We start from the raw sequence: 112,805 nt of genomic DNA on the forward strand, positions 1-112,805 counted from the left end.
TGGATCCTCGGTTTCGCCCATAACAACGGCCTGTTACTCAAAATGCCCCGACGAGTGGTCTTCCCGGCGGGCCTGGTCCTCATGGTGCTTGGTCTATTCTGGGCGGCCGACCATCTAGATGACAACGGATGGGACCTCAACAACATCCCCCTTGCCCAGGCCCTGTGGTCCCTGGGCTTCTGTGCGATGCTGCTCCGGATCTCGCCGTCATGGCAGGCACTGCCTCGACGGATTCGGTTTCTGGACAAGCCAATCGCCCTCGTCAACAACAGGGCCATCACGATCTATCTATGGCACAACCTGCTGCTGGTGATCACGGTGGTCGTTATCAACCGGCTTTACGAAGTCGACGCGCTCGCCACAGCCATACCGTGGATTCTCGACAGCGAATGGACTCAGTTCATCGCGGTCTGGCTACTCCTGGCCATTGTGTTCCTAACCATAGGGTGGGTCGAAGACGTCGCCGCCCGGCGCTCTCCACAATTATGGCCAGCCGGCTCCCTTCACAGGCCGCCGGCCCATACCCGGAGCGTCGACAGTAGCCGGGGTGCCGAGGGAATCAGGACATGAGAGGTGGAACCGGGTTGAAGCAGCACGCAACCCTCCTGGCCATCACGGCCCTACTCTTGTCCGGCTGCACATCCCCGTCTCCGCAAGCAAAACCGACTCACCAACCCGTGGACCAACAGACGGTGAAACCAACCCCTCCGCACTCCCCGCGTTTGGCAGCCTCGGCCGATCAGTTGGCGGGCATCATTAGTGAAAACGAAAAAGCCTGGCGCGGCTACGAAGCGAACATCGGCTCATGCAACAAAGCCGCAGAAGGTCTCACACCTGACGACTACATCCAGGCCATGGGGTGCATCAAGAACGCGCAGGATGCTGCCAATCGGGCTAGGAGTGCCACCAGCGCGATCGTTGCGCTTGGGCCCCCGCCGCCAGAGCTCACGGTGCTGGTCACCGACACACTCAATGCCCTCGCACCACTAAGCAAGTCCAACGCGGCAGCCTCCTGTCAGGACGCGACTAGCGACCCCTGCGCCAAAGCCGTGGATCAAATTGACGAGGCAGCGTCCACACTCGTTGAAGTGCTGGACGGGTGGGCGCCCTATATACGGACCAAATAATGCAGCAGCCGTGAAGCCCAATGAAACATTGCACAAACTGGCAGTAGTTCCGTCTGTCATGCCGCGCTCGGAGATCGCTCCTGGCCTGACAACGACAAGGGGGAAACAGCGGCGGGCATTCCGCCTGGCTCGGTGGCTACGGACAGCAGGACACTGTCGGTGCGTTCTGGCCTGTACCAGCCGACGACTCGCCCTCGCAGGGCCTGAAGCGTCGCTCCAAAAATCACGTACGCACGGAGCGGTTCGTAGATCAGCCGGTAGATGGGGACGATGAGCAGGTGGCTGGGGTCTTCCCGGACCATAATTACAGCCACGGTCGAGATGATCATGTGGGTCCCCGCGACGATGACCGCAAAGATGGCGATAGCTTGCCATTCACCGTGGGCAAGATTGATGGCTGCGACAATGATCGTCATGGGCATGAACACCAGAGGAATGATTACTGAGAGAACGGCGTAGGGCAGGGTGAGGAGTCCCAGCGCCCCGTAGCGGGGATTGAATATCATTCCGCGGTGTTTGTAGATCGTCTGGATGTTGCCGTAGGTCCATCGAAGCCGCTGCTTGGCCAGTCCCGTCAGGGTCATCGGGGCTTCCGTCCAGGCGACCGCCTTGTTCTCCTGGACAATTCTGTAACCGAGCTGTTGCAGGGACAGCGTCAAGTCGGCGTCTTCGGCGAGCGTGTCGGTAGAATAGCCGCCTGCCTGGATGAGTGCTTCCCTTCTCCAGGCGGCACAAGCGCCTGGAACGATTGCGATCGCTCCCATGAGCCCCTCGGCCATGCGGGTGACGCAGATGCCGGAAAGGTATTCCAGGCTTTGCCAGGCAGTGATCAGGCTGCGCCTGTTGCCGACCTTGACGTGGCCGGCGACGGCGCCCAGCATTTTGTCGCCATTGCCAACACAGAAATGGCGTGCGAACATCCGGATGGTCTGCCGTTCGAAAAGGGTGTCGCCGTCCAACGTGACAACGACCTCGCCTCGGGAGTGAAAAATGCCGTTGTTGCTGGCCTCTGATTTGCCCCGGTTGGGCTGGTCCAGGACGCGCAGCTGTGGCCAGGTCCTGGCGTAGTCGTTGAGCACGGCGAGAGTGTTGTCGGTGGATCCGTCGTTGACAGCAACAACCTCGAAGCGGGGGTAGTCGCTGAACTGGAGGGCGGCGAGGGTCTTTTCTACTAAACGTTCCTCGTTGTACACGGGCAGCACCACGCTGACGAACGGCCAGTCCTGCTCGGGGATAGCGTCCCAGTGGCGACGTTTTTGACTGCGGTTGCTGATCAGTGCCAACACGACGTAAAGGAACGTCAGGACGGTCAGGGACCCGATACCGAACCAGAACAACCATGTGATCACTAGATTGGGAGCCACGAGGAAGCCCGCATAGAAGGTCAGGGTCACGTGATCGTCCACGCCGGGCGTGATCCGCTGCGGCACGTATTCACTCGGCAGTAGTGGCTGGAGGGTGGTAAAGGTGTAGCCCTGCGCCTTCGCCTGATATATCAGCGTCTTGACCATGTTGATCGTCGCGGTGCGGTCACCGCCCCCGTCGTGCAGGAGGACGACGTGTCCTTTGCCGTCGAGTTGAGGCGCAGGCACTGGTTCTCCCGGTGGGTGGTCCCAGTCCCGCGTGTCCAGGTCCATGTTGATGTGGAGGAAGCCCAGTTGCTGGGCCTGGAGGAGGGCCAGCGTGTTGTTTTCGGGGTCCCCTGTAGGGATGCGGAAGAGCCTGGTGGCGTAGTTATCAGTCGCGCGCAGGACTCGGTCGTTTCCAATTATTGCTTCCCGGTTATACGTGTCGTCGTGCGCCCAGAAATCGGAGTGGAACATGGTGTGGTTGCCAACCATATGGCCCTCCCGGATTATCCGTCTGAGGACGTCCGGATTCTTAACGATGTTGCTCCCGATCGTGAAGAACGTTGCCGGCACGCCTTCCTTCGAGAGCAGGTCCAGGAGTTCCGGGGTGAAACGTGCGTCGGGCCCGTCGTCGAAGGTCAGCATCAGCTGGCGGTCTGCAGGATGGCCGTAGCTGTCGATGACGTAAGGGTAATTCCCGATCAGCTCCTTTTCTTCAGCGTTTGCTTCCCGGTACACAGTGCCGCTAAAAGGATCTTTGAGCAGAACCTTGGCACCGCTGCGCTGGACGAGCGCTATCCGGTCGAAGACGAAATCCGCGTCGTCGCCCAGAGTCGGAATCTTATTCAGGTCCCCAGTGGCCAGGAGCTGACGCGGGTACTCGGGGGCCTGGTTCAGTTGCCCTCTCCACACCGGAGCCGTGGCACCTGGCAGGATCCAGACGACGGACAAAACGATAATTAAAAGCGCTCCCGCCACACTGCGGAGGATTCGTTGCCACCGTTTGCCGCTGGGATCGAAGAAAACTGGCGCGGAGGTATGAGGGGGTTTTGAACTCGGCTGTGACATGCGCGTACTCAACCCAACTAAGGAGTTCCGGTATGAGACTTCCGGTTTTTAAGTTCCAGTTGGGCCGCCCAGCCTCGGCCTAGGTACCGACTTCTATCGGCTTCTGCGTGATTCGAGCCTATGAATGCGGGGGCTGGGAGCGCACGAGTGGTGACTACTCGAATCCTGTACGTGCCTGGTACTTGCCTACGCAGCTTCCCTAAGTTCCCCGGACCGAGGACTGAGCCATTCGCCGTCGGACCGCCGTCGAATCTTAGCCTGCGAGTTTCCTGTCAGTTGTGGCGCCTTTCTTGGTGGGGTCCACGCTGAGGCGTATCTTTCGAAATAGAGACCATCCTCGTGCTTGACCCGGCGCGAAGCGGACGGCCTCGTTAGTCGGAAGAGGCAGAAGATGTCCCCTTGGCGTGGCGCGGCAGCGGCGGCGATTGTCGTCCTTCTCGGGTCGTCCGGATGCCAGGTGCCGCGACCTGTGCAGGGTGACCGGCAGGACCAGGATGAGGCGACAGTCCTGACCGTGGCGACGGCGGCAGGACCGGAAAGCCGCGCCGCCAGCCAAATTCAGGAGTTCGCTCGACACGTCACCACGCTGTCCTCCGCTGCCATCCGCATCGAGCCCGTATTGAAGGCTGCCGCTGACGAGGCAGACGCCTGGGATCAGGCGGTTGCGCAGTCGACCGAGGGCGGCGACTTCGACATGGCCCTTATTCCCACCCGGACTTGGGCGTCCGAAGGCATAACGTCCTTCGATGTGCTGTCCGCTCCGTTCCTGATCGCATCAGACGAACTCGTCAGCCGAGTGGTCGCACCGGATACCGCCGGTGGTATGTTGGACGACCTCAAGCAAATCGGAGTCACCGGGCTCGCGCTCTTTCCTGACGCGCAGCGGAGGCTGTTTTCCTTCGCCGGACCGGTTTTCACGCCGTCCGACCTGGCAGGGAAGGTGGTGCGCGCCCCCCGGTCCGCAACCACGTACGCAACGCTGACTTCATTGGGAGCCAGTCCCCGGGCTCTGACAGGAGACCTGTTCGTCGAAGCGTTGGCAAGTGGCACGGTGCAGGCGGCGGAATCCTCCTTCAGCCGGGCAAGATCCTATCCCAAAGGGTCAGTAACCACCGGCAACCTGCCGCTGTACCCAAAAATCAACACGCTCGTCATCAATACAGCAACTTACGGCCGCCTCACCGCTAATGAGCGACGAATCGTGCAGGAAGCAGCCTCGCAGACCCGGGAGACCGCAAAAGGAGCCATGCACACCGCAGACGAAGCCTCGGCCTACTGCCAGAACGGCGGAACGATCGTGAACGCCACGGAACAGCAGGTGGCGGCCTTCAGGGCTGCTGTGGGCCCCGTGTACGCCCAACTGGCAAGGGACCCCCAAGCGAAGGCGTTTATCGAAAGAGTCCGTACATTCACCGGAGCCTCCGAGCCGGACCCGATCCCCGAGTGCGGCCCAGGGAACGGTGCCCAGCCACTAAGATAGCCCCAACGTCCATGGACGGAGGCATATTGCGTCTAGCGACCGGATTGAAACTTCTCGCTGTGGGGGCAACCGCGGCTACCATGATTGTCCTTGCGCTCATACTGTCCGGCATCAGGGGTAGGGAACAGGATGTGAACCAGCCGAGTCCCAGCACCGAAGCGACCCCCGAGGAGAACACCGCTCCACGGTGGTTCGGAGCCTACTTCGATCTCACCCTCGATCCCGCCCGGCGGCTCGCCAATTGGCCCCAGCATGGCCAAGTCACCACCGTCCTTTCCTTTATCGTCGCCGATCCCGCCCACCCCTGCGAACCCTCCTGGGGCGGCCTCTACAGCCAGGAGCAAGCGAGCGAGAAGCTGGACCTGGACGGCCAGGTAGAGCGTCACCGCAAGGACGGCAACGACGTCGCCGTCTCCTTTGGAGGGCAACTCGGGGAGGAATTGTCCGGAGCATGTACCGACGCCCAAGCCCTGAGTAAGGCCTACGCCGCCGTCATCAACCGCTACGGGCTGGACGTCGTCGACCTTGACGTTGAAGGCGAGGCGCTGAACAATGCCGAGGCCGCGAAAAGGCGCGCCACCGCTTTTGCCCGGCTGCAGGACGGCCGGCAGCCCGGCAAACCCCTGAACGTCTGGCTCACGCTCCCGGTTTCCGCTGACGGCCTAACCTCCGAGGCAGAGTCAACGGTTGCAACCATGCTCGGCGCCGGAGTGGAGCTTGCCGGCGTCAATATCATGACGATGAACTTCGAGCCGCTCAACAGCGGACAAAGCATGCTGGACGTGTCCATCAGCGCTGCCGAGGCAACCCACCGCCAAATGACTGCCCTCTACGCGCGGGCAGGCCGGCACCTTGAACCCGCCCTGCTTTGGAAAAAGATCGGAATCACCCCCATGTTGGGCGACAACGATGTCAGCGGACAGGTACTCAGTCTGCAGGACGCTGAAGGATTAAACAGCTTTGCCTTGGAGCACGGCGTCGGGCGAATGTCCATGTGGTCCCTCAACCGCGACAGGGCCTGCACTCCTTCCGACAGGAAGGAATTGCCCTCCGCTGCCTCAGCAACGTGCAGCGGAGTCCAGCAGAAAAAAGGGATGTTCGCACAACTCCTGGGAAACGGATATGCCACGTAGCCAGGCCTACGTTTGGGTGCATTGGTCAGTCAAGCGGCAGCTGGACAGTAACACAGGTTCCCGTTTCCCTGCTTGATTCCACGTCCAGGTAGCCTCCTGCCCGGCCGATGACGCGGTGCAGTTTCCGAAGTCCGCCCTCCGCAGCTTCTTCGGAGAGCAGTCGCTTGCAGTGAAAGCCTATGCCGTCATCCTGGATGCGGAGCTGAATGGCGCCGGGTGCAACCTGCAGGAGGATTTTCACCTCTTGCGCCCGGGCATGAGCCATGATGTTGCGGAACAACTCATCCGTGGCCCTGTAAAGCAGGATGGCACTCCGTCTGTCGATCTCGGCCTCGGCATGCCCCACCTCGAGCGCAACCCTGAGTCCAGCCGACCGCATCCGGACTGCGAGTCGATCGATAACTCCTGCAAGGCCGAGGGCGTGGAAGTCGAACGGATGTGCGTCCACCAACCCGTCGGAGGCCACGAGCACTTTCACCGGATGGGAATCAATCATGGTGCTCACCGGTGGCCCGATGTTCAGAACTCACTGCTCCATCGTGACCGGTTTTCCTTGGAATTTCCTTGGGATGGCAGGCGTCATCCCACCCAACTTGGGGGATGGAACCGGAGAGCCACGCCGTCCCGCCCGTCCTGCCGGCTACTTCCTAAGGAGCGAGTTTCCGTATCCGGCGTCGCACCTGCCGTCGTGGATTACCCCTGCACCGGGTGCCACCACATAGTTGCTCGCCGGGTTGAAGACCGCCGTGTGGATGTCGGTCACGCGGCTGGCGCAGTTGTCTGCACCGTCGGCATCCACGCTCTGGCCACCGATCCACATGTCAATCCAGAGGGTGGAGTTCGTACCCTGAGCGTTCGTCCCCTGATGGCAGGGGCCATTCTCGGGATCGTTGCCGTCACCGCATGTGTCCTCGACGATGAAATAACGGCGAACATCCGGCAGGTAGATCCGCGTGCCGGCGGGGAAGTCGAGAACGTCCTTGCCGGTTGCCAGGGAGTGCCCTACCGCAATGGTGATCGGGTCAGCGTATGTGCCTGTTCCACCGGCGGTCCTGCGCAGCACCGGATGGCTGATTGACGCCGACCCTACCGGAGTGTTGTCGTGCCACGTGTAGGCCGTGGTGTAGGCCGTGTTGACAATCTTTTCGGAGGATGCCGGCTGGATGGGTGCAGGCGCCGGTTTGGGAACAACCGGCGCGACACGCTTCGGGGCGGCTGCCGGTGCCGTTACGGGCGTCTTTGCCGCGGCGCGCGCCGCTGTCTTCTTGGCTGCGGCAGCCGTAGCTGCGGCTACCTTCTCCGCGGCTACCTTTTCCGCCGCTGCATTCTGGGCTGCCGCCCCCTTGGCTACAGCCGTCCTAGCTGCAGCGTCGGACTTGGCCTTGGCGGCCGCCGTGGCCATGACCTTATTTGCCTTGGCCTTCTCGGCGGCGACCCTCTGCGATGTACCGACTTCGGGCCCGCTGCCGGAGCTAACCTCGACGCCGGTCTGCGCCAGGTCTGCAGGTTGTGGTGATGAGTTTGGGGCAATGGTCGCAGCCCCACACGCCGACGTGGCGAGCAGAACCGAGAGCATGGCAGCGGACAGCAGATATTTCCTGCGCATGGGAGCTAAATCCTCTTCGGGGGTGCGAAACGGGCAGTCCGACGAGAAACAAGTCCTGCCCGAAGTGGGTCACGGTCTGAAGCAAAGCGAGGCAATGCCACCTCGGGACTTACCACACGGAACGCAATTCAGAATGCTCCAAACGGCGTGTGCGCCAACCGGTGACCCAAACGTTACATTGTCAGGCAAGAAGAGGCCAATCCTCGGCGCGTCGCTCCCCGGGTTCGGCCCAATCCAGCGCCAACTTATGGCTGTCCTCACACGGATCGGTCTTCGGGCAGGTGCTACCCGGTCACCAGTTCGTCACCATAGCCCGTGTCGCACTTGCCGCCGTGGATCACTCCCCCTCCCGAGACCACCGCATAGTCGGAACGCGGGTTGAAAACAGCAGTCCGCACCCCTGTTACTTTCCTAGCGCAGCGCCGGGCAGACGCCTTGCTTCCGCCCTCGCCACCGATCCACAAATCGATCCAGATTGAGGCCCCGCTGTGGTCCTCCGCCCCGGAGTGGCAGGGCCCATCCTCCGGTGTGGGTCCGTCACCGCATGTGTCTTCGACTATGAAATATCGCCGAACGTTCGGAACATATATCCGCGTTCCGGCTGGAACGTCGAGGACATCTTTCCCCGTCTCCAAAGAGTGCCCGACGGCGATGGTGACGGGATCCGAGTATGTTCCGGTTCCACCGGCTGCGCGATGCAATACGGGGTGACTGATGTCCGGGGAACCCGCGGGCGTGTTGTCGAACCAGGTGTACGCCGTCATGTACACGTCAGGAACAACTTTCTCGTCCGGCGGCTGCGGCGGCGGCGTACCGACGCAAGCGGAGGCCAGCAAGACCAGCGAAAATAACCCCGGAGCCAGCACGAATATTTTCCGCATTCGGCATCTGCCTCTTCCACCAGTCCTGTGGGCCCAACGTGAACGTTACAGTTGCCGCCCAGACCGCGCTACACACGGCCGAGGTTTAACTGGCTGTTCAGACGAACCGGCCGAACTCCTCCAGTTTCGGTCATCACGACGGCGGCGGCGGTCACCCCGGCGGAGCTGAAGTCGTATTCCTACAGCGCGTGATGGGAGTCCGGCCGCTGTCGAAAGACCGAAGCGGTCTCCGCAGGCGCGCGGAGACCGCTTCCTTTATTGATTCCGCGGGAACGGTGGTGAGATCGGCACCGCGAAACCAAACCTTCCATGCCACGCGCCCAGTCCTCGTTTTGAAGAGCAATGGCCGCGAGCGAGGACAATAGCGTGCACGGCGGGCTAACTGAAACTTGGAGTGCCCGTGGTTCCGACATCTAGCGCGGATAATCTGGAGACGGGGTGGCCCGACATAATACAACGAAGCAACGTATCCGCACGCCGTAGGTTTGGATTATTCATGCTTTTGATCTGAGTCTGGCCGCACTACCGCGTGCAGCATGGCGTGTAAAGAAGAGTGGGCGCGGATTGTATTGCTTGTTCGTCCGCGCAGAGGCTCCAATCTGGCCTTACCGCGATTGTGCCCCTGTGACTAGTGGACTACGGGATCTACCTACCCTAAGGCAACAATCAACTAGGAGGCGCCCTCTATGAGTACTCGTTTTTTAGCCTCTCCCGCTACTTGATCGCTCAGGTGCCCGCTGACCAGCCGATATGCCCGTCACTAGGTAGAACAAGGCGGCAAATGCGTTGAGCCATGAACGGAACCGGAGGTAATACACCTCGCCCCAGGATCCCGGGCCACAGCTGTACGTTCGCGCTGCCCGGTGGGGCAACAACTATACGTACGCGCAAGACTTGATAGAGCGTTCGTCAAGATGCGGCAGGTGCTGGTAGAATGTCCGGTCCGAGGGTTAGTTCCAGCCGGCCCCCACGACGGTCCGGCCCAGGAACCCGCCGGTCCCGCTGCCCCGGTAAAGCCAGAGGGTCCCGTTGGTGTCCACGGCCAGGATGTCGGTCTTGGCGTCGCCGCTGTAGTCGCCCCGGCCGGCGATGGCGGTCATGGCGTTCCAGCCTGCGCCCGGCTTCGTCCGGGGGAACCAGCCGCCGCGGCCGTTGCCGGGATAGAGCCAGAGGGTGCCTGACGCGTCGCGGGCCAAGACGTCTGCTTTCCGGTCACCGTTGAAGTCGCCGGGGCCGACGACGGCGGTCATGACGTTCCAGCCGGAGCCTGCCTTCGTCTTGGCGAGCCAGCCGCCGCGGCCGTTGCCCGGGTACAGCCACAGTTCACCGGCCTTGTCGCGGGCCAGGACATCGGCTTTCCCGTCCCCATTGAGGTCCCCCGGACCGACGATCGCGGTGAAGGACTGCCAGCCGGAACCCACCTTGGCCCGGGGCAGCCAGCCGCCGCGGCCGTTGCCCGGGTACAGCCACAGTTCGCCGGCCCCGTCCCGGGCCAGAATGTCAGTCCGCCGGTCGCCATTGAAATCGCCAGGGGCAATGATCGAGGTGAAGACATTCCAGCCGGAGCCCACCTGCTGGCGCGCCAGCCAGCCGCCGCGGCCGTTGCCGGGGTAGAGCCACAGGAACCCGGAATTCTCGCGGGCCAGGACGTCGGCCCTGCCGTCGCCGGTGAAGTCCCCGGCGGCAATCACCGTACTGAAGTGAAGCACGGCGGCGGCGGCGTCCAGGAGCCCGGCACCGCAACCCTGCGGGCAGCCGCCGGTGATGGGCCGTGCGGTCCGCTGGAGGCGGGTGACGACGGCGGCCGGTGTCGCCGTCGGCCCCATCTGGGCCATGAGAAGTGCTGCCGCAGCCGACACGTGCGGTGCAGCGAAAGAGGTTCCTTCGGCCCAGTAATAGTTTGTGCCTGGCGTGTCCGTTGCCGTTGTCTCGCCGTCGTTTTCCGTGGACAGAATGCCATTGGGATCACCGCTACTTGGATCAGTAGCGGAAGTCGGCCTCATGTCACCGCCGGGGGCGGTGATGTCGACGCCTGGCCCGAAGTTTGAGTAGGGCGCCAGAGCTCCCGTTCGGCCGCTGGCAGCGACGCTGACGACGTTCCGGCAGTTTGCAGGGTTGGCGTCGGAGGCCTGGGTCATCTCGTTGCCGGCCGCCGCCACAACCACCGATCCCCTGGCCGTGGCGGTGTCGATGGCCTCTTGGAAAGTTTGCGGGCACACTCCGGGGCCGCCCAGGCTCAGATTGATCACCCGGGCAGGATTGAGGTTCAACGGCGCGTCGCCGACAGGGGCTCCGGACGCCCAAAGAATGGCGTCGGCAATGTCTGACACCGGACCACCGCACGGCCCGAGCACACGCACCGGGAGGATTTTGGCTCCGGGTGCTGCACCTGCCATGCCCACTCCGTTTCGGGTGGCGGCAGCGATAATGCCGGCCACGTGGGTGCCATGCCACGAGGAGAAGGGCACGCCCGGAACTCCAACGCTGCACTGGTTATCGGCTGACCAGTCACCCGGGTCGGCGGCGTCGGCGTCGCGGCCATCGTTGTCGCCGGATCTAGCTGGATCAGTGAGCATGTCGTAGCCGTCCAGCACGTTCGCGTCCAGGTCAACGTGGCTGGTTATGCCGGTGTCGACGACGGCCACCACCTGCCCGGCGCCCTGGGTGACGTCCCAGGCCCGGGTGGCCCTGATGCCGCCGGTATTCAAGGAGAGGTTCCACTGGTCGTTGTACGCCGGATCATTTGGATTAGCGGCTTTCGCCTGCAGCTTCACGTCCGGCTCAGCGTAGGCGACTGCGGGGTCCGCCCGCAGTGAGGCGAGCAACTTGTCGGCATCGCCGTCGCCAAATTCCTTGCTGGTGCGCACCACACGGGCTCCGCTGGCCGTGGCGCGGACCTCCTTGGCGGTGGCCCCAAGCTTGGCGGCGGCCCGGCTGACGGACTGTGCACGTAGTGCAGAACCGGACCGGGCAGGGTCCTTGAATTTCACGATGAACTGGTCCGTGGGCGGCGTGGCCACCGAGGGCCGGCGCGGCACGGACGCAAACGAGTGGGCCGGCGTCGGGGTTACTGGGTCATCGGCGGCCAATGCGGGGGGCGCGATGACGGCAGTGGCCACAAGGGCGGCGATGCCGGCAGACGTCATGAGGGCAGAGAAGCGTGTTCGGCGCATGACAAACATCGAGACCATCCTGTCCGGCGTCCTTCAGGCGCTGCCGCCGGGACGCAATCATGGGACGCGGCCCCCGCCGCGTTCAGGACGAGTCTAGCCCTTGTGCCCTTGTGTTACTTGGCCGCCAGGACCTTCTCGGGCTCCGATGTATCGGCGACGGGGCCGCCGCCAGAGCCCCTGTTCCTGAGCCTGGCCTCTACGGGACGCTCAAAGAAGGTGTAGGCGGCGCCGGCAAGCGGGATGGACACAGCAATTCCGACGACGGCGAACATGACGCGCTCGGCAAGGCTCGCCGGGCCGAGTTCCAGGGCTGTCCGCAGTACGAGCTCGTGGACCAGGTAGAGGGCGAACGACCATTCGCCCAGTTTCACCATCGCAGGGGCGCTGGCGAACGTGGGGCGCCCCCCGCAGCGGTCACGGTCCGCAAAGGCCGCAATCAGGAGGGCGAAGCCGGGAATGCAGAGCGCGCCCGCCAGCGGCCCGGCAGTATGCCATGGCGCGATGCCGTCGACGACTTCGAGAATCAGGACGGAACTGATGGCGGCGGCAGCACCGACGGCCACGCCGAACCTGGGCTTCCAGCCTTTCCTCATGGCGATGGCCAGGCACACACCTACAACGAACTCCGCGACCCTGAACGCCGGGAACGTGTAGAACAGGGCTCCCCAGTCGAAGCCGGGGACGAACGCGAGCAGGACGGACACGAGAGCAACCGCGGCAACGAAAACCGTGGCGCTGATGCGAAAGAGCTTCCCCGGTTCAAGGCGTGAAAGCCGTACGGCGAGGAACGGGAACACCGCATAGAAGAATGCTTCGCAGGACAGCGACCAGGACACCCCGTTGTAGGCGTAGACCCACTGCTGGTCCCCGAGCCAGCCCTGCACAAGGAGAAGCGAGGCCAAAAGCTGGGGAACGGACTGGTCCCCTTGGGTGACGAAAACCAGGACGACGGCGGCCAGCGCCGTAAGCGCGTGCAGGGGCCAGATCCGGGCGAACCGGCGCCAGTAGAACTGCCGCTTGGACGTGCCCGGCTTCATGGACCAGGCGAGCACGAACCCGGACAGCAGGAAGAAGAACGTCACACCGGTCTGCCCCATGGACACCAGCGGGTATATCTCGGGCACCAGCGTAACTGACGCGTGATAGAGGACCACCAGCATGGCGGCTATGAACCGCAGTCCTGTCAGTGAATCCAGCCGGGTGCGCGAAAAATTCATCCTTTACTCCATGTACGACGGCAATGAACGGACCAGTCTACCGGCGGAAAGATAGCACCGCATTTCACCAGAGCCGGAGGAACTGCGTCAATCCTTCGGCAACATTGAGCCCTCGCAGGGGTCTTCGACCCGCTTCCTTGGGGGAAGTAGTTTCTTGATGAAACCTTGAGCGCCTCTTGGTTGCCACTTGATTTTCAAGCGAAATGCTCTACCTATCAAAGACCGGACAGGCGCCGCGGAAGCGGGCGACAGAGCCGCAACAAACTTAGGGGAGACCATGGCAAAGATCGCAGGACGCAAGAAGCGCATCATCGTTACCACCGCAGTACTGGCGGCCATCAGTGGCGGCGCCGCCTTCGCATACTGGAGCGCAACGGGTACCGGCGTCGGCGAGGCAAAAACTGCCGCCGACAGTGTTCCGTTTACCTTTGTGAGTCAGGCAGCCACGGGCGGACCCCTTTCTCCGGGAGGCACTCAGCAGACCGTAGCTTTCGCGGTGACCAACCCGGGCACAGGCGTACAGTACCTGGCCGATGTCGAAGTGACGGTCGACGAAGATTGGTCCGTGGGTACAACCCTCCCGTGCACGGCCGCTGATTTCACAGTCGGCCCGGTCGTTGTCACCAAGGGGTCCATCAATGCGGGCGCGAGTGTTAACGGCACCGTGAAGGTCACTATGAACAACTCTGCCACCAACCAGGACAACTGCAAGGGAGTGACGGTACCGCTGGTATTTTCCGCGAGCTGAAGGCGAAACGGGCTGACGTACCTGGTCAGTAGCTCAGCTCTGACACTCCCCTGGTAGACCAACTTTCCGCCCACTTCGTGTTCAGAAGGTAGACATGCCAGCCACCAGCACCAGCTCCGCCAAGGCCCCTCGGGCGCCTCAGGCGGGGCTGGTGCTGCTTAAGCGTTCGGCAATTCGTTTCGCAGCTGTCGTCGCTTCGCTTCTGATGGCGGCGTTGGTGGGCGCTCCTGGCGCATCTGCCTTCTGGAGGTCCGTCGGGCTGGGAGCCGGAAGCGCCATAACCGCGTCCTTGGCTGCACCCACCGGCGTAACAGTTCCCTCCACAAGCCTGGGTGCCGTGCCGGTGGGCTGGACGGCGTCCGCCGGATCGATAACGCCAACGGGCTACTACGTCACCCGAGTCACGGGCAGCACCACGGCGTCGGCGTGCGGCAGCAGCCCGGCAGCCCTGCTGGCAGCTACGTCGTGCACGGACAACGCGGTACCCATCGGCACTCATACCTATGTAGTCACGGCTGTTTACCGGTCCTGGACGGCCGTCAGCGCGGCCAGCGGCAACGTCACAGTGGTGGTGCCGGCAAGCAACCAGCTCGCGTTCGGCCAGGGACCGAGCAATGCAACCGCCGGAGCGGCCATAAGCCCAGCGGTAACCGTGAGGGTGCAGTCCCTGGGGCTCGTTCCGGTTGCGAACGTTCCAGTGACGCTTTCCCTCGGGAACAATCCGGGGTTGGGTACGCTCTCCGGAACGGCGACGGCTTCCACCAATCTGCTCGGAGTGGCCACGTTTTCGAACCTGTCCATCGAAAAAGCCGGAATGGGGTACACGCTCACGGCGTCCTCACCCGGCCTGACGTCCGTTGGCAGCGGGTCCTTCAACATCACGCCAGCGGCAGCGAAGACTCTTCAAATCACCACGGCACCTACCTCGGGGGTAGCCTCGGCGTCGACGAATCTCGGCCCAATCTCGGTGCAGCGGCTGGACGCCTATGGCAACCTGGCTACGGCCGGTGATCTCGCCGTCGGGCTCTCATCCAGCGCAGCCGGAACCGGTGCGTTTTCCGCAACGGCCGGCGGACCGGCAGTCACCACGGTGACCATCCCAAGCGGGTCATCAGCTGTTTCCTTCCGCTATGGGGACACCAAAGCCGGGACACCCACCCTCACTGCCAGCAGCACGGGGCTGACCTCCGCCTCCCAGGCGGCAACCATCACCGCCGGCGCAGCCACGAAGCTCGCTGTGATCAGCGCGCCGGTGACGGGAGCAGCGTCCGCGTCCGCCACCCTCGGACCCATCACGGTTCAGCGGCAGGACGCCTTTGGGAACCAGACGACGTCGGGTTCCACCACGCTGCTTCTGTCTTCCAGCTCCGGGACGTCAATCTTCGCCATCACCTCCGCAGGTGCCAACGTGACCCAGGCGACCATAGCTGCGGGCTCCTCGGTGACATCCTTCTACTACGGTGACACCAAGGCAGGATCCCCCACGTTGACCTTCAGCGCCACCGGTCTCACCTCCGTGACGCAAACGTCAAACGTGACTGAATCGCCGTCGTTCCGACTCAAGTTTGTTGGCCAGCCAGCCACGTCAGTCGACAAGAATTTCCCGTTCAGTCCCTCAGTTTCAGTCGAGGTCGTTGACCAGTTCGACAACCGCGTCGACAGCACGGCATCCATAACAATCGCGACAGTCGCTCCTTGCCAGATCAAGGGGACAGCAGTCCAGACGGCCGTCGCCGGCCTGGCGACCTTTGCGGACCTGCAGCCTCAGGGTGCCGGCTCAAACTGTGCACTTAACGCAACCAGCGGAACGCTTACGGCAGCCAACAGCTCTGTGTATTCGGCCAAGTAGGACGTGGCCCTGGGCAGGCGCTCTGCGCTTTAGATCGGGCGCGGCTGCCGCTCGTGGATGAACGACGACGGCGGCCACCATAGTCAGTTGGCGCGGCAGCGATGCCCACTCCGAACCTAGGCCGCCAGCCGTTCCGCATGGCGATGGCCAGGCACGGCACGCACTCCACAACGAACTCCGCGATCCTAAACGCGGGGGAACGTGTAGACCCAGTGTGGGTCGGCGAACCTGCCCTGGACGAGGAGAAGCGAGGCAAGGAGCCGGGGAACGGACTGGTCCCCCTGGGCAGAGAGGGACAGGACGACGGCGGCCAGTGCCGTGAGCGCGTGCAGCGGCCAGATCCGGGCGAAGCGGCGCCAGTAGAACTGCCGTTTTGAGGTGCTGGGATTCATGGACCAGGCGAGCACGAACCCTGACAGCAGGAAGAAGAATGTCACGCCGGCCTGTCCCATGGACACGAGCGGGTACGTCTCGGGCACCAGCTTCTACCCGCGGGACAAGCGAGGCTGCCCAACTGTTCCTACGCTAATCGTGCCCAATTCGTGCTTCCTCGCTGCGGGTAGCCGCCGCAGACCTTGATCCGGTCATCGCACCATTGGCTGCAGACAGCCAACCAGCAACGATAGCGAAGGATCCGAAAGTGGCAACGAAAGCAGAGAAAAAGGACTACCGCTACTGCGATTTCTACTGCTTCATGTCGCTGGCGGACTTCAGCGCCTACGTGGCCAGTGACGACGACGGTGAACATGGCTTTTCAATCAGCGGCCGCAACGAGGATGCTCTCTTGTTGATTTTTCCGGGAGCAAGAACCCTAGCTGGGCAGGATGCCCGACCGGCTTAGCAACGCCCTGGTCTTCGGATGCTGCGGTACGGTGAAGATCCGGCTGGGCGGCCCCTCCTCCACAATCACCCCCTGGTCCATCACAACGATCTTGTCGGCGATGTCCCGGGCGAACTGCATCTCGTGGGTCACGATGACCATGGTGGTCCCCTGCTGGGCGATTTTCTTGATCACCGCCAGAACCTCGCCAACCAGTTCCGGGTCCAACGCGGACGTGGGCTCGTCGAAGAGCATGACGCTCGGTTCCATAGCGAAGGCCCGGGCGATGGCAACCCGCTGTTTCTGCCCGCCGGAGAGCTTGCTGGGATAGTTCTCCATCTTGTCGCCCAGCCCCACCATCTCCAGGTTAGGCACGGCAATGTCGCGGGCCTCGGTGGCAGAAAGTTTCTTCACGTCCCGCAGCGGCGCCATTACATTGCCCAGGGCTGTTTTATTGAGGAACAAATTGAAGTGCTGGAACACGAACCCGATGTCGGTGCGCTTCTGCGCGGTAATGGAGGCCTTCTCGGCTATGAGTTCGCCGCCGCGCTCCTCATAGCCGATCAGGTGTCCGTTGACGTAGATACGCCCGGCGTCGATGGTCTCAAGTTTGTTGATGCAGCGCAGTAGGGTGCTTTTGCCGGATCCGCTGGAGCCTAGGATGGCTATGGTTTCGCCGCGGTGGACTTCCAGGTCCACGCCCTTGAGAACTTCCACCCTCTTTTCCACGTGGGGACGGCCTGCCAGCCTGCTCCACAGAGACCTCTTCGTTTCGGAGATGAAGGTTTTATGGACATCGCGGACCTCGATGATGGTCTCAGCCACTGGACCGTGCCTTTCGTTCAAGCACTACCACGACGCGCGAGAGTGGGAGGCTGATAATCAGATATAGAACCGCCGCGGCGGTATAGATGGCCGTAGTCTGGAAAGTCTGGCTGTTCAGGATGTTGGCGGTCTTCAGGATCTCGGTCACGGCGATCACCGATGTCAGGGCGGTGTCCTTGATCATGGCAATGAAGTAGTTGCCGATCGGTCCCATGGAGACCACAAAAGACTGCGGGATCACCACTTTCCACAGAGTCTTCGAGGGGGTGTAGCCAAGGGACAGTGCGGCTTCGGTCTGGCCGTGTTCCACCGACAGGATGGCGGAGCGGAAGACTTCTGAGAGATAAGCGGCGTAGTTCAGCCCCAGCCCCAGGATGCCGGCCGGTACCGGTTCGATTTCGACGCCGATGCTGGGCAGCACGAAGAAGATGTAAACCAGCTGCACCAGCAGCGGCGTTCCCCGGATCACCTCAAGGTAGAACGTGGCGATGCCGCGGAGGATTTTGATCGAGGAAATACGTGCCAAGGCGATCAGCAGGCCAAGGACCAGTGCCAGCGCCATGGCCCCGAGGGCAAGTTGAACGACGACGGGCACGGCCACCAGAAGCGCCGGAAACACGGCGAACGTGTTGTTGATGAAGTCCATTAAGGAATTCCTAAGTCAGAGTCGGGCAGGGCCGGAGCCGCCGCGGCAGTAAAGCACATGACTGCCGGCCCTGCGGAGATCTGGATCTACTTGACCATGTTGGCTTCACCAAGGCCGTATTTCTTGAGGATCTCAAGGTATTTGGGCGATTTCTTAAGGTCAGCCAGGCCGGAATTCAGGTCGTCAAGCAGTTGCTTGTCGTCTTTCCGCACACCCGCTCCAATGATGCCCGGGTAGAAGGGCTTGTAGGGTTGGACCAGCTTCAGCTTGGGGTTGGGCTTCTGCACGAGGCTGTAACCGATTACTGCGCTGTCCGTGAAGACGGCGTCAACCTGCTTGTTTTCCACCGCTGCGAGCAGGGCTGCCTGCGAGTCGAAGAGTTTCACCTGGCTCCCGCCAAGGCTGTCCACCAGCTCTTTGAACACGGTGCCGGTCTGGGCACCGAGCACCTTGCCTTTGACATCGTCACGGGAGGCTAGGGTCGAACCGGCCGGAACCACCATAGCCTCGCCCTCGGTGTACCAGGGATCCGTGAAGTTGATCTGCTTCTTCCGGTCGTCGGTGATGTACATGGCGTCCACGATGGCGTCGGCCTTCTTGGCGTTGAGCGCCGCGATCAGCGTGGCGAATTCAGAGGTGAAGACCTTGATCTTCCAGCCCTTCGCGTCCGCGATGGCCTTGATCATGTCGCCGTCGATGCCCTTAAGTTCGCCGGACGCCTGGTCTGTGAAAGAGAAGGGCGCGTCGTTGGACGTTGCGATGGTGATCGTCTTCTGTTGGGCCCCGCCGGCGTTGCCGCCCCCGCCTCCGCCTGAGCCGCACCCCGTCATGGCCAGGGCCACAACCAGGCCCATCGGCACCAGGGCGGCGAACCGCGTGCGCAGCATTTTTCTGTTCATCATGAGTGCCTTCTGTAGTGATGGGTGCTATCGGTTGAAGCGGTCGAGCCGCAGCGTGGCGGTGGCCTTGTGGGCTTCCATGCCTTCAAATGCGGAAATCGTGGCCACATAGTTGGCCAGGCGCGGGGTTGCGTCCTTTTCGATCCGCTGGAAGGTCAGGGGTTTGAGGAACCGGGACACCGAGAGGCCCGCTGCGGACTTGGCCACGCCTCCTGTGGGGAGGACATGGTTGGTGCCTGACGTGCCCTTGTCAGAGTAGGCAACGGTGGACCAGGGACCCAGGAATATGGAGCCGTAGTTCTGGAGGTTCGCGTGGTAGTAGGAATCATCCGAGGTCTGGATCTCCAGGTGCTCCGGGGCCAGCAGGTCCATGATCTGCACCGCCGTCTCCCGGTCTTCCGCCACATAGACGGTGCCGTAGTCCCGCCAGGCCGCACCGGCGATGTCGCGCGTGTCCAGTGTCCGCAGCTGTTTGTTGATGTGCCGGATGACCTCCTCGCCCAATTCGTGTGAGGTTGTCACGAGGGACGCCGGCGACTGCGGGCCGTGTTCAGCCTGGCCGAGGAGGTCCGCTGCCACGATTTCCGGATCGGCCGTTTCATCGGCGATCACGGCCACTTCGGACGGACCGGCGAGGAGGTCGATCCCGACGCGCCCGAACAGCTGCCGCTTGGCCTCGGTCACGTAAGCGTTACCTGCGCCAACCAGAATGTCCGCAGGCTGTTCGCCGAGGAGGCCGAAGGCCATGGCGGCCATCGCCTGGACCCCGCCGAGGGCGAACGCCCGGTCAACCCCGGCCAGGTATGCGGCGTACAGCACGGCAGCGTGGCCGCCGTCGGGCCCAGTGGGCGGAGTGCAGGCCACCACGTTCTGGACACCGGCGGCCTTGGCAACGCCAACGGTCATGAAGGCGCTGGCCAGAATGGGGAACCGGCCCGCCGGCAGGTAGGCCCCGACGCGGGCAACGGGAACGTACTTCTGCCCGGTGAACACCCCCGGCAGGAGTTCGACTTCGAAGTCTGTGAGATGTTCGCGCTGCTCAACGGCAAACAGCCTGGTCCGCTCGGCACTGGCCATGAGTGCCTCGCGCAGCCCTGGGGAGAGCGAATCACCCGTCCTGGCCAGTTCATCGCCGCTGATCTCCAGGTTCTTGCCCTGCCAGCCGTCGAGCTGCCGTGAGTATTTGACGACGGCGTCCATCCCGTTTTTCTCGATGTCGCCGAGCATTGTCGATACCGTCTCAATAACCTCGGGGAGCCGCTGGGCGGGAGCGCCCCCGACGGCGGCGCTTTTCAGGGTGACGAAGTTTCCAGTGATGTGAGCCCTGTCACGCTCTACTAGCTGCATGGCCTAAAACGTACGGTCTTGCGGGCCATCGCACAACCGGACCTCAACATGTGCGTGCCATAGGGTTTCCCTATGGGACGGTAGGCTGGTGACATGACCCTCACGCAACTCAGGGCTTTTCTCGCCGCCTACGAACTCGGCTCCTTTACTGCCGCTGCACGAAAGTTGGAAACAAGCCAGGCGTCCGTCTCGGAACTCATCAGCAGACTGGAACAGGAGCTCAACCACAGTCTCTTCACGCGCGGCGGGCGGCGGCTCATTCCCACCACGATCGCCGTTGAGCTCCAGGTCCATGCGCTGCAGTCCGTGACGTCTTTTGACAACGGAGTGGAGGCGCTGAAGTCCATGTCATCACTGGAAGGGGGCGTCTGCACCTTCGGCGTCCTGCGGTACGGAGCCCACTACGGCCTTGCCGACCTCGTGCAGCGGTTTCACCGGCGCTATCCCAAGGTGAAAGTCCGCCTGGTGGGGCTGAACTCCGTTGCTGTGGCCGAATCTGTAGCATCGGGCGAAGTTGAGGCTGGACTCATCGTGCTCCCGGTTGTGGAAACGGGCCTGCAGGTCAGACCGCTGTTCCGGGACGAGGTTTATTACATCTCAGCCACGCGGGACCCTTCACGCGGCCCCATGACCATGGAGGAACTGGCGGAGTCAAAGCTGGTGCTCTACGACGCCTTCGCGGGCTGGCGCGACCCCACCCGCCGGCAAATCCTGGAGCGCGCCCGGCTCAAAGGGCTGAAGATTGACCCTGCGATCGAAGTTGAGCACGTGGACACCGCGCTGGAGCTGGTGGCCACCGGGGCAGCTGATACCTTTGCTCCGCAGGCGATCGTCAACGGTCCGGGATTCCCCAAAACCATCAAAGCGGTCCCTTTTGCTGAACCCTTGTACGACACGGTTGCCCTGATCCAGCGGGAGGCCGCATATATTTCCCCGTCAACACGCAAAATGGCGCAGATGGCCGAGCGGACGCTGCTGGCCAAGGTGGCGCCCGAGCAGAATGTCCGGCGGCAGATCCGAAGCTGAACCGGCCAATCGGCAACAGCCGCAGGATCCCCTCATCACGCTGTGGGTCACGCCAGGAGCAGCAGGGAGCCCAACGGCCCCCCATAACTGCCGTTGGAATCCCTGCTGCTTCTGAAGGCTAGCCGGTCCGCTTCAATGCGGTCATCCCGGTGTCGGCTTAACAGCGGAATATGTCACCGGAAGTGGGACACCGCGGAGCTTTATGACGCGTGGCCGGATTCTGCACGAACCTGATGACGACCACGAGGCGGTGCGGATCGGATTCGCCGCCTCGGCCGCCCGCGACGCCCAAAGCAGCCCGGCCCCAGTCGCCGTCGTGGGCATGGCGCCCACCGTCGAAGCCTTCCTGGAAGCCGGACGGGGCATTTGCGACGTCGTTGCCCTGGATATGTCGCTCGCGGACGGCACGCGCCCCGTGGACAACGCGGCGCAACTGACGGCGGCCGGCTACAAAGTCCTCGTCTTCACCATGGGCGACAACGTGGCAAGCCTGCAGGAAGCCCTCGCCAACGGAGCTGTGGGCGTCTCGCTCAAGTCGGAGCCCATCGCGGAAACGTTCGCCAAGCTGCGCCGCATCGCCGCCGGAGAAACCATCGACAGCCAGGAGCTCGCCGCCGCCATCGAAGTGGACAGCGAATTCGTCGCAGCAAACCTGTCCGACCGCGAGCGCGAATGCCTGGCCCTCTACGCCGACGGCCTGGGCAGTACTAGGTGGCCCGCCGCATGGGGGTGGCGGAAAGCACCGTCAAGAAGAACATCGACCGGGTCCGGGAGAAGTACGAGGCAGCGGGACGTCCCGCTGGCACGAAAATCGATCTGTACCGCAGGGCAGTGGAGGACGGCATCCTGCCTCCGCTTCTTCCGCTGCGGAAGCGCTGACCGTGCCAGCCCAGAACCGAGCCGGAGTCTCCGCCAGGCGCACGCACCGGCTGATGGCCCGGGGCATCGCCGCCTTCGCGCTCCTGCTGCTGCTCCAGGCCAGCGGCGCAGTGATCGCACAGTCGGCCCACGCCGCCGGCTGGTGGAAGGTGCTTTTCCTCTGGGGCTTCCTGGCGCTGCTGGCTGCGTTCACCGCGGCGTCCGTCAGGGGGAAGGGCTTGGTGTGGATGGCCAAAGCCCTGGCCTTCCTGATCCTTTCGGGGATGGCGCTCTGGCCAGTGGCGGTTCCGGCTGCCGTTCCGGAGGGCTTCGGCACGCCGTGGCTGTGGGCCATGATCAACGTCGGCGCCGCGATGTGCGCGTACGGGGCCGGTGCCCGCGCAGGGTGCGCCTACGCCGTCGTCATCGGTGCAGTGTTTGTCATCGTGCGGACCGCGCCGCAGGGCGGCTCCGCTCCCCTGCTGGTGGCGCTGGAAGACGCCCTGTTCGCCACGGTGCTTGGCCTCATCATCAGCGTAAGCATCAGCATTCTCCGCCATGCGGCGGAAAGAGCTGACGCCGCGGCCGAGGACGCCATCACCCGCTACCGGGAGGCGGCCGCGGCAACGGCGCTCAGCAATTGAGAGGCTGCGGCTGGACGGACTGCCGCACGACTGCGTGATGACCGCCCTGCTCACCGCCGCCCGTGCCGGGTCGCCGGAGGAACGGACGGCAAGCGCCGGCCTCGCCCGCAGCACGCTGGAGCGGCTGGACGAGCAGGGAACCGGACAGTCTGAAGCCGAGCCTGCCACAGTCACCGAGGGGCCAGGCGCGGATCCGTTCGCGGCCGACGGCGGCCCTCACGTTCCGGAGGTGACAGTCACCTGTGATTCGGCGGAGCACCTTCTTCTGCCGGCCGACGCTGTCCGTGCAGTTGTCGAGGCCGCCTCCGCGGCGGTCAACAACTCCCGCCGGCACTCCGGGGCGGGCCGCTGCGGCGTCCACCTTGCCGGGCGCCGCAGCGGGCGGACCGCGCGCGTCACCGTCACCGTCCGTGACACCGGGCGTGGGTTTGATCCCGGGTTGGTCCCCGACCGGCGGCTGGGGATCCGGGTGTCCAACGCCTGGCGGATGGAGACTGTGGGCGGATCCGCCGCCATCACGTCCGCCCCGGGTGCCGGCACGGAAGTGCGGCTGGAGTAGGAAGGGGGCGCGGCACGATCCGGCAAATCTCCACCGGGACAATGATCATCCTGTGCTCGGTGTTCGTGGCCGTCCAGATCTGCCTCGGGCTGCTGAGCCTGGACCTGGTGACCGCCGCGTGGCCGGTGCTGCTGGCCATGCCCATCTATGTCGCGGCCGTCGCGGTGGTCCTGTTCCCCCGCCCGGGACGGCTTCCGCGGGGCCCGGCCATCGCGGCGTTGGCCGCGGCGGCCGCCATAACTGTTCTCGTAAGCAGCGTGCTTCCCTGGGACATCTGCCCGGGATATGCGGCCTGGCACCTGTCGGCGAGCTACACGCTGCTGGTGGTGGTCAACATCCGCGGCCGGGTTCTGCTCTCGTGGATCGGCGTGGTGCTGTCCGCACTGCTCGTCACTGTGTGGACCTCGGGGACCACTATGGGGCTGGTGGGCGGGCTGATGCTGAACATCGCCACCGTCGGCTGGGTTCTCGTGAGCACCGGAATCGGGCACCTGCTGCGCATGAACGACCGCAAGGTGGCCCAGTACAGCAGCGACGCCCGTGCCGCGGCCGACTGGCACGCCGCCGAACAGGCCCTGAACGTTGCCCGGACCCAGTGGCTGGAGCACGTGCGGATGGTTGCTGGGCCGGCGCTGGCACCGATTTCTGACCCTGCCCACACGGTCACCGAGGAAGAACGCCGGGAGTTGCAGCTCATCGAAGCACGGTTCCGTGACGAGATCCGCGGGCGGGTCCTCGCCACCGAGGAGGTCCTCGAGGCGGCCCGCAGGGCGCGGGAACGCGGCGTGACCGTGCAGATTCTGGATGACAGCCCGCGAGACTTCGAACCGCGGACGCTTGCGGCCGTCTCCCAGAAGGTGGCAAGCGTGCTCGACGAGGCGCGGACCGGCACGGTCACGGCGAGGGCCAGGCCGCAGGGCGGTCGGTTGGCTGTGACGATAGTCGCGTCCAGCGCGGAAGCGCCAGACGGGCCCATGCTCGTTGAGTTCCCGGAGCGGTAACCAACCGCCGGGTCGCATCGCATTCCAGCGGATGCCGGACACTGTCAGCGCGTGAGTGCCAGCCAGACGACGGCCGCCGTCACCGCGGCCAGACTTCCCAGTCCTGCGTAGGAAAGGGCCTGCAGCTGGCGCTTCCGCGCCTGACGCTGCTGAAAACGGTCAAGATTCGAGTTCCCCATGGGCCCGACGCTAAGTGGGACTCCTTGGATTTAGCTTGGGGCGGACGGTCCCGGCGCGCTACTTGCAAGGCTGAGTCAGAAACCTGCCTTGGTGTTTGGACCTGGACCGGATAATCACAGCAGAGACGCCACTCGCTGCCGCCAAAGATCCAAGCATTACGGCTAGTGCTGATGCGTATTCAAAGATAGTCATCGCGGCCACACCCTCCGGTTGTGATGCTGCGACACTACCCGCTCGAACCGGGCACCTCCGAGAACGAATCCAGCGTGTCAGGTCAAGATTTGGAAACGCGGTCCGCCCCTGGGTAATGGGCCATAAGCAATAGTCATACCCACGCCGGAAGAAACCTATCGGTACCCGTCCACAATTGCCGCGGCGATCTCCTTATAAGCCCGCCGCGTTTCCGGCTTTAGGTGGTCGAGGGTCACTAGGTCACCGTCGGCCACTCCCCTGTCGTGAGGCACGGCGATGAGCTCGCGGCACATCCCCGCAAGGTGCTCCTCGATGGCGTCCTTGTCCACGCGGTTGGACACCTCGTCCTTGTCCGTGATCACCACGATGGCATTGCGGGCCAGGTCCTCGTAGCCATGGCCGGCCAACCACTGGAGGGTGCTGCGGGCGCGCTTGGCTCCGCTCACCGCGTAGCCGGCGGCGATGATCAGGTTGTCCGCCGACTGCAGGATCCCCGACATGGCGTTGTGTGTCACGCCGGTGCCGCAGTCGGTCAGTGCCACGGAGTAGTAGCTCGAGATGAGCTTGCGGATCCGCAGGTACTCCTCGGCGGTGAGCGAGTCGGACACCTCGGGGTCCTGCTCGCCGGCAATGAGGTGCAGCCGGCCGGAGTGGTGCATGTAGCGGGACAGCTCGGTCAGCGAATTGACGGAGTCAATGTTCTTGAGCAGGTCCGTGATGGTCCGCGGGGTGGCCTTCTGGTAGATGCCCTCGCCGAGTGCGCGCTCCACGAGGTCGCCGGAATCAGGGTTGGCGTCGATGGCGCAGGGCGGGTCGCCGCGGAATTCGGCCAGGGTGAGGCCGACGCCCACGGTGGTGGACGTCTTGCCGATCCCGCCCTTGAGGCTGAGCACGGCAGTGTTGAAGCTGCCCTGCAGCTGGCGCGAGATCCGGCGGGCCACCTCGTCCTCCTCGCGTTCCAGAGCGCTCGGCCCAAGGTTCCAGGCGCCACCGGTGGCCCGGTACAGGAAGCCGCGGAAACCCTTCTTCGGCCGCGGCTTCTGCTGCCGGACGAACGACGTCGGCAGTGCGGTGGCGTCCGCTACCGGCGCCTCAGCTTCTGGGAGGCTTTCCGGAACTCGCGACGGCGGGGCTCCCGCCGGCTGGCGGACCGGCGTTGGCGGCGTGGCCGCAGCGGGCGGCGCATCGGAGAGCCCGTCGGCAGCCGCGGCCGCTTCCGCCCAGGAGGAGCTGCGGATGGGACGGGGCGGTGCGGTGGGCTCAGGTGTCACGGCGGGGAATGTTCCTGTCCAGGCGTCAGAGCCGTCGTCATTGCGGCGGCGGAAGCGGCGGCGGAGCTCGGGCTGCTCTTCATCGATGGCGGCCTCGGCTAATCGGTTATCCGCTGGCTTGGGCATGGTCGTTCCCCCCGGGCTCACAGCGGCGTCCCGCTGCGGTGGTCGATTGGTCTCGTTCTGACAGCCATTCTAGGCGCTGGCCGAGTGCCTATTTGTCAGGCGCCTTGGTAGCGCGTCCCCAAAGGCAGCAAATGCGGCGCGTCAGGCGGCGTTTGTGAGAGCTGCCACTACAACAGCGGCAGTGATCACCAGCAGGATGCCCAACACCACGTAGCCCCACCATTTGGGCCGGCTACGGTGCGGGTTGATGTCGACATACGGCACCTCTAATTCACCTGCCCAGGAACCGGCGCGGGGCGGCAGTCACAACAGCGCGGCGTTTGAGCCGGAGCAACCAATAGAGACCTGCGAACGGAACGAGCAAGGTCCCCAGAAGTGCGGACAGCGCTAAGACAAAATCGGTGAAAGCCACAGGTGAGACCTCCGGAAGTGGCAGCACCTTCGACGCATTCCGAGCGGCAGTACCCGGGCGCGGCTAAGGGGCTGGAAGCGGGATCCCTCAAATTCCGGATCGCTCGTCAGCATACTTAGCAGTCAAGGGCGCTGTCCAATCGGACACGCCCACTTACAACTTCAGTCAAGATATTCATTTGAAACGCTGAGTGCGCGAGTTACCCTCTGAGGGCCATCACCACCACCACTGCAGTCGCCGCTCCCAAGGCAGCTAGCCCAATGTAGGAGAGCAGGCGAAGCAGGTGGCTGCGTCTTTCTCGCCGACCTGAGCGGCCGCGCCGAGTTGACCCATAAGTCCCCACGCCGGAGATGCTATGCAGTCCACCTCAAGGGAAGCTCAGTGTTTCCTCAAGATTTGCTCAAGATGACTGCAGCAATTAGCGCGGTCAACTCTAGATGCCCTCTCCATGGTGCGTGGTGGAGTTGTGGCTGCGCAACCGTCGCCGCAGGCGCTGGGAATGGTCGCTATGCGCGGTGTGACGCCGAGGAAGGGGCCGCAGCGGCTCGACAGGCAAGCCAGCCATCACTGAGCTGGAACGTTCGTCCAACCGCCGTCTGTCCTGCTGGTCAAGCCAGGAGCGTTCTGGGAACGGGTCATCGGCGACGATGTTTTGCTCGATGAAACGGCGGATAGCTGCGCTGATTCCGGTCTTCATGTCCCAAACTTAGGGCTGCCTGCCGTGCGTCCCCAGCGTAGTCACTACCTGTCTTTGCGGCCGCCGGCTACCCAACTCCAGGGCAGTACTCGGGTTAGTGCTGCGGACGCGTCTCCTGAAGCCGTTTGATGAACCAGCGCGACTGCTCCGGCCCGTACGGCAGGACGGGGATTGCCTTCGTGGCGTCGGCAGGGGTGTCCCGGATGGACTGCCGGGCCTGCCGGACGGCTGTGGTCATGGTGTCCGCCATGGTCTTGACGAAGCGGTCACTGCAGGGTTCACCGTGCCCCGGGACCAGGAACTCGTAGCGGTGCCGGAGAGCGGATAGGTGACGCAGAGCGTCGGCCCACTCTTCCGGATAGGAGTCTTCGAACGATGGGTGCGAGCCCTGTTCTACGAGGTCGCCGGCGAACAGGGTGGTTGTGGTTCCCACGAGAAGATCGCCGTCAGTGTGTCCGCGGCCCAGATAGAACAGGGTCACGGTCTGCCCGCCGAGGTCCACAAGCACCGGCTGGTCGCGGACGATGGCGTTCGGGACGACAAGATCCACGTTCTCACCCTCGCCGGCGGCCATGTCGGGTTCTGCCTCGGTGACCTCGCTGCGCTGGGCGTCGCCGTCTTCCCTGATCTCCTCGGCGCAGTTCTCATGCGCCCAGAACTCTTCGACCCCGGCCTCGGCGAAGACCGCGTTGCCGAAGAAGTGGTCATAGTGTGCGTGGGTGTTCACCACCACGAGGGGCAGCAGTGTCTTCTCCCGGACGGCATCAAGGATCTCGTTGCCTTGCCTTGGTCCACATCCGGTGTCGATCACCATGGCCCGCTCGCTCCCCAGGATCAGACCGGTGTTGAGCTTTGAACCTTCGGTCACCAGCACATGGTTGTCTGCGCCGACGTCGAGCCATCGTGACATTTCTTCTCCGTAAATCTGGGGAGCATCTGCGATCTTCTGGCCTCGATTCTATCCATCTAGCTTTGGATTATCAGGTAAGCGCTATTGCATCAGAGCAGTGCAAATCCAGCGCGTAGCCGGAAATTAACGCAATAGCATTGCCTGGCTAGGTATGATCTGGCCATGGGGACTAAACAACAGAGGCACTTCTGCGAGACCTGCAAGACGATGACCAACCACGTGACGTCGTACAGCGACGACAGCGGCGGACTGCTCGCCTCCGTCCGGTGCGCCGATCATTCAGACACCACGAGCTAAGCCTGCTTGCCCTTCGCCTCCGCAATTGTCGGCAGCGAAGGCACCACTGTCTGCAAGCGCACTACCATTCGGCCCACAACGGACCCGGAAATTCAAGCGCGCATGGGACGGGACTGCGGAATTCTCCATCAGTTCCACCACCACAAGCCCGGCCTAACAAGGCTAGGTCAGTTCCGGACCCTCACGGACTGCGGAGTGCCTCTTCACGACGTGCACTCGCAGATCCGCCCAGTCCAAGAGTGGCCTTGTCCCGTAGCGAGTGATGGGGCCGACCAGCGGAGCCGAAGCCGATCTAGTTATTCATCGTGAAGGGGACCTGAAGGTCCCGTTTCATGACTTCGTCCCGACCGGCATGGTCAAGACGTGCAGAAGCGGTTGAGTCCGCGCCCGCTAAGTATCGCTTTCTGCCATTTATGTCCCGAAGACTCCCGGCCCTCGGAACTCCTCAACGGGCTGGGTGCACGTGGCCGATTTCAGCGCTGTCGGTGATGGCGTCACGGATGATACGGCGGCGATTCAGGTTGCCATCGATTATGTTGCTTCCACCCGCAACCGTGGCACTCTCCTCTTGCCCCCTGGTGACTTCCGGGTCACCCGTCTGGTCTGGAAAAGGGTGTATTCGGGAATGGTGCAGGAATCGCCGGGTTCGGCACGCCAAACACCCAGCAGGGGACGCGCATCCGGCAGCTCGACAGCCAGAACAAGGATGTCATCTGCTACGACGAGTCCGTGTCCACTAATGGCCGGACGTACGGTGGCCCCGCCGGGCTCGTGGACCTGGAAATCGTCGGGAGCGCAACGTCCACTGATGGCTACTGCCTGAACTTCACCACCCCGGACGGGCGTCCTTGCAGCGTCCAGGACACGCGGACACTGCATAACGTGCTGTTCCGTGGCGGCGCAGAGGGCGGCGTACTGTTCACTGCCCGCGGTTTCCCGCAGCACGTCACGCATGTCCACTGCCTCTGGAACCGCGGGCAGGGCATCAGCAACGCCACGCCGGGTGAGTTCCTGACTACCAAACCTGAAATCGGAGATACGGACTAACGTCGCACACGGGAACCAGGCGGGCCAGATCAATGCCATTGTATTGAATAGGTGCCCGGCACCGGTTACGATCATCAACGCCAACCAATACTCATCCGTGGACGTAGGCCCGTACGCGGACGTGGTCCCAGGTGTGCTCGTGCTGGCAACCAACACGATCCCCAACGTCCAGTGGACCGGCCTGATCGTCGCCACCAACAGCAGGACAGGCACCGCTTACCTGCTGGAGGACCAGTCACAATCCCAGTTCGTTTCCTTGCACGGCGGCACGTGGCCGGCGGGAAGCTGCGGGCTGAACCCATCCGAGTACCACGCAGCCGCCACCAACGAAACAGGGTTCTGGACCTACGGGCAGCTTGGCGCGATCAAGCCTGATGTCATCTCACACGGCATGGAAGTCGCCGGCATCACGCCCGGTTATGCGTTATTCGAGACAGACGCGGCGGACGTCAAGGAGAAGATCTGGCCGATGGTCGCCAGCGGTGGCAACCTGTCGTTCCGTACAAATGCGCACACGGGTGCTGCTGAAAGTACCAGCACCGGTTGCGCCGTCAACGACCGCGCTGCGGCGCACCGTCTCCCAGGCTGGGCTCGGTGCGATGGCCTACGACATCACGCTCGGGAAGCCGATATGGAGCGACGGGACGAGCTGGAAGGACTCTGCCGGGACGGTTGTCTAGGGCGCCGCCCTCTTGGCTTTCGCTGGGCTCTCCGGCGCACGCCGCAACCAGTAGCCCCACGAACACTAAAAGTGTCTCTTGTCCCATGCCAGGGGCGAGAGACACTTCGGTGACTGAGGAAATCACGAGGGACACGGACGCGGCGAGAGCCGCAGCGGTGTACGGCTCATTGATGCGGCTCCGCATAACCCACAACCGCAGGCAAGCAATAACTGCAGCGACCAGGCAAACAGCCCCGATAACCCCACCGTCAAAGAGCTGCTGCAACACGGAGTTGTGCGTACTGGTCATATACGGGTTCCTGATGGACTCCCCGAAAATGTGGGCGTAGGTGCGTGAAGCCCCGGACTCATACTGACCCTGCGAGCCGAAGCCGAATATTTGGCCCCAGTCCGAGGCCTTCTCAACCCAGAATCGGGACGACCGGGACCATATCACTTCCCGCCCATTAAGAGACGCATCCGAACTACCGGAGGCCCGGCTTAGGAATGGGATGGCGTTCGTGGCGGCAGCTATGAGCGGCGCGACGAGCGTCTTCGAAATTGCGGGGTATACGAATACGAACAAGACAGACCCAAGAGCGATGGGCACAGCTAGGCCGCGCAAGATACGCGGCACTGTCAGCGACGCCAGAGCGATCAAGAACGCCACCACTAGCGCAGTCCGAGATTCGGCTGACACCAGAACAGTGACGGCAGCAGCGACAGCCAACAGCCGGAATGCCTTCTTGCCCCCGCGCTCCATGAGCAAGAGCGATGCCGCCAGGAAGGCCGCAGCCATAATCGGCGGAAGATTCAGGGACGTTGATAGCGGGTATAGGACGCGAACACCACCGTCCGCCGATTCCAAACCTCCAGTGCGCAGTGCAGCAGCGGAGGACCGCATCCCAAGGACGTAATACGCGGCGACGTTCGCAATCAGGTAAAGCCCCACGCCGTCGATGAGTGAAGTTACTGCCGAATGCCTAGTCGTGCGATTGATGGCCCGGACGAGGACAATGAACGCGAACGCGATAAAGAGCCCCGACTGCAAGGAAGTCGGGCGCACTACAACCGCGACCATCGCAACGCCCATGAGAACAAGCGGCAGCTTATTCGCAGGACCATTCCCAGCGGGAGGCTTGCTGAGCAGCGTAACTCCCAGTAGGCCAACCATGCCGACCAGCGCCACCGTCGAATTGACTGCCCGAAATGAGCATACGAGCGGGAAAGCCAGCAGCACGAGCGACCACGGGGCCGCATTCACCGTCCTGCCGCGAATAAATTTCTTGTAGGTACGGTTCAGCAGTGCCAGGAAGACGACTGCCGCGAGTCCAACTGTCGCCCAGAGGGGTTCAAGTCCCGCGAAAACCCCAGCCGCCAGGGCCGCGACCGAAACACCAAGAAACCAACCTACGTCACGCACAGATCCCCCACAATCAACACTGGTCCCCCCGATTCTACCCGGTACATAAATCCGGTTGTGCGCCCTAGCGACGGCACAGCGCGCTTCGTCCGAGCTTTGTGTCTGCGGGACGGACATCGGGTTGAATCATAGATCCGCGAGAACAACTCCCGGATTCTCTATTGCATCAGCAACATAACGAAGGAAGCCGCCAGCCGTCCCCCCATCGCAGACACGGTGGTCAAAGGTCAGCGTCAGCTCAGTGACTTTGCGGACTGCAAGTTCGCCTTCGACCACCCACGGCTTGTCGACAATCCTGCCAATGCCGAGGATAGCCACCTCCGGGTAATTGATGATCGCCGCGGAACCATCCACGCCAAGCACGCCATAGTTATTGAGCGTGAAGGTTCCACTGCCCAGTTCGGTTGGGGTTGCCTTGCCATCGCGCGCGACGGCGGTCAGCCGCTTAAATTCTTCGTCGAGGTTCCTGGCACTCAGTTTCTCCGCGTTGCGGATAGAGGGAACCACCAACCCCCGGTCCGTTTGAGCGGCGAACCCGAGGTTAACTCCGTCGAAAGACACAATCTCCTGACATTCTCCGCCCGCGGTGTCCTCCGTGCTGTTGAAGCGGGTGTTAAGCTCCGGATACTTCTTCAACCCTGCCGTGACAAAGCGGGCAATGAAGGCGAGTAGGCCCGGAGTATGGTGCGGGTCCACCTTCTTGAGTGCGGCACGAAGCTCCACCAGTGCCGTGGCGTCGACGTCGACCCATACAGTGGCTTCCGGGATCTCAGTCCGGCTGCGGGCCATGTTCCCTGCCACCGCCTTACGGACGCCTCGGACGGGGATGCGGCTGCTGATCCCGAGCCCGGTGCGTGGGTCGACGTTCACGCCGGTCGAGCTTGTTTCGACAGGCTCAACCAGCGGAGATAGCTCGGTTTCGGCCGACGACCTGGTAATGGCTGCTTCAACGTCCCGGCGCATTATCAGGCCGCTCTCGCCCGAGCCCTGCATCTGTCCAAGGTCTACGCCGTGCTCCTTGGCCATTCGGCGGACGAGCGGAGAAATAACAGCACCGAGCTTGCCGGGGACGCGGGTGCCGAGAAGGATTGCATCGTCAGCTGCGGTCGTCAGCTTAGCGTCCTGGCCCTTGGTTTCGACAGGCTCAACCAACGGATTTGTGCGGCGGGAGCGGGCACGACGGACGGTTGCGGTTGCACTAGGCGTTCCATAGCCGATGAGGACGTTGCCCGAACCTGCCCTTTCTTCGGTGCGGTAGGTTTCGGCTGCTGTCTCTTTGGTTTCGACAGGCTCAATCAGCGCGGTATCGGTTTCGGCGGCATTGATTACGACAGGCTCGACCAGTGAGGCCAGCGGGGTCACTGAGATGAGCGGCTTGCCGACGTCCAGGGTCTGACCGGGCGCACCATGCAGTTCCGCGACCGTGCCGGCGTAGGGCGACGGGACCTCTACAACTGATTTGGCCGTCTCCACCTCGGCAATGGGCTGGTCCACCCGGATCTTGTCGCCCACGGCCACCAGCCAGTTCACGAGTTCGGCTTCAGTCAGCCCTTCGCCGAGGTCGGGCAGGAGGAATACTTTGGTTTCGGTCATCTGATTAGCCTTCCCACTGGAGATCGTCAACGGCGTCGAGGATGCGGTCAACGCCGGGCAGGTAGTAGTGCTCGAGTTTCGGTGCGGGATAGGGAACATCGAAGCCGGTGACGCGGCGGATCGGGGCGGCCAGGTGGTGGAAGCAGCGTTCCTGGACACGGGCCACGATTTCGGACGACACCGATGCAAAGCCGTGGGCCTCGGCTATAACAACAGCCCGCCCGGTCTTCCGGACGGAAGCGGCCACCGTCTCGTCGTCGAACGGCACGATGGTGCGGATATCGATGACTTCGAGCGACCGCCCTTCTTCGGCGGCTGCGGCGGCCGCGGCGAGCGCCGTCGGGACGGACGGCCCATATGCGATGAGCGTCGCGTCGGTGCCCGAGCGGGCTACAGCGGCACGGCCCTCGGTGGCAGCGCCCGTTTTTCCTTCGTATTCGTCGCGTAGCGCCTGAAGATCCACTAGGTCCCTGGACCAGTACAGCTTCTTGGGCTCCATGAACATGACGGGGTCATCCGAGTCGATGGCTTCCCGGAGCATGCGGTACGCGTCGGCCACCGTCGCAGGCGTATAGACCTTCAGACCGGCGGTGTGCGCGTAGTAGGACTCGGAGGAGTCGCAGTGGTGCTCTACTCCCCCGATGCCTCCGGCGTAGGGAACCCGGATGACCATCGGCAGCCTCACTCGGCCCTTGGTGCGGTTGTGCATCTTCGCCACGTGGCTGACGATCTGCTCGAAGGCAGGGTAGGCGAAGGCGTCGAACTGCATCTCGAGGACCGGCCGCATGCCGTTGATAGCCATCCCCACTGCCATGCCGACGATGCCCGACTCTGCCAGCGGTGTATCGAAGCAGCGCTGCTCACCAAAGGTTTTCATAAGTCCATCGGTGATGCGGAAGACACCCCCCAGCATGCCGACATCCTCTCCGAAGACCAGAACGGAGTCCTCTGCGCGCATGGCGTCCAACATGGCGGTGTTCAGCGCCTTGGCCATGGTGACAGGCTGTGGTCCGGCCGTTTCAGCGCTGGCTGCGGCGGAGGCAGCAGCACGGGCAGTGGCCGAACTGACGTTGCCGTTGGCCTCGGATGAAGTGGTGAGAGTGGGACTCATTGGGTGGCCTCCGTATCGGACGCAGCGTCGCGGGCGAGCTCGTCGGCAAGCAACGCCGACTGCTCCCTTAGCTGCGGCGTCGGTTTCGAGAAGACGTATTTGAAAAGATCCTGGGGATCGACCGGTACGTCCTCGCCGAGTCCGCTGCGGAGCTGGGTGGCCACCGCTTCCGCCTTTTCCGTGATCCGGGCCTCGCCACCGTCGTCCAGCAACCCTCTGTCGGTGAGGTACGCCCTCATCCGACTGAGCGGATCCCTCGCTACCCACTGGGCCACTTCGCTGTCCTGCCGGTAGCGGGTGGCGTCGTCCGCGTTGGTGTGGGCCTGCATGCGGTAGGTGTGCGCCTCGACCAGCAGCGGGCCGGACCCTTCGCGGGCGAGCTTGACGGCACGGTCCAGCACGGCGAGAAGGGCGACGACGTCGTTGCCGTCCACGCGTTCGCCGGCCATGCCGTAGCCCACGGCCTTGTGCGCTAGCGATGGCGCGACGGACTGGTGGGCCAGCGGCACGGAGATGGCGTACTGGTTGTTCTGGACGAAGAAGATGACCGGCAGGTGGAAGACGGCGGCGAAGTTCAGGGCTTCGTGGAAGTCGCCCTCGCTGGTGGCGCCGTCACCGCACATGGCCAGCACCACTGTGTCCTCGCCGCGCAGTTTGGCGGCATGCGCAACGCCGACGGCGTGGAGCAGCTGCGTGGTGAGCGGCGTGCACTGGATCCCGACTTTGTGCCGGAGGGGGTCATAGCCGCTGTGCCAGTCGCCGCGGAAGATGGTCATGGCCTGGATGGGGTCGACACCGCGTGCCATCACGGCGACGGCATCCCGGTAGGTGGGGAACATCCAGTCGCCGTCGGCGAGGCAGAGGGCGGCTGCTACCTGGCAGGCCTCCTGACCATGGCTGGAGGGGTAGACGGCCATGCGGCCCTGTCGGACCAGAGCGGAGTTCTGGTCATTGACCCGCCGGCCGATCACGAGCTGTTCATAGGCGGCAAGCAGTTCCTCATCGTCGGGTAAAGGATACTCGTGGCCGGGTTCGGCGCCCTGATCGGAGTATTGCTTCACGTTGCCGTCCTGGTCCACCATCTGGATCTGGTGGCGGGCGGGCAGCATATAGTCTTCGGCGGTGATGCCGAACTTGCGGACCGCCTCCGCGGCGGCGCCGGGCAGGTAAGTGTCCTCGGCCTGTTCGGGCGCGGGTTGGCCCTGGCCGGTCTTGCCGCGCACAGCGTCGTTTGCGGAGATCGTCATTGGTCCGTCCTTCTGTAGCCACTATTCGCTTTCAGTATGGTCCCGGAGGATGTTTCGTATCCAGTGCCATCGCGAATCGTGGAGAAGTACGTTCCAGTCTCCTATTCTGAAAGACATACCGTAAATGGAGCTGCGTAAGTGGTGGGAGTTGTGGACGAATGGTGGGAGCAGACGAGGAGCAGGCGGCGGTGCCGCTTGACGCTGTGGACCGGAATATCATTGCCGAGCTAACGCGGGACGGCCGGATGTCGGTGACGCAAGTGGCCGAGAACGTCCACATTTCCCGGGCTCACGCCTACACCCGCATTGCGCGGTTGACTGGCCAAGGTGTGCTGACGAAGTTCACGGCGCTGGTGGACCCCATCAAAGCAGACCTCAAGTCATCGGCCTACGTCACGCTCAAGGTGCAGCAGCACTCATGGCGTGAATTGCGGGAGCAGCTGCGGTCGATTCCCGAGGTGCACCACATCGCCTTGGTGGGCGGGGACTTTGACGTCATCCTGCTGGTGCGTGCCGTCGACAATGTGCACCTGCGTCGTGTGATTTTCGACCAATTGCAATCGATGCCTGGCGTGCTGGATACGCAAACGTTTCTGGTGTTTGAGGATCTGGACACGCGCTAGGGCGGTGCGTCAGGACCTCAAGATGCCCATCCCACCACACGCACCACTCCCGCCGCGTGATGCTTCGCAGTCAGAACTGCTCCAATCAGGCCGTCACCAAGTTGCTTATCTCTCCGCCCGCACAAGAATCAACTGGTCGCCTTCAGGTATTTTTGCCATAAGCGCTTCCCAACCGGCGGAGTTGGGTTCAGCTTCTACCTCAATGCGATTTGTGACCTCACCCCGAGTAAACGCAACAAGCTTCATGGCAACACCTTGCTGTAAGGGTAGCGCGCCTTTTGATGGCGCACTACCGACCCCGAATCTGCTTAAGCAGCTCTGAAGTTCAGAGCAATAGCAGAATTAAGTAACGCCTACCCACGCAAAATGCCAGCTACATTCATTTCCCATAAGTCATTCTGGACTCGCTAACGACCTGCATCCTTGGGAAGGCTACGCGCGCGTCTGGCCGGTGAAAACTCTCCTTGATGCATCTCCTGATTCATAGATGCGCTGTCGATGGACGTCGCCCCGACAAAAGCGTGCTGCTTTTTAGCAGAATCGTGTGAAGATGCAGTCCGGTCACTCGAATAATAGCCATAGGCATAGGAGTCTGGACCCTTCCCGGGCAGCAGATTCAAGACAACGCCCAGCAGATTGGCTCCCACTAACTGCAAAGCGGCCAAAGATTTCTGCAGTTCCTGGTGCCTGATCCGTCTCGAACCCACCACCAAGACCACGCCACCCACATGCTGAGACAAGACAGCAGCATCCGTAACAGGGAGCAGCGGTGGAGCATCCACTATCACAGCGTCAAAAGCCTGCTCTAGCCGCGCGAGTAGCTCCTTCATTCCTGCTGAGCCCAAGAGCTCACTGGGATTTGGCGGAATCTGCCCAGATGTTAAAACGTATAGGTTGTCGTCTCCCCAGGGCTGAAGAAGGTCGTTAACATCAGCTGAGCCTACTAGCGCCGTGGTCAAGCCCGCGTGCTTGTCGAGTCCGAGATATTCGTGGACCATAGGTCGCCGAAGGTCGGCGTCCACAAGGCAAACGGACTGTCCGGATTGCGCCACGGCAATAGCCATGTTGGCTGCGGTCGTACTCTTACCCTCTCCTGGGAGGGACGACGTGACGAGAACACTCTTGGCATGGCTGGACACGTTTGCAAACTGCATGTTGGTTCGCAGTTGTCGAAACGATTCTGCTCTCGGACTTTGCGAACCAGCTTGGGTTAGCAGCGGCTTTCGAACGGCATCTTGATCGAAGGAGATACCGCCCAAAATTGCAGCGTCCGTAGTCCCCCGAAGATCGGCTTCCCCGCGGATCCGAAAGTCGAACGTACTCTTTAAGAACGCCCCGCAGACTCCAGCGACAAGGCCGCAGGCCAGGCCGAGCAGAAGGCTCAGCCGGGTATTGGGAGCCGAGGGCTCCAAAGGTGCCTCGGCCGGGGTGATTACCGACAAGCTAACCGGGGAGGCACCGCCAGTTTTCGGCTTCTCCAGCGAGTCAATCGCGCGAATGAGGTTGTCTGCCACTCCTTGTGCCGTTGCCGCAGCCTGGACGGGCGAGGCGTCCACTACGGAGATTGTGATCAGTACCGTGTCAGGATCCGTGCTGGCAGTGACACGTTTCGCCAATTCTTCAGCAGACTCCTGAAGCCCCAACGAATCAATAACGGGCTGAAGAACGACAGGCGTCGACACTGTCTTCGCATACGACTGAACTCGGGCTTGAGTGAAGGTATTGCCCTGTTGAAGTTCGGACACACTTCCCGAGTTCTGGATGGCGACGAACAGCTGGGTGTTGGCTGTATACGTGGGCTGGACGAGAACTGCCACTGCACCACCCCCAAGAAGACCTATTAGGGCCGCAGCAGCAACCAATACCCAGTGCCGTCGCAGTACGCGTAGATACTCTCTTAGGTCCAAGTGGAATTCCCCCCGTGTCGTGTCACTGAAAGCAGATATGTCGTTAGCTTCTAATCACCAGCGCCAACGCACGCCCCCTAAGTCTAGCGGGTCGCACTTCACGCGACGGCCGATGCAAAGCCTTGCCGCAATAGCGGAATCGGGCGTCCAACGCTTGGCCCATGTGCCGGAGCGTCTATGTTCAGCAGCTCGCTGTCAAATCAACTGGCCCGTGGCTGATCAACATGCCGCTATGAACTACGAAATACCGACCGACCCGCTACGAAAGCCAAGGCTGCGGCCAGCAAGCCGCACGATCCGATGAAAACCCTCGTCGACTGAGACTCCCCCGTCAAAGCGAAGAAGGAGATAAAGGTCGCTAGTACGGCAAGCACCGCAGAAGAGACTGGCAACGACAGCGCCGACCACCGAATATCCAGGGCCTGAACGCGGGCGATGGCGAATGCAGAGACAGCCATGACCAAGTAACCGAGCATCGTAATCAATGCGACGCCGAACACTCCTGCAGTATCGCCAAACATGATGGTGCAGAACAGGATCAATGTCGCACCGAGCGTGGACGATATCCAGCTCCAACCAGACCGCCCTGCGCTCTGAACCATATAATTCACAGGTATAAGATAGATACCATAGGCTATTTGCGCAGCGAGCAGCAGGGCAATCAGCGGCAGAGACGTTAGGAACTCCTCGCCCATCAAAATGGGCGCCGCTATTGCCACTCCCGCACCCACAGAAGCAGGAGCGAGAAATGCAAGAAGAATCTGTATTCGGGCAACTCGCCGGCTAACTTCACTCGGCGCAGGAAACGACTCTCTTGAATACTCAGCAAGAAAGGCTCTATTAAGTTCAACCAGAACCATGGCTGCAATACTTGCAAAATTGAATGCCAAAGAATAAATGCCGATCAGTGACAGTGGCAGCACGACCGTCATTGCAGGGCGACTCAACGAAGAAAGAGCCCAGAAGGCCACTCGATGCGGGACGAGAGGAAGCGCAAAAACAACTAGACGCCTGAGCTTTTTTCGTGAAACGCTAGCCGGCGCAGGACGCACGAGGAAGAAGGCAACCAGATAACTAAAAACCGCGGCCAACAGATCCGAGACGACCCAACCAAGAAGCCCCTGACCCAGGGATATGACGAATACAACCTTGCCAATAAACAGTGCGCCTATTGACACCGATGAGACACCAATAAACCGACGAAGATCATTTGACGCTCGCAAAGTTGGCAAAACGTAGAACGATACTGCCGGCATCAGACCACAAGCTAAAATCTCGATCGCCCAGATCCTAGTGTCAACGGAGAGCAACGAGGCATCCAACAAATAAAGGACCAGGGCTATAACCCCAGCGGCGATAGGAAGAATCGCATACAAGTAGAGAGCAGTCATTTTAAGAATAGCCGCACTCGAGCGGCTAACACGAGCAACTGATCGAAATACGGCAGACTCCAGCGAGGATCCCAGGACTATTCCAAAAAGGGCGCCTCCAGCCACCACGACAGACACGGCCCCATATTCATCTGGACTCAGGACTCGCGTGACAAAAGGCAGCAGGAGAAAGCTCAATCCACGTTGTAAAAAACCGAAAAGTAAGTAAACAAAGGTCCGGCGTCCCAAGTTTTTGCCATGTTCACGAGTCACGACGGTCACTTAATTTGAAACTCGTCGTTTTAGTCGTGAAGTGATGCCTTCGATTGATTGTCGGGAAACGGCAACCAGAAATACTGTGTTCCCAATAAGGTAGCGCCGCCATAATCTGCGAGGTTCCTGAATGAGTCTATAGAACCACTCAAGACCGGCCCCCTGAATCCATCTCGGCGCGTGGCGCAAGTTACCTGCAGAAAAATCGAACGCTGCACCGACACAGATGAATGTAAGGGACGACATCCCACTAAGCCGACGCGCCACCAGGTCCTGTTTTGGCGTACCTAAACCAACCCAAACTATATCCGCATTTTGTGACTCAATTTTTTGGAGTTCTTTTGCCCACTCTCCGTCAGTAAGCTCTCTGAACGGTGGCGACGAAACACCTGCGATACTCACACCTGGAATCCGCTGCTTCAATTGCGCCTGCAACTTCGACAATGTCTCGTCCGTCGAACCAAGAAAATAGTGACGAAGGCCTAGGTTCACTCCTCTATTCATCAGGCCCTCAAAGAAAGAAGGGCCCCTTACCTGTTGAATGTCATCGGCTTTTTCGGGATTAAATGCCCTGAGAGCCCAAACAACGGGGCGGCCGTCGGGAAAGATTGTTCCCTCAGAGAACGCGGATTCGAGTTCGGCACTGCGTTCAGCCAGCGACACAGAATACGCGTTTGCGAAGTGGATATGACTACCTTCGGCGCCTTTCCGAAGAACGGATTCAATTACGTGATCAATCGCTGATTCCAAGCCCGCTGCACGAAATCGAAGCTTTCCGCAGCGCATGGCCGATTCGATAATAGTCATATCCGCTAGCTCACAATTCTTCCGAAGAAACGCCTTACGCCGAGCTTGGACAAGGTTCGCTTGGCAAGCTTCTTCATCCGGATATACCCAACTTGACCGCGCGTCCAAGACTCGTCCAACCAGGCAGATAGTCCTACCAAGTTGTACGCACTCACGCGGGCTTCATGCCTTCTCTGGAGTTGCCTGAAAACGTCTGTGTCTGACACCCCGCCCACGCCATAGAGCACGCAAATATCATCCCTTGTATGAGGGGGACTAACCACAGCAGCCCTAAGCAAGAGATGGTAATCCGCAGCGTATCCGTACGTAGTATCAAAGCCTCCAAGCTCGCGGATGAACTTGGTTTTCATGAATACAGTCTGGTGGCAGATTGTGCCCAAGCCAAGAGCATGCTTTACGCGGGAATACGGGATGCTTCCAACGGGATTACGCACTTCGGCGCCGATTGAGTTGACGATTCGAGCACGCCCATATGACCACTGTGGGGATGCGTCGCGAAGGACAGCAGAAACCCGTTGAAGCACACCCCCATCGCTAAAAGTGTCGCCCGCATTTATAAAAACGATATATTCGCCTCGGGCATGCCTGATCGCCTTGTTCATGGCGTCGAATATGCCGTCGTCCGGCTCAGACATAATTCTACTCGCGGGCAAAGGGTGATTGGACTTATACCATTCTTGCGTGCCATCAGTCGACGCCCCGTCGACCAAAAGATGTTCATATCCTGCAAGTAGTTCACCGTGCTGGGAGGCAATCGACTGACAAGTACGCTTTACATTCTCCATATCCTCGTAGCAGACGGTGACGAGGGTTACCTGAGGTGCTTGAAGAGTCAACGCAGTACGTCTTCGAGTCTGACCTTGGGAAAGACGGTGAGTTTTCCGTCCACGGTGGCGTCCACGATTGAACGTCCAACCGCATTGTACGTTTCTCGGGCTAGTTCGTATGCAATCTCAGAAGTATCCAGGTCGGGCAACTGCCATTTGAACCCTTTGCCAAAGTAGTTGGGATCAAAGTGATTCGGATCGGCACCCGCCGATTCAACCTGCTTATGCGCCGGCCCTTTTGACACAAAGCTGTGATCTACACCAACCAGCACAACTTCCGTAAACCCCATGTAGTAGGCGACTTGCATTGCGGCGAAAGTGACCGTCGCCCCTTCCCAGATACCGTGCGAGATGTCCTTGGAAAATCGAGGACCCACCAACTTATTCAAGAAGGAGGTGTTGGGCCTTTCGCCTATATGAGCGCGGCTCGGCAATGTTGTGAAGAGAGGGCCTTGCAGGTTGCTGAAATCTTCGGCGCACTGTTCGACAACAAGCTGATTTATGACCGTGTGATAGCTCGTGGTGAAGCCCAACTTTTCAAACATCAGATAAATGCGATTGAGTCCGAAGGTAGTTTCGCCACGCAGCAAGTCCAAATTGGTGTTGTTCAAGCTGGGCCCGTTGCCTATGATTACGCACCGCTCGCCCAGATGCTTGTTTCTGAAACTTTCGATCTGCTGAACGTTCAAGCGGCCCTCACGGCTTAGCTTGTTGGTCCGCAAAGCGTCCAGATCAGTCTTGTATCCAGCCAAGCGTCTTGCCTTGGTTTCCCCCAATACAGCTGTAGCTGCACGCCTACTAAAGGAGAGCCCTTCCCTCTGATCACTAGTCGATGCCATCGCCGATTCCACCCCATTTTCTTACGCGAACTTGAACACTTTGCCTGACTACTACACACATGGAAGCCGCTGAGACAAGTCGAAGCCAAAGCGATGACCCAGAACGACGTACGGGAGCCATAGTACCGGCAGCACTCACGCAGCGACGATGTGCGTCTTGCAGATGCAGCTGCGATTCCTCCAACTCGACCTACTCCGCGACGATTAGCTGCACCCCTTCCGGGTAACAAACTCTGCACCACCCGTGGTGCGATTCGGTAACGAATAGTCGCCCTTGTTATGCTTCGTTCTGGGGGGACGATACGCAGACACCGATTGGACTGAGCCTCCAACCCCGACAGCAGAATTAGTGCGTCGCTCGTGTCTGTACCGCCAGTGAGACGCACAAGACCGCAACGCTTCTAGTAGTCCTGGCGATCAAGAAGGAACCAAATGCCATCCGTTTCAGTCGTAATCCGGGCATTCAACGAGGGCCAGCACCTTGGCAGGCTAATTTCAGGCTTGAACCAGCAGACTGTACGCCCAGATGAGATCATAGTCGTCGATTCTGGCTCAACCGACGACACCGTAAAAATCGCTCTAGATTCCGGCTGCCGCATCGTAAACATTCCCAAAGAGGAATTCTCTTTTGGCCGTTCACTAAACTATGGATGTGAAGCTGCCACCGGCGACGTACTTCTAATTGTCTCTGCCCACGTCTATCCGATTCACGACTCATATCTCGAGCACATGATCCGACCATTCGAAGATGGGGTCACCGATATTGCCTACGGCCGTCAGGTCGGTGACCATCGCACGAAGTTTTCCGAGTCGCGAATAATGCTGCAGTGGTTCCCCGAGGAAAGTATCTGGGATCAAGGACACCCATTCAGCAATAACGCGAATGCGGCCGTTCGTCGGAGCACGTGGGCAGCTCATCGCTACAACGAGGAGCTCACCGGGCTGGAGGACCTCGAATTTGCCAACCGGGTGATTGCCAAGGGCGCACGAGTCGCATATGTAGCCGAAGCATCGGTCGTCCACGTGCACGAGGAGACCTGGTCTATCATCCAAAACCGGTATCGTCGAGAGGCGATCGCGTACAAGCGCATTATGGACAAAGCCTCTATGTCGGCTGCCAAAGCTGCTGGACTTGCACTGCTGAACATCTTCGGCGACTACGTGCACGCAGCGCGCGTCGGTAGCCTGGCCTCGAACGTATTCAGCATCCCTCGATTCCGCGCCGCTCAGTTCTATGGTGCATGGGAGGGCTTTCGAAACAACGCCAATGTCAGCGAGGAACTACTGCGGCGCTTCTATTATCCAGCCGACAGCGCACAACCCGGATCTCGTGCGTCTATAGGTAACGTCATCGACTATGGTGAAATCCGCTAGAGCTTGTTTTTCGATAAAGAAGGCGTAAGTATGTCCAGAGTTGTAGCTATAGTCCCAATGCGCCATAACAGTGAGCGCGTACCGGGAAAGAATTATCGTATCCTCGGCAGCAAGCCTCTTTACCACCACATTATCGAGACGCTTTTGTCTGTCGATGAAATTGATGATGTGGTCATTGATACAGACAGTGACACAATTTTGGAGGACGCTGCAGCTTGCTTCCCACAAGTAAAGCTACTTCGCCGGCCAGAGCACCTTAGGGATGGCGAAATCCCTATGAATAAGGTTCTCTTGCATTCGCTGTCCCAGGTTGAGGCCGATGTGGTCCTGCAGACCCACTCTACGAATCCCTTCCTTTCGGGTGAAGTCCTCAGCTCTGCCTTGCGTACCTTCACGTCCGAGGCCACGGATTCGGATTCAGTCTTTGCTGTTACTCGAATCAATGCAAGATTGTGGGACAACGATGTTCGCCCGCTGAACCACGATCCCGCAGTCCTGTTGAGGACTCAGGACCTTCCTCCGGTCTTTCTGGAGAACTCCTGCTTTTACATATTTTCTCCTGATGTCCTGAGGGCTACTGGCAATCGAATCGGCACTTCGCCAATGATGATTGAGGTACCCCCCGCTGAGGCCATCGACATCGATGAAGAATCTGACTTCAGGCTGGCTGAAGCACTTGAAAGGGTGAACAAGAACTGATGGTTACCGAGCCAAAGATCCTCGTTACGTGCAAGCAAATGCAAGTCGAGTTGCCTCGTCACCAAGAACGAATCGAATCACTGGGCTACGAGTTGCTGGTGCCAGAGCTCAAAGGACAGCAGTTCAGCTCAGAAGAACTTAGTGACTTGATCCCAGGTGTTGTTGGCTTTATTGCGGGTGATGATGAGCTCGACGAAGCCTTCTTCAAGACCGCTGGTGACCTCAAGATACTGGTCCGCTGGGGCATCGGTATGGACTCTGTGGATCACCGGGCTGCAGCCGCAGCAGAAGTTGTAGTGCGCAACACCCCCGGGGTTTTCGGTGCTGAGGTAGCCGATATGGCCTTCGCCTATATCCTCAACCTTGCCCGGGGCATCAACGTCATTGACGAGTCGATTAGGTCTGGGGACTGGCCGAAGTTCGAGGGTTTCACACTGGCAGGTCAGACCATTGGCATCGTCGGGTTCGGAGCGATTGGCCGCGAGGTTGCTGCCCGTGCAGCAGGGTTCGGTATGAACGTCCTTGCATTCGACCCGTTCGTTAGCCAGGATCGAGTGCCGACCAACGTGCAGCTCTCGACCCTAGAAGCGCTTCTCTCGTCGAGCCGATTTACGGTGCTCACATGCCCGTTGACCCCGGAGACAAACCACCTAATGGACCAGAAGGCATTTGCACGTATGCCGAGTGACTCTTACCTCGTTAATGTCTCCCGCGGACCGGTTGTCGATGAAGAAGCCCTCATCCAGGTTCTGGAAACTGGTGGGATTGCTGGCGCTGGCTTGGATGTATTTGAAGTGGAGCCACTCCCGCAGAATAGCGCGCTAAGAAACTTCCCTAACGTTGTCCTGGGCTCGCACAATGGGTCCAACACCCGAGAGGGTGTCGCAAGGGCCAGCTCCAAGGCCGTGGATTTCCTACTGTCTGAACTGGGGCACTAATGTCCAACCGACAAGCGGTGATTGTTACGGGCGCCGCCGGGGGAATTGGTGCTGCGCTTACCCAGAGGATGGAAGCCGACGGGTACACCACAATTGGGATCGACCGCGTCAAGGCTTTGGACGTCCATGAATTCGTTGAAGTTGACATGTCGGATACCGCCGCTCTCCGGGAGGTGGCGCTAGACTTGGGCGCCCGGTACGAGTTGAAGGCCATAGTCCATAACGCCGCTGTGCAGCCGCTCGCAGGCGCCGGAGACACGTCGGACGGTGACTGGGCGGATGCCCTGAGGGTCAACGTTGTGGCGGTTGATGCCCTGCTTGCAGGAACACGATCATCCCTTGCGGCCAACCAGGGCTCGGTGGTTGTAATCAGCAGCGTGCATGGGCGGGCGACGACGGGCGGTATCACGGCATACGCTACGACGAAGGCCGCACTCGAAGGATGGGTTAGGTCGGCTTCGTTGGATCTCGGACCGCATATCAGGGTGAACGCGATCGCCCCTGGGGCGATTGACACGCCTAAGCTTCGCGAGGGATTTGCCCGGTGGACTGGCGCCGAAGTGGAATCTCGAAAAGAAATTCTCCGGGAGCGCACTGCACTTGCCCGTATAGGACAACCCGAGGAGGTAGCGTCAGCTGCTTCGTTCTTGATCGGCGATGATGCTGCATTTATAACCGGAATCTCGCTGCTGGTTGACGGCGGTGCCAGCGCTCGGCTTGGATCCGAGTAACAGCCAACTTCACTCGCAGCACTAGCGCGCTGCAAGTTTGCAAAGTGAATGCCATGCCTGTTAGATACAGACGTTCTTTTTTCTAATTACACAGACACACTATGGGGGTTTCAGTGCCAAAGCGCGCTCTAATTACGGGGATCACCGGCCAAGATGGCTCTTACCTGGCTGAATTGCTGCTAAGCAAGGGATACGAGGTACATGGCCTGATTCGTCGTGCCTCGACCTTCAACACCGCCAGAGTAGATCACCTGTACGTTGATCCTCACGATCCTAAAGCCCAACTCTTTCTCCATTACGGCGATCTAAGCGATGGGGCTCGTCTCGTAACGCTCCTTGCGGAGATCAAGCCGGACGAGGTCTACAATCTGGCGGCTCAGTCGCACGTTCGCGTTTCCTTCGATGAGCCTGAACACACTGGTGACACCACCGGCGTGGGCACAATCAGACTGCTCGAAGCGGTCAGGATGTCAGGCATCGAAACGAAGTTTTACCAGGCATCCTCGTCTGAAATGTTCGGCGCAACTCCACCTCCGCAGAACGAAGATACGCCGTTTTATCCTCGCTCCCCCTACGGAGCCGCGAAGGTGTACAGCTATTGGATAACAAAAAACTACCGTGAAGCCTATGGCATGTTCGCCGTCAACGGCATCCTGTTTAACCACGAATCGCCCCGTCGCGGCGAGACATTTGTGACCCGCAAAATTACCAGGGCGGTAGCAGCCATCAAGGCTGGCAAACAAGACCTCCTTTACATGGGCAATCTCGACGCGGTCCGAGACTGGGGATACGCCGCAGAATACGTCGAAGGTATGTGGCGGATGCTCCAGGTGGAAGAACCTGAGGATTTTGTCTTGGCGACTGGCGGTAATTACACCGTTCGGGATTTCTTGGAGATCGCCTTCGAGCACGCAGGCCTCAACTGGGAAGACCACGTTCGCTTCGACGAGCGCTACCTACGACCCACCGAAGTCGACGCACTGGTTGGAGATGCCTCCAAGGCTCACCAGAAACTGGGTTGGAAAGCTACTGTTCACACCCCAGAACTGGCTCGAATTATGGTGGACGCCGACATCGAAGCCCAAAAGTGTGCAGGTAGCCACTGGATCGACAAGGTAGACCTCGACAGCTGGAAGAGCCGATGACGACGAGCACGAACTTCAAGCCCGGGCGGCTTGATCGTGACTCGGCGCTCTACGTTGCTGGGCACCGAGGACTCGTAGGTTCGGCCATCTGGCGCAATCTCGAAGCTCAAGGATTCACCGGTCTTATCGGCAAGACCTCAGCAGAGCTCGATCTGAAGGACCGCGCTGCTGTCTACGAATTCTTTGCCACGTCAAAACCCCGCTATGTGGTGCTTGCCGCTGCCAAGGTGGGCGGCATATTGGCAAACAACACTTACCCAGTGGACTTCCTCAGCGAGAACCTGCAGATTCAGGTCAATGTTCTTGATGCGGCACGCGAGCACGGAGTGGAGCGACTTCTCTTTCTTGGCTCGTCGTGCATCTATCCCAAATTTGCAGCCCAGCCAATAACTGAAGATTCACTTCTTACCGGGCACTTAGAGCAGACGAACGACGCCTACGCGATCGCCAAGATCGCAGGAATCATGCAGGTCCAAGCCGTACGGCGTCAGTACGGCCTAGCATGGATTTCCGCGATGCCCACGAATCTTTATGGTCCTGGAGATAACTTTTCCAAAGATGGATCTCATGTGCTGCCTGCCCTGATTCGACGGTACGACGAAGCCGCCAAGTCCGGCGCCCCCAGCGTTACCAATTGGGGAACGGGATCACCCCGCCGAGAATTCCTTCACGTTGACGACATGGCAGCAGCCTGTCTTCATCTCTTGGAACACTTTGACGGTGACGATCAGGTGAACGTTGGGACGGGCGTTGACGTGACCATTCGAGAGCTTGCGTCCGTTGTGGCGGGGGCCGTTGGCTTCGAGGGTGACATCCAATGGGATGAATCTAAGCCTGACGGCACTCCGCGAAAACTTCTGGATGTGTCCAAGCTCGCCCGAGCTGGTTGGTCTGCTTCAATAGGGCTCGAAGAGGGCGTGCGGGAGACCGTGGACTGGTATAGGAATAACGTCGACTCGATCCGGGGTTAGTTGAATTTGTCGGGTGGGCTGCCACTATCGTGAGTGATAACGGGGGACAAGTGGGTCGGGACTCTGATTGGCGACATCGATCGTCTCGCCTCTTGCGGCTAGTGGATGCGTTTGTCGTGACTTGGGCGGTTCTCGGGGCCTACGTCATCAGATTTGGCTTTGAGCCAGGCGATGTAGGCCCCAGTCTGGATGAGGTCTATGGTTGGGTGTCGGTTGCACTTGCTATCGTCTGGTGGTTGATGCTTGGCGCTTGGAATAGCAGACAGAGTCGGATTTTGGGTGCCGGTGCCGACGAATATAAAAGGGTCGCTGCCGCTTCTCTCTGGCTTTTCGGTCTGGTTGCCATTTTTTCTTATGTACTGCGCTTTGACACCGCCCGGGGCTACGTGGGCATAGCGTTGCCCGCGGGCCTGATCGGCTTGCTCTTGGCTCGTTGGCTTGTGAGGCAGCACCTGAATGTCAGCCGACAAAATGGGCACAGCATGTCACGCCTGTTACTGCTCGGCGGGCCCAGCGCTGTCGCACACTTAGCTTCTTCCCTGGAACGCGCCAAGCATGCTGGCTATCTTCCTGTAGCGGCTTATACGCCGGGTACATTTGAGGCGACAGTCGGCTACGAACATGGACTTCCGGTACTAGGTAATAGCTCCGAAACTAGCTCCATTGTCGAAGCCATTAAACGCTGTAACGCCGACGCAGTCGCTGTTTCTGCCGGTGTCCAGCTTCATCCGCAGACTTTGCGACACCTGGGTTGGGAGCTGGCCGCACTTAACGTGGGATTGATCATGGCTCCAGCATTGACGGATATTGCGGGGCCTCGAATCCATACCCAGCCTGTGGCCGGTCTTCCTTTAATTCATGTCACCACTCCGACATTGGAGGGTGGTCAGCGAGTCGCAAAACGCCTTCTTGACATCTTGGCATCAGGCATCTTGCTCGTCCTAGCGGCTCCGACAATGCTATTGATTGCTGCCGTCATCAAGTTAGATAGCCCCGGCCCCGTCCTCTTCAAGCAGATGCGAGTTGGAATGGGTGGGCAACAGTTCGGAATGCTGAAATTTCGTTCTATGGTGGTCGACGCCGAAAGCCTACTGACTGGCCTAACTCACAAGAACGAAGGCCATGGGCTCTTGTTCAAGATGAAGCAAGATCCTCGCGTTACTAGAGCAGGCGGATTCTTGAGACGGTACAGTCTCGATGAGCTGCCACAGCTGTTCAACATATTCTCCGGTTCGATGAGTCTTGTTGGACCACGCCCTCCTCTGCCGCGCGAGGTTGAAGCGTACGAACACGACGTGCGCAGAAGACTATTGGTGAAGCCCGGCCTCACCGGCCTTTGGCAAGTCAGCGGCAGGTCGAATCTGTCCTGGCAAGATTCCGTGCGTCTTGATCTTTACTATGTGGAGAACTGGTCGCTGGCCGGCGACCTAATGATCCTGCTAAAGACAGTTCGTGCGGTCTTTTCAAGTTCGGGCGCCTACTAAGACAGCCGACGTCAACCACGCTCCGAGCGGAAGGAATTAGCCATGCGTGAGCCAGTCCCGAGCCGACCCAGCAACAATGTCCGACTCCAAAGAGTTATGTATCTCATCAACTCGACTGGAACGAAGCAGCGCACGGGGACCCTGATGCCTCATGTCTCGAAGTCATCTCTGGCAGTTTCACCCACTTCCGGAGGCTCTAAGCCCAGAGAAAAAGGAACAGGGCGACCCGCCCAGCCCCACGAAAACAATCCTGGACGAGTGGCCTACTGCCTATTGCCGACTTGTCTCGGCGGCAGGAACGGACACGATTAAAATGATCGACCCATCGAAGAAACACCTTAGAGAGCCTGCCGCAGACAATGTGAGCCCGCCTGGCAAGCCAAAACTCGTACTAGTTGTGTCGGTCATCGCATTGGCCGTGCTAATCGTCTCATGCGTCGGCTGGTTAGGTGTGCGAGCCACAATGGTGAAAGCGGAACTAGAAGGAGCTTCCCAACTGCTCCCTAAGCTAAAGGACCAACTACTCAAAGACGATACGGCTGCGGCCGCCGGGACGGTCAGTGAACTAAGAACCCACACGACCAGTGCCCGGGACATGACACGAGAGCCCCTGTGGACTCTTGCCGCTGCCCTTCCTGGACTCGGCCAGAATTTTCACGCGGCCCAAGAAGTTGCAACCTCGGCTGACGACGTCATCAGGCTCGCGGCGGGACCGCTTGTTGAAGTCTTTTCGTCAGTTGATTGGAAATCTTTGGCGCCTAGGAACTCCGGGATAGATCTCGACCCTCTCAAGAGGGCTGAGCCGAAGATCTCATCTGCTGCACACGCAATTAGACAGTCGTCGGATCGACTAAACGGAATCGACACAGAAAATCTCTTGCCGCAAGTCTCGGCGCCGCTGGTTTCAGCACGCGAGCAGTTAGCGGAGCTCCGAACAGGTCTAGACACCGCGGCCAGCGCAGCGAGCATCGTTCCAGAACTGATGGGTGCGGACGATGAGCGCCGCTACTTGCTTCTCATCCAGAACAACGCGGAAGTACGCTCGACCGGAGGAATTCCTGGAGCTCTCGCTGTTCTCCATGTCGATAGCGGAAAGCTTCGTCTCGAATCGCAGACCAGCGCTACGGCGTTGGGCCCATTCGACCCGATAATCGAAGTTGACCCGGACCAGGAGCTTATTTACACACGCCGCCTCGGTAAGTTCATGCAGGATGCCAATCTGACCCCAGATTTCCCGACTGCCGCGACGACTGCAAAGGCCATGTGGGCGGTAAGAACGGGCACTAACTTGGACGGCGTTGTTTCCATAGATCCAGTCGCTTTGAGTTACATTCTCGATGCAACAGGGCCAGTTCAGCTTAAGGACCCGCAGGTGCTGGAACTCGCCCGAAATATTCTGCCCACCAAGCTAACTGGTGACAACGTCGTTCGCACTCTACTGTCAGATGTTTACTCCAAAATTTCGGATCCGCCCTTACAGGATGCGTATTTCGCGGGTGTTGCCCACGAGATTTTTGGCGCCCTTTCTAGCGGTAAAACTGACGCAAAGGGCCTGTTAGACGGGCTGAGGCAAGCCGCGGATGAACGACGAGTTCTTGTGTGGTCGGCCCACCCTTCGGAGCAGGCAGTAATTGCTAAATATGTCCTCGGTGGTGCGATTTCGGGGGAGTCGGTCAATCCGGCCCAATTTGGCGTCTACTTCAACGACGGCACTGGCGCAAAAATGGATTACTACGTAAGAAGGACGGTCCAACTCGTCTCTGCCTGCAGTGCTAATGGATACTCCGAGATAAAAGTACGCGTGACCAGCACGAACACCGCGCCCACTGATGCAGCAACTTCGCTGCCAGAGTACGTCACCGGGGGAGGTGCATTCGGCGTTCCCGCGGGCAGCGTCCAAACAAATATCACGGCCTATGGTCCCGTCCAGTCAAACGTGGAAACAGCCGTGGTAGACGGGAAGAAAACCCCGTTTGGGTCTCAGCGCCAGAGCGGCCGACCTGTCGGTGTTCTTACCACTCGGCTTGCACCAGGCCAAACTAGCACTATCGAGTTCACATTCGGCAAGATAGTCCAGCACACGGCGCCCCAGCTTGCGGTGACTCCCACGGTCCAGGCTCTCAAAGACGTGATTTTGAAAGCACAGGCCGACGCGTGCGTTCCCGCGGCGTAGCCACGTGATTAACAGTATGTAAAGTGTTTTGATTCACTTTGGAGAGATCGCCTTTTGGGTGCTAATCTCTCTTTGGGTAACACCACGAGATTCGCCCCACGGTCACATGGGGATGGGGAATCTCCACAATCAATGTGACATCCGTGTGTTAAAAGGTCTCAGGGGGGACAAATTGAAGAAGTCTATTGCTGCGCTTGCGCTCGCAGGAACCATCGCGCTCACAGGCGCCGTTCCGGCCATGGCCACCACAAACAACTACCCGGCAACGCCCGCTAACGCAGCCGTCTCAGACGGCGTGGTTGGCCCGGGCGAATCCTTCACTTTCTCCGGCCGGGGCTTCCTGGCGGGCGAACGGCTCATCATCCGCGTAACGCCCGGCGCCCGCCCGGCATCCACCGGAGCAAGCATTGCCGGCGGAGCCAGCCGCTCAGTACCCAGCAAGATCGATGTCCTGTTGGCCGCCCAGGAGTTCAGCACGACGGCTGACGCCAACGGCGCATTCGGTTTTCCGCTTACCATCAGCGAACCTGGCGTCTACACCCTGACTGCAACCGGCGTTACTTCCGGCAAGGTGGCAACCCAGACCGTTACCGTCGAAGGTGCCGCAACGGGCGCCGGAACCGTCGCAGGTGGTACGGGCACCGATCTCTCCAACACCGGCGGCGCAGGCCTGGCCAACACCGGTGCTGACTCCAGCCTGGTTCTGTGGTCGCTGGTTGGTGGCGGTGCACTCGTCGCCGGCGCCGCTTCTGTGGTCGTTGTTCGCCGCCGCGCCAACGCTGAGGCAGCAGCAGTCTAAGCAGCAAGCTCCACGCTTCGACGAAGCGGGCCATTTCCGGAAACCTGGAAATGGCCCGCTTCTTTGTTTGAGCAAACGCGCGATGAAGATATAAGAAGCCCCGACCACCGTCGGGGCTTCTTATATCTTGGCTTTTTTCGGAACTATCCGTTAAATTCCTTCAGCCATGTCCTGAGGTCTTCGCCGAATTCGGCGCGTTCGGAGGCCAGCGTTATGACGGCCTTCAGGTAGCTCAGCTTGTCCCCTGTGTCGTAACGGCGGCCGCGGAAGACAACACCGTAAACCCCTGAGCCTTCCCCTTCCCCCGCAGCGAGTGTCTGGAGTGCATCCGTCAGCTGGATCTCGCCGCCGCGGCCGGGCTCAGTCTTTTCAAGGACATCGAACACGGCCGGGTGCAGCACGTACCGGCCGATCACTGCCAGGTTAGACGGCGCGTCGTCCACCGACGGTTTCTCCACCAAGGTGTTCACCCGAACGTAGCCCTCACCATCAACTGCGGAGATATCCGCACAGCCGTAGGCACTAATCTGGGACGGCTCCACCTCGATGAGAGCAATCACGGAACCTCCAGTCTTAGCCTGGACCTGAATCATCATGGTCAGGAGCTCGTCCCGCTCATCGATCAAGTCATCGCCGAGCAGCACCGCGAACGGCTCGTCTCCAACGTGCTGACGGCCGCAGAGGACTGCGTGCCCGAGGCCTTTGGCCTCGCCCTGCCGAACGTAGTGGATGGGTCCCAGGCCCGAAGCATGCTGGACGGCGTCGAGGCGGGCCTGGTCGCCCTTCAGCTCCAGCGTGCGCTCCAGAGCGGGCGCGCGGTCGAAGTGGTCCTCCAATGCCCGCTTGCTACGCCCGGTGATCATAAGAACGTCGTCCAGGCCGGCTTTGACAGCCTCCTCAACCACGTACTGAATGGCCGGCGCATCAACCACCGGCAGCATCTCCTTCGGCATCGCCTTGGTGGCAGGCAGGAAGCGCGTGCCCAAACCCGCGGCCGGAATAACTGCTTTACGAACTGAATTCCCCAATGTCATGATCGAACCTTACAAATTGACTTGCAGAAAGCGAAATTCCTAGCCACAGATTTCGGCACGGAACACGGGTCCCGTAGCTTATCCTCATGGGGAAATGGAGCAGAGCCGATGCCGCAGGTTCGGCGCGGGCGCTGCTGTCCCTGTACGTGGCGGCCTTGGCGTTCGTGGCGTTCTGGCCAACCCCCGTTGACCGGCCTGTTGCTGGACGCCTGCAGACCGTGCTGTTTGCCCTCCACCGCTCGGGGCTTCCCGAGCTGATCAACTACAACTTCGTAGAGTTCTCATCCAACATCCTGCTGTTTGCACCCATCGGGATCCTGGCAGCCCTCGCGTTCCCGGCTCTCCACCGGGGACGGATCGTGTTGGCTGCCTTCCTTGCTTCATGTTCCATGGAACTGGGACAGAAGCTATTCCTGCACGACCGGTTCCCCAGCGCCATGGACATTCTGGCTAATACGGCTGGGGCAATGCTGGGGGTCTGGGTGCTTGGTGTTGTTGAGGATTGGGTGCGGCGGGGCGGGTTCGACAGGGTCAGACGGCGGTGATTTCGACAAGCTCAATCAGCGGATCTCGACAAGCTGGTTTCGACAGGCTCAACCGGCGAATCTTGGCTCGCGCCTTTCTTGGAACGCCTTGAAGCCTTCTGCGTAATCTTCGCTCTTGCACAGCCTGGCCTGCTCCGCGTTTTCCTCCTGCATGGATGCCCACAGTCCCAGACGCTGGTCGCGGATGTGCGCCACCAGCTCCTTGCTGGCCTTGAACGCACCCGTCGCGCCGGTGGCCACCTTCGCCACGATGGCGCGCGTGGACTCCAACAGCTCGTCCGCCGGCAGCGCCCGGCTGAACATCCCCTGGGCAACGGCTTCGGTACCGGAGATCAGCTCCGCCGTGTAGATCAGGTCCAGCGTGCGGTGCATGCCCAGCCGCTCGGTGAAGTACCAGTGCCCGCCTGAATCGAGCGTGGCGCCCAACTTGGCGAACGGCGATCCGAACTTCGCGTTCTCCGCCACGTACACCACGTCGGTGGCCAGCAGCAGCCCGAGCCCGACGCCCAGGCACGCTCCCTGCGCCGCAGCGAAGGTCGGGGCTGGGAATGCGCTCATATTCTGCAGCAGCGGCTGCACCAGCCCGCCCAGGTACGCCTCGGCGTCGTCGCTCTCCGGCGTGACTCCAGCGATGTCCCGGCCCGCACAAAAGGCGCGGCCCTCTCCCCTCAGCAGCAGCGCCCGCACCTCACCGCGCGAGGCGGCCGCAGCGGCATCGTCGTACGCCTGCGACAGATCCGCCAGCGCCTGCTCTTCCAGCGAGTTCAGCTTCTGCGGCGCGTTGAGGACGACTTCGGCGACGCCGTCGGCGATGGAGAGGGAGATCATTGGTTCCTTCTTTCCGGGGCAACAGGCTCAACCAGCGGGTCCTAGACGTCGAAGTCGACTGTTACTTCTTTGCTCGTGGGGTGAGACTGGCAGGTTAGGACGTAGCCCTTGTCCAGCTCATCCTGCTCCAGCGCGTAGTTTTCGTCCATGGTCACGGTGCCGGTGACCACCTTGGCGCGGCAGGTGCCGCACACTCCCCCGGCGCACGCGAACGGCACGTCCGGGCGGACCCGCAGCGCGGCGTTGAGGATGGACTCGCGGGCGTGCGTGGGGCTGGCCACGTCGCCCTGCAGGCCGTCCAGCTTGAAGGTGATCTTGTACGTTTCTTTGGACTCGTCCTCCACGACGGGACGGCCGGCGTTGCCTTCGGGCCGGTCCGGCTTGCCGGAGGTGAACAGCTCGAACCGGACGTGCTCCGGCTTCACGCCGCGCTCGGCCAGGGTGTCCCGGCACAGCTGCACCAGCTCGAACGGCCCGCACAGGAACCACTCGTCCACGTCGTCCGCGTGGATGGCGGTGCCCAGCAGCGCCTGCAGCTTCTCGGCGTCGATCCGTCCGCTCAGCAGCGGCGCGATCCGCTGCTCGCGGGACAGCACGTGGTGCAGCGCAAGGCGCTGCGGATACTTGTCCTTCAGGTCCGCGAGCTCCTCCAGGAACATCACGTCCATGGCGGCCTTGTTGGCGTAGATCAGGTCGAACCGGGTGTCCGGGTTGGCGGCCAGCAGCGTGCGGGCGATCGCGATCACCGGCGTGATGCCCGAGCCCGCGGCGATGGCCACGAAGCTCCCCGGCTCCCCCGCCAGGTCCTCCGGGTGGTTCATCGAGTTCATGACGTTCTGGTCCACGGCCTGCCCGTCCCGGCCGTGCTTGGAGACGAACGCGCCCATGGGACTCATCACCTCCAGGGTGTCCCCCGCCTTCAGCTCGGCGTTGGCCCACGTGGAGAACAGCCCGCCCAGGTCCTTCTTGATGGCCACCCGGATCTCGCTGCTGCCGTCCGCGAAGCTGCGCGGCTCGGCACAGATCGAGTAGCTGCGGCGGATCTCCTTCGGCTCGCCGGCCTCGTCCGGGAGCGTGGTGCGCAGGGCCACGTACTGGCCCGGCAGGTAGTCGAACTGCCCGGCCAGCCCGGCCGGAACCGCGAAGGTCACCTCGATGGCGTCCTCCGTCAGCCGGCGGACCTCCGCGACGGTGAGGGAATGGAAGGACGGACGACGGCGGCCGGTGGCCTGCGCCGATTCGGCTGCGCTCTGGCGGACAACGGGCATGGGCTTTTTCCTTACAGGACTTTGAAGTAGTCGAACGGTTCCTTGCAGTCCTGGCACACGTACAGGGCCTTGCAGGAGGTGGAACCGAAGCGGGTGAGTTCCTTGGTGTTCAGCGACGAGCACTGCGGGCATTTCACGGCCAGGCTCAGCCGGATGGGGCCGGAGTGTCCGCCGGCAGCGGCCCGGCCGCTGGGAGGGGCGATGCCGTATTCCTGCAGCTTGGCCTTGCCGGACTCGGTCATCCAGTCCGTGGTCCAGGCCGGGGCGAGCACCAGCTCCACGTGCACGCTGGGGTAGTCCTCCTTGTGGAAGGCGGCCTTGAGGTCGTCCCGGATGGCGTCCATTGCCGGGCAGCCCGAGTACGTGGGTGTGATGGTGACCTGGACGGCGGGCACCGTCCCGCCGTCGTCGAACAGCCGCACCGCGCGGAGGATGCCCAGGTCCTCGATGGTGAGGACCGGGATCTCCGGGTCGCACACCGTGGCGGCGACGGCCCAGGCCTTCTGGTCAGCAGTGACTCCGGTCTTGGTCTCGGAGTCCGAGATGTACACGGCAGTCACCAGCTGGCCCCGGGATGCTCGCGGGCCAGCACCTGCATCTCGGCGAGGACGTAGCCCAGGTGTTCCGAGTGCTGGCCGCGGCGGCCGCCGCCCGGGGCGAACGGCACCTCCGGCACCTCCAGCTCCGCTTCTTGAAATACTTCGCCGGTGAGGCGGTCAAAGTCCGCCTTCAGGCTGGAAGGCTCGACGGCGGCACCGGCCTCCGCGAGGCGGGTGGTCAGCTCGTCATCCACGAACAGCTCCCCCACGTACGGCCAGATGATCTTGAAGCCGTCGATCATGCGGCGGCGGGACTCGTCCGTCCCGCCCACCAGGCGGAGCACCCACTGGGCGCTGTGGTCGCGGTGGTAGTCCACTTCCTTCACGGCCTTGGCGGCGATCGCGGCGAGCGTGGCGTCCGTGGACTCGGTGAGCCGGCGGTACAGCTCGAACTGGTAGTAGCTCACCACGAACTGCCGGGCGATGGTGACGGCGAAGTCCCCGTTGGGCTGCTCGAACAGGTGGGCGGAGCGGAACTCGTGCTCGCGGCGGAAGTAGGCGAGGTCATCCTCGGTTTTGTCGTTGAGGCCGGCGGCGTAGCTGAGGAAGGACCGGGCGTGGCCCAGCTGGTCCAGGGCGATGTTGCCCAGGGCCACGTCCTCTTCAAGTTCTGGGGCACGGGAGATCCAGTGGCCCAGGCGCTGCGCCAGGATCAGGGCGTCGTCGCCCAGGCGCAGCGCGTACTCGGCCACGTCCTCGGTGGGTTTGGCCAGGCCGGTGCGGACCTCGAGCGCGATGTCCTCCGGGCGGAGCGCGTTGCCGGGGGTGATGCGGGTGGCGCTGGCCGACGAGTCACCGCTGCCTGCTACTCCAACGGAGATGTCGCCGTGGCCGGTGGTTTCTGTCTGTTCTGTCTGCTCGGGAGTCACAGGTGCTTCACTCCTTCGCTCTTGGTGTAGTACGTGGCGTGCCGGTAGTCCTTGCCCTGCGGCGACTCGAAGAAGGCGCCCTTGGCGTCCGGGTCGCTGGAGGCGATGGCGTCCGCCGGGACCACCCAGATTGACACGCCCTCGTTGCGGCGGGTGTAGAGGTCGCGGGCGTTGCGCAGGGCCATGGCGGCGTCCGGCGCGTGCAGGGAGCCGGCATGCACGTGGGACAGGCCGCGGCTGGACCTGACGAAGACCTCCCACAGGCCCCACGCGTTGCGGCCGGCGGCTCCGCCTTCAGTGTGTGACTCGACAGGGACCTTGGCAGCAGAGCTTTCCACTGCTCCGGCGGAGCTGGCCGGTACTTCCGGGTTGCCGTGAGGGCTCATGCTGCGTATTCCTTCTGTGCGTTCTTGCGTGCCTGTTTTGCCGCATAACTGGCGGCTGCCTCGCGGACCCAGGCGCCGTCGTCGTGCGCTTCCCGGCGGCGCTCAAGCCGCTGCGAGTTGCAGGGGCCGCGTCCGGCCAGGACTTCCTTGAATTCGTTCCAGTCCAGCGGGCCGTGTTCCCACTTCTTGGTGTCCTCGTTGAAGCGGACTTCGCTGTCCGGGAGGGTGAGGCCCAGGACCCTGACCTGCTCCACCATCATTCCGACGAAGCGGCTGCGCAGCTCGTCGTTGCTGAAGCGCTTGATGTTCCAGGCCATGGACTGCTTGGAGTTGGGGGAATCGTCGTCCGGCGGGCCGAACATCATCAGGGCCGGAGCGTACCAGCGGTTCACGGCGTCCTGTGCCATCTGCTTCTGCGCGGGCGTTCCGTTGGAGAGTTCCAGCAGGATCTCGAAGCCCTGGCGCTGGTGGAAAGACTCCTCCTTGCAGATGCGCACCATGGCCCGGCCGTAGGGGCCGTAAGAGGCGCGGCACAGCGGCACCTGGTTGCAGATGGCGGCGCCGTCCACCAGCCAGCCGATGGCACCCATGTCCGCCCAGGTCAGTGCCGGGTAGTTGAAGATCGAGGAGTAGCGGGCCTTGCCGGCGATGAGATCGTCCATCATCTGGTCGCGGGACTGGCCCAGCGTCTCCGCGGCCGAGTAGAGGTACAGCCCGTGGCCGGCCTCATCCTGGACCTTGGCCATGAGGATGGCCTTGCGCTTCAGGCTGGGGGCCCGGCTGATCCAGTTGGCCTCCGGCTGCATGCCGATGATCTCCGAGTGCGCGTGCTGCGAGATCTGGCGCAGGAGGGTCTTGCGGTAGGCGGCCGGCATCCAGTCCTTGGGCTCAATCCGTGAGTCGTCGGCCATGACGCGGTCAAAATACGCCTGGCCGTCGGCCTCCCGCTGGTCCTGGCCTTTTGTTGCGTTGGCTTCCTGGGGGGCTGCCGGCTGGTCAGGCACTGACTGCAGATTCTGCGCTGCCATGGTTGCTCCTATGCATTCACGTCCGTACTCGGATTATTTACCGACCGTTCGTTCAGGATATGCGGAAGCGGCGAAGGGCGTCAAGCAAACTGCCAAGTGCAAGGGGCCCCCAGCTGTGGCGCGGGATTGCTTGCAGCAGCTCTGTTCGTAGTCAGCAGGTCCCGACTCTTCGGGGCTCTTGCATTTTCAGGGGGCGCGGCCAGCGACGGTAACATAGGGTGCGCCCGAGGCAGGGCGCCAGCCCCGAAAGGTACACGTGACGACCGTCGAATCCCCCGTACCAACCAGGCGTCTCCGCCGAAGGGCTGAGGCCTCGAAGTTGGAGAAGTCGTTCCGGCCGGAAATTCAGGGACTTCGCTCGTTGGCCGTGCTGATGGTGGTCGCTTACCACGTGTGGTTTGGCAGGGTTTCCGGTGGCGTGGACGTGTTCCTGATGATCTCGGCGTTCTTGATGACGCTGCAGTTCACAAACAAATTCGACCGAAAAACGCCCGTAGATCTCCTCCGCCACTGGCTTCACCTGTTCAGGCGTCTTCTTCCTCCGTCAGCCGTCGTTATCGCCGCAACCTTGCTGGCAACGTTCCTTTTCGTCCCGAAGACCCGCTGGACGGCCATCATCGAGCAGGGCTGGGCTTCCCTTCTGTACTACCAAAACTTTCTGCTGAAGGCTCAGGCCGTGGACTATTACGCCGGGGACCACAGCCAGGCCAGCCCGTTTCAGCACTTCTGGTCGCTTTCCATCCAGGGCCAGATCTTTATCTTGTGGCCGCTCATTTTCGTCGCCGCAGCCCTCCTCGCCAGGGGCTTCAGACTCCGGTACCGCGGACTGCTGCTGTACATTTTCGGCGCCGTGTTCGCGGTGTCCCTGACCTTTTCGGTCTACCACACGGCTACCAACCAAACGCAGGCCTATTTCGACACGGGGACGCGGCTGTGGGAGTTCGCGCTGGGCTCCCTCGTGGCGCTGGTGCTGCCCGCGCTGAACGTGTCACGGCAAAGCCGGGTTTGGCTGGGCTGGACGGGTGTGGCCGCAATGCTCGCCTGTGGCCTCGTGCTCAACGTTGAAACGGCGTTCCCGGGCTTCATTGCTCTGTGGCCCATCCTGGCGGCCTCTGCTGTCATCGTCGCGGGGCAGACCGGCAGCCGTTACGGAGTTGACCGGCTCTTGAGCTTCGGCCCCTTGGTGAAGTTGGGCGACAATTCATTTGCGCTGTACCTGTGGCACTGGCCGGTCCTGGTGATCTATTTGATTTGGTCGGGCAAGGACCACGCGGGCTGGTTGTCAGGCACAGCGGTGGTGGCAGCATCCTTGTTGCTCGCCGTGCTTACTACGCGGTTCATCGAGAAGCCTTGGCGTCAATGGGCATGGCCAGACGCTAGGCGGCGCCGTGCCATCGTCGCCGTGCTGGCTGCCGGGACCATCGCCGTTGTGCCCCTGAGCGGCTGGAAGTACGTGCTTGACCAGGAGAACCGCACCCTTGTACTCAAGGCCGAACAGAATAACCCTGGCTCCAAGGCGCTGGCGCCCGGTTTCATTGATAAAGCTGATGCAGACGCAGGGGTACTGCCCACGGCCGACCGGCTCAGCAAGGACTTCGCTTCACTTGATGGACCGTGCGAGGGTCCTCTGGCCCCCGGCCCCGGGCTTCTTGAGAAGGCCTGCGGGCAAACGAAGGGACCGGAGAAGCCGGCCAAGAAAATCCTGGTGCTCGGCAATTCCCACGCCGAGCAATGGATGGCGGCGCTGGCACCCGTAGCGAAGAAGAACAACTGGCTGCTTTACTACGTTCTAAAGGGCGGCTGCGTGTACGCCCCGCCTGCCTCTGGGCTGGCAGTTGAGTGTGAACCATTCAATCGTGAGGTGGACAAGTACGTCGCTCAAACTAAGCCCGATGCCATCGTAACGGTAGCGACGGCGGCGAGCCCTTCTTCTCCTGCCGAGCGCCTCGCGCCAGGCTTTGAGCAACTGGCCCGACAGTTCACAGCCGACGGTATCGACGTGGTGGGCATCCGTGACAACCCGCGCTTCAAACAGAACATGGCCGAATGTGTCATGTCGAAGGGCGCCAGCGACCCGGCATGCAATCCGGCAAGGGAATCAGTCCTCCCCGAAACCCCAGCTTTCAGCCCGCTGATAGGAAAAATTGCCGGCCTCTCCCTGCTCGACATGACGGACAGGCTGTGCACGGAGACTTCCTGCCCGGCCCAGGTGGGCAACATGTTCGTCTACCTGGACGATAACCACCTCAGTGCAACATACGCGAAGACCATGGCGGATGTTCTTGAAAGCCGCCTCCTCGCCGCGACCGGTTGGCACGGACGGTAGCGCCCTGCTGACCACCCGCCGGGGAGCGCCCAACAGCGCTACTTCGCGGGGCGGGTAACCGTCTTCTCTTTGCTTCGCACCGAGCCGGCCGTCCCGGAGAGCGACGAAGTATTCGGCGAAAGGACTTCTTGAGTCCCAAGGGTCACCGTGCCGGCGGCAGAGACGGGCCGGCTCTTGGTACCTTCCGACGATTCAAAGCGGATGCCCTCGGAACGGGATTTGGACTCTTCAAATGTCTTCGTCGCATGAGCGGTAGCCCGGAAGGACACGTCGGCCGTGATCGCCGAAACTACCGGGTTCTCGGCGTCGGCATAGTTCGTGAATTCCATGGACATCGTCAGGCGCCCTTTAGACAGCCCGTTCGGAACGGACAGGTTCAGGGTAGTCGTATCCCCGGACCCGTCTATCAGTGTCACGAGTGTGCAGGTGTTAACCTGCGTGACAGACACAAAGCCCAGCTTCTCGGGCGGAGTCGCTCCGCGGGCGGTGAAGACGCTGCCGAACACGCTGACGTTCGTCTGTATGCACCCGTCCGTGCGGACGAATTCCGCGGTCACTCCCGCTCCTCTCATCTCGGTTTTGGTACTGACGCGCTCCGCTGCCGTGCTCGGTCCGGCGCCAGCGAGTTGAACGAAGAGTGTTCCGGCCAGTGCCAGTACTCCGAGTGCTGTCTTTTTCATGGCGCCTCTCTCTTTCGTAGGGCCGCGAGTCCGCAGGGTCACCGGATCGTATGAGCTTGAGGTTGGAAAAACAGTGGAACGGTCCGGACTCGAGCGCCCGGTGGCGCCTTTGATTCCCAAGGTGCTCCACGCTGATTCCAAGGACGCGGACTGACAATTCCGATTGGGACGGCGGTGGCCGTTGGTTCACCCTCCGGAACTGGTTACCTAACCCAGTCCGCCGCCGGTCCCGCCAAGCGCGAATAGGAGGTATGGGGCGACACGGACCACGCAGTACCCCACCGCGAACAGGAACGCGGGCTGACCAGAAAGGAGGCGCGCGCCCCCATGCGTCGCAATCGTGTTATCGCTGGAACGTCCGCTTTCCTCTTAGGAATCACTGGCCTTTGGGTCGCGTCCCTCGCTATCGGCGGTGGGAACACTGCTGAGGACGTGCCGCAACCAACTACGACTCCCACTGCGCCACCCCCACCGTCCCCCCGCAAGCCGAGGACACCTGCGCCTGATGTCCGGATCGCTGCTGTCGGTGACATGAACGGCGTCAGGACCATTGACCCTGATAGCCCGTCCGGTCGAAACGGTGCGGCGATCACCCGGCTCGTGCAGAAGAACGAGATTGACGCCTTCCTGGGGCTCGGGGACTTCCAGTACGCCACCCCGCACTGCGCTGACTACGTGAAGTACTGGACGCCGCTGTGGGGTGGCACCAAGCCCAAGTTGTACTGGGTGTCCGCCCCCAACCACGACTGGGAACCAGGCCGTAACGAAGACCTCGACAACTTCATGAACGGCCAATGCCCGGGTGCCCCCGCGAAGGCGGCGATCAACCGGCAGCTTGGGTTCATCGGGAACGGGGATCCGTACTCGAAGGACTTCGGGAACTGGCACTTCGTGTTCCTGTCGTCCGCGTTCTGGCGGTACGACCCCGAGCACGCCGAGGCGTTGACGACGTGGCTGGACGACAACCTCACTGCTGCTCAGGCGGCGGGCAAGTACCTGGCAGTCGTCTACCACGAACCGTACTTCACGTCGAACACGGACGAACACGAGCGGGCCGATGACCACAAGCCGTGGATCGACGTGATGTATAAGCACCGGGTCCGTCTGACGCTGTCAGGGTCACAACACAACTACGAACGCACATGTCCGGTGAACAACGAGGACCAGTGCGTCAGCGACGGTATGACAGCGTTCCAGGTATCCACGGGAGGTATCGGCCTCCGCCCCTTCACGAACAGTCCGTCGTACATCGTGAAGCGGTTCAGCGACACCCACGGTTTCCTTCGGATGACACTCAAAGACAACGGGTCTTTCACCTGGAACTTCGTTCCAACATCGGGCCCGGGCAAGGACGCAGGAACGCGTCCCGCACCGGAGCCCTCTGCCGACGGATAGAGGATTTCGACGGGGTCAATTACCGGGCCCTACGGATTTCGACAGGCTCAATCACCGGGTCCCCGGCAACCATCCGCCGGTACGTGCTCGGTGTGAAACCCAGGTACTTCTGAAAGTCATTCGTCAGGTGTGCGTGGTCGGCGTACCCAAGCTCGGCCGCTATCGCGGCCAGATCCGCTGAAGCATCCAGGCGCGTCCGCTCGGCAGCATCCTGAAGGCGCCGACGGCGGATCAGCGCGGCAGGGCTGAGGCCGATGTACTTCCTGGCCACACGCTGCAGGGTCCGCTGTGAGACCGCCAGCGCAGACGCCGCATCCTCGACCCGGACTACAGAGGGGTCAGAACCAATGACGTCCATCAGCCGGTTGGCCAGCAGCGCCTCCTCGGACACCGCAGGCCCTGCAAAGCAAGCCAGCCACCCCGCAAAGGCATCCACTGCCCGCTCGCGGCGAGTATCGCCGTCGTGCGTGTCCATGACCTCCGAGGCGGAGAGATGCAGCCCTTCCGCGGCAACTGCCACTTCCGTGTCCCGCAGGCTGGAGGGACAGTCGGTGAACAGCGGCACGGCCGCCGGCCGGAGCAACGCACCAACCGCCCAGCCCCGTCCAGTCAAATCCCGATGGGCCGCCCGGGTAGTTGGGCCGGAGAAGACCACGCCACCACGCTGCACCACGAGGTTGGAGCCGGGGTACGCGATCAGGTGCTGGCGGGACGTGCGGCCCGGCTCGATGTCCCACTCGGGAAGCCAGAACCACTGGACCAGTTCCGCCACCGAGGGCGGCGCCGGAAGGCGGTGAAAACTGGGCAGCCGGGCCGGGTACAGGATCCCTTTGAAACTCTCCATCGGTCCCTTCAGACTGTCGCGAATCTCCAAGCCTCGCCGCTGGCCGGGCACGTAGCGTCATAGACATGACAGATACTACAAGCACCGAATCCACCACGGCCGCCCACGGACAGCACACCACGCACGGAATTCCGAACGGCCTGACGAGCCTCACGCCGTTCCTTGCCGTGACCAGCGCCAGGGAAGCGATCGCCTTCTACAAGGACGTGTTCGGCGCCCGCGTAGTCGCCGCCACGGAGATGCGCGGAGTAGTGGTCCACGCCGAACTCGACTTTGGAAACGGCCACCTCCAGCTCGGCGAACCCAACCCCGAATACCACCTGGTTCCGGCGCCGGAGGGAGAAAACGACTGCTACTCCCTTGGCCTCTACTGCCCGGACGCAGACACCCTGGTGCACCGAGCTGAACAGGCCGGAGCAACGATCCGGGAGCCACTGGCCACCTTTGCCTCAGGCGACCGTTACGCCAGCATCCGGGACCCCTTCGGCGTCCGCTGGTCCATCATGACCCGCGTGGAAGACCTCTCCGAAGAGGACAGCAACCGCCGGGTCGAAGAATGGGCGGCGCAGCAGGGCTGACGCTGGGGAGCAGGCAGTCCGATCAGACGGCGTTGACCGTGACGGTGCGGGTGGCGAGTACCTCCGACGTGAGCCAGTGCAGGAAGCTGATTGTGATGGTGTACTTTCCGGAAGCGGGCGGTCGGAGCAGGAAGTCGAACTTCTCCGCGGCGCCGGACTTGATGATGTTGGTCAGGAGCGGTTGACCGGCCATCGTGGGCTGCACCGCCGGGCCGGTGGGGCTGGGGGTGTTCCAGAAGGGCCGGCCGTCGTGGGCGATCAGTTCGGCGATCCTGGCTGGCCTGCCCGCCGCATCCGTGATCACCGTCTGCGTGGGGAAGTAGTCCACGTTCAGCATGCGCACCAGCGTGGGGTGCCTGCCGTTCCCAGAAACGTTGGCCCGCATCTGGGAGATTGCCCAAACGATGTCGTCGCCCCTCGGCCGAGTAGGGATGTTGCCGCCGAGGAGGAAGAAGTGTTTGGGCTCGAAGCGGTTCAGCCCCGCATCCTCGCCGTTGAGCCCGGCGGCGTGGTTCAGTTCGTGCCAGCGGGGGTCAAGGGAGTACGGCGCGATCAGGGTTTCCGTGGCGACGTCATACAGCGGCCCATCAACCGAATGACGGCGGGTACCGGCCGGCACCGGTGCAGCGGGATTGGCTGGAGGGTCGACGACGATCGGGCCGAACATGCCCATCTGAACGTGGAGCGGGGTGTTGACGTGGCAGTGGTAGAAGTAGGTGCCTGCCCCACCGCGGTTGGGGTTGCCGGGTTCGCCGACGTCGGGCCTCCACTGGTAGGTGTAGTGTCCCGTAACCTCGAAGGAGGTGTGGCCCACTCCGTCGTTGCGCGGGTCCGGTTCGATGCCGTGCCAGTGGATGGTGTGCACCCTCTTGCTGGGCTTGATGGTCGCCTGGAACAGTTGGCCTTCCTGCATCCGCACCGTGGTCCCGGGGATTTGGCGCCCGAATTTGTTGCCCTCGAAGCTCCACATCTCGTGCTCCGAGCCGTCGGGGAAAGTGAACTTTCTGTTGAAGAAGTCCATCTCGAGGAAGACGTCCGGCTTCTGCGGAAACTCGGTTTCCGGGCTGCCCTCGTGCGGCTGGTCCGATGAGAAGTCCACCTGGCTTCGGAACGTGTGGTGCGGATCCGCGGCCGTAGGTGGCGTCCCTTGGACCGGGGCGGGCTGGGCGGCCAGTACCCAGTCCGCCATGAGCCCACCGGGGTATAGCCCGCCGCGCGCCGTCTGGGACGGTTCCGCGTGGCAGTGCATGGGGTAGGTCCAGTCCTCGGTCCTGGCGTTCCACACAGGGTCGATCACGTCTGGCGGCCGCCGGACTGGCAGAATCGATTCCTTGCGTTCCAGGGGCTGCAGCTGGACCGTGTCCTCCCACTGCTGCAGAACCACATCACCCTGGGGTGACACCCGGCCGTTGGACCGGGGGAAGTCGAGGCCGTTGGCCCGCACGGTCCACACGTGGTTGCCGTGGTAGTGGAGCTGGTGATCCACTATGCCGGCGTTGAGCATGCGCATGAGGTGTCCTGTGCGGATGGCCCCGGCTGCCGGGGTGGCGCTGAAGTTGCGCACATCCGTTTCGCGCGGATGGCCCGAGGGCAGGGTGTCCTCGTGCCTCCGGTCGTTGAACGCCAAGTCAGTGGTGACGGCCAGCGACTGGAACCCGGCGAACCCATTGAGGGTGAAATAGTTCGGAACTGCCGGGGTGGCGAGCGGATCGACTGTCTGACCCCTCGAGGCGATGCGGGCCCAGTTGGAGTCCACGTCGTGGCACAGCCAGAGCCACTGGCGTTCGAACTCCGCGGCGCCCGGCGCCAGCCGCCACGCGTTGCGGGGATCGATTACGACGAGGACTCCGTAGAGGCCCAGGGTCCGTTCCACCGGCTGGTTGCCCGGATCGGTGTACACATAGGTCCCGGGCAAGGGCGCCGGAAACCGCAGCAGCTTCGATTTTCCCGGCGCGACCGGCCCGGAGCCGACGTCGGCCCCGCCCGGTCCGGCACGGTGGAACCGCATCTCGTGCGGCTGCGCGAGGTTGTTATGCACCATGATCTCGATGGTGCTCCCGGTCTCCGCTATCAACGTCCGGGGCGGAAAGAAGCTGGCCCAATAGCCCCGCCGGGCAAGGATCTGCCGGGGGAATGCCGGGTCCGGCCGCAGCGGTGCGGGCCTCCCATGCGGCGGCACCGGAGCGCCCAGCGGATAGGTCCGGCTGACCACCACCCGTCCGTTCGCGGTGATCACCCGTGGTGTCATCGCCAGCGCCGGCGCCGGATCATTGACCGCAGTGCGGCGATCCCCGAAACCACGGTGATAAACCAGTGATCCGTCCACCATGGGAACGAATCCGTCGTTGATGTGGATATCTAGGACTGTCATTGACGACCTCCTGTGTATTGGAGACCGGGATTAACTGAGAAACACAGGTCCATGTCGCCCCCAAATTGCGCTAGCAGACAGGGCTTCATGTTGCCCGGGGCAACCTAGGGAAAACTTGCGGCACCTTCGAGCCCGGGTATGTCCTGACATGCGGCGTCAGCGGGAGCCGCCTTAACCCTTCCGGGTAAATGATTTCCGGGGACCGCCTAAACAGCACTGGCTAGACTGTGAGCGTGCCATCCACCCCGCCATCGCCGTCCGGCCCTGACCCCCGCAGAAGCCGGGTGGCCGAAACGCTCCTGCCCGGCGGCTCGGAACCGGACCCGCGTTTCACCCTGGCCAACGAACGGACCTTCCTGGCATGGATCCGCACGTCCCTGGCCCTTCTCGCCGGAGGCATTGCGGTGGAGGCCTTCACCACCGACGTCTTCCCTGAGCCCGTCCGCCGCGGGCTGTCGGTGCTGCTCCTCCTGCTGGGCATGCTGCTGAGCGCGGGCTCCGCCATCCGCTGGCTGCGGGTGGAGAGCAGCCTGCGCTCGAACCGGCCGCTCCCGTTGCCCCTGATCGCCCCGTTGCTTGCCGCCGGCTGCGCCGTCGCAGCGGCGGTGGTGATCGCCGTCGTCGTTCTTGCCTGAACCATGGACGACAACCCGGCCACCGCTCCCCTGCCCGACGACGGTCCTCTCCACGGCGACCCGGGACTGCAGCCCGAGCGCACAGCGCTCGCCTGGGGCCGGACCGTTCTGACGCTGATTGCCGCGAGCGCGATGTGCCTCCGCTGGCTCCCGGACCAGGGAGCGTTCGTGCTGGCGATGTTCGGGCTCACCATCGCCGCCGGGAGCGGGATCTACCTGACCCAGCGCCGGCGCTACCGGCGCAGCGTCGCGGGGATCAGGGCGGGACGCCTGGCACCCGATGTCGCGGCGGTCTTCTGGACCGCGGGCGCCTGCGTCGCGCTTGGAGCGCTGGGCATCTGGCTGGTGCTGTCCTAACCGGATGAGCCGCGCTTCATGAAAGCGCATTTTTGAATCCGACAAATTTTATGCTGAAAAACGGCTCCCAGCCTTGTACCGTGTGGTGTGGGCGGTGAACTTAGAGCTGGTGCTGGGCCGGTTCAAGGATTCGCCAGACGTGGAGTTGACCATGACCGGCTTGGGAGTGGCAGTCGTTGTTGAGGACGACGCGGATATGCGAAATCTTCTACGGGCAGTCCTGGAGCAGACGGGATTTGCCGTTTATACCGCGGCTAGCGGGCTTGAGGGGGTCGATCTGGTGCGGCGCCGGCTTCCCCGTGTTGTTACTGTCGACGTCGGCCTTCCGGACGTCGATGGTTTCGAAGTGCTGCGGCGCATCCGGTCGTTCAGCTCCGCCCGGGTGGTGATGCTTACCGGCCGCGCCGATGAATCGGATATCGACGAAGCGCTGCGCCGCGGGGCAGACGAGTACGTCACGAAGCCGTTCCGGCCCAGGGAGCTGCGGACCCGGATCGAGGCGCTGCTTGCCGCCGGGACCGCGGGCCCGGTTCACCATGCGGTATAGCTCCGTTGACATCATGCAGCGCGCTGAGGAGCATCGAAGATGTCGGCGCGGCGTGGCGGTCTCGTAGGAGTCAAGCTGCGGACCGGCCCTTGGAAGGGTCTAGGAAATGCAGGCAGCACCGCGCCGTATCATCTCGTTCCGCTTCGCAGCCCTGGCAATGGCCATGGCCGGCCTATTGGTGTCTTCGATCGGAGCCTGCACGAGCGCACCGGATCCGCCCGGCCCGCAGACTCCGACGGCACGGCCCTCGACGGCGCCCGCTTTCGTCGCGGTTCTGGAAAAGTACAGCAAAGATATGCTCGCTGCTGGAGCCCCGGCGGTCTTGATCCAGATGAAGTCACGGGTAGGGGGATGGTCCACGGCCGTCGGCGTCCGAAGTCTCGCCAACAAGGAACCAGTCCAGTTGGCGGACCGGGTCCATGTCGGCGCCATTACGACCTCCATGGTGGCGGTGTCCGTCCTCAAGCTGGTGGAGGAAGGGAAAGTCCGGCTGGACGAACCCATAACCAAGTATCTGCCCGAACTCGAGAACCTGATCCACCCCCCTGGTCCTGTCAGCGTACGGAGTCTGCTCGGCCACCGGTCCGGCATGCCCAGCTATTGGGAGGGCGACATCGCACCATCCCTGCGCGAGGGCCTGACCAGGCGCCTCAGCCACAAGGAACGTTTGGCCGTCGCTGGGGCCGCCCCCTGGAAAACCAGCGGCTCGACCAGCACCTTCATCTACTCGGAATCCGACTATTCTGCGTTGGCGCTCCTCGTCGAGAAGTTGCGCGGCCGGAACCTCGGCGACGTCCTCCAAACCGACATTATGGAACCGTTGGGGCTGCAGGACACCTTCATGATGGGTGAACAAACTGCCCCGAAGAGGATGGTGCATGGCTACATTCTCGAACGCGACGAACGGATCGACACAACCCTCCCTGCGTTCCACATCGGTTCAGCTGACACCGGGATGATCTCCACCGTCCCGGACCTCAACACATTCTTTTCCGCGCTGGCACAAGGAAAATTGCTCAAAACCGGGACAATCACGGAAATGCAAACTCCAAATCGTGACTACGGCCTTGGCCTCATGAAGGCCTATGATCCCTGTTCCAATAACTACTTCTACGGTCACAGTGGAGTCAGCCTTGGATACGGGACCCTGGCCCTGATCAGCGCCGATGGCTCCCGGCAACTGGCCATCGCAGTGTCCCGGCCACCATCACCAGAACTGGTCGGATACGATGATGGGCCCGCATCCCAGATGATGCAGGTGGCCCTCGAAGCGCTCCATATGGCCTGCTAGCGCCCGCCCTCCGGGTGATCCTGTGCAAACCTTGCGGCTTCGCTGACAACCCGTTACCGACACTGGGTTAATTCGCCGGTGGCCTTCCGGCCGCGCGCCGCCCGTGGCAGTCAGGAGCCCCCGCCGCGGTGGCGGGACCCGTCCAGGTAGCCCATTCCTTCGCATCGACTGTCCGCCGTCCCAGGAAGTGGCCCTGGCGTCAGCTCATCCCGTCTATCCGGCTTAGGCCGGTCGCTCGCCCACCTGATCCTGGTCGCCGCCATTCAGGGCTCCATGATGCTCGGGGCAATGATTGGCGGCGGACTCATCGACACCGTCGGAGCGGCCGGGCCGCTCCTCGCCGCCGCCTCGGTACTGATAATCGGCGCGGTCCACACCTGGTTTGCGCTCCGGCCCGCACGGACCAGGGTGGGCTAGGCAGCCAGGGCGGCCGCCCGCCGTCGGGCAGGCAACGCCGCAACCAGCAGCGCCACGATGGCGACGGCGGCACTCAGCACCAGGCCTGGCCGGTACTGCTCAAGCATGGCTGCGGCACTGGGGACCGCGCCGCCGTCGGAGTGCCCGCCGCTGACCATGGCGGTGGTGACCGCCAGGACCAAAGCGGCGCCCACCTGGGTGCTGGTCTGGATCAGTCCGGCCGCCAGGCCCTGTTCGGAATCCTTGATGCCCGCCGTGGCCTGGACGTTGATGGACGGGAAGGCCAGGGCAAAGCCGATGCCCAGCAGGATGATCGAGGGCAGGATGTCCAGGGCGTAGTTGGGCGTGGTGCCCACGCGGAGGAACAGGACGTAGCCGAGGCCCATGGAGGCCAGTCCGGCCAGGATCAGCCGCGTGGCACCGAACACGTTGATCAGCCGGTCGGCGAACGGCGCGCTGGTGGCGACGATCAGTCCGGTCGGCAGCAGGGCCAGGGCCATCGCCAGCGGGCTCCACCCCAGGGCGGACTGCAGGAAGAGCGTCACGATGAACTGGAAGCTGAGGTAGGAGCCAAACAGTCCAACCGCACTGAGGTTGGCCCGCGCCACCCAGCCCTCGCGCAGGATGCCAAAGCGGATGAGCGGGTGCCGGACCTTGTTCTCGATGACGGCGAAGGCTGCCAGCACCGCGGCAGAGATGATGAATCCGGCGATTGTTGCCACAGATCCCCAGCCCTGTTCAGGTGCGGACACCAGCGTGTAAACGAGTCCCAGCATGCCCAGCGCCAGGGTGACAGCGCCCCAGATGTCGTGGCCGCTGTCCGTGGCATCGGGTGTGTCCCGCGGGATGAAGCGGGAGCCCAGAATGACAACCAGGACGGCGATCGGCACCGATACCAGGAACGTCCACCGCCAGCTCAGGCTGGTCATGAGGCCGCCGACGACGAGCCCCAGGGAGAAGCCGCTCGCACCGAACGTGGTGAAGATGGAAAGCGCCTTGTTGCGCTCGCGGCCCTCCGCGAAGTTGGTGGTGATGATGGAGAAGCCCGTGGGGGCCGTGAAGGCGGCCGCGAGGCCCTTCACGAACCGTGTGGCAATCAGGATTGCGGGGTCATCCACGAGTCCGCCCAGCAGGGATGCGGCAGCGAAGACCGAGAGGGCAATGAGGAAGATGCGGCGGCGGCCCAGAAGGTCCGCGAGCCGGCCGCCCAGAAGCAGCAGGCTGCCGTAACCGAGGACGTACGCGGAGACAATCCACTGCAGGGCGTCCGTACCGAGGTTCAGTTCGTGCCCGATGGACGGCAGGGCCACGCCCACCATGGACACATCCAGCCCGTCCAGGGCCAAAACGGTGCAGACAACCATCAGCAGGAGCCACTGGGCACGGGTCCAGCGGACGGCCGTGGCGACGGGTCCGGCAGTTCGTTCGAGGGTGGTAGGTGAGGTCATGTATGAAAATCTATATGACGCGTCATTCAATGACAAGGAATATGACGCGGAATATTATGACGTGGACTCGAGTTCGCTTTTCGTCTAAAATCAGGGCATGGCATCGACGACGGACCGCACGCTGGTTGAGCAATGGCGCAGCATCCAGGACGCGTACTTCCGCACCTCCTGCGCTCTCGACCGGGCGCTGGAAGCCAAGTTCAGCATCGGCCTGAACGAGTTTGAGATCCTGGACCTTGTGGCGGAGCACAGCAAGGCATCGTGCCGGATGAAGGAACTCGGCGAACGGACCCCCATGAGCCAGAGTGCCGTCTCCAAGGTGGTGGACCGGCTGGAGAAGGCCGGGTTGCTGACCCGCCAGTCCTGCACGGATGACCGCCGTTCGCTATACCTCGAGCTCACAGCGGCGGGCCGAAAGCTCCACCAGGCTGCCGCCGTCGAACACCGCGCACTCCTCAAGGAGAACCTGGCTTAGGGGCCTGGGCGCCTATACCTTCACCCGGCGTCGGGATTTCGACAGGCCTAATCACCCGGGCGGTCCCGGGCTGGTGGCGTGGCCGAGGATGTGCGCCACCGGAGGGGTCATGGCCTGGACGGCGAAGCCGAACCGCCGGTTCTCCCGGATGGTGAATCCGGCCGCAGTGATGGCGCCGAGGGTGTCCCGGTTGGGATGGCACCCTCCGGCCAGGCGCTGCCATGCCGGCGTCAGCAGATCTTCGACGGCGGCCAGGACAGGGCGGCCAGAGCGGACGTGTTCGTAGTAGGCGAGGGTCCCGCCGGGGCGCAGGACGCGCCGGATTTCCGCGAGGACGGCCGCCTGGTTCGCGACGCTGCACAGCACGAGGCTGGCGACGACGGCATCCGCGCTGCCGTCGTCGGCCGGGATCCGCTCGGCTGCGGCCGGCCTCACCGTCACGGGCACGGAGGCATCAGCGGCGCGGTTCAGGGCGAGGCTTCGGAGGTAGTCGTCGGGCTCCAGCGCCAGAACGTGCGTGACTGCCGGCGGGTAGAGCGCAAAGGCGGATCCGTCCCCCGCGCCCATCTCGATCACCGTCCCGTGCAGGCCGGCCAGCATGCGGCGGCGGTGTTCGGTGGCCCCGCGGCGGTTCATTTGTTCGACGGCGCGCGCATAGGCGCGGGCGAACCGCGGATGCTGCAGGTGCTTCAGCGCAGCGCCGCTGGTCAGGTCCGCGTCGTCCATGCCGTTCAATCCTTCCACTGAAGGGTGCGCCTTCACTTCTTTCTGCGGGACGCCGGCCCCGCCGGACCTGATCAGGCCAGGGACAGGAAGAGCTTCTCCAGTTCTTTCCGGTCAAGGCTGGCATCTTTGCGGACGATGCACTGCTCCAGACCGCTGGCAATGATCGCGAAGCCGGCCCGGTCCAGCGCCTTCGAGACGGCGGCGAGCTGGGTGACGATGTCCTTGCAGTCCCGTCCCTCCTCCAGCATGCGCGTAACCGCGGCCAGCTGGCCCTGCGCGCGCTTGAGCCGGTTAACCACCGGAGTGAGTTCGGATGTGTCGAGTTGCACGCGGGTCTCCAGTTCCTTGAAAGTCTTCTTGCCGCAATTGTATACCCCAGGGGGTGTATTGACTTACCCCCGGGGGTATCGGTAATACTCGGTGGGGTATCCCCCTATCCCGTTTTCAGAGGACTTTCATGACACCCCCTTCCGCTCCCCCTTCGTCTCCGGCCGTGATGTCCCTGACCGCGGAGACCCTTCGCGACTGGCTCCGGGAACACCAGGACCTGGTGGTGCTCGATGTCCGCTCGGCCGCCGAATTTGAGTCCATGCACATCCGCGGCTCCTACAACGTGCCCCTGCCGCTGCTTGCGGAACACACCCGGGAGCTCGCCGGCCGGTTGGGCAGGCGGGTGGTCCTGGTCTGCCAGTCCGGCGTGCGCGCCGAACAGGCCCGCCAGCGGCTGAGCGCCGCGGGCATCAACACCGCCTACGTCCTGTCAGGCGGCGCCCCGGGCTTCGCTGCCGCCGGCGGCGACGTGGTCCGCGGCAAGGAACGCTGGGATCTGGAACGGCAGGTCCGCCTGGCCGCCGGGTCCCTGGTGATGCTGGGGCTGGCCGGAGGCAGGTTTGTCTCCCCCAGGGTCCGGATGCTTGCTGGGGCCATCGGCGCCGGCCTGACCTTCTCCGCTGCCACCAACACCTGCGCCATGGGCAAGGCCCTGTCCGCGATGCCGTGGAACAGGACCGCAGCCGAACCCACCCGCGAATCGGCCATCCTGCAGCTGCCCCTCCCCGGCAGCATCACCGAAGAGGCCGCAGCGGCATGATTTCCGCCCTGGTTCTGGGGCTTGCCGTCGGTATCGTGCTGGGTGTGGTCGGGGGCGGCGGGTCCATCGTCGCCGTCCCGGCTCTGGTCTACGGCGTGGGCATGACCCCGGCCGCGGCCATCCCCACCTCGCTGCTCGTGGTGGGCCTGTCCTCCCTGGCGGCGCTGCTCCCCCGGATCCGGGAAGGCATCAACTGGCCCCTGGTGCTCCTGGTGGGCGCGGCCGGCATTCCGGCCGCCTGGGCCGGCGCCGCCGTTGGCCGGCTGCTGGATCCGGGCGTCCTGATGCTGGCCTTCGCCGCCATCATGGTGGTGGCCGGGATCCGGATGCTCACCGGCACCACCGAAACTGACGGCTCCTGCAGCACCGGTCCCGCTCGGGCGTTCCGCTCGTGCGCCCCCAAGGCCGTCGGGGCCGGCCTGCTCGTCGGGTTCCTCACCGGGCTCCTGGGGGTCGGCGGTGGATTCCTCATCACCCCGGCCCTGACGATCCTGCTGGGGCTGCGCATGAAGCAGGCCGTGGGAACATCCCTGGCGATCATTGTGGTCAATTCCGCCGCCGGCTTCAGCGCCCACGCGGCTGGATTCACCATCAACTGGACCACCACCCTGGCCTTCGCGGTCCCTGCCATCCTCGGATCCGTCGTCGCAGCCCGGCTTGCCCGCCGGCTCAAGGACAAACACATCCGCGTCTCGTTCGCGGTCCTGATCTTCGCCGTCGCGGCCTGGGTCACCGCCGGCACGGTCACCGCCTGACCCGCCACCCGCAATGCCCCGTCCGGCCAAATGCCGGCGCTTGCCTCACCTCTCTAGGAGAAACCATGCTGATCGAACGCATCTACGACGAAGACCTCGCCCAGGCCAGCTACCTCATCGGCTGCCAGGCGAAGGGGGAGGCGGTGGTGGTGGACCCGCGCCGCGACATCGCCGTCTACCAGTCCCTCGCTGCAGCCAACGGCATGAGGATCGTCGCCGTCACCGAAACCCATATCCACGCCGACTACCTCTCCGGCACCCGCGAACTGGCCGCCGCCACCGGCGCCACCATGTACGTCTCCGGCGAGGGCGGCCCGGACTGGCAGTACGGGTTCGACGCCGAACGGCTGTACGACGGCGACAAGATCACCTTGGGCAACATCAGCGTCCAGGCCCTGCACACTCCCGGCCACACCCCGGAGCACCTGTCCTTCCTGGTCACCGACGGCGCGTTCTCCGACCAGGCCGGCTACCTTCTCTCCGGGGACTTCGTCTTCTCCGGCGACCTGGGCCGGCCGGACCTGCTGGACGAGGCCGCCGGCGGCGTGGACACCCGCTGCGAGGGAGCGAGGCAGCTCTTCGCCAGCCTCCGGGACAAGTTCCTGGCCCTGCCGGACTACGTTCAGGTCCACCCCGGCCATGGCGCCGGCAGCGCCTGCGGCAAGGCCTTGGGCGCGATCCCCTCCTCCACCGTCGGCTACGAACGCCTTTACGCGTGGTGGGGCCCGTACCTGACAGCCAATGACGAAGCGGGTTTCATCGCCGAGCTCCTCGAAGGCCAGCCCGACGCGCACGCCTACTTCGCCCGGATGAAGCGCCAGAACAGGCAGGGCCCGGCCATCATGGGCCACCGTGCCGCGTTGGCGGAACTCGACACGGCCGCCCTCGCCCGGGACCTGGCCAGGGACGCCGTGACCTTCGTGGACACCCGCCCCAATACCGAGGTCCACAAGGGCACTGTCGCCGGGGCCATCAACGTTCCGGCCGGCAAGTCCGCAGCCAGCTTCGGCGCCTGGGCCGTGGACCCCGAGCGGGACAACCGGCCCCTGGTGCTGCTCGCCGCGGGACAGGACGAGGCCCAGGAAATGTGGGACCACCTGGTGCGCGTCGGCATCGACCACGTGGCCGGTTACGTCACCGGCATCGACGGACTCCCCGCCGCGACCCCGCGTCTGGTCCAGCCCGAGGAGCTCGACGGCTTCGAGCACGCCCTGCTGCTGGACGTCCGCAACCGCACTGAGCACGACGCCGGCCACATCCCCGGCTCAACCCAGCTCAGCGGAGGCCGCGTGCTCTGGAACCTGGAGCAGCTGCCCGCAGAAGGAACCATCGTCTCCTACTGCCAGGGCGGAGTCCGGAACTCGGTCGCCGCGTCAGTCCTTCGCCGCGAAGGCTACGACGTCGTCGAACTCGACGGCAGCTACGCCGCCTGGTCCGCCCGGCTGAGCACCCCCGTCGGCTGACCGCAGGACTGGCCGGGCACTTTGTCCGTCGCCGTTGCGATGAGCATCGCCGGCACCGCCGACGTCAGCACTGCAGCGACTCGCCACCTCGCGCAGCCGCCCCCGAACAACGACTAAACCGGCCCCTTGACGGATATACCCCCTAGGGGTATATTTTGTCGTGTTGTCAGTGAAGTGGTATGTCCAGGGGTCCCCCTCCCCGTCACAGCCGTTCAACCCCAGCGCACCCATCCGTCTTCGTGGAATGGAACTGACATGCGTGAATCAAACAAGCGCCTTGACCTGCCGCTGACCACCGGCTCTGCCGGCTGCGGCTGCTGCCCGCCCCAAGACCTCCCTGGACCGGATGCTGCTCCGGCGGCGGAGGCCGAGTACCGTCTGGAAGGGCTGACCTGCGGCCACTGTGCCGCATCGGTCGAAAAGGCCGTCTCGGCCTTGGACGGCGTGGACGACGCCGCCGTCGAACTCATTCCGGGCGGCCTGTCCCGCCTGCGGATCTCCGGAAGCGCCGACGAGGCCGCTGTCCGCGAAGCAATCAACTCGGCCGGATACAGCGCTCACACCAGCTGACCGGCACCCGGCCCCGCCCGGATTTTGATTCCGGGGCGGGCCTGATCTCCTCAAGGAGGAATCATGGAAGACCACACCTCACACCGAGCGCCGCGGACGGCCACGGCCGAGCACGGCGAACACGGCGCACCAGACGTTTCGGTACCAGCCACTGCAGGAGCAGACGCGAGCCACGGACACGGCCCGCACGCTGGCCACAACACCCACGACGACCACACGATCCACGCACAGGGCCAGCATGCCGGCCACAGCACGGCTATGTTCAAGAACCGGTTCTGGCTGACCCTGGCCCTGTCAGTTCCGGTGGTGTACTTCAGCCCAATGTTCGCGCACATCCTCGGCTACATGCCGCCCGAGTTCCCCGGGGCGGCGTGGATCCCGTCCGTCCTGGGCACGGTCATCTTCTTCTACGGCGGGATGCCGTTCCTGAAGGGCGGGCTGAACGAGCTGAAGGCCCGGCAGCCCGGGATGATGCTGCTGATCGGCATGGCCATCAGCGTTGCCTTCGTTGCCTCCTGGGTGACGAGCCTGGGCATCGGCGGCTTCGACCTGGACTTCTGGTGGGAGCTGGCCCTGCTGGTGGCCATCATGCTCCTGGGCCACTGGATCGAAATGCGCGCCCTCGGCTCCGCCCAGGGCGCCCTCGACGCTCTGGCCGCGCTGCTGCCGGACGAGGCCGAACGCATCACCGAGGCGGGCACCGAAACCGTCAGCGTCGCAGAGCTCCGTGCCGGGGACCTGGTCCTGGTCCGCTCCGGCGCCCGGATGCCGGCCGACGGCACCGTAACCGACGGCACGGCCGAATTCGACGAATCAATGATCACGGGCGAGTCCAAGACCGTCACCCGTTCCGCGGGCGACCCTGTTGTCGCCGGCACGGTCGCGACAGATAACACCGTCCGGGTCCGGGTCACCGCCGTCGGGGACGACACGGCTTTGGCCGGCATTCAGCGACTGGTCGCCGAAGCTCAGGCCTCCTCGTCCCGCGCGCAGGCCCTGGCCGACCGCGCCGCGGCCTTCCTGTTCTACTTCGCCGCCGGCGCCGGCGTCATCACCTTCATCGCCTGGACCCTGCTGGGCAGCGTTCCCGATGCCGTGACCCGCACCGTCACCGTGCTGGTGATCGCCTGCCCGCATGCCCTGGGCCTGGCCATCCCCTTGGTGATCGCAATTTCCACCGAGCAAGCCGCCCGGGCAGGGGTGCTGATCAAGAACCGGATGGCGCTGGAACGGATGCGGACCATCGACGTCGTCCTGTTCGACAAAACCGGCACCCTGACCAAAGGCGAACCCGAGCTCAAGAACGCAACCGCTGTTGAAGGCGTGAGCCCGGACGAACTCCTGGCCCTGGCGGCAGCCGTCGAGTCAGACAGCGAACACCCCGTTGCCCGGGCGATCGTCCGTGCAGCACGGCAACAGGGACTCCTGATTCCCCGTGCCACCGGATTTTCGTCCATGACGGGACGCGGTGTCCGCGCAACCGTTGACGGCAGGACGCTGGCGGTGGGCGGACCGGCACTGCTTCGCGAATCCGGCATCACGGAACCGGCGGAGCTGACAGCCTCCACGCGGGGCTGGATGGACCGCGGCGCGGCCGTGCTCCACGTCCTCGACGGCGACCGCATCCTCGGTGCGGTGAGCCTGGAGGACGCCGTCCGTGACGAATCACGCCAGGCCGTGGCGGCCCTGCAGAGCCGCGGCATCAAGGTGGCCATGGTCACCGGCGACGCCCGGCAGGTCGCCCAGTCCGTGGCCGCCGAGCTGGACATCGACGAGGTCTTCGCCGAAGTCCTGCCCGCCGACAAGGACAAGAAGGTCGCCGAACTCCAAGCCCGTGGCCTGAAGGTGGCCATGGTGGGCGATGGCGTCAACGACTCTCCGGCACTGGCCCGTGCCGAGGTCGGCATAGCGATCGGTGCCGGAACCGACGTCGCGATGGAATCGGCAGGAGTGGTGCTGGCCGGCAACGATCCGCGGGCCGTGCTGTCCATGGTGGACCTGTCCCGGGCCAGCTACCGGAAGATGTGGCAGAACCTGGTCTGGGCCACCGGATACAACGTTCTCTCCGTGCCGCTGGCCGCCGGGGTCCTGGCCTTCGCCGGTGTGGTCCTGTCCCCCGCCGCCGGTGCCGTGCTGATGTCCGCCTCCACGATCGTCGTCGCCCTGAACGCCCAGCTGCTGCGACGGGTGAAACTGAACCCGTCCCAGGCTCGTTAAACCCCGGACACATTGTGCGTCAGCATGGGGCTGGCAGGACAGTGCCGGTAGCCTTGAAAATGACCCGGAACCCGCTACGGAAGGAGGAACAACGTCATGACCGCACCCGTGAAGCGCCTCGTGAGGGCGTTCCTCTGGGCGGGCGGACTGGCCGCGGTCCTGGCCGTCGTCGCCGGCATCCTGGGCATGCACGTAATCACCGGCAATCATTCGGTGCACTCCATGTCAGCCATGAGTGCGGGAACAGCCGGAACACTGCAGGCAATGCACACGGACTCGGCCGCCGAAGGCCACTCTGATCACCTGGCGTCCGGTACGCAGGCAGTTCAGACAGCCCCTGGCCACGAGTTGGCCGGTGGATCCGTGGACCCGTGCTGCGGCAGCTGCACCGGCGTGCAGGCCGTGACGGTATCCTGCACGCCGTCGGCGAAGAGCGGTTCATTGGCCGCCCCGCTGCCAGGCACCACCGTGTTCGGCGCCATCCCCGGCGCGGCCGCGCCCGGTCCCGTGGCCGGTGGTTACTCATACCTCCCCGGAAGCCCTTCACCGGGCGACCTCTGCATCAGTCGGACGTAGAAAACACGCCACAGAACTCCGTGCCGGAGCCTCTCTCTGGCGCGAGCCCCTCGGGCCCACAGCGGCCCTTTCAGCGCACCCATGCGCTCTCGCGCCCCCTCCTTGCGGCGCCGCCGCGCCCTGACAAATTTTTGAAGGACCTGATTTTCATGACCAAGAAGTTTCTGACCCTGTCCGCCGCGGCCGTCGCCGCGACCCTTGCCCTGGCTGGATGCTCCACCGGTTCAGGGACCGGCTCCGCCGGCACCTCGACACCCGGGATGGATCACGGCAACTCCAGTTCCGCGCCGGCCAGCAGCTCCCCTGCAGCGGCTGCCGAGCACAACGCCGCCGACGTCATGTTCGCCCAGATGATGATCCCCCACCACGCGCAGGCGGTGGAGATGAGCGAGATGATGCTGGCCAAGAAGGACGTCCCCGCGGAGGTGACCGCCCTGGCCACCAAGATCAAGGCCGCCCAGGGACCGGAAATCGAGACTATGACCGGATGGCTGACCAGCTGGAACGAACCTACGCAGGCACCCACCGGTCACGACATGTCCACCCACGGTGCCGGTGGCATGGGCGGCATGGTGAGCGACGCCGACATGAAGAAACTCGACGCAGCCCAGGGCACCGAAGCGGCAAAGCTCTTCCTGACCCAGATGATCGCCCACCACGAGGGCGCCATCGTGATGGCCAAAACCGAAACCACCGGGGGGAAGAACCCCGACGCCGTGAAACTCAGCAAGGACATCGTCACCGCCCAGGAGGCCGAAATCCAGGAAATGCAGGCACTGCTGGCCAAGCTCTGATCTGGCCCCGCGTGATCCTTGGCCGGCATCGGAACGTCCCGGTGCCGGCCCGTTCCCCTGAAAGGTCCACGCCGCTCACACCTTCCGCAGCATCGCTTCCATCTCGTCGATCAGCCCGTCCACTCCGGGGGAAGCGGCAATCGCCGCCCCAATCCGCTGGCTGCCGGCTCGGTACCGGCCGTCGCCCAGGACCTTTTGCACGGCGTCGCGGATAGCCTCCGGCTTGGGCCGGCCGGTTTTGAGGTTAATCCCGACGCCGGCCCAGGCCACCCGGGCGGCTCCCTCGGGTTTGTCCTCGGTGTCCCCGGCGACCACGATGGGCACGCCGTTTTCCATGGCGTAATGCAGGCCGCCTTAGCCGCCGTTCGTGACGTAGACGTCTACCTTCGGTTCTAGCGGAAGATGTTGTAGCCGCTCCAGCCTGCGCCGACGATGGTCCGCGCGCCCCAGGTGCCCCTGCTGAAGGGGTAGCGGGCCAGGCGACCGTCAGTGAGACGGGTCATGAGCCCTGAGCTTCCCGTGGTGAATCCGGCCACGGCAGTGATGCTGTTGATGCCGTTCCACCCCGCGCCCACCGTGGGCCTGGATTCGGAGACGAAGCCGCCGGTTCCGGTGGAGCGGTACAGCAGCATCCTGCCGTCGCTGCGTTTGGCCAGGAGGTCCTGGGTCCCGTTCTGGTCGAAGTCGGTCATGGTGAGGTAGAGGCCTCGCCAGCCGAGCCCGGTCCTGATTCGGGGGGACAGCGATGATCCCGCGCTGTTGCCGTAGTACCAGAGCGTCCCGGCGGCGTCGTAGGCAAGGATTCCCGGGTACTTGTCGGTCTTGCGCCAGCGGCCGACGGTGACGTGGTAGCTGCCCCAGCCGTTGCCGATGGTCCGGGCGGCGACGAATCCACCGCCGGGTCTTCCGGCGTAGTAGCTTAGCCGGCCGTCCTGCCACTGCGCGATGACATCGAAAACACCATCGCTGTTCCAATCCGCTACGAACCCTTTGGCCAGGGTCGACCAGCCGGTGCCGATCTTTTCCCGGGGCTGGAACCCGCCGCGACCGGATGCCGGGTAGTTCCACAGCACGCCATCGGGACCAGCCGCCACGACGTCCGCGGCACTGCGGATCGACGGCCCGGAGGTGGGCGGACTGGCAGCTGTGAAGGTCCAGGTCTTGTCCGACGCCAACGCGTTGCCGTCAACATCTTTCACCCCATCGGAACCGCCATCGATCGACACCGTGTACGTCCTACCCACCGCCAGATTCGCACCGGGGTTCAACGTCGCAACCCCGTCCGTGCTGCTGTACGACACAGCGGCCGGCACCGTCGTCGCTCCGTCTTCCAACGTGAACGTGCTCGACGTGACCGTCGACGGATCCATCGCCTCGGAGAACGTTCCCGTTACATTGGCCGTCGTCGCCACACCAGGTGCACCAGCAGCCGGGGACGTACCCGTCACCGTCGGAGCCGTGGTGTCAGTACCGCCACCGCCGCCGGTGGAGTCGTAGTAGTGCCAGTACCGGCTTGTGGCGTTCACATCGGCGAGCACCAGCAGGCCGCTGTTGGCCGTGCCCGAAGCATTACTGTTGAGGTTCTGCTTCGTCGACGTCACGTTGTGCATGTACTGGTCGGCGTCGACGATACGGGCCGTCTTCGTGGTGGTGAAGCTGATGTTGCTCAGCGACGTGGACTTCTCGTAGACCGCACCACCCGAGCTGGTGCAGACACCGGCGTTCGTCGTGCCACTCGGCTTCGGATAAGTGGCGAAGGTGCGCAGCCTCTGCGCAAACTCGTCAATCATGACGATCACACGGTTCGGGCACTCCGACACGGTCGCGATCGTGTGCGCCGACCATGTTGATGTCGTGGCATTCAATACCAACAGCTGGATCAGCGGCAGGGACGCCGACGTGTTTGATGTCTTAGTTGCGGCGAAGACCTGGCCACCCGTGGAGTCCAGCCACTTCAGGTTCATGTGGTCATCACCGCTGCGCAGCCCCTTCACCGCCGCCACAGGAGTGGTCCAGGTGGTGTTGGACGCCCCATCGACGTGGAAGCTCCAGTACATGCCGTCGGTGGCGTCACCGACCTGCCGGCTCCACATCACACCCATCTTGCCGTTGCCGGCTCCGCCGAACGCGATCACAGCCGAGGTGTCGTCCACAGACACGTTGCTCAACGACGCAGGATGCGCGAACGGCGTTCCCCACGTTATGCCATCCGTGTCAGTGACGTTCAGAAAGATCCGGTTCCCCTGCTGCCAGGTGGCCCACACCCGACCAGTCGAGTCCTTGTCGATGGACATGGTCTCCACCTTGTTGTTGTGGATTCGTTCAGAAGTCAGCAGCGTGTACGTCTTCGTACCCGAGTCGTAGCTGTAACGCCGCATCGTAGACGGGAAGTTCGGCTCAAACGGCAGACCGTCATTAACGAACCGATAGCTCGCCACAAACAGCGTCGTCCCGTCCCACATCACATCGTGATGAGTGTTCGCCCGCGTCTCCGTCGCCACACCCGTGTTGACCCACGAACTGGTCGCGGCATTGAACCGGAAGATATGGAAATCCGAGCTGGCAGTGTCCCACAGGTTCCCCCACCAGATCCCGTCGTTGAACCACAACGCATTCGTCTGCCGCTTCGTACCCGTCGGCGTCCCCGTCCCCGAATGCGAGAAATCCTCAACCCCAACATCACCTGCAGCGGCCGACGCCGTCACCGGCACCACCAGGACACCCAGCGTAAGCAGCAGCGCTGTCAGCAGCGCATGGAGCCACAGGCTCCGCGACCCGCGGAGCCTGCCTCTGCCAGGCCCGCCCCTGTGAAAAGTTGTCTTGCCCAGCAATGTTGCTTCCCGGAGTTGAACGTCGGCCTGTATAGGGATGCTCACTAGCCTCACCACTCATCGAAGTTGTCTGCCTATGCCAGTTCCGAGCAACCCTCCGGGCTGAATCGGAGACATCGAAGCGCCTGCCACTGCGGTCCTGGCAACCTGGGTGCACTCCCCCCGCGGAACATATTCGCTTGGGCAACTTGTAAAAAGCTTGGGTTTTGAAGCGGCCCCAGTTTTAGGGGTTTGAAATTGTTGGAAACTGGCTAGCCGTAATGCCACCTACATGACGCCCTTTCCGGTCAGGGCTTGGGTGAGGCGGATGGAGTCACCGGTGGTTTGGCAGACGTGGGCGTGGTGCAGCAGCCGGTCCACGGTCGCGGTGGCCTCGTCGGCCCCGGCGATCTTCACGTTGATCCGTCCGGCCGCGGTGGACTGGCGCTCCGCCGGACCCCCCGCCATCGCCAAGGCCTACACCGCCGAACTCCCCGACTGGTTCCAGTTCGCCGCAGAACCGAAGGACTGCACGCCGGCGCCGCGACGTGCATGCGCCGCGGTACCTGCCCGCGGGTGGTACCTTAAGTCACCGCCACAATTGGCCGGTTCATTAACTGTTTGGCGCCTGCCGCGTACTCCGACGTGCGCTGCCGGCTGTCCGTGCATTGGGAAGCTGGGGCTTGTATGCGCATTTGGAAGAAACTACGCGCCGGCGGCGGTGCCGCCGTCGTTCTGGCCATGGCTGCGGTGCTGGCCCTGACAGCGGCCGTCCCGGCCGGCGCGGTCACCGGTGACTATGCCGAGGACAACGAGCACCCCTTCGTGGGGCTGGTTGTTTTCTACGGACCCGACGGCGCGTTCCACCACAGGTGCTCGGGCTCCCTGCTGATGCCCACCGTGTTACTGACCGCAGGGCACTGCACCGCCGGCGCTTCCTCGGCCCGGGTCTACTTCCAGCAGGACGCCGGCGCGGACTGGAGCCCTGAAACCGGAACGGATCCGGACACCGGCTACCCGGGTGCCTGCGCGGACGGAACGCTGGGAACGGAGTGCGCGGAGTCGCACGAGCTGTACAACTACGGCTACACCAGCATGGCCGCAGTCCCGGAAACCAAGGACGTCGGCCTGGTGATCCTGGAGCAGCCCATCATGCTCAAGGAGTACGCGCGCCTCGCGGCACCGGGGACCCTGGACGCGCTGGCCACCAGGCGCGGACAGCAGGAAACAACCTTCACCGTGAGCGGCTACGGAATCTCCGAAGCCAACCCGGTTTCCGACACCTCGTTCAGGGAACGGCTCATGGCCGAGTCCAAACTGACGAACCTCACCAGCGCGAGCGCCGACGGCTACAACGTCCAGACCAACGGCAACGGCAAGGGCCGCGGCGGCACCTGCACTGCCGACTCCGGCGGGCCGCTGTTCTACGGGACCGCAGAGTCCAACACCATCGCCGGCATCACCTCGTTCAATCACAACCGCTACTGCAAGGGAACGAACTTCTCCTACCGCACCGACCGGCAGGACGTGATCGACTGGATCAGAGCCAACACGACCGAAAGCGAGTTCGCCCAGATCGTTTTCGCACCCGCCGTCTGACGCTTCGCGAGCAAAATCGGAGGGCATCCGCCTGCCGGCCCTCCGCCGTCGTACGCTTCCGACGGCGGGTGGCCGCCCGCCGTCGAACGCTCACCTTCTCGAGCCCGGTTTCCGGGCGTCTTCGCCTGGAATTCCACGTATCAGCGAGGCGTCATCCTGTAGCCAAAACCGCGCGCCGTTTCGATCCAGCGCGGGTTCGCCCTTGATTCCCCTAATTTCCTGCGAAGGTTACCGATGTGGTTGGGCACGATCCGGGAAGCTCCGTCATCTCTGTAGGCTCCGGCTGCCGTCGTGATGTGGCCCTGAAGGATTCCCGCGAGGTCGGCCCCAGTCCGCACGGTGCGTCCGCCTTCCATCAGGGCACGCAGAAGGTCGAATTCGGAGGGCGTCAGGGCTATCTCAACGCCGTCAGCCTCAACTCTCCTGGTCTGGGGGCTCAGACGTAGTCCATTGTGTTCGAGGATGGTCAGGCCGGCAGCCTGCGTACCAGCGCGTGGCCAGGAAGCCTCGTTGTCGGGTTTGCGGGGTCTGCGCATCAGCGCCTTCACCCGATGTTTCAGTTCGCGCGGCCGGAAAGGCTTCGTCACATATTCGTCTGCGCCGGATTCCAGGCCCATGAGCATATCGATCTCTCGCGACCTGGCCGTGACCATGAGGATACGGGTATCGCTGAACACCCGAATCTGACGCGCAACTTCGAAACCATCAATATCCGGCAGGCCAAGGTCGAGCGTGACGAGTTCGGGGCGCAGCGACCGAACGGCTTCGACCGCGTCCGCTCCACGTTCGCAGGCGTGAACCGCGAAGCCGCTCTGGCTGAGGATTAAGGTGATGATGCCACGGGTTTCGGCTTCGTCCTCAATTACCACCGCCGTTTGCACCCTGTTCACGTACCCTTCTGTGAGTTGCCTCGAGCACGCTAGCACCCCGCCGGAAGGTCAGGGGTGCCAATTTCACCGTCTTGACGCAATCTTGAGTAAAAACAAAACAGTTCTTGATTTACGGCGGGAAACGTTGAGTGAGCCGCTGCCGCACGCAATCGATTTGGTGAGTACCACCCGAAAAAGTTCGCTTCTCGGGCGCGGCAACCTCGAGTAAATGATGCCCCTGCTGCATCTATTGGTCCGCATCATGGAAAAGAAAAAATATGAGTGAAGAATTGTTTGCCGTGCTGGATCCGAATCCGCTCTTGTGCCTAGTTGAGGATGCCGGAGCGGAAGTAGCGGAGGGCTTCTTCCGAACATATCTGCAGATGCTTCCCGTGCGCACGGCCAAGCTCACCCGCGCCCTCTTGGGCGGGAACCAGGAAGCAGCCCTCGATGCCGTGCTTAGCCTGAAATCGACGTCACGTATGGCTGGTGCGGTGCGGTTGGCACGGCTATGTGCGGAGCTTGAGGGAAAAGTAAGAGCTGGCAGCGTCGTCTGCAGATCCGCAGAATCCAGTTTGCTTGAGCAGCAACGGCTGATCATGGAGTACGCCGGCGCCCAGGTCCGCGTGCCGGTAGCCACTCCCTAAACCATTTACGTTTTTGGTTTGGCGGCGCATAGCGAGGGAATCACATTTTACCGTGCGCTAAATCACACTTCCTTGCAAATCAATACCGATGCTGAATCCTTGATCTTTTCTTGAGCCTTTCCGTAACTCTTCCTGCGTTTTGCGATGGAAATGTTCACTCCATGCAACTCACAAACTACAGCACCTCATACGCTATTTTTATAATGAGCCTCACAAATAGACAGCCTGCCTCTATCAAGTTCAACAGGGTCATTTGCAGATGACGGGCCGAAGGAGACACCGCGCGCAAGGGGGCGTGGTAACCGTACTGGTTCCGGCTCACAATGAAGCCGCCGGAATAGCAGAGACGCTCAGGTCGCTGCGGAGTCAGAGCTACCGCCCTGACCGGGTCATCGTCATCGCTGATAACTGTACGGACCTGACAGAGGACATCGCCTTGGCTGAAGGGGCCGAGATCATGAGGACAACTGGCAATCAGGATAAGAAGGCGGGCGCGTTGAACTTTGCGCTCGACCGCATGTTGCCCGATACCGCACCCGAGGACCTGATCCTGGTTCAGGACGCAGACTCTCAACTCGCCCACGACTTCATCGAACGGGCCGTCTCCCACCTGAGGGCCGACGATCTCCTTGGCGCCGTGGGAGGCATCTTCCAAGGTGCGCCCGGGTCAGGTTTCGTCGGTCACTTGCAGCGCAACGAGTACGCCCGCTACGCCCGGGACGTCAAACGGCTGCATGGCAAATGCCTGGTGGTCACAGGAACAGCTGCCCTGTTCAGGGCCCGGACCCTTGTCGATGTCATGAGCTCCAGGCTCGCCGGATCACTTCCGCCGGGCAATGGCCGCGGCGGGGTGTACGACACCTCAGTCCTGACCGAAGACAACGAACTCTCCTTCGCCCTGCTGACCCTTGGCTACAGGATCAAGTCTCCCGCGGACTGCACACTCGTCACCGAGGTCATGCCCTCATGGCGGGAGTTGTGGGCCCAGCGGCTGAGGTGGAAACGCGGGGCGGTGGAGAACTGCGTCCAGTACGGCTGGACTGCGGTGACCAGGCCCTACTGGGGGCGCCAGGCCCTCTCCATGTCGGGCGTGCTGATCACGGCGCTCTACTTTGGCACGATCGCCTTTGCACTGGCCACGGGAAACGGGCTGCACGTACATCCGTTCTGGCTCGCCGTGACCGGTGTCTTCGTGATCGAGCGCGTCGTGACCGTGCGCTACCGGGGATGGAAATACATGCTCGCCGCCGCCACGATGTACGAAATGGTGATCGACCTGTTCCTGCAGGCGGTCCACGCGAAGGCCTACAGTGATGCGCTCTTCAAGAAAAAGAAAGTCTGGTAACACACATATGTACAACAACTTGGCAGCACCCGCCGCAGCAGGTATCGGGGGCAGCGCCCTGGCATTCACAGGCGCCGGAGACGCGCTTTGGCTGGGGCTGGCCGCCTTCGCAATGGTGGCACTGGGGACGGCAATCAAGCGTATTGTCCCGGCCCGGCGGGAAGCCGGCCCGAAGGGCTGAACTCCTGCCCCGGGATCGCCACTACCGGCTCTTCACATTCATCGCACCCGCGCAGTGGGTGCTGAGAACCGAATGGCGGCCGTGTAGCCCGAAAGAGACCCGGAAACGCGGACTTTGAGGGTGTCTGCCCTGTCGGCCGCCACGAGGCGGTAGGTCCTCCCGGTTGCGCCGGTAATGACCACGCCGCTGCGGTACCACTGGAAGCGCAGCGTTGTTCCTGGCGTCCAGGCCCCGGAATTGGCTGTCAGGACATAGCCGGCGCGCAGAATCCCGCTGACAGCCGGAACCGGGGCCTTGAGGGTTCCGGCTGCCACAGGGGCCGTAACGGCCGAGGTTTTCGCTGCGGGCTGGTAGCCCGGTTTGATCCCTGTGATGCGGATGCTCATTTTCTTTCCGGCGTCCGCAGCTATCAGCCGGTAGGTCGCCGCGGCGGCTCCCGTAATCGGAACACCCGAGCGGTACCACTGGTACTTATAGACCGTGCCAGTGGTCCAGATGCCCGGGCGGACGCCAAGGGCAGACCCCACCTTCACAGTTCCGGTCACGGAGGGTGCAGATGCTGCAAGTGTGCCGGGACGAACCGGGGCAGTCGGGGCGGAATGCCGCGAAACCAACTGTCCGTCTGCCGTGGAGCCGGTCACGCTAACGCCGACCGCCTTGCCCAGGTCCACTGCGGTCAGGGCGTAGGTCGGGCCCGTCGCCCCGGGAATCGGGGCGCCGGCCCGGTACCAGCGGTAGGCGGTCCCGGGCCCGGAGGACTCGGTTCCCGTGCTGGCCGTCAACGCTGCACCGACGTTCGGTGCCCCGGCGATCGCGGGAACGGGAGCAGCCGCCCCGTAGAGCTCAGTGGTGGCCGATGCCGCAGATGTGAAGCTGAAATCGCGGATGGTGACCGTTTCCGGTTTCACATGTGCAGGATCCCCGCCTCCGCTGCCAACGACCCACAGATTGAAATGGATTCGCTCGCGTGCCGGCACGGGGACGGTGGAACCCTCCAGGACGGTTCGCTTCAGCAGGGCGCCGGAGTAGCCCTCCCCTGCGTACGTCTCAAAGGTCAGCTTCCCCGGCGCCCAGGTCATTCTGTGGGTGAGGACGGGGTTGGCGGTGACGGGGAAGTCTACGGTGTTGTTGCCTTCACCAGGCAGTTTGCCCGCATCGAACCAGTATCCGTGGCCTTGGCTGACCGGCCAGGACTGGCCATAGGCAGAACCACCGCCCCACGCGGAGGCCTCGCACAGGTCGATCTCGTTATACCCTGGCCCCGCCTCAGCATCGTAGGTGAACAGGCAGCCCCAGACCGCCTCCTTTTGAAGGCTGCTGACGTCCTTCTCGACGGTGGTGCTGTAGGTTCCGTACCCGAACCCTTGGCGCGTTGACTGGAATTCCGCTCCTGCTGGTGCACTGCCACTAGGATTCGTGATGCTCATAGTGATAAAACCATTGCTGTCAGGACCACTGACATTTGCCGGGTCAAATGACTTGTTGAACTGCGGCGCTCCATTCCAGGAGCGCCTTTCCCAGTTCTGGCCTTTCCAGCTGAAATCTCCCTGTGGGCCGGGATCGGCACTGAGCGAACCGGCAGCAGCCTCAGCCGCAGGGGACGGCCCTGCTCCTGAGAGCAGGAGAAGGGCTGACAATCCGATGCTGCCCAGAACTTCCAACGCTTTCCGTGACCGCTGACGGATTGTGGTGAGTTGCATTCTTCAGCCCCTGCCGTTCGGTAGCCCGGCTGACCCAAGGGGCCCCGTGGCTTTGCGTCACCGGCTCGCGCCGGCTTTGCCCTTATCGATGAGCGGTTGCCCACACGGTAGATCGTGCCGAGACCATCCCTCGCGGCCTGACACAGGTCGATTATCGAATGGCCCCTCTCCCAAGACACGCAGGGTCGGCACAGTTAATCCACAGGATTTACGCACTGCAGCCAGCAAAAAAGACGCGCTTCCACCCTCCTAGGCAGAGTGCGCGGCCGAGGACATGCAGTCACGGAGAAAGTGCAAGGCCAAGAGGACCCCGTTACGCCAGGAACTCCGCTGTTGCTTTGGCAACCTTGCGCACGGCATAAACCGGTGCGAACACCGGCCGCTTGGGCAGCAGGGGTGCCGGCACCGGGTGGTCGTGGGCGCCCGGCAGTGGGATGCGCGGCGGCGCGATGCGCTGCCACGCCCACGGCAGGAAGTAGGTCCGCGCCCAGGCAAGGTCCCCGGCACGGGCGTCGCGCCAGTTGCTGAGCGGGAGGGCCTTTGGCTCCAGCGGCTGCAGCGAATGCTGCACCTGCAGGGTGTCCAGCACCTGCATGGCGATGGTGTGGTGGCCCAGCGGCGAGAAGTGCAGCCGGTCCGGGTCCCACATCCGCGGATCCCTGAGTCCGGGCACGGTCCACAGGTCCACCAGTAGGCAGTCGTGGGCGGCGGCGACGATCCGGATGTTCTCGTTGAAGATGGCTATCCGGGAGCGGCTCCGCCCCAGGATCGGCGTGCGCCGCCAGTCCGGCCCGGCGAACAGCATGATGGTGGCGCCGGTGGCACTCAGCCGTTCCACACCGGCCTCCAGCTTGGCCGCCAGCTTGTCCGGATCGGTCCGGTGGAACACCATGTCGTTCCCGCCGGCCGACAGCGTGATCAGATCCGGTTTCAGTTCCAGCGCCGGCTCGATCTGCTGATTAAGTATCTGGTCCAGGAGTAGGCCACGGATGGCCAGGTTGGCGTAGGCAAAGTCTTTCCGCTCCGCGCTGAGCTCCTCTGCCACCCGGTCCGCCCAACCCCGGAGCCCTCCGGCGCAGCGTTCCTCGGGGTCGCCAACGCCCTCGGTAAACGAATCTCCGATTGCCACATACCGGCTCCAGGGGTGTGGGGCCGTTGCGTCCGCAGCGAAGTTCCGGGGTCCAAAGTGGCCGATGTGTTTCATCGCCTCGTCCTCTCCCTTGCGCCCCTGGCGCGGTACGCCTGTGGCGTTATCCAAGGAACGTTCGAGCCCCGCGGGAAATTCCTGAAAAGTTCCCCTTTTGTGAAATATTTCCGCCAGCCGGGTCGGCTGCCGGCCCTGGGGCAGCCACCGCCCTTGATGCTAGATTCGTTCGTGGTGCCTGCGCCCCTCTGACCTGCAAGGAGCTTCCAAAATGCTGATCGGCGGCCTTCCAGCCCACATTCTCCTGGTCCACGGCGTCGTCGTCTTCGGGCCGCTCGCCGGCCTGGGGGCCGTCGTCTTCGGACTGGCCGGCCGGACCCGCCGATATCTCGCCTGGCCGCTGGGCGTGCTGGCACTGATCCTTGCCCCGATGGCGCTCATCACTGCGCAGGCCGGTGAGCAGCTGCAGGAGACCCGTGGCGCCACCGACGCCATCCAGGCCCACGCCCGGCAGGGCGACATCCTGAAGATCGCCACCGTCGTCTTCTTCTTTGTTGTGGTGCTGATGCTCGCCGCCACCTTCGCGCCATGGGCCGAGCGAATCCCCGCGCTGGCCGGGCTCCAGCGTTCTCGTCCCGCCCGAATCGCGGCCCTTACCCTGGGCGTGCTCGCCGGGCTCTTTGTCACCTACCAGAGCGTGATCGCCGGGCACTCCGGCTCGTTCTCGGTGTGGGGCGGGTAGCCGGACGGGAACGGCAAAATGGTCGACTATTCAGCGGTCGCCCAGCGGGCCCCCAAGGTGGCCCCAGCTTTCCCCAAGGCATGCGAGACAGAGTTGTCTCACTCAGCACAGGCCGGCTGTCACGGGCAAATGATGGCAGGTCCAGTCGCCGGGCCCGAAATGTACCCCATGCGTTCCGGGCCTGGCGGAAAGGCTCTTTCGTCAGTGCCATTGCTGTAACCGGTCGATCCGCCACACAACAACGGTGTCGCCCTCCGCGGCGTACTCGAGGAGCCTTTTCATTCCAGGCCGCTCAATGGCCGTGAGATGCGTTTCCGAGACGTAAGAAGTCCGGCTTTCCGCCAACTCGATGCCACTCGACGTCTCATCTGAGCTCGGGAGACGTGTCTTGAAAAGCTGAAGTTTTTGGAGACACTGTCCTGCCGCTCAGCGCGTGTTGAGGCGGGCGGTGAGGCCTTCACGGAGGTGGTCAATGACCGCATTGATTCGTCGGGGGGTCTGTGTCGTTGCGGAGTAGAGGGCGTGGATGTCGGCGTCGGGGGTTGGAACATCGTCGAGGACCTGGCGGAGCTTCCCGCTTTGGATGAGGGGGTTGACGTGCCAGCTGGAGCGCATGATCAGTCCGAGGCCTTGTTCGCACCAGCCGGTGACGACGTCGCCGTCGTCGCTGACCATGTTTCCGTTGACGCGTACGAATTGTTGCTGGTTTCCGGCCCCGAACCGCCAGAGGGCGTAGTCGGCGTTGTTTTCGCGCAGCACGATGCAGTTGTGGTGTTCGAGGTCCTCGACGTTTTGAAGCGGCGGATTGTTTTCCAGATATTGGGGAGCGGCGCAGACGATCCTGCGGTTCCGGGCGAGGAGCTTGGCTTTGAGTCTGGAGTCCTCCAGTGCCCCGACACGGATGGCGATATCGAAGTTCGTGCCGGAAATGTTCAGCGGCAGGGCGGAGAGTTCCAGATCGACGTGGATCCGCGGGTGTTCGAGCACGAATTCACCAAGCAGCGGTGCGATGTGGGCGCGCCCGATGCCCAGCGTGGAGTGGACGGTAATCCTGCCTTTGAGCTCGCCGTGCTGGTGCGAGACCAGGTCTTCGAGGTCGGCTTTCTGTTGCAGGATGGACAGTGCCCCGGCGGCGTAGCGGTGCCCTTCTTCGGTCAGCGTCAGCCGGCGGGTACTGCGCCTGATGAGCGTCACGCCGAGGCGCGCTTCCAGTGCGCTGAGGCGTTTACTGACCGAGGCCACACCTTTGCCCCAGGTCCGGGCGGCTTCAGTCAGGCTCTGGGAGCGGGCGATCTGCTCAAAGAACTCCAGATCATCTATCTGGTACAGGTCCATAGCCGATTCTTTCTTTTCAGGAAAAATTGCATTGTCTCACAGCCTCTTAATCGCAGGCTTCTTGTTTCGTACGCTTGTGTGACAGGAAGCACACGGCCGAAGTACTTGCCATCTGAGGGCACCCCGACCCGGGACAACGGCGTTCGCAACACGAGAAGGACCATGATCATGACCAGGACACACCGCATCGCAGTCATCGCCGGAGATGGCATCGGCCAGGAAGTTGTGCCCGAGGGCCTGCGGGCACTGGAATCAGCCGCCGAGGCGTTCGACTTCAAGCTGGAGACCACGCAGTTCGACTACGCGAATGCCGACTACTACACCAAGCACGGCAAGATGATGCCGGATAACTGGTTCGAAGAGCTGAGCACTTTTGATGCGATTTTCTTCGGCGCCGTGGGCTGGCCGGACGTCGTCCCGGACCACGTCTCGCTCTGGGGCAGCCTGCTCCAATTCCGCCGCGGTTTCGACCAGTACGTCAGCCTCCGCCCGGTAAAGCTGCTGGCAGGAATGGACAGCCCCCTGGCCGGCCGTGTGCCCGGGGACGTGGACTTCTACGTCGTACGGGAGAACACCGAGGGCGAGTACTCCAGCATCGGCGGGAAAATCTTTGAAGGCACCGACCGCGAAACGGTAATCCAGGAAACCGTCATGACCCGCACAGGTGTGGACCGGATCCTGAAGTACGCCTTCGACCTGGCCCAGAGCCGGCCGAAGAAGCACCTCACGTCCGCGACCAAGAGCAACGGCATTTCCATCTCGATGCCCTACTGGGATGAACGCGTGGAGCAGATGGCCAAAGGCTTCACCGACCTGAAGGTCGACAAGTACCACATCGATATTTTGACGGCTAACTTCGTGATGCACCCGGACTGGTTCGACGTCGTAGTCGCCAGCAACCTGTTTGGCGACATCCTCTCGGACCTGGGCCCGGCCTGCACGGGGACCATCGGCATCGCCCCGAGCGGGAACATCAACCCCGAGCGAAAGTTCCCCAGCCTTTTCGAACCGGTCCATGGCTCCGCGCCGGACATCGCCGGCAAGGGCATCGCGAACCCGGTCGGCCAGATCTGGAGTGCTGCGATGATGCTCGAACACCTCGGCGAACGAGGGGCCGCGGCAGCTGTCCAGCAAGGTTTCGAAAACGTCTTGGCACGCGGCGGCAAGCACATCCTCACCCCGGATCTGGGCGGCGAAGCCACCACGGAAATCCTGGGCAAGACTGTCGCCGAAGAGATCACGGCCGTGGCCCTGACCGCAACGGACCACTGAAATGACCGTTATCCCAATCGAAGACCGGCTCCGCGTCAGTGGAGCAGGTCTCTCGGTGCTCATCGCGCCGGACAAGTTCAAAGGCTCCTTGACCGCATCCCAGGTGGCCCGGGCCATCGCCCATGGCCTCCGCAAGGAACAGCCTGGACTGAATGTGATCGAATTGCCGGTCGCCGACGGGGGCGACGGGACCCTGGATGCTTTTCTCGCCAGCGGATACGTCGCGCATCCGATTTCCGTGACCGGACCGGATAACGATCTCCAGCCCTCGACCCTGGCTCTCAAGGACGGCACGGCCGTGATCGAGACCGCACTGACCTCAGGCCTGGCCATGCGCGGTGACCGGCCGTTGTCCCCGCTGAGCGGCACGAGCCGCGGCGTCGGTGATGCCATCTTGGCAGCCCTCGGCGCCGGGGCGCGCAGGATCATCATCGGCCTCGGGGGCAGCGCCTGCACCGACGGAGGAGCGGGCATGCTCCAAGCCCTGGGCGTTTCCCTCCGCGACGGATCAGGTGCGGTCCTGTACCCCGGCGGGGTCAGCCTGCTGGATCTGCACACGGTCGACATCTCCGGGCTTGATCCACGAATCTGGGATACGGAGATCATCCTGGCCACCGACGTCACCAACCCGTTGTGCGGTCCGGACGGCGCCGCCGCCGTCTACGGCCCGCAAAAGGGCGCCAGCAGCGAGCACGTCACTGTCCTTGACCGGGCGCTTGGCCATTTCGCCTCTCTTGTCGCCCCCGAAGCCGCGCACCTTCCCGGTGCCGGTGCCGCGGGCGGCATCGGTTACGCCGCGCTGGCGGTGCTCGGCGCCACGGCCCGCCCGGGAATCGAACTGATCATGGAACTGCTGGACTTCGAATCCCATCTGGCCGGCGCGGACCTCGTCATCACCGGCGAAGGCCGCCTGGACGATCAGTCCTTCCACGGCAAAGCACCGATGGGCGTGCTGATGGCAGCAGCCCGGCACAACATCCCCACCATCGCCGTATGCGGGTCCAGCCAGCTCACGCCGGCACCCCGTCACCCGGACTTCGACACCATTCACGCGATCACGGACATAGCACCGGATATTGCCACGGCCATCCGCAACGCTGAACCGCTGCTCGAACGCCTCGCAGCACAAATCACGGTCCGGAAGCGATCCGCCCGGTCCGCAAACTAACGGACAAGACACCTACACCCGGGGCAGCGACGCCCACCCTCCCAATGAAGCGAGAAACCACTATGAGTACCACCATAGAAAGCACGGAAGCTCCAGCACGGGTCCCCCGGTTCCAGCTGGGCGGAGTGCCACTGATTGTCCCGGTCATCATGGCCGGCATCGTCATCACCGCCGGCGCCCTCGACGCGGTCCCCGCCAACATGATCGGCGGCCTGGCAATCATCACAGCCTTCGGCATGCTGCTCGGCCCGCTGGGCAACCGGCTCCCGGTCATCTCCAAGATCGGCGGCGGCGCCCTGGTCTGCCTGATGGTCCCGTCCCTGCTCGTCTACTTCGGCGTCTTCAACGCCAACATGCTCGAAGCAACCACGGCCCTGATGAAGGAAGCCAACTTCCTCTACTTCGTCATCTGCACCCTGGTCGTCGGCAGCATCCTTGGCATGCACCGGACCATGATGCTCCGGGCCCTGGTCCGCATCTTCCCACCCCTCGTCGCCGGAACGGCCGCGGCCGTAGCCGCCGGCATCGGCGTCGCCATGCTCTTTGGCTACAGCTTCGAACGCGCCCTGTTCTACATCGTGGTCCCCATCATCGGCGGCGGTATCGGAGAAGGCGTCATTCCCCTCTCCGCCGCCTACGCCAACGCTCTGGGCGGAACGCCCAAGGACTTCATCGCGCAGCTGATCCCAGCCGCTGTCATCGGCAACATCGTCGCCATCATCCTCGCCGGCATGCTCCGCCGCCTAGGCGAACGCAAAGCCCACCTCGACGGCGGCGGCATGCTCGTCAAGCCCAAGAAGGGCTCCAACGACACCGAGATCTTCGAGGCCGCCAACCACGACACCGTCCAGGCCAACCCGAACTACGCCATGGGCATCCTGCTCATCTGCGGCATGTTCGTCCTGGCCAGCCTCGCCGAACCCTTCCTCCACCTGCCCGCACCGGTGCTGGTCATCGTCTTCTCCGTCATCCTCAAAGTCGCAGGCATCGTCCCGGCCAGCGTCGAAGGCTCCGCCCGCGCCGTCTACGCCATCATCTCCAAGCACCTGATCTACCCGACCATGATCGGACTCGGGATGCTCTACGTGCCGATGGCAGACGTCATCAGCGTCCTCTCCATCGGCTACGTCGTCACCTGCGCGGCAGTCGTGATCACCATGGCCCTCGTCGGCTTCTACGTCGGCAAGGCCCTGGGCATGTACCCGGTGGACGCCTCCCTCGTCACCGTCTGCCACAGCGGGCTCGGCGGCACCGGCGACGTCGCCATCCTCTCCGCATCCAACCGTATGAACCTCATGCCCTTCGCCCAGATCTCCACCCGCATCGGCGGCGTCACCACCGTCATCTCCGCAGCGTCCCTGATCCACCTGACCGCCGGCTAAACGGCCACCACCCACTCCACAGCAGAACCACCCGGGGAGGCGGAACCATACCGGTTCCGCCTTCCTGCACCTACAACAACCTGACGGGACCCCTCCGATGGACACAACCCAGACACCGACGGCACAGCCCACCCGCCACGGCTACCGACGCTCAGTCGTGGCCGACTGGCGCGAACTCACCCCCGGCGACAACATCGTGCTGCTGAGCCCTGACCAGGGCGGAACGCCGTTCGCCGGAGCCGTCGATGCCATCTCCGCCGACGGCTCCCTCATCTGGCTCCTCCAGGGCGGCTGCGAAGGGCGCCGCATCTTCCACCGCCACGACGGCTACAAAACCCTCATCGACCCCGCACCGGAACCGTCCGCTTAGCGGCGTCTCACCGCACCATCACATAGAAAGGACGCACCTGACCGTGGCGCGCATCCTGATCACCACCGACTACCTCACCGCCGGCGACGAGATCGACACCCTCCTGCGCCGGCACGGCCACGAACCCGTCTACTCTCCCTACACCGGACCCAGGGAACCCGCCGACCGGGAAACCCTGTTCAACGGCGTCGACGGCGCCATCCTCGCCAGCGAACCAGTGACCGGGAACATGCTCACCGACACGGCCCGCCTCAAGGTCCTGGCCCGCAGCGGCGTCGGCTACGACTCCATCGATGTCCCCGCCGCCACCGCGCTGGGGATCCGCGTCTGCAACGCCCCAGGCACCAACCACCACTCCGTCGCCGAGCTGACCATCGGCCTGGTCATCATGGCAGCACGCCGCCTCGCCGAGGTCACCACAGCCGTGCAACAGGGCCGCTGGCCCCGCGGGGCCGGCCACGAACTGCGCGGATCAACCCTCGGCATCATCGGCTACGGACCCAGCGGCCGCGCAACAGCCCAGATCGGGGCCGCCCTCGGAATGACCGTCCAGGTCAGCACTTCCCACCCGGATGCCGACGACCCGGCCGTGCACTTCACCGACCTCGACACCGTCATCCGGAACGCGGACTATCTGTCCCTGCACACGCGGGCCGGCCACAGCACGCGGCGGCTCATCGACGGCCCCCGGCTGCAAACGATGAAGCCGACAGCAGTCCTCATCAACACCGCCCGCGGCTCCCTCGTGGACGAAGACGCACTGGCCAAAGCCCTGCGCACCGGCACCATCGCCGGCGCCGCCCTCGACGTTCTCGAGAACGAACCCTTGCCCCTGAACAGTCCGCTGCGGGGCCTGGACAACCTGACCATCACCTCACACCTCGCGGGCCAAACAGCGCAAGCGCGGACACGGGCCGCCCTGGCAGCGGCCCACGCCATCATCGATGTGCTTGCCGGCCGCGAACCAGACCACCCCGTCGACCGATAACCCCTCATCCGAACGCCGACTACAAGGTACGCATCTTCACCCCACGGGCAGAAGTACCTTTCGCCGGACACCCCACACTCGGCACTGCCCCATGCGTGGCTGGAGAAGGGCGGATAGCCGCGGGACCCAAAACAGCTGGTCCAGGAATGCGGGGCAGGCCTGGTCAACGTCCGGAACGACGGCGGAGAACTCGCCTTCGCCGCCCCGCCCCTGCACAGGTCCGGCACGGCCGAGCACGACGTACTGGACCAGGCCAGCAAGAGCCTCGGCATCGACCAGGTCCTCGGCAGCAACTGGGTGGACAACGGCCCCGGTTGGCTTGGGATCCGCCTGGCTTCCGCCAAGAGGTCCTCGACCTCCGCCCCGACTTCGCGACCATGGACCAACTGAACATGGGAGTCATCGCAGCGAACAAGAACGCCGGACCAGCAGACTACGAAGTCCGGGCCTTTGCGCCGGGCCACGACGTGACCGAAGACCCCGTCACGGGTCGGCGGCGCCTGCCGCACCAACATCAACGGCCACGTCGGCCGCAAAAAGAGGCTTCGAAGCGGCCCTTTTCGGCAAAACGACGACCCTGATGACCTTGGCCCAACTGGCCAGCAGTTGTTGTCGTTTTGAAGGCTCATAACGACAACAACTGCTGGTCAGTTGGGCTGCGGCGTGTGGAACAATCGAATAGCCCTTTGAAAGGAGCCCTCCACCCATGCGGCAGCCGGACCAGGGACGGCGGGTACCCTCCGGCTACCGGACGCCTGCGGGGAGGGCCCGGGTACTGCACGGCTCCCCCGCCACCCTCACCTTCGTTGCTCTCTTCTGGGCCACTGGTGCGCTGTCCGCCAGCATCCGGTTCGGCCCGCCGTCGTTACTTCTGCCCCATGTGGCGGCCACCTCGCATTCGGTGCCGGATCACTGGTGGGCCCTGATGCTCTCCGCGTTCTGGGAGCGGGACCTGGCCGGGTACGTGGTGGGCACGCTCGTGGTGCTTCTTGCCGGGCTGCCCTTGGAGCGACGTCTGGGATCCCGGAAGTTCACGATATCCGCGCTCGGCGGGCACGTGCTGGGGATCCTGGCGACGCTCGGCTTTCTCGCCGCCGCCCGAGGCCTGATGGGGAGCTGGATCCGCGACCTGAGCGGGCACTTCTTTGTGGGGCCGAGCGCACTGGCCTGCGCGGCCGTGATGGCTGCGACGGCGGCCCTTTCCACCCTGTGGCGGCGCCGGATCCGCGTGGTTCTCCTCGCCGTGCTGCTGCTGTTTGCGATGTACGCCGGCGGGTTCGAGGACCTGGTCCGGCTAGGGGCAGCCGCGGCGGGAGGGCTGCTTGGCCCGGTGCTGCTGGGCCGCTGGCCGCGCTTCGGCAGGCCCGCCGTCTCCCGCCACGAGGCCCGGATCCTCGTGGCACTGCTCCTGACGGTAGCGGCTGTGGGACCGGTGGTGGCAGGGCTGGCACCGCACGCCGTCGGACCTCTTTCTGTGCTGAAGTTCCTGTTCACCAACATCCAGCCCGTGGACCCCGCGGCGCTGCAGGCGTCCTGCTCCCGGCCAGCCGGCCTCAGGGACTGCGCCGCCGCGCAGCTGCAGCTGCGGGCGGGGGCGGGCGGAATTTTCATGGCCATCCTGCCGTCGTTCCTGCTGCTCCTGTTCGCTGACGGCCTGCGGCGGGGGCGGCGGTTCGCGTGGGCGGGCGCGCTCCTGATCCATGCAACGCTGTCCCTGCTGGCCGCCGTCACCATCGCCGGCGTGCTGCTGCCGCCGCCCGGCCCGGGTTTGCCCGCCCGCGAGGGTGTGGGCGGGATCGAGCTGTCGGGCTACTCGCACCCGCTCAGCCTGGTGCTGCCGATGCTCCTGCCCGTCTTCCTGGCGGTGCTCCTGCTGGCCGGCCGGAGCCTGTTCCCGGTGCGGGCTCCGCACGGAACGTACCTGCGGCTGGCGCGCCGGGTTCTGGTTGGCCTGGTTCTGCTGAGCCTCGCCTACGTGGGCCTGGGCCTGGCTTTGGCGGATGGTTTCACTCCCGTGCCCGGCCTGCCTCAGCTTCTGGCCGACGTCCCGGACAGGTTCCTTCCCCTCGGCTTCCTGGTGGACCGCTCACCGGCATTCTTCCCCGAAAGCACCGCCGCCGTCGTCCTTTACGAAAGCATCGGCGTCGCATTCTGGGCGTGGACCGGAGCACTGCTGCTCCGGACGTTCCTGCGTCCGGCGCACGGCCGGCACAGCGCGGACGAGGAGCGTGCCCGGCGCATCCTAAAGTCGCACGGCGGCGGCTCGCTCTCCTGGATGACCACGTGGAGCGGGAACAGCTACTGGTTCTCCGGCTCGAGCTTCATCGCATACCGCGTGCTCAGCGGGGTGGCCGTGGCACTCGGGCCGCCCGTCGGGCCGCCGGCCGACCGGCAAGCCGCGTTCACGGAGTTCGCCCGTCACTGCCGGTTCAACGGATGGACGCCGTGCTTCTACTTCGTGCCGGACGAGCTCCGCGGCATGGCCGGATCGCTGGGCTGGGGCTCGGTGCAGGTGGCGCAGGAAACCGTGCTGCGGCTGGACCAGGTGTCCTTCCGCGGCAAGAAGTTCCAAGACATCCGCACGGCGCTGAACCGGGCGGCGAATGCGGGAATCCGCGCGGAGTGGACGTCGTTCGGCCAGGCGCCGATCGCCGTGCAGGCCCAGATTGAGGCCATTTCCGAGGAGTGGGTGGCGGACAAGAAGGTCCCGGAAATGGGCTTCACGCTGGGCAGCCTGGACGAGCTGGACGACCCCGAGGTCCGCTGCCTGCTCGCAATCGATTCAGACCACACCGTGCATGCCGTGGCGTCGTGGCTGCCGGTGTACCGCAACGGATACGTGGTTGGCTGGACGCTCGACTTCATGCGGCGGCGCGGTGACGGTTTCCGCGCGAGCATCGACTTCCTCATCGCGTCGGCTGCGCTGAGCCTGCAGGACGAGGGCTGCGAATTCATGAGCCTGTCCGGTGCGCCGCTGGCACGGGTGCCTGCTTCGTCCGCTGGGGGCGGGGCCTCCGGCGTCGGGTCCGCTGCTTCTGCGTCCGCCGGGGGTTCCAGCGGGGCCGACGCAAACGGCGCCCTGGACCGGATGCTCGACTGGCTGGGCGCAGCGCTGGAACCGGTGTACGGGTTCAGGTCCCTGCTGGCGTTCAAGGCGAAGTTCAAGCCGGACTACGAGCCCATGTACCTGCTGTATCCGGACGCGGCCGCCCTGCCCGCGATCGCCAACGCCATCACCCGTGCGTACCTGCCGTCGATCAACCTGGGCCAGGGCCTCACCCTGGTGCGCGGCCTCCTCACCCGCCGCTGACCCAACGCACCCAACTGGGTCGCAGCTGAGGGCGTTCCCAGCGCTGAGAACGCCCTCAGCTGCGACCTACTTGGGCTGACGGGCCTACTTGAGTGCGAAGCCCGTGTGCCGTTCCAGCGCGTCGAGCAGCTCAGCCTGGAACGCCGCGTCATTCGCGGCCGGATGAGGCTGCCGGCGCTGCTGGTGGAACCAGTAGCCTCCGGACACGTGGTCTTCAGCAAACTCCCGGGTGGCCAGCCACACCTGCGTGACGTGCCCCAGCTCCAGGTCATCGGGCGCACTGCGTCCGCCCATCCGGGTTGGTACCCAGCCTGGATCGACGGCGTTGCTTTCGACGTCCGGCCAACGCTCGGCCACCGCGGCCGAGAGCGCAGTGACGTACAACTTGCTGTCCGAGTAGGCCGCCGGCCGCGTGGCCGCGTTCGTCCAGTCGATTCCCTGAAGGTCTGGCGAGCCGGACCGGTGCATGCCGCTGCTGATATACACAATGCGACGCGGCCGAGCCATGAGCGCGGTCAGGATGTACGGCGCGACGGTGTTCACCGCAAAGATCTGATTGCCGCTGTACACACCGGCGTTATGGATGACCGCATCGAACGGGCCAAACTGGTCGGCCTGTTCCGCCACGCGTGCCGTCGCGGTGAGGTCGGCCAGGTCTCCGATGACGGTCCCCAAAGCCTGGTCCCTGACCTCGCCGGCACTTGCGAAGCGCGACTCATCCCTGGCGTGCAGGACCACTTCATGGCCCTGCTGAAGCAGCGCCCGGGCAGCATTCAGCCCCAGTCCGCCGGCAGAGCCGGTGATGAATATTCTCGCCACTGTTTCACAGTAGTCGGGACACCCCGGCGTCTGGCAGGCACTGACAGGGCCTCCCTCCGCAGCCGCAGTCTCAGTAGGGTGGATATGAACAAAGTCCCGTGCTGTCCGCCACAGACGGGAAGAGATTTGGGGGTCCCTGTGGTTACCCCTTTCAGCAGGGTCTGCCTCACGCCACGGCGATGGGGTTTAGTAGATGAAAGAAACGGCCGATCCCTTTCATCTGCGGCCCGTTCCACCACACCGACAAACAGGAGAACCATGCCTACCGTCAACGCTTACGCCGCGCCCTCCGCTTCCGAGGACCTCATCCCCACCACCATCGAACGCCGCGACGTCGGCCCCCGCGACGTCCTCATCGACATCAAGTACGCCGGCATCTGCCACTCCGACATCCACACCGTCCGCGGCGACTGGGGCCCGCAGCAGTACCCGCTCGCGCCCGGCCACGAAATCGCCGGCATCGTCACCGAGGTCGGCTCCGAGGTGACCCGGCACAAGGTTGGCGACCGGGTCGGCGTCGGCTGCATGGTCAACTCCTGTAAGGAGTGCGCCAACTGCCTCGCCGGCGAGGAGCAGTACTGCCTGAAGGGAATGGTCGGCACCTACGGCGCCGTTGACCGCGACGGCACCATCACCCAGGGCGGCTACTCCACGCACGTCGTGGTAACCGAGGACTTCGTCGTCACCATACCCGAGGGCATCGAGCTCGACGTCGCCGCTCCCCTGCTGTGCGCCGGCATCACCACCTTCTCCCCGCTGCGCCGCTGGGGCGCCGGCCCCGGCAAGAAGGTCGCCGTAGTCGGCCTTGGCGGCCTTGGCCACATGGCTGTGAAGCTCGCGCACGCCATGGGCGCCGAGGTCACCGTGCTGTCCCAGTCCCTCAAGAAGCAGGAAGACGGCCTGCGCCTGGGTGCCGACCACTACTACGCCACCAGCGACGCCGGCACGTTCGAAGCCCTCGCCGGCAGCTTCGACCTGATCATCAACACGGTCAGCGCCTCGATCGACATCAGCTCCTACCTGCAGCTGCTGTCCCTCGACGGCACGCTGGTCAACGTCGGTGCCCCGGCCGAGCCGCTCCCGGTCAACGCGTTCGCACTGATCGGCGGACGCCGGGCCTTCGCCGGTTCCATGATCGGCGGCATCCGCGAAACCCAGGAAATGCTCGACTTCTGCGCCGAACACGGCCTCGGCGCCGAGATCGAGGTCATCCCGGCCAGCAAGATCAACGAAGCCTACGAGCGCGTCCTCGCCTCGGACGTGCGCTACCGCTTCGTGATTGACACCGCCACCGTCTAAGGCGATAAACGCCCGACGGCGGGCCGGTCCCTTAAGGGGCCGGCCCGCCGTCGGCCTTTCCAACCCGGGGCAACGGACAGACGACGCCAAATACGAAACTTTCAGGAACATACGTGACCCAAGAACTCCCCGGCTCCGAAACACCGACGCAGACCCCACGCAGCAAATCAGCCACCCGCTCCGACGCATCCAATCCGCCGGCCCGCACCGCACGGATCCCGCGGGCAGGCCTGCTCATCCTGGCCATGGCAGGGTTCACCGCCGTCACCACCGAGCTCCTGCCGTCGGGGCTGCTCCCCCAGATCAGCCGCGACTTGGGCGTGGAGGAATCGGCCGTCGGCTCGCTGACCGCTGCCTACGCCGCCGTCATCGTTATCACGGCACTGCCCCTGTCGAGGTTCCTCGGTGCGCGGATGCCACGCAAGACCCTGCTGATCGTGACGGTGCTTGCCTTCGCGCTGAGCAACGTGCTGCTGGCCGCCAGCCCCAACCTGAGCCTGGCCATTGCCGCCAGGCTCCTCGGCGGCGTGGCCCACGGCCTGCTCTGGTCCAGCATGGCCCTTATGTTGCACGGATCGTGCCGGCGCATTCAGTTGGCAAGGCCATGGCAATCGTGTTCAGCGGCAACAGCGTCGCCCTCGCCGTCGGCGCTCCGCTCGGCACGATGATGGGGTCGGTCCTCTCGTGGCGCGCCTCTTTCCTTGTGCTGGCCGGTGTCGCAGCGCTCCTCGCTTTGCTGGCCATTAAGCTGCTGCCCCCGGCTTCCGACGCCGACCGGGACTCGGCGCCCTCAATGCGCGCAGCCATGGCGCTGCCGGGGGTCATCGCCGTCGCGACCGCCTGGCCGCTGCTGCTCCTGGGCCACTTCGCCCTGTTCACTTACATCGCCCCGTTCATCCTGGCCGCGGGCCTGCCCGACACCGCCACCGGCATCTCGCTGTCCGTCATCGGCGTCGCCAGCCTGGTGGGGATCTGGATTGCGGGCCTCACGGCGGACGCCCGTCCCCGGGGATCGGTCCTGACCGGGGTGGCACTGCTCCTGACCAGCTTCGCCCTCCTGCCCGCGCTCGGCGGCACGTGGACCGGGGCACTTGCGCTCCTGACCCTGTGGGGCATCACCTTCGGCGCGACCGGAATCTACAACCAGGCGGCAATCCTCCGTGCGGGCGGGGAGCACAAGGACGCCGCCAACGGGCTGGCCGTGGTGACCATCCAGCTGGGAATCGCCGTCGGCGCGGCGTACGGTGCCCTGGCCCTGAACACCGTCGGTGCTCTGCTGGTGCCACTTGCGGCGGCAGTTCCGCTGGCGGTGGCTCTGGTGATCATCTTCGCGAGCCGCCACCGCGGGTACCCGGCCGGTCCACGCGAAGGGTGTCTGGCCCGTTCACCCAAGTAACTGGCAGTTGTTGTCGTTTTGAGCGCTGAAAACGACAACAACTGCGAGCCAGTTGGGGCTGCCTCAAACTCTTGCGCAGATCTTGTGGCTACAGTGCCCGCTTCTTGAGTCTGGTGTTGAACGATCCTTTACAGCATCGTGTGGCGTCAACGAGGAGGTCCGATGGAGTCGGTGCGGCGGAGCAGCCGGACGGAGACGGAAGCCGTAGGCGCCTTCTTGCGGTGGTGGTCCGTAGCGGGAGCCGGCCTTATCACTGCAGCCGTCATGAGCGGCGTTTACGGCGACCTCCCGGAAATCATCGGTGCCATGGTGATGGCGATTCACCCCGAGCTGCGTTGGGAGACCGGCCCGGGCGCCCGATCGCAGCATCGCCTCTGTGTCACGGGCGGTGGGGACCCCCGGCTGCGGGTTCTGGCCGAGCGATGGCGGAGGGCGGCTCCTCCGCCCACTGAGACCTGGGAATTCGCCGCGGCCAGGGAGCCTCAACCCGGCATGCTCACTGGCACCCTCGAAGGTCTGGCGCAACCGGTGGACCTGGGGCTGGCCCGGATTGCGGTGGACTGGGACGACCGAAGCGCCCTGGCCGAACTGACGGTTTACCACCCAGCTTTCACGCGGATGAGCACCAACGACTGTCGCCTGGCCGGCCGCCTGCTGGTCGACTGGCTCCTCGGAGAAGACGATGTCCAGCGATGGGTAGGCGCCCTCAACGTGGCCCGGACCGATCCCCGCGATAGTCAGCCCGCCGCCGTCGTACCCGAATTCTTCCAGGCCGTGGCAACCCGGAACGCGAACCCCCGCTGGACGATACGGGAAGCCCAAACTTCCTCGGGGCACAGGGTGATTGTCTGCACCCTGCGGCCATTGCGGTGGGTTGATCATCCGCTGCTGGACCTGCACACCGCGGTCCGGATCAGCTATCGGCGGACCGGGCCGGACGGGTTGCCGGACGGCGACGCACTGATGGGGCTCCAAAATCTCGAAGCGGACCTCGGCGCGTTGCTGGGCTCACGCGGCGAGCTAGTGGCCTCAGAGACGTGCAACGGGCTTCGGATCCTGCACTACTACAGCGACTCCGAGGACCAGAACGGACGTGACAGCTTCGACCGCTTTGCCCGGGCCCGAAAAGAAGTCCAGGTGACCCACACCGGCGATCCGGGGTGGGCCGGGGTACAGAAATTTATCTCGGGCACATGAATGGCAGCCGGAGCCCGAGTTCTGGGGGGAATGCTCGCGGGTCCGGCTGCCATGCCCCGCAGCCGTCGAATTCGAGCGTACCGCCGTCGGGATAGCTTGATTCTGGCCGCGCGGACTTGGAAAAAGGATGGACAATGTGCCAGTCTTCGTGCCCCGGGCCACCAGATCTAGGGGTATGCAAGCGCTAACTCCCACTTCTCTTTTGGTCGAGGCCGGACGATAATTAGATCAATCTCCGGAGCTGGGCCGGCGGCGGTGTCGCCTGTCTGAGACCAAGGCGGCCCCCCCCAGCCGCCGCCGTCCCTTATATTCAGCCGCCGCCCTTCAAAGGCCGCCGTCCTCGACAGGCGCGATGGCGCGTCCTATTGTGAGGAAATGAGCGATGTTCCAGCCGACGATGCTCCGGCGCCAGACAAGGACAAAAGCACCAGGGACGGCCTGGCGGACGCACTTTCCCCCGTCGTAGCACCCGAAAGTACGGACGAGGAACGCTTCAAAGAGCCCAAGGAAACTCGACCCGCGGACGAGCGCGAAGCAGCGGACTGATGAGCGAGGTTGTAAACCGTCTGGCAGCGGCGATGAATGCCCACGACCTCGAGGCGGCCGCCGCGCTGTTCCATCATGACTACCGCAGTAGTCAGCCTGCCCACCCAGGCAGGGCCTTCGTTGGCCGTGCGCAAATGCATGCGAACTGGCAGGCGATATTCGCCGGTATCCCGGACTTCCACGCGGAGCTGCTTGGTTCAGTCGATGACGGGAACACCACGTGGAGCGAATGGCACTGGACCGGAAACCGCGCAGACGGGCAGCGGTTCCGGGCCCGTGGAGTCATCCTCTTCGAAATCGCCGGAGGCCTGATAACGGCCGGCCGGCTCTACATGGAGGAACTCGAAAACGAAGAGGAAGGCATCGAGTCAGCGGTGCACTCCATGTCGGGGCGGACGCCGGAGAAGCCGCAGGACTGACCCGCCCTATTCGGCGATGTCAGGCGTGGGTGGGCTCCTCCACCAGCGCCGTGGCAATGCTGTCCGCGTCCTCCAGCGCGGCCAAGTAGCGCTCCGCATCGAGGGCCGCCGCGCAGCCGGTGCCCGCAGCGGTGATGGCCTGGCGGTAGCGGTGGTCCACGGCGTCCCCACAGGCGAACACGCCACTCAGGTTGGTGCACGTGGTGGGCGAATCCACCTTGATGTACCCCTCGCCGTCGAGCTCCACCTGCCCGGCCAGCAGCTCGGTGCGCGGCACGTGGCCGATCGCTACGAAGAGCCCCGTGGCGGGCTGCGTCCGGGTTTCGCCGCTGCGCGTGTCTTTCAGCGTGACGCCGCTGACCTTGCCGTCGCCGTGGATCGCCGTGACGGCCGAGTTCCAGGCGAACGTGATCTTCGGGTTGTCCTTGGCGCGCTGCGCCATGATCCGGGAGGCGCGCAGCTCACCCTTGCGGACGACGACGGTCACGGACTTCCCGAAGCGCGTCAGGAAGGTGGCCTCCTCCATGGCGGAATCGCCGCCGCCCACCACGATGATGTCCTGGTCACGGAAGAAGAAACCGTCGCAGGTGGCGCACCAGGAGACGCCGTGGCCGCTGAATTTCTTCTCCTCGGCCAGCCCGAGTTCCTTGTATGCAGAGCCGGTGGCCAGGATGACCGCCGGGGCCTCATAGGTTTCGCCGCCGCCCGTGACCACGCGCTTGAGGTGGCCCTTGAGCTGAACCTGGGTGGCGTCGTCGAACACCACCTGCGCGCCGAACTTTTCGGCCTGCTGCTGCAGGCCGTCCATGAGCTCCGGGCCTTGGACGCCCTCCGGGAAGCCCGGGAAGTTCTCCACCTCGGTGGTGCTCATCAGTGCGCCGCCGGCCGTGACCGAGCCCGCCAGGACCAGCGGCTTCAGGCCCGCCCGTGCCGCGTAGATGGCCGCGGTGTAGCCGGCCGGGCCGGACCCGATGATGATCAGCTGCTCGGTGCTGGTCTTTTCAGCGACGGCGACCTCCGGCTTGGCGTTCTTGCTCACAGTTAGCTCCTTCTCTTCGGGCTCATTCACGGGGGCTGCTACTGGGCGTCGACGTGGCGGGCGGGCAGCAGCTCAGTGACCAGGGCTTCGATCCGGGTGTGGATCTCGTCGCGGATGGGGCGCACGGAATCGATGCCCTGGCCCGCGGGGTCCTCCAGCACCCAGTCCTCGTATCGCTTGCCCGGGAAGTACGGGCACTCGTCGCCGCAGCCCATGGTGATCACGACGTCGGACTCCTTGACCGCCTCGGTGGTGAGGACCTTGGGGACCTCGGTGGACATGTCGATCCCGACTTCGGCCATGGCTTTCACCGCGGCCGGGTTCACTGCTTCCGCGGGCTGGGAGCCGGCGGAGCGCACCTCGATCGCGCCCCTGGACAGGCTGGTGAGGAACGCGGCCGCCATCTGGGACCGCCCGGCGTTATGCACGCAGACGAACAGGACGGAGGGCTTCTTGGCGGGGTCGGCGGTCATGGTGTTCTCCTAGGTTGGTGGTCTGTAGGGCGGGATCGCGGAAAGAAGCGCCTGCCTGCCCACAGCGCCGCTTACACAAGTGCAACAAGAGCAGGCAGTTCAATCAAGAGCCGGTCAGTGGCAGCGCGGCAGTGGCTGAGCGGCGCCTGCCCGTCGTCTAGGGCGGGCAGGCGCGTGGATGTTCTGGTGTGCGGGAGCGGTCAGCAGCAGTCCTGGCCGTCCTCGCAGCACTCGTCGTCGCAGCAGCCGGAGTTCATCCCTTCACCCCCTCCCTTGGTCAGCGGGATTGGTCTTTGGCCGGCGGGTACTCGCTGGCCGGCGCAGGCGCTGCCGGCGCCGGGTACAGGGCACGTACCAGCACGAATCCCACGGCACCGCCGAGCAGCTGGGCCAGAATGAAGCCGGGCGCAGAGGCCGGGGCGATGCCCGCGAAGGTGTCCGTGATGGTCCGGGCAGCGGTTACGGCAGGGTTGGCGAAGCTGGTGGAACTGGTGAACCAGTAGGCCGCGGTGATGTAGCCGCCGACGGCGAAGGCCACCCGGTCCGTCCGGCCCGAGCGGAGGGTGCCGAACACGATGACCAGCAGCCCCGCGGTGGCGATGACTTCGCCCAGCCAGAGCCCGGCGCCGGTTCGTTCATGGTTTGAGAACGTCAGGGCGTCCAGCCCGAACATCAGGTTGGCCAGGACGGATCCGGCCAGACCGCCCGCGAACTGTGCCGCGATCAGTCCCGCCGCGGTCCGGGTGTCCAGCATGCCCAGCACCCGCTCGGCCAGCGTCACCACAGGATTGAACGACGCCGATACCGGCTGGAGCGCCACGATCAGCGCGACCAGTGCCGCGCCCGTGGCGAGGCTGTTCTGCAAAAGCTGCAGCCCGACGTCGTCCGGTGACAGCCGTGACGCCATCACGCCGGAGCCGACGACGGCCATGACCAGAAGAGCTGTCCCGGTGAACTCGGCAGCCGCGCGCCGCGCCAGCGTGCTCATTTGCTGTGGCCCCCGATCAGGGCAGCCAGGTTCGCCAGGGCATCGGTCCGCGCCCGGTAGTACACCCACACCCCCCGCTTTTCCCGCTCCAAGAGGCCGGCCGCGTGGAGGACCTTCAGGTGGTGGCTGATGGTGGGCTGCGAGAGATCGAAGGCGCCGTTCAGGTCGCACACGCAGGCCTCGCCGCCCTCATGCGAGGCCACCAGCGACATCAGCCGCAGCCGCACCGGGTCCGCCAGCGCCTTGAGCAGCGGCGCAATGCCTTCCGCCTCGGACGCGGACAAGGGTTCCCTGGACAACGGCGAACAGCAGGCGACCGCCTGGACCGGGGTGAGTTCCAAATTCATAGACACACGTAAATATTTACACTCATCTATGTCTTAAGCAAGATGAAGTTTTTGTACAGCTGTCGCGATTTCGAGGGCATTTAGCGCCCATCATCTGTACAAAAACTCGCAGGTCCGCGAACCGGGCACAGCACCATTACCGGCTGCCTGGTATCCATTGCTGGCTTCGGGTGCGGGGTCCACTATAGAGAAGAGCGGCAAGGCTCGCACCGACGGCAGCGCCCGTGGCCTGACGGATCTAGGGGGCACTCATGGACAAGACCGGCTCTGTTTTTCCAAACCGACGTGCTGTGCTGAAGGCAGCCGGGATTGGGGCGGCCGGTGTTGCCGGTGCACCCCTTCTGTCCGCTTGCACGGGCGTACCCACGCTGGCTACGCCATCGGGTTCGGCCTCCCTGCTCCCGGCCCCGCCGGGACAGATCGCACCATTGCTGGACGGGCCGAAAGTCACAAATGCCTTGGCCCAGCTCGACGGATTGATCCGAAATGCGATGGAACAGACCGGGCTGCCGGGAATGGCCGTGGCCGTGGTGTACCAGGACGAGGTGGTGTACTCCAAAGGCTTTGGGGTGCGGGAGGTCGGCAAACCGGAGGAGATAAGTCCTGACACGGTGTTCCAGTTGGCATCCGTGTCCAAGCCCATGGCGTCCACAGTGGTGGCAGGGGTGGTGGGGCGGCGCATGATCAACTGGACCGACCGCGTCATCGAACATAACAAGAACTTCGCGCTCAAGGATGACTACGTCACGAAGAATGCGAGCTTTGCCGATCTGTTGTCACACCGCAGCGGACTGAAAACGGGGTCCGGCGATCTGCTGGAAGACCTCGGATTCGATCGTGCGTACATCCTCGGGCACCTCAACCAGGAGCCCCTTGACACGTTCCGGTCCAGCTACAACTACAGCAATTTCGGCTATACGGAAGGCGGCCAGGCAGCAGCCGATGCGATGAAAATGTCGTGGGAGGATCTGGCAGACGAGATTCTTTTCCGGCCGCTGGGCATGTCCGCCAGCAGTTACCGTCACTCGGCCTATGAGAAAGCGTCAGACAGGGCAACCATTCATGTCCCGCTCGGGAACAAGGTGTGGGCAGCAAAACACCGTCGCGATGCCGATTCCGAGGCCCCGGCCGGGGGCGCGAATTCATCAGTGCGGGACTTGGCCAAATGGCTCCGGCTGCAGCTCGGCAAAGGCAGTTACGAGGGCAAGCCCGTTATTGATGCAGATGCCCTCCAAACAACTCACGTCCCCCATACAGTGTCCGGGCCGGCGTCGGCACCGGCCGCCCGCTCCCGTTTCTATGGGTTGGGCTGGAATGTCTCCTACGATGATCAGGCCCGTGCCCAAGTTGGGCACTCCGGGGCGTTCAATCTCGGCGCAGCCACCGCTGTCTCCATGCTTCCGGGTGAACAACTGGCAATCGTGGCCCTGACCAACGGAAGACCGCAGGGAATTCCTGAAGCAATTACGGCGGCTTTCTGGATACTGCGCAGCACGGATCTCCCACGGTGGACTGGCTGGCATTCACCGCGGCCGTCTTCAAACAAATCGATGAGTCCGAGAAACCTAAGATCGACTACACCAAGGTTCCGTCTGACCCCGCTCCTGCCAGGACAAACAGTGCCTACACAGGAACATATGCGAACTCCTACTACGGCCCGCTTGTAGTCCTCGAGCAGGGCGGCAAACTGGCCATGAGAATGGGACCGCCTGGCAGTCCCACAACATTGCCGCTCACCCACTTCGACGGCGACACCTTCAGCTTTGAATCCATCGGAGAGAACGCCAACGGCCTGGCCGGTGCACTGTTTGCGGAAACAGTCCGCGGGTCGTCGCCCCGCGTCACCCTGGACTTCTACGACAGAACCGGGCTGGGAACATTCACGCGGACCTCCTAGGCTAGGGACTCGTAGCGGGCAAAGTCCGTAGGCTTACTGCACACTGTCAGCCCGTGGCCCATCGGCCTGCTGCCAGCTAGCAGTCATGGAGAGCACGGAACAGTCTGTCGCCTTGGGCACCGCCAGAGGTCGCATTGCTGGCGCTGAAAAGGGGTCAATCCCGCAGTCAGTGCGCGACAGGTGTCCCACGCGTTGCAGACTGCGTGGCTGCGCGATTGGGCTGCAGGGAACGCACGATGATGTTCTTGGGGCTTAACCAGTCTCCGTGAACGCGGTCTCCTGTTTCCTTCTTGGCTGAGTGACGTGGCATTCAGGGACAACGCCCCATCTCCTTGTCTCAGGAGGCAGCAACTTCTGGGACGCCGCTTCCTTTGAATGCCTCCCCAAATGAAGAACGGCGGCGAGGAGTGCTGGCGCCGGACTATGCACTCAGTGTATAGATTGAGGCGTGAATAATTCCCTCACCCTGCTGGGACTCCTAAGCCGCGAGGCAAGCTACGGTTACGACCTCAAGCACTCCTATGACCGCTACTTTGGTGCCGGTAAGGCCCTGGCTTTCGGCCAGGTGTATTCCACCCTGGCCCGCATGGTCCGTGACGAGTTGATTCGGGCCTTGGGTGAGGAGACCGGGGGTGGTCCGGACCGGAAGAAGTACGAGATCACTTGGGCCGGCCAGAACAAGGTGCATGAGTGGCTGTTCACCCCCGACGTTCCTTCGGAGTCCTTGCAGAGCAACCTCTTTGCCAAGACCGTGATCGCGTTGCTGCTCGATGACGATGCAAACCGGTTGCTGGATCTGCAGCGGATGCGGCACATGGCTCGTATGCGTGAATTGACCCGGCTGAAGCAGGAAGCCAATCTTCTCCAGGTATTGCAGTGCGACCACGGTCTGTTCCACATTGAAGCCGACCTGCGGTGGATCGACCTCACCAGTGCCCGCCTCACCCAACTGAAGAAGGAGCTCCAGAGCGCATGAACACTAACGAGAATGCGGCGCCCATTCTTAGGGCCCGCAGCCTGCGGCACTC

111 protein-coding genes, 3 pseudogenes and 1 riboswitch (1 of these 115 running past the window's edge) are annotated in these 112,805 nt (G+C 63.3%); of the genes and pseudogenes, 63 read left to right on the plus strand and 51 right to left on the minus strand.

Annotation, left to right across the window (positions count from 1 at the left end; genetic code table 11):
* Nucleotides 1-570: pseudogene (locus J7I85_RS14875) on the plus strand (hypothetical protein); the annotation flags it as partial.
* 122 nt (nt 571-692) lie between these two features.
* Nucleotides 693-1,127, plus strand: coding sequence for a hypothetical protein (locus J7I85_RS14880; protein ID WP_214853000.1), 435 nt, complete (start codon nt 693-695; stop codon nt 1,125-1,127).
* A gap of 56 nt (nt 1,128-1,183) precedes the next feature.
* On the opposite strand, the gene J7I85_RS14885 is transcribed toward J7I85_RS14880, so the two are convergent.
* The gene (locus tag J7I85_RS14885) at nt 1,184-3,427 is read right to left on the minus strand and encodes a bifunctional polysaccharide deacetylase/glycosyltransferase family 2 protein (protein WP_251024387.1); all 2,244 of its coding nucleotides are present in this window, start codon (nt 3,425-3,427) and stop codon (nt 1,184-1,186) included.
* A 508-nt stretch (nt 3,428-3,935) separates the two neighbouring features.
* On the opposite strand from J7I85_RS14885, the gene J7I85_RS14890 reads away from it, so the two are divergent.
* A complete protein-coding gene (locus tag J7I85_RS14890) occupies nt 3,936-5,024 on the plus strand; it encodes a TRAP transporter substrate-binding protein (protein ID WP_214853005.1) in 1,089 nt (362 codons plus the stop codon).
* 131 nt (nt 5,025-5,155) lie between these two features.
* The gene (locus J7I85_RS14895) at nt 5,156-6,157 is read left to right on the plus strand and encodes a chitinase (RefSeq protein ID WP_214853008.1); all 1,002 of its coding nucleotides are present in this window, start codon (nt 5,156-5,158) and stop codon (nt 6,155-6,157) included.
* A gap of 25 nt (nt 6,158-6,182) precedes the next feature.
* On the opposite strand, the gene J7I85_RS14900 is transcribed toward J7I85_RS14895, so the two are convergent.
* From J7I85_RS14900 to J7I85_RS14920, 5 genes are all read right to left on the minus strand, one after another.
* Entirely contained in the window at nt 6,183-6,653 is a 471-nt protein-coding gene (locus J7I85_RS14900) for a sensor histidine kinase (RefSeq protein ID WP_214853011.1), read from the minus strand.
* Between the two features lie 144 nt (nt 6,654-6,797).
* The gene (locus tag J7I85_RS14905; protein ID WP_214853015.1) at nt 6,798-7,763 is read right to left on the minus strand and encodes a hypothetical protein; all 966 of its coding nucleotides are present in this window, start codon (nt 7,761-7,763) and stop codon (nt 6,798-6,800) included.
* A gap of 284 nt (nt 7,764-8,047) precedes the next feature.
* Complete coding sequence (locus tag J7I85_RS14910) at nt 8,048-8,644, minus strand: hypothetical protein (RefSeq protein ID WP_214853018.1); 597 nt, start codon at nt 8,642-8,644, stop codon at nt 8,048-8,050.
* Between the two features lie 950 nt (nt 8,645-9,594).
* Nucleotides 9,595-11,835 (minus strand): S8 family serine peptidase, encoded by a 2,241-nt coding sequence (locus J7I85_RS14915; protein WP_251024388.1) that lies wholly within the window; start codon nt 11,833-11,835, stop codon nt 9,595-9,597.
* Between the two features lie 95 nt (nt 11,836-11,930).
* Nucleotides 11,931-13,034, minus strand: coding sequence for an acyltransferase (locus tag J7I85_RS14920; RefSeq protein WP_214853020.1), 1,104 nt, complete (start codon nt 13,032-13,034; stop codon nt 11,931-11,933).
* A gap of 277 nt (nt 13,035-13,311) precedes the next feature.
* Between J7I85_RS14920 and J7I85_RS14925 the strand changes: the two genes are divergently transcribed.
* Entirely contained in the window at nt 13,312-13,782 is a 471-nt protein-coding gene (locus J7I85_RS14925) for a hypothetical protein (protein WP_214853022.1), read from the plus strand.
* A gap of 289 nt (nt 13,783-14,071) precedes the next feature.
* Nucleotides 14,072-15,631 carry a hypothetical protein gene (locus J7I85_RS14930; RefSeq protein WP_214853024.1) on the plus strand — a complete coding sequence of 520 codons (1,560 nt, stop codon included), beginning with the start codon at nt 14,072-14,074 and terminating at the stop codon, nt 15,629-15,631.
* Between the two features lie 185 nt (nt 15,632-15,816).
* Here J7I85_RS14930 and J7I85_RS14935 read toward each other — a convergent pair whose 3' ends face one another.
* Complete coding sequence (locus tag J7I85_RS14935) at nt 15,817-16,110, minus strand: acyltransferase family protein (protein ID WP_308159501.1); 294 nt, start codon at nt 16,108-16,110, stop codon at nt 15,817-15,819.
* Nucleotides 16,111-16,271: 161 nt separating this feature from the next.
* Between J7I85_RS14935 and J7I85_RS14940 the strand changes: the two genes are divergently transcribed.
* Nucleotides 16,272-16,472 carry a hypothetical protein gene (locus tag J7I85_RS14940; RefSeq protein ID WP_214853026.1) on the plus strand — a complete coding sequence of 67 codons (201 nt, stop codon included), beginning with the start codon at nt 16,272-16,274 and terminating at the stop codon, nt 16,470-16,472.
* Here the strand turns inward: J7I85_RS14940 and J7I85_RS14945 are convergent.
* The 4 genes from J7I85_RS14945 to hisD form a co-directional block, all read right to left on the minus strand.
* Nucleotides 16,443-17,210, minus strand: a complete 768-nt coding sequence (locus J7I85_RS14945) for an amino acid ABC transporter ATP-binding protein (protein ID WP_251024399.1) — start codon at nt 17,208-17,210, stop codon at nt 16,443-16,445. The genes J7I85_RS14940 and J7I85_RS14945 overlap by 30 nt on opposite strands.
* A 58-nt stretch (nt 17,211-17,268) precedes the next feature.
* Nucleotides 17,269-17,922 carry an amino acid ABC transporter permease gene (locus J7I85_RS14950; RefSeq protein WP_214853028.1) on the minus strand — a complete coding sequence of 218 codons (654 nt, stop codon included), beginning with the start codon at nt 17,920-17,922 and terminating at the stop codon, nt 17,269-17,271.
* Between the two features lie 86 nt (nt 17,923-18,008).
* Entirely contained in the window at nt 18,009-18,824 is an 816-nt protein-coding gene (locus tag J7I85_RS14955) for an ABC transporter substrate-binding protein (RefSeq protein ID WP_214853031.1), read from the minus strand.
* 24 nt (nt 18,825-18,848) lie between these two features.
* Nucleotides 18,849-20,168 (minus strand): histidinol dehydrogenase, encoded by a 1,320-nt coding sequence (gene hisD, locus J7I85_RS14960; RefSeq protein ID WP_214853034.1) that lies wholly within the window; start codon nt 20,166-20,168, stop codon nt 18,849-18,851.
* 93 nt (nt 20,169-20,261) lie between these two features.
* On the opposite strand from hisD, the gene J7I85_RS14965 reads away from it, so the two are divergent.
* The 5 genes from J7I85_RS14965 (at nt 20,262) to J7I85_RS14985 (ending at nt 24,256) form a co-directional block, all read left to right on the plus strand.
* Nucleotides 20,262-21,194, plus strand: coding sequence for a LysR family transcriptional regulator (locus J7I85_RS14965; RefSeq protein WP_214853037.1), 933 nt, complete (start codon nt 20,262-20,264; stop codon nt 21,192-21,194).
* A 723-nt stretch (nt 21,195-21,917) separates the two neighbouring features.
* Nucleotides 21,918-22,073, plus strand: coding sequence for a hypothetical protein (locus tag J7I85_RS14970; RefSeq protein ID WP_214853039.1), 156 nt, complete (start codon nt 21,918-21,920; stop codon nt 22,071-22,073).
* Nucleotides 22,074-22,075: 2 nt separating this feature from the next.
* Nucleotides 22,076-22,696 (plus strand): hypothetical protein, encoded by a 621-nt coding sequence (locus J7I85_RS14975; RefSeq protein ID WP_214853041.1) that lies wholly within the window; start codon nt 22,076-22,078, stop codon nt 22,694-22,696.
* A 37-nt stretch (nt 22,697-22,733) separates the two neighbouring features.
* Complete coding sequence (locus J7I85_RS14980) at nt 22,734-23,255, plus strand: ATP-binding protein (protein WP_214853045.1); 522 nt, start codon at nt 22,734-22,736, stop codon at nt 23,253-23,255.
* 41 nt (nt 23,256-23,296) lie between these two features.
* Complete coding sequence (locus tag J7I85_RS14985; protein ID WP_214853048.1) at nt 23,297-24,256, plus strand: hypothetical protein; 960 nt, start codon at nt 23,297-23,299, stop codon at nt 24,254-24,256.
* A gap of 44 nt (nt 24,257-24,300) precedes the next feature.
* On the opposite strand, the gene J7I85_RS25550 is transcribed toward J7I85_RS14985, so the two are convergent.
* From J7I85_RS25550 to J7I85_RS15000, 5 genes are all read right to left on the minus strand, one after another.
* On the minus strand, nt 24,301-24,435 hold the full coding sequence (locus J7I85_RS25550) for a hypothetical protein (RefSeq protein WP_285289590.1): 135 nt from the start codon (nt 24,433-24,435) through the stop codon (nt 24,301-24,303).
* Nucleotides 24,436-24,783: 348 nt separating this feature from the next.
* The gene (locus J7I85_RS14990; protein WP_251024389.1) at nt 24,784-26,025 is read right to left on the minus strand and encodes a MinD/ParA family protein; all 1,242 of its coding nucleotides are present in this window, start codon (nt 26,023-26,025) and stop codon (nt 24,784-24,786) included.
* A 141-nt stretch (nt 26,026-26,166) separates the two neighbouring features.
* A complete protein-coding gene (locus J7I85_RS25555; RefSeq protein ID WP_285289591.1) occupies nt 26,167-26,289 on the minus strand; it encodes a hypothetical protein in 123 nt (40 codons plus the stop codon).
* A gap of 581 nt (nt 26,290-26,870) precedes the next feature.
* Nucleotides 26,871-27,134, minus strand: coding sequence for a hypothetical protein (locus J7I85_RS14995; RefSeq protein WP_214853052.1), 264 nt, complete (start codon nt 27,132-27,134; stop codon nt 26,871-26,873).
* Nucleotides 27,135-27,228: 94 nt separating this feature from the next.
* A complete protein-coding gene (locus tag J7I85_RS15000) occupies nt 27,229-28,044 on the minus strand; it encodes an MBL fold metallo-hydrolase (protein WP_214853054.1) in 816 nt (271 codons plus the stop codon).
* Nucleotides 28,045-28,206: 162 nt separating this feature from the next.
* Between J7I85_RS15000 and J7I85_RS25560 the strand changes: the two genes are divergently transcribed.
* The 3 genes from J7I85_RS25560 to J7I85_RS15010 all read left to right on the plus strand — a co-directional run bounded on the left by J7I85_RS25560 (nt 28,207) and on the right by J7I85_RS15010 (nt 29,388).
* Nucleotides 28,207-28,341, plus strand: a complete 135-nt coding sequence (locus J7I85_RS25560; RefSeq protein ID WP_285289592.1) for a hypothetical protein — start codon at nt 28,207-28,209, stop codon at nt 28,339-28,341.
* Between the two features lie 463 nt (nt 28,342-28,804).
* Nucleotides 28,805-29,164: a glycoside hydrolase family 55 protein gene (locus J7I85_RS25920; protein WP_214853056.1), complete on the plus strand. Its 360-nt coding sequence runs from the start codon at nt 28,805-28,807 to the stop codon at nt 29,162-29,164.
* Nucleotides 29,071-29,388, plus strand: a complete 318-nt coding sequence (locus tag J7I85_RS15010) for a hypothetical protein (RefSeq protein WP_214853262.1) — start codon at nt 29,071-29,073, stop codon at nt 29,386-29,388. Before J7I85_RS25920 ends, J7I85_RS15010 begins: the two co-directional genes overlap by 94 nt.
* 551 nt (nt 29,389-29,939) lie before the next feature.
* Here J7I85_RS15010 and J7I85_RS25745 read toward each other — a convergent pair.
* The 4 genes from J7I85_RS25745 to pdhA form a co-directional block, all read right to left on the minus strand.
* A complete protein-coding gene (locus tag J7I85_RS25745; RefSeq protein ID WP_214853058.1) occupies nt 29,940-31,472 on the minus strand; it encodes an O-antigen ligase in 1,533 nt (510 codons plus the stop codon).
* 126 nt (nt 31,473-31,598) lie between these two features.
* On the minus strand, nt 31,599-33,065 hold the full coding sequence (locus J7I85_RS15020; RefSeq protein WP_214853242.1) for a dihydrolipoamide acetyltransferase family protein: 1,467 nt from the start codon (nt 33,063-33,065) through the stop codon (nt 31,599-31,601).
* 4 nt (nt 33,066-33,069) lie between these two features.
* On the minus strand, nt 33,070-34,176 hold the full coding sequence (locus J7I85_RS15025; protein WP_214853060.1) for an alpha-ketoacid dehydrogenase subunit beta: 1,107 nt from the start codon (nt 34,174-34,176) through the stop codon (nt 33,070-33,072).
* Nucleotides 34,173-35,423, minus strand: coding sequence for a pyruvate dehydrogenase (acetyl-transferring) E1 component subunit alpha (gene pdhA, locus J7I85_RS15030; RefSeq protein ID WP_214853062.1), 1,251 nt, complete (start codon nt 35,421-35,423; stop codon nt 34,173-34,175). Before pdhA ends, J7I85_RS15025 begins: the two co-directional genes overlap by 4 nt.
* Nucleotides 35,424-35,581: 158 nt before the next feature.
* Here pdhA and J7I85_RS15035 point away from each other — a divergent pair, with 158 nt between their 5' ends.
* Entirely contained in the window at nt 35,582-36,046 is a 465-nt protein-coding gene (locus J7I85_RS15035) for an Lrp/AsnC family transcriptional regulator (protein ID WP_214853066.1), read from the plus strand.
* A 407-nt stretch (nt 36,047-36,453) separates the two neighbouring features.
* Here the strand turns inward: J7I85_RS15035 and J7I85_RS15040 are convergent, their stop codons facing one another.
* From J7I85_RS15040 to J7I85_RS15060, 5 genes are all read right to left on the minus strand, one after another.
* On the minus strand, nt 36,454-37,953 hold the full coding sequence (locus J7I85_RS15040; protein WP_214853069.1) for a polysaccharide biosynthesis tyrosine autokinase: 1,500 nt from the start codon (nt 37,951-37,953) through the stop codon (nt 36,454-36,456).
* 230 nt (nt 37,954-38,183) lie between these two features.
* Nucleotides 38,184-39,596: a lipopolysaccharide biosynthesis protein gene (locus J7I85_RS15045; RefSeq protein WP_214853071.1), complete on the minus strand. Its 1,413-nt coding sequence runs from the start codon at nt 39,594-39,596 to the stop codon at nt 38,184-38,186.
* A gap of 9 nt (nt 39,597-39,605) precedes the next feature.
* Complete coding sequence (locus tag J7I85_RS15050) at nt 39,606-40,403, minus strand: WecB/TagA/CpsF family glycosyltransferase (protein ID WP_214853072.1); 798 nt, start codon at nt 40,401-40,403, stop codon at nt 39,606-39,608.
* Nucleotides 40,404-40,408: 5 nt separating this feature from the next.
* Nucleotides 40,409-41,239 (minus strand): glycosyltransferase family 2 protein, encoded by an 831-nt coding sequence (locus J7I85_RS25925; RefSeq protein ID WP_214853073.1) that lies wholly within the window; start codon nt 41,237-41,239, stop codon nt 40,409-40,411.
* Entirely contained in the window at nt 41,236-41,982 is a 747-nt protein-coding gene (locus J7I85_RS15060; RefSeq protein ID WP_214853074.1) for a 6-hydroxymethylpterin diphosphokinase MptE-like protein, read from the minus strand. Before J7I85_RS15060 ends, J7I85_RS25925 begins: the two co-directional genes overlap by 4 nt.
* Nucleotides 41,983-42,501: 519 nt before the next feature.
* On the opposite strand from J7I85_RS15060, the gene J7I85_RS15065 reads away from it, so the two are divergent.
* From J7I85_RS15065 to J7I85_RS25930, 9 genes are all read left to right on the plus strand, one after another.
* Nucleotides 42,502-43,443 (plus strand): glycosyltransferase, encoded by a 942-nt coding sequence (locus J7I85_RS15065; RefSeq protein WP_214853076.1) that lies wholly within the window; start codon nt 42,502-42,504, stop codon nt 43,441-43,443.
* 30 nt (nt 43,444-43,473) lie between these two features.
* A complete protein-coding gene (locus J7I85_RS15070; RefSeq protein ID WP_214853079.1) occupies nt 43,474-44,142 on the plus strand; it encodes a cytidylyltransferase domain-containing protein in 669 nt (222 codons plus the stop codon).
* Nucleotides 44,142-45,080, plus strand: coding sequence for a phosphoglycerate dehydrogenase (locus J7I85_RS15075; RefSeq protein ID WP_214853082.1), 939 nt, complete (start codon nt 44,142-44,144; stop codon nt 45,078-45,080). Before J7I85_RS15070 ends, J7I85_RS15075 begins: the two co-directional genes overlap by 1 nt.
* Nucleotides 45,080-45,811 (plus strand): SDR family NAD(P)-dependent oxidoreductase, encoded by a 732-nt coding sequence (locus J7I85_RS15080; RefSeq protein ID WP_285289593.1) that lies wholly within the window; start codon nt 45,080-45,082, stop codon nt 45,809-45,811. Before J7I85_RS15075 ends, J7I85_RS15080 begins: the two co-directional genes overlap by 1 nt.
* A gap of 113 nt (nt 45,812-45,924) precedes the next feature.
* Nucleotides 45,925-46,956 (plus strand): GDP-mannose 4,6-dehydratase, encoded by a 1,032-nt coding sequence (gene gmd, locus J7I85_RS15085; protein ID WP_214853243.1) that lies wholly within the window; start codon nt 45,925-45,927, stop codon nt 46,954-46,956.
* Nucleotides 46,953-47,927, plus strand: a complete 975-nt coding sequence (locus tag J7I85_RS15090) for a GDP-L-fucose synthase (RefSeq protein ID WP_214853084.1) — start codon at nt 46,953-46,955, stop codon at nt 47,925-47,927. The genes gmd and J7I85_RS15090 overlap by 4 nt, the downstream gene beginning before the upstream one ends.
* A gap of 50 nt (nt 47,928-47,977) precedes the next feature.
* Nucleotides 47,978-49,411 (plus strand): sugar transferase, encoded by a 1,434-nt coding sequence (locus J7I85_RS15095; protein WP_214853245.1) that lies wholly within the window; start codon nt 47,978-47,980, stop codon nt 49,409-49,411.
* A gap of 313 nt (nt 49,412-49,724) precedes the next feature.
* Nucleotides 49,725-51,584: a DUF4012 domain-containing protein gene (locus tag J7I85_RS15100; protein ID WP_251024392.1), complete on the plus strand. Its 1,860-nt coding sequence runs from the start codon at nt 49,725-49,727 to the stop codon at nt 51,582-51,584.
* Between the two features lie 571 nt (nt 51,585-52,155).
* Nucleotides 52,156-52,383 carry an LPXTG cell wall anchor domain-containing protein gene (locus J7I85_RS25930; protein ID WP_374102477.1) on the plus strand — a complete coding sequence of 76 codons (228 nt, stop codon included), beginning with the start codon at nt 52,156-52,158 and terminating at the stop codon, nt 52,381-52,383.
* 143 nt (nt 52,384-52,526) lie between these two features.
* On the opposite strand, the gene galU is transcribed toward J7I85_RS25930, so the two are convergent.
* Nucleotides 52,527-53,417 carry a UTP--glucose-1-phosphate uridylyltransferase GalU gene (gene galU / locus J7I85_RS15110; protein ID WP_214853086.1) on the minus strand — a complete coding sequence of 297 codons (891 nt, stop codon included), beginning with the start codon at nt 53,415-53,417 and terminating at the stop codon, nt 52,527-52,529.
* Nucleotides 53,418-53,503: 86 nt separating this feature from the next.
* Between galU and J7I85_RS15115 the strand changes: the two genes are divergently transcribed.
* Nucleotides 53,504-53,962, plus strand: a complete 459-nt coding sequence (locus J7I85_RS15115) for a VanZ family protein (RefSeq protein WP_214853087.1) — start codon at nt 53,504-53,506, stop codon at nt 53,960-53,962.
* A gap of 48 nt (nt 53,963-54,010) precedes the next feature.
* Here J7I85_RS15115 and J7I85_RS15120 read toward each other — a convergent pair whose 3' ends face one another.
* From J7I85_RS15120 to paaA, 6 genes are read right to left on the minus strand one after another with little or no spacing between them, the layout of a single operon-like run.
* The gene (locus J7I85_RS15120; RefSeq protein WP_214853090.1) at nt 54,011-54,790 is read right to left on the minus strand and encodes an enoyl-CoA hydratase/isomerase family protein; all 780 of its coding nucleotides are present in this window, start codon (nt 54,788-54,790) and stop codon (nt 54,011-54,013) included.
* A gap of 41 nt (nt 54,791-54,831) precedes the next feature.
* The gene (gene paaE, locus J7I85_RS15125; RefSeq protein WP_214853093.1) at nt 54,832-56,058 is read right to left on the minus strand and encodes a 1,2-phenylacetyl-CoA epoxidase subunit PaaE; all 1,227 of its coding nucleotides are present in this window, start codon (nt 56,056-56,058) and stop codon (nt 54,832-54,834) included.
* A gap of 11 nt (nt 56,059-56,069) precedes the next feature.
* Nucleotides 56,070-56,609, minus strand: a complete 540-nt coding sequence (gene paaD, locus J7I85_RS15130; RefSeq protein WP_374102478.1) for a 1,2-phenylacetyl-CoA epoxidase subunit PaaD — start codon at nt 56,607-56,609, stop codon at nt 56,070-56,072.
* 5 nt (nt 56,610-56,614) lie between these two features.
* Nucleotides 56,615-57,526 carry a 1,2-phenylacetyl-CoA epoxidase subunit PaaC gene (gene paaC, locus J7I85_RS15135; RefSeq protein WP_214853099.1) on the minus strand — a complete coding sequence of 304 codons (912 nt, stop codon included), beginning with the start codon at nt 57,524-57,526 and terminating at the stop codon, nt 56,615-56,617.
* Entirely contained in the window at nt 57,523-57,912 is a 390-nt protein-coding gene (gene paaB, locus J7I85_RS15140; protein ID WP_214853103.1) for a 1,2-phenylacetyl-CoA epoxidase subunit PaaB, read from the minus strand. The genes paaC and paaB overlap by 4 nt, the downstream gene beginning before the upstream one ends.
* Nucleotides 57,909-58,940: a 1,2-phenylacetyl-CoA epoxidase subunit PaaA gene (gene paaA / locus J7I85_RS15145; RefSeq protein WP_214853106.1), complete on the minus strand. Its 1,032-nt coding sequence runs from the start codon at nt 58,938-58,940 to the stop codon at nt 57,909-57,911. Before paaA ends, paaB begins: the two co-directional genes overlap by 4 nt.
* A 319-nt stretch (nt 58,941-59,259) precedes the next feature.
* Between paaA and J7I85_RS15150 the strand changes: the two genes are divergently transcribed.
* Nucleotides 59,260-61,266: an acyltransferase family protein gene (locus J7I85_RS15150; protein ID WP_251024393.1), complete on the plus strand. Its 2,007-nt coding sequence runs from the start codon at nt 59,260-59,262 to the stop codon at nt 61,264-61,266.
* Between the two features lie 38 nt (nt 61,267-61,304).
* Here J7I85_RS15150 and J7I85_RS15155 read toward each other — a convergent pair whose 3' ends face one another.
* The gene (locus J7I85_RS15155; RefSeq protein ID WP_214853108.1) at nt 61,305-61,946 is read right to left on the minus strand and encodes a hypothetical protein; all 642 of its coding nucleotides are present in this window, start codon (nt 61,944-61,946) and stop codon (nt 61,305-61,307) included.
* A gap of 531 nt (nt 61,947-62,477) precedes the next feature.
* On the opposite strand from J7I85_RS15155, the gene J7I85_RS15160 reads away from it, so the two are divergent.
* Entirely contained in the window at nt 62,478-63,341 is an 864-nt protein-coding gene (locus tag J7I85_RS15160) for a hypothetical protein (RefSeq protein ID WP_251024394.1), read from the plus strand.
* Between the two features lie 19 nt (nt 63,342-63,360).
* Here the strand turns inward: J7I85_RS15160 and J7I85_RS15165 are convergent, their stop codons facing one another.
* A complete protein-coding gene (locus J7I85_RS15165) occupies nt 63,361-64,185 on the minus strand; it encodes a helix-turn-helix transcriptional regulator (protein WP_214853114.1) in 825 nt (274 codons plus the stop codon).
* Between the two features lie 65 nt (nt 64,186-64,250).
* Between J7I85_RS15165 and J7I85_RS15170 the strand changes: the two genes are divergently transcribed.
* Complete coding sequence (locus J7I85_RS15170; RefSeq protein WP_214853117.1) at nt 64,251-64,763, plus strand: glyoxalase/bleomycin resistance/extradiol dioxygenase family protein; 513 nt, start codon at nt 64,251-64,253, stop codon at nt 64,761-64,763.
* Between the two features lie 22 nt (nt 64,764-64,785).
* On the opposite strand, the gene J7I85_RS15175 is transcribed toward J7I85_RS15170, so the two are convergent.
* Nucleotides 64,786-67,134: a multicopper oxidase domain-containing protein gene (locus J7I85_RS15175; RefSeq protein ID WP_214853119.1), complete on the minus strand. Its 2,349-nt coding sequence runs from the start codon at nt 67,132-67,134 to the stop codon at nt 64,786-64,788.
* A gap of 233 nt (nt 67,135-67,367) precedes the next feature.
* Here J7I85_RS15175 and J7I85_RS15180 point away from each other — a divergent pair, with 233 nt between their 5' ends.
* The 5 genes from J7I85_RS15180 to J7I85_RS15200 all read left to right on the plus strand — a co-directional run bounded on the left by J7I85_RS15180 (nt 67,368) and on the right by J7I85_RS15200 (nt 70,381).
* Entirely contained in the window at nt 67,368-67,769 is a 402-nt protein-coding gene (locus J7I85_RS15180; protein ID WP_214853122.1) for a DUF202 domain-containing protein, read from the plus strand.
* Between the two features lie 3 nt (nt 67,770-67,772).
* Nucleotides 67,773-68,126 carry a DUF202 domain-containing protein gene (locus J7I85_RS15185; protein WP_214853123.1) on the plus strand — a complete coding sequence of 118 codons (354 nt, stop codon included), beginning with the start codon at nt 67,773-67,775 and terminating at the stop codon, nt 68,124-68,126.
* 94 nt (nt 68,127-68,220) lie between these two features.
* Nucleotides 68,221-68,673, plus strand: coding sequence for a response regulator (locus tag J7I85_RS15190; protein ID WP_308159505.1), 453 nt, complete (start codon nt 68,221-68,223; stop codon nt 68,671-68,673).
* A 106-nt stretch (nt 68,674-68,779) separates the two neighbouring features.
* Nucleotides 68,780-69,964 carry a serine hydrolase gene (locus J7I85_RS15195; protein WP_214853124.1) on the plus strand — a complete coding sequence of 395 codons (1,185 nt, stop codon included), beginning with the start codon at nt 68,780-68,782 and terminating at the stop codon, nt 69,962-69,964.
* 273 nt (nt 69,965-70,237) lie between these two features.
* A complete protein-coding gene (locus J7I85_RS15200; protein ID WP_214853125.1) occupies nt 70,238-70,381 on the plus strand; it encodes a hypothetical protein in 144 nt (47 codons plus the stop codon).
* On the opposite strand, the gene J7I85_RS15205 is transcribed toward J7I85_RS15200, so the two are convergent.
* Entirely contained in the window at nt 70,378-71,829 is a 1,452-nt protein-coding gene (locus J7I85_RS15205; RefSeq protein ID WP_214853127.1) for an MFS transporter, read from the minus strand. The two genes, J7I85_RS15200 and J7I85_RS15205, sit on opposite strands and share 4 nt — an antisense overlap.
* Before the next feature lie 97 nt (nt 71,830-71,926).
* Here J7I85_RS15205 and J7I85_RS15210 point away from each other — a divergent pair, with 97 nt between their 5' ends.
* Complete coding sequence (locus J7I85_RS15210; protein WP_214853129.1) at nt 71,927-72,304, plus strand: MarR family winged helix-turn-helix transcriptional regulator; 378 nt, start codon at nt 71,927-71,929, stop codon at nt 72,302-72,304.
* Between the two features lie 51 nt (nt 72,305-72,355).
* Here the strand turns inward: J7I85_RS15210 and J7I85_RS15215 are convergent, their stop codons facing one another.
* Nucleotides 72,356-73,030, minus strand: coding sequence for a class I SAM-dependent methyltransferase (locus tag J7I85_RS15215; protein ID WP_214853132.1), 675 nt, complete (start codon nt 73,028-73,030; stop codon nt 72,356-72,358).
* 71 nt (nt 73,031-73,101) lie between these two features.
* Nucleotides 73,102-73,359: a metal-sensitive transcriptional regulator gene (locus J7I85_RS15220; RefSeq protein WP_214853134.1), complete on the minus strand. Its 258-nt coding sequence runs from the start codon at nt 73,357-73,359 to the stop codon at nt 73,102-73,104.
* A gap of 128 nt (nt 73,360-73,487) precedes the next feature.
* Here J7I85_RS15220 and J7I85_RS15225 point away from each other — a divergent pair, with 128 nt between their 5' ends.
* The 7 genes from J7I85_RS15225 to J7I85_RS15255 all read left to right on the plus strand — a co-directional run bounded on the left by J7I85_RS15225 (nt 73,488) and on the right by J7I85_RS15255 (nt 80,495).
* Nucleotides 73,488-74,120, plus strand: a complete 633-nt coding sequence (locus J7I85_RS15225; RefSeq protein WP_214853137.1) for a rhodanese-like domain-containing protein — start codon at nt 73,488-73,490, stop codon at nt 74,118-74,120.
* A complete protein-coding gene (locus J7I85_RS15230; RefSeq protein WP_214853141.1) occupies nt 74,117-74,875 on the plus strand; it encodes a sulfite exporter TauE/SafE family protein in 759 nt (252 codons plus the stop codon). The genes J7I85_RS15225 and J7I85_RS15230 overlap by 4 nt, the downstream gene beginning before the upstream one ends.
* A gap of 65 nt (nt 74,876-74,940) precedes the next feature.
* Nucleotides 74,941-76,338, plus strand: a complete 1,398-nt coding sequence (locus J7I85_RS15235; RefSeq protein ID WP_214853143.1) for a rhodanese-like domain-containing protein — start codon at nt 74,941-74,943, stop codon at nt 76,336-76,338.
* A 255-nt stretch (nt 76,339-76,593) separates the two neighbouring features.
* Nucleotides 76,594-76,908 carry a heavy-metal-associated domain-containing protein gene (locus J7I85_RS15240; RefSeq protein ID WP_214853145.1) on the plus strand — a complete coding sequence of 105 codons (315 nt, stop codon included), beginning with the start codon at nt 76,594-76,596 and terminating at the stop codon, nt 76,906-76,908.
* Nucleotides 76,909-76,971: 63 nt separating this feature from the next.
* Nucleotides 76,972-79,125 (plus strand): copper-translocating P-type ATPase, encoded by a 2,154-nt coding sequence (locus J7I85_RS15245; RefSeq protein ID WP_214853147.1) that lies wholly within the window; start codon nt 76,972-76,974, stop codon nt 79,123-79,125.
* A gap of 96 nt (nt 79,126-79,221) precedes the next feature.
* On the plus strand, nt 79,222-79,701 hold the full coding sequence (locus J7I85_RS15250) for a hypothetical protein (protein ID WP_214853149.1): 480 nt from the start codon (nt 79,222-79,224) through the stop codon (nt 79,699-79,701).
* 149 nt (nt 79,702-79,850) lie between these two features.
* Nucleotides 79,851-80,495, plus strand: a complete 645-nt coding sequence (locus tag J7I85_RS15255; RefSeq protein ID WP_214853151.1) for a DUF305 domain-containing protein — start codon at nt 79,851-79,853, stop codon at nt 80,493-80,495.
* Nucleotides 80,496-80,570: 75 nt separating this feature from the next.
* Here J7I85_RS15255 and J7I85_RS15260 read toward each other — a convergent pair whose 3' ends face one another.
* The 3 genes from J7I85_RS15260 to J7I85_RS25565 form a co-directional block, all read right to left on the minus strand.
* A complete protein-coding gene (locus J7I85_RS15260) occupies nt 80,571-80,843 on the minus strand; it encodes a glycosyltransferase (RefSeq protein WP_374102479.1) in 273 nt (90 codons plus the stop codon).
* Between the two features lie 44 nt (nt 80,844-80,887).
* Nucleotides 80,888-83,371: an Ig-like domain-containing protein gene (locus tag J7I85_RS15265; RefSeq protein ID WP_308159506.1), complete on the minus strand. Its 2,484-nt coding sequence runs from the start codon at nt 83,369-83,371 to the stop codon at nt 80,888-80,890.
* Between the two features lie 222 nt (nt 83,372-83,593).
* Nucleotides 83,594-83,773, minus strand: a complete 180-nt coding sequence (locus J7I85_RS25565) for an ATP-binding protein (protein ID WP_285289594.1) — start codon at nt 83,771-83,773, stop codon at nt 83,594-83,596.
* Between the two features lie 219 nt (nt 83,774-83,992).
* On the opposite strand from J7I85_RS25565, the gene J7I85_RS15275 reads away from it, so the two are divergent.
* Nucleotides 83,993-84,904 (plus strand): trypsin-like serine protease, encoded by a 912-nt coding sequence (locus J7I85_RS15275; RefSeq protein WP_214853155.1) that lies wholly within the window; start codon nt 83,993-83,995, stop codon nt 84,902-84,904.
* Nucleotides 84,905-85,044: 140 nt separating this feature from the next.
* Here J7I85_RS15275 and J7I85_RS15280 read toward each other — a convergent pair whose 3' ends face one another.
* The gene (locus J7I85_RS15280) at nt 85,045-85,794 is read right to left on the minus strand and encodes a response regulator transcription factor (RefSeq protein ID WP_214853157.1); all 750 of its coding nucleotides are present in this window, start codon (nt 85,792-85,794) and stop codon (nt 85,045-85,047) included.
* 257 nt (nt 85,795-86,051) lie between these two features.
* Here J7I85_RS15280 and J7I85_RS15285 point away from each other — a divergent pair, with 257 nt between their 5' ends.
* The 3 genes from J7I85_RS15285 to J7I85_RS15295 all read left to right on the plus strand — a co-directional run bounded on the left by J7I85_RS15285 (nt 86,052) and on the right by J7I85_RS15295 (nt 87,946).
* The gene (locus J7I85_RS15285) at nt 86,052-86,420 is read left to right on the plus strand and encodes an Hpt domain-containing protein (RefSeq protein ID WP_214853159.1); all 369 of its coding nucleotides are present in this window, start codon (nt 86,052-86,054) and stop codon (nt 86,418-86,420) included.
* A gap of 295 nt (nt 86,421-86,715) precedes the next feature.
* Nucleotides 86,716-87,765: a glycosyltransferase family 2 protein gene (locus J7I85_RS15290; RefSeq protein WP_308159507.1), complete on the plus strand. Its 1,050-nt coding sequence runs from the start codon at nt 86,716-86,718 to the stop codon at nt 87,763-87,765.
* Between the two features lie 7 nt (nt 87,766-87,772).
* Nucleotides 87,773-87,946 carry a hypothetical protein gene (locus J7I85_RS15295; protein ID WP_214853162.1) on the plus strand — a complete coding sequence of 58 codons (174 nt, stop codon included), beginning with the start codon at nt 87,773-87,775 and terminating at the stop codon, nt 87,944-87,946.
* Nucleotides 87,947-87,984: 38 nt separating this feature from the next.
* On the opposite strand, the gene J7I85_RS15300 is transcribed toward J7I85_RS15295, so the two are convergent.
* Nucleotides 87,985-89,373: a hypothetical protein gene (locus J7I85_RS15300; RefSeq protein WP_251024395.1), complete on the minus strand. Its 1,389-nt coding sequence runs from the start codon at nt 89,371-89,373 to the stop codon at nt 87,985-87,987.
* 289 nt (nt 89,374-89,662) lie between these two features.
* Nucleotides 89,663-89,737, minus strand: a riboswitch (cyclic di-GMP riboswitch).
* Between the two features lie 222 nt (nt 89,738-89,959).
* Complete coding sequence (locus tag J7I85_RS15305; protein WP_308159508.1) at nt 89,960-90,775, minus strand: SGNH/GDSL hydrolase family protein; 816 nt, start codon at nt 90,773-90,775, stop codon at nt 89,960-89,962.
* A gap of 286 nt (nt 90,776-91,061) precedes the next feature.
* Here J7I85_RS15305 and J7I85_RS15310 point away from each other — a divergent pair, with 286 nt between their 5' ends.
* On the plus strand, nt 91,062-91,532 hold the full coding sequence (locus tag J7I85_RS15310; protein WP_214853164.1) for a hypothetical protein: 471 nt from the start codon (nt 91,062-91,064) through the stop codon (nt 91,530-91,532).
* A gap of 216 nt (nt 91,533-91,748) precedes the next feature.
* Here the strand turns inward: J7I85_RS15310 and J7I85_RS15315 are convergent.
* Both J7I85_RS15315 and J7I85_RS15320 read right to left on the minus strand, forming a co-directional pair.
* Nucleotides 91,749-91,835 (minus strand): annotated as a pseudogene (locus J7I85_RS15315) (recombinase family protein); the annotation flags it as partial.
* Nucleotides 91,836-91,958: 123 nt separating this feature from the next.
* Nucleotides 91,959-92,867 carry a LysR substrate-binding domain-containing protein gene (locus J7I85_RS15320; RefSeq protein WP_214853166.1) on the minus strand — a complete coding sequence of 303 codons (909 nt, stop codon included), beginning with the start codon at nt 92,865-92,867 and terminating at the stop codon, nt 91,959-91,961.
* Between the two features lie 168 nt (nt 92,868-93,035).
* Between J7I85_RS15320 and J7I85_RS15325 the strand changes: the two genes are divergently transcribed.
* The 7 genes from J7I85_RS15325 (at nt 93,036) to J7I85_RS15355 (ending at nt 101,357) form a co-directional block, all read left to right on the plus strand.
* Nucleotides 93,036-94,139, plus strand: a complete 1,104-nt coding sequence (locus tag J7I85_RS15325) for a tartrate dehydrogenase (RefSeq protein ID WP_214853168.1) — start codon at nt 93,036-93,038, stop codon at nt 94,137-94,139.
* Nucleotide 94,140: 1 nt separating this feature from the next.
* Nucleotides 94,141-95,307: a glycerate kinase gene (locus J7I85_RS15330; RefSeq protein ID WP_214853169.1), complete on the plus strand. Its 1,167-nt coding sequence runs from the start codon at nt 94,141-94,143 to the stop codon at nt 95,305-95,307.
* Nucleotides 95,308-95,369: 62 nt separating this feature from the next.
* The gene (locus J7I85_RS15335; RefSeq protein ID WP_251024396.1) at nt 95,370-96,689 is read left to right on the plus strand and encodes a 2-hydroxycarboxylate transporter family protein; all 1,320 of its coding nucleotides are present in this window, start codon (nt 95,370-95,372) and stop codon (nt 96,687-96,689) included.
* 97 nt (nt 96,690-96,786) lie between these two features.
* The gene (locus tag J7I85_RS15340; protein ID WP_214853174.1) at nt 96,787-97,059 is read left to right on the plus strand and encodes a hypothetical protein; all 273 of its coding nucleotides are present in this window, start codon (nt 96,787-96,789) and stop codon (nt 97,057-97,059) included.
* 43 nt (nt 97,060-97,102) lie between these two features.
* Nucleotides 97,103-98,047: a phosphoglycerate dehydrogenase gene (locus J7I85_RS15345; RefSeq protein WP_214853177.1), complete on the plus strand. Its 945-nt coding sequence runs from the start codon at nt 97,103-97,105 to the stop codon at nt 98,045-98,047.
* The gene (locus J7I85_RS25935) at nt 98,044-98,628 is read left to right on the plus strand and encodes a PhzF family phenazine biosynthesis protein (protein WP_374102480.1); all 585 of its coding nucleotides are present in this window, start codon (nt 98,044-98,046) and stop codon (nt 98,626-98,628) included. The genes J7I85_RS15345 and J7I85_RS25935 overlap by 4 nt, the downstream gene beginning before the upstream one ends.
* A 125-nt stretch (nt 98,629-98,753) precedes the next feature.
* Complete coding sequence (locus J7I85_RS15355; RefSeq protein ID WP_214853178.1) at nt 98,754-101,357, plus strand: bifunctional lysylphosphatidylglycerol flippase/synthetase MprF; 2,604 nt, start codon at nt 98,754-98,756, stop codon at nt 101,355-101,357.
* An 84-nt stretch (nt 101,358-101,441) separates the two neighbouring features.
* On the opposite strand, the gene J7I85_RS15360 is transcribed toward J7I85_RS15355, so the two are convergent.
* On the minus strand, nt 101,442-102,176 hold the full coding sequence (locus J7I85_RS15360) for an SDR family NAD(P)-dependent oxidoreductase (RefSeq protein ID WP_214853180.1): 735 nt from the start codon (nt 102,174-102,176) through the stop codon (nt 101,442-101,444).
* A gap of 258 nt (nt 102,177-102,434) precedes the next feature.
* Here J7I85_RS15360 and J7I85_RS15365 point away from each other — a divergent pair, with 258 nt between their 5' ends.
* From J7I85_RS15365 to J7I85_RS15385, 5 genes and pseudogenes are all read left to right on the plus strand, one after another.
* Nucleotides 102,435-103,475, plus strand: a complete 1,041-nt coding sequence (locus J7I85_RS15365; protein WP_214853182.1) for an NAD(P)-dependent alcohol dehydrogenase — start codon at nt 102,435-102,437, stop codon at nt 103,473-103,475.
* A gap of 215 nt (nt 103,476-103,690) precedes the next feature.
* A pseudogene (locus J7I85_RS15370) lies at nt 103,691-104,871 on the plus strand (MFS transporter).
* Between the two features lie 264 nt (nt 104,872-105,135).
* Nucleotides 105,136-106,068 carry a DUF695 domain-containing protein gene (locus J7I85_RS15375; protein ID WP_214853184.1) on the plus strand — a complete coding sequence of 311 codons (933 nt, stop codon included), beginning with the start codon at nt 105,136-105,138 and terminating at the stop codon, nt 106,066-106,068.
* 375 nt (nt 106,069-106,443) lie between these two features.
* Nucleotides 106,444-106,614, plus strand: a complete 171-nt coding sequence (locus J7I85_RS15380; protein ID WP_214853186.1) for a hypothetical protein — start codon at nt 106,444-106,446, stop codon at nt 106,612-106,614.
* Nucleotides 106,614-107,033, plus strand: a complete 420-nt coding sequence (locus J7I85_RS15385; protein WP_214853187.1) for a nuclear transport factor 2 family protein — start codon at nt 106,614-106,616, stop codon at nt 107,031-107,033. The genes J7I85_RS15380 and J7I85_RS15385 overlap by 1 nt, the downstream gene beginning before the upstream one ends.
* Before the next feature lie 19 nt (nt 107,034-107,052).
* Here the strand turns inward: J7I85_RS15385 and trxB are convergent, their stop codons facing one another.
* From trxB to J7I85_RS15405, 4 genes are all read right to left on the minus strand, one after another.
* A complete protein-coding gene (gene trxB / locus J7I85_RS15390) occupies nt 107,053-108,072 on the minus strand; it encodes a thioredoxin-disulfide reductase (RefSeq protein ID WP_214853189.1) in 1,020 nt (339 codons plus the stop codon).
* Between the two features lie 38 nt (nt 108,073-108,110).
* Nucleotides 108,111-108,545 (minus strand): arsenate reductase ArsC, encoded by a 435-nt coding sequence (locus J7I85_RS15395; RefSeq protein WP_214853191.1) that lies wholly within the window; start codon nt 108,543-108,545, stop codon nt 108,111-108,113.
* 277 nt (nt 108,546-108,822) lie between these two features.
* The gene (locus J7I85_RS15400) at nt 108,823-109,533 is read right to left on the minus strand and encodes an MIP/aquaporin family protein (RefSeq protein ID WP_214853194.1); all 711 of its coding nucleotides are present in this window, start codon (nt 109,531-109,533) and stop codon (nt 108,823-108,825) included.
* Nucleotides 109,530-109,880, minus strand: a complete 351-nt coding sequence (locus tag J7I85_RS15405; RefSeq protein WP_214853256.1) for a metalloregulator ArsR/SmtB family transcription factor — start codon at nt 109,878-109,880, stop codon at nt 109,530-109,532. The genes J7I85_RS15400 and J7I85_RS15405 overlap by 4 nt, the downstream gene beginning before the upstream one ends.
* Nucleotides 109,881-110,338: 458 nt before the next feature.
* On the opposite strand from J7I85_RS15405, the gene J7I85_RS25075 reads away from it, so the two are divergent.
* From J7I85_RS25075 to J7I85_RS15420, 4 genes are all read left to right on the plus strand, one after another.
* On the plus strand, nt 110,339-111,547 hold the full coding sequence (locus tag J7I85_RS25075) for a serine hydrolase domain-containing protein (RefSeq protein WP_308159510.1): 1,209 nt from the start codon (nt 110,339-110,341) through the stop codon (nt 111,545-111,547).
* Complete coding sequence (locus J7I85_RS25080; RefSeq protein WP_308159514.1) at nt 111,451-111,777, plus strand: DUF3471 domain-containing protein; 327 nt, start codon at nt 111,451-111,453, stop codon at nt 111,775-111,777. The genes J7I85_RS25075 and J7I85_RS25080 overlap by 97 nt, the downstream gene beginning before the upstream one ends.
* A 448-nt stretch (nt 111,778-112,225) precedes the next feature.
* Entirely contained in the window at nt 112,226-112,753 is a 528-nt protein-coding gene (locus tag J7I85_RS15415; RefSeq protein WP_214853196.1) for a PadR family transcriptional regulator, read from the plus strand.
* Nucleotides 112,750-112,805: the 5' portion of an ABC transporter ATP-binding protein gene (locus tag J7I85_RS15420; protein ID WP_214853198.1), read on the plus strand. The gene runs 658 nt beyond the window's last position; only the first 56 of its 714 coding nucleotides appear in the window; its start codon is at nt 112,750-112,752; its stop codon lies beyond the right edge, outside the window. The genes J7I85_RS15415 and J7I85_RS15420 overlap by 4 nt, the downstream gene beginning before the upstream one ends.

The sequence above is a fragment of the Arthrobacter sp. ISL-65 genome (assembly GCF_018613795.1).
GTDB lineage: Bacteria > Actinomycetota > Actinomycetes > Actinomycetales > Micrococcaceae > Arthrobacter.

Excerpts from the sequence above, each read along its gene's own strand:
- J7I85_RS14890 (WP_214853005.1), top strand. The coding sequence starts at position 3,936 with ATGTCCCCTTGGCGTGGCGCGGCAGCGGCGGCGATTGTCGTCCTTCTC.
- J7I85_RS14900 (WP_214853011.1), bottom strand. The coding sequence starts at position 6,653 with ATGATTGATTCCCATCCGGTGAAAGTGCTCGTGGCCTCCGACGGGTTG.
- J7I85_RS14905 (WP_214853015.1), bottom strand. The coding sequence starts at position 7,763 with ATGCGCAGGAAATATCTGCTGTCCGCTGCCATGCTCTCGGTTCTGCTC.
- J7I85_RS14910 (WP_214853018.1), bottom strand. The coding sequence starts at position 8,644 with ATGCGGAAAATATTCGTGCTGGCTCCGGGGTTATTTTCGCTGGTCTTG.
- J7I85_RS14915 (WP_251024388.1), bottom strand. The coding sequence starts at position 11,835 with ATGGTCTCGATGTTTGTCATGCGCCGAACACGCTTCTCTGCCCTCATG.
- J7I85_RS14920 (WP_214853020.1), bottom strand. The coding sequence starts at position 13,034 with ATGAATTTTTCGCGCACCCGGCTGGATTCACTGACAGGACTGCGGTTC.
- J7I85_RS14925 (WP_214853022.1), top strand. The coding sequence starts at position 13,312 with ATGGCAAAGATCGCAGGACGCAAGAAGCGCATCATCGTTACCACCGCA.
- J7I85_RS14950 (WP_214853028.1), bottom strand. The coding sequence starts at position 17,922 with ATGGACTTCATCAACAACACGTTCGCCGTGTTTCCGGCGCTTCTGGTG.
- J7I85_RS14955 (WP_214853031.1), bottom strand. The coding sequence starts at position 18,824 with ATGATGAACAGAAAAATGCTGCGCACGCGGTTCGCCGCCCTGGTGCCG.
- hisD (WP_214853034.1), bottom strand. The coding sequence starts at position 20,168 with ATGCAGCTAGTAGAGCGTGACAGGGCTCACATCACTGGAAACTTCGTC.
- J7I85_RS14965 (WP_214853037.1), top strand. The coding sequence starts at position 20,262 with ATGACCCTCACGCAACTCAGGGCTTTTCTCGCCGCCTACGAACTCGGC.
- J7I85_RS14970 (WP_214853039.1), top strand. The coding sequence starts at position 21,918 with ATGGGGGTGGCGGAAAGCACCGTCAAGAAGAACATCGACCGGGTCCGG.
- J7I85_RS14980 (WP_214853045.1), top strand. The coding sequence starts at position 22,734 with ATGACCGCCCTGCTCACCGCCGCCCGTGCCGGGTCGCCGGAGGAACGG.
- J7I85_RS14985 (WP_214853048.1), top strand. The coding sequence starts at position 23,297 with ATGATCATCCTGTGCTCGGTGTTCGTGGCCGTCCAGATCTGCCTCGGG.
- J7I85_RS25550 (WP_285289590.1), bottom strand. The coding sequence starts at position 24,435 with ATGGGGAACTCGAATCTTGACCGTTTTCAGCAGCGTCAGGCGCGGAAG.
- J7I85_RS14990 (WP_251024389.1), bottom strand. The coding sequence starts at position 26,025 with ATGCCCAAGCCAGCGGATAACCGATTAGCCGAGGCCGCCATCGATGAA.
- J7I85_RS14995 (WP_214853052.1), bottom strand. The coding sequence starts at position 27,134 with ATGAAGACCGGAATCAGCGCAGCTATCCGCCGTTTCATCGAGCAAAAC.
- J7I85_RS15000 (WP_214853054.1), bottom strand. The coding sequence starts at position 28,044 with ATGTCACGATGGCTCGACGTCGGCGCAGACAACCATGTGCTGGTGACC.
- J7I85_RS25560 (WP_285289592.1), top strand. The coding sequence starts at position 28,207 with ATGGGGACTAAACAACAGAGGCACTTCTGCGAGACCTGCAAGACGATG.
- J7I85_RS15020 (WP_214853242.1), bottom strand. The coding sequence starts at position 33,065 with ATGACCGAAACCAAAGTATTCCTCCTGCCCGACCTCGGCGAAGGGCTG.
- J7I85_RS15025 (WP_214853060.1), bottom strand. The coding sequence starts at position 34,176 with ATGAGTCCCACTCTCACCACTTCATCCGAGGCCAACGGCAACGTCAGT.
- pdhA (WP_214853062.1), bottom strand. The coding sequence starts at position 35,423 with ATGACGATCTCCGCAAACGACGCTGTGCGCGGCAAGACCGGCCAGGGC.
- J7I85_RS15035 (WP_214853066.1), top strand. The coding sequence starts at position 35,582 with ATGGTGGGAGCAGACGAGGAGCAGGCGGCGGTGCCGCTTGACGCTGTG.
- J7I85_RS15050 (WP_214853072.1), bottom strand. The coding sequence starts at position 40,403 with ATGACTATTATCGAATCGGCCATGCGCTGCGGAAAGCTTCGATTTCGT.
- J7I85_RS15065 (WP_214853076.1), top strand. The coding sequence starts at position 42,502 with ATGCCATCCGTTTCAGTCGTAATCCGGGCATTCAACGAGGGCCAGCAC.
- J7I85_RS15070 (WP_214853079.1), top strand. The coding sequence starts at position 43,474 with ATGTCCAGAGTTGTAGCTATAGTCCCAATGCGCCATAACAGTGAGCGC.
- J7I85_RS15075 (WP_214853082.1), top strand. The coding sequence starts at position 44,142 with ATGGTTACCGAGCCAAAGATCCTCGTTACGTGCAAGCAAATGCAAGTC.
- J7I85_RS15080 (WP_285289593.1), top strand. The coding sequence starts at position 45,080 with ATGTCCAACCGACAAGCGGTGATTGTTACGGGCGCCGCCGGGGGAATT.
- J7I85_RS15090 (WP_214853084.1), top strand. The coding sequence starts at position 46,953 with ATGACGACGAGCACGAACTTCAAGCCCGGGCGGCTTGATCGTGACTCG.
- J7I85_RS15100 (WP_251024392.1), top strand. The coding sequence starts at position 49,725 with ATGATCGACCCATCGAAGAAACACCTTAGAGAGCCTGCCGCAGACAAT.
- galU (WP_214853086.1), bottom strand. The coding sequence starts at position 53,417 with ATGACATTGGGGAATTCAGTTCGTAAAGCAGTTATTCCGGCCGCGGGT.
- J7I85_RS15115 (WP_214853087.1), top strand. The coding sequence starts at position 53,504 with ATGGGGAAATGGAGCAGAGCCGATGCCGCAGGTTCGGCGCGGGCGCTG.
- J7I85_RS15120 (WP_214853090.1), bottom strand. The coding sequence starts at position 54,790 with ATGATCTCCCTCTCCATCGCCGACGGCGTCGCCGAAGTCGTCCTCAAC.
- paaE (WP_214853093.1), bottom strand. The coding sequence starts at position 56,058 with ATGCCCGTTGTCCGCCAGAGCGCAGCCGAATCGGCGCAGGCCACCGGC.
- paaB (WP_214853103.1), bottom strand. The coding sequence starts at position 57,912 with ATGAGCCCTCACGGCAACCCGGAAGTACCGGCCAGCTCCGCCGGAGCA.
- paaA (WP_214853106.1), bottom strand. The coding sequence starts at position 58,940 with ATGGCAGCGCAGAATCTGCAGTCAGTGCCTGACCAGCCGGCAGCCCCC.
- J7I85_RS15155 (WP_214853108.1), bottom strand. The coding sequence starts at position 61,946 with ATGAAAAAGACAGCACTCGGAGTACTGGCACTGGCCGGAACACTCTTC.
- J7I85_RS15160 (WP_251024394.1), top strand. The coding sequence starts at position 62,478 with ATGAACGGCGTCAGGACCATTGACCCTGATAGCCCGTCCGGTCGAAAC.
- J7I85_RS15165 (WP_214853114.1), bottom strand. The coding sequence starts at position 64,185 with ATGGAGAGTTTCAAAGGGATCCTGTACCCGGCCCGGCTGCCCAGTTTT.
- J7I85_RS15170 (WP_214853117.1), top strand. The coding sequence starts at position 64,251 with ATGACAGATACTACAAGCACCGAATCCACCACGGCCGCCCACGGACAG.
- J7I85_RS15175 (WP_214853119.1), bottom strand. The coding sequence starts at position 67,134 with ATGACAGTCCTAGATATCCACATCAACGACGGATTCGTTCCCATGGTG.
- J7I85_RS15185 (WP_214853123.1), top strand. The coding sequence starts at position 67,773 with ATGGACGACAACCCGGCCACCGCTCCCCTGCCCGACGACGGTCCTCTC.
- J7I85_RS15195 (WP_214853124.1), top strand. The coding sequence starts at position 68,780 with ATGCAGGCAGCACCGCGCCGTATCATCTCGTTCCGCTTCGCAGCCCTG.
- J7I85_RS15200 (WP_214853125.1), top strand. The coding sequence starts at position 70,238 with ATGATGCTCGGGGCAATGATTGGCGGCGGACTCATCGACACCGTCGGA.
- J7I85_RS15205 (WP_214853127.1), bottom strand. The coding sequence starts at position 71,829 with ATGACCTCACCTACCACCCTCGAACGAACTGCCGGACCCGTCGCCACG.
- J7I85_RS15210 (WP_214853129.1), top strand. The coding sequence starts at position 71,927 with ATGGCATCGACGACGGACCGCACGCTGGTTGAGCAATGGCGCAGCATC.
- J7I85_RS15215 (WP_214853132.1), bottom strand. The coding sequence starts at position 73,030 with ATGGACGACGCGGACCTGACCAGCGGCGCTGCGCTGAAGCACCTGCAG.
- J7I85_RS15225 (WP_214853137.1), top strand. The coding sequence starts at position 73,488 with ATGACACCCCCTTCCGCTCCCCCTTCGTCTCCGGCCGTGATGTCCCTG.
- J7I85_RS15230 (WP_214853141.1), top strand. The coding sequence starts at position 74,117 with ATGATTTCCGCCCTGGTTCTGGGGCTTGCCGTCGGTATCGTGCTGGGT.
- J7I85_RS15235 (WP_214853143.1), top strand. The coding sequence starts at position 74,941 with ATGCTGATCGAACGCATCTACGACGAAGACCTCGCCCAGGCCAGCTAC.
- J7I85_RS15240 (WP_214853145.1), top strand. The coding sequence starts at position 76,594 with ATGCGTGAATCAAACAAGCGCCTTGACCTGCCGCTGACCACCGGCTCT.
- J7I85_RS15245 (WP_214853147.1), top strand. The coding sequence starts at position 76,972 with ATGGAAGACCACACCTCACACCGAGCGCCGCGGACGGCCACGGCCGAG.
- J7I85_RS15250 (WP_214853149.1), top strand. The coding sequence starts at position 79,222 with ATGACCGCACCCGTGAAGCGCCTCGTGAGGGCGTTCCTCTGGGCGGGC.
- J7I85_RS15255 (WP_214853151.1), top strand. The coding sequence starts at position 79,851 with ATGACCAAGAAGTTTCTGACCCTGTCCGCCGCGGCCGTCGCCGCGACC.
- J7I85_RS25565 (WP_285289594.1), bottom strand. The coding sequence starts at position 83,773 with ATGGCGGGGGGTCCGGCGGAGCGCCAGTCCACCGCGGCCGGACGGATC.
- J7I85_RS15275 (WP_214853155.1), top strand. The coding sequence starts at position 83,993 with ATGCGCATTTGGAAGAAACTACGCGCCGGCGGCGGTGCCGCCGTCGTT.
- J7I85_RS15285 (WP_214853159.1), top strand. The coding sequence starts at position 86,052 with ATGAGTGAAGAATTGTTTGCCGTGCTGGATCCGAATCCGCTCTTGTGC.
- J7I85_RS15295 (WP_214853162.1), top strand. The coding sequence starts at position 87,773 with ATGTACAACAACTTGGCAGCACCCGCCGCAGCAGGTATCGGGGGCAGC.
- J7I85_RS15300 (WP_251024395.1), bottom strand. The coding sequence starts at position 89,373 with ATGAGCATCACGAATCCTAGTGGCAGTGCACCAGCAGGAGCGGAATTC.
- J7I85_RS15310 (WP_214853164.1), top strand. The coding sequence starts at position 91,062 with ATGCTGATCGGCGGCCTTCCAGCCCACATTCTCCTGGTCCACGGCGTC.
- J7I85_RS15320 (WP_214853166.1), bottom strand. The coding sequence starts at position 92,867 with ATGGACCTGTACCAGATAGATGATCTGGAGTTCTTTGAGCAGATCGCC.
- J7I85_RS15325 (WP_214853168.1), top strand. The coding sequence starts at position 93,036 with ATGACCAGGACACACCGCATCGCAGTCATCGCCGGAGATGGCATCGGC.
- J7I85_RS15330 (WP_214853169.1), top strand. The coding sequence starts at position 94,141 with ATGACCGTTATCCCAATCGAAGACCGGCTCCGCGTCAGTGGAGCAGGT.
- J7I85_RS15335 (WP_251024396.1), top strand. The coding sequence starts at position 95,370 with ATGAGTACCACCATAGAAAGCACGGAAGCTCCAGCACGGGTCCCCCGG.
- J7I85_RS15340 (WP_214853174.1), top strand. The coding sequence starts at position 96,787 with ATGGACACAACCCAGACACCGACGGCACAGCCCACCCGCCACGGCTAC.
- J7I85_RS15355 (WP_214853178.1), top strand. The coding sequence starts at position 98,754 with ATGCGGCAGCCGGACCAGGGACGGCGGGTACCCTCCGGCTACCGGACG.
- J7I85_RS15365 (WP_214853182.1), top strand. The coding sequence starts at position 102,435 with ATGCCTACCGTCAACGCTTACGCCGCGCCCTCCGCTTCCGAGGACCTC.
- J7I85_RS15375 (WP_214853184.1), top strand. The coding sequence starts at position 105,136 with ATGAGCGGCGTTTACGGCGACCTCCCGGAAATCATCGGTGCCATGGTG.
- J7I85_RS15380 (WP_214853186.1), top strand. The coding sequence starts at position 106,444 with ATGAGCGATGTTCCAGCCGACGATGCTCCGGCGCCAGACAAGGACAAA.
- J7I85_RS15385 (WP_214853187.1), top strand. The coding sequence starts at position 106,614 with ATGAGCGAGGTTGTAAACCGTCTGGCAGCGGCGATGAATGCCCACGAC.
- J7I85_RS15395 (WP_214853191.1), bottom strand. The coding sequence starts at position 108,545 with ATGACCGCCGACCCCGCCAAGAAGCCCTCCGTCCTGTTCGTCTGCGTG.
- J7I85_RS15400 (WP_214853194.1), bottom strand. The coding sequence starts at position 109,533 with ATGAGCACGCTGGCGCGGCGCGCGGCTGCCGAGTTCACCGGGACAGCT.
- J7I85_RS15405 (WP_214853256.1), bottom strand. The coding sequence starts at position 109,880 with ATGAATTTGGAACTCACCCCGGTCCAGGCGGTCGCCTGCTGTTCGCCG.